This is a genomic window from Yoonia maricola (assembly GCF_002797915.1).
GTDB classification, from domain to species: Bacteria; Pseudomonadota; Alphaproteobacteria; order Rhodobacterales; family Rhodobacteraceae; genus Yoonia; species Yoonia maricola.
Genome location: NZ_PGTY01000001.1, coordinates 1,531,762 through 1,644,500, shown reverse-complemented (window position 1 = coordinate 1,644,500; position 112,739 = coordinate 1,531,762). Strand labels below are relative to the sequence as shown.

Below are 112,739 nucleotides of genomic sequence, written 5' to 3'. Positions count from 1 at the left end.
ACCGGGGGTGTTTCCGGTTGATCAATAAATAGATTCCAAGGCCAATGACCAGCAATCCGGCACCCAATCTTATCTGCCCCTCCCAATAGACCAAAGTCACCATCATCGAAAACGGCAAAAGGATCGCGCACATTGCCAGAAAATGCCCAGCTGCCAGCGCGAACAGCGCGCCGGGCAGGGCGGAGGTTTTCCGCTCCATCAGTGCGGCTGATACGGCCAAGGGCCACCCCATCCCGGGATTAAGCCCGTGATAGACGCCAGAGACGATGACGGCCCACCAAAGGGCCGTCACTGTGGTCATTTCAAACAAGGATCAGACCGAGGGGTAGCAGAAGCTATCGGTGGAACAATCCCCACCTTCCAACCTGATCTGGTGGCTGCGGTAGCCTTCAGGGAATTCGACCCAGAAGTCCTTGTTCAGCGTCAGCCCACCGTCTTTGCCGACGTCAGCGCAAACCATCGCGGCTCCGCGTTCACCGGGATAGAACTGATCATCCCAAGTGGAGTAGAGCGAGTTGGTCCAATAGACGCGTTTGCCATCGCGGCTGATCTCGACCATTTGCGGGCCATAGCCAAAGTCTTTGCCATTGGGGTGCTTGGTTTTTTTGACGATCCCGCCAAGGTCAACCTTACCCGCCAGCTTGGGATTCATTGGGTCAGACACATCATACTGATGCATCTCGCCCAAGCCCCAGCAGGCCACATAGAGGAAACGGTCATCCAGGCTAAGGTCGATGTCAGTGACCAGAGGCGGGCAGGCCCCAAAGCCTTTCAGCAGTTCGGGCAGATCATCTGCATCCGCAGGCACCGGATCAATCGTAATGGTCTTCTTGGCCTCAAATGTGCCATCCTCCTTGCGCCACCAAGTAAAGATCGCACCTTGCAGATTAGTTGTATCGACCACCACACCGCAGAAGCCGTATTCCTTGGCCGGATCATGGGCCGGGCGGATTTCCAAAGCCATCTGATGGTTTTCACCCAGATCAATGCTCTGGATGTTCTTGCGCGCACGCAGGTCCCAGAAGTGGATGGTATGGCCGTATTTGTTGGACAGCAGGTCCTCTGGCACGATCCCGTTTTCGAACTGCGGTGGTAGACCCCACTCGGAACTGACCATGTAGTCACGCGGCAGGTTCCACCAGAAATCATAGTGCTTGTCCTGAATGCCCCGATCCATTTCGTAGCGACCCAGAATGTCGAACGTCTCGCAATCCATGATGAAGATACCCGGAGGGCCATCAGTGCCGTCTTCACCACCGCCACCCAAGGTCGAAACATAGATACCTTCAGGACCGCAGTGGATAGTGTGTGGGCGGGAATAGCCCGTCTTTTCAAACAGTTCTTCGGGTTCAATAATTTTATGAATTTTGGCCTTCAGCGGCTCTTTTACGTCAATAATGTAGATGCGGCTGGAACGGATGCCGGGAATGATCAGATAGCGGCGCTCAAGGAACGCGTGACCGGTCAAAGGTGACAGCGCGGAAGAGCAGGCATTCCAGCCAAAGTGATGAAACTCATCGCCTTTGTTGGGCATAAAGAGGCTATGCACGATGTCACCGTAGGTGTCTGACGTTGGGTCAACGTCAACCACTGCAAGTCCGTCGGGCTGGCTGCCATCGGGGCTAAGCATCAGCGTAAAGGCCACAGTTTCAACCGGCGCCTCCATCGCAATCTTTGCGGTTGGATAGAATGTTGGATCAGGTCTAAGGTTCATGAAATATCCTCCCAGTTCATGAAATTTCGCCTATTCTGGCGTATTGGGCCACGGGGCCAGACGCCAAAAACCTGCAGGCGTCAAATGTCTTACATTTAATTGAGTATGGGATGAGGGGGGCGGCTTGAGTCAAGAAAAAAACATATGACTGCGTTTGACCATGCGCTGCGTCGCATTGTCGGTTGGTGATTTCGATGAAATTAGGCCATAATGGCAACAGCCAAATCGACCCAGGGATTCACTATATGTCGCTTGCCGTCCCCACGCTGCGCTCCTGCGCGGATTGTCCAATACGTTACAATGCGGTTTGTTCAAGATGTGAGCCTGACGAGTTGGATCAGCTCGAAGAAATCAAATACTATCGCAGCTATGCCGCTGGCCAGACGATTTTCTTCAATGGCGACCCACTGGAATTTGTGGGTTCCATAGTCTCTGGGGTGTCCAGCCTGACCCGGACATTGCCCGATGGACGGGTGCAGATGGTGGGTTTGTTATTGCCAGGCGATTTTATAGGGCGGCCTCATCGCGAAACCATCGATTGCGATGTGATCGCCGAGACAGACGTGATGCTATGCTGCTTCCGCCGTAAACCTTTTGAAGCAGTGATCGAAAACACGCCACATGTCGGTCAGCGCCTGCTTGAGATGACGTTGGATGAACTGGATGCGGCACGCGAATGGATGCTTGTTCTGGGCCGCAAGACAGCCCGCGAAAAGATCGCATCGCTTTTGCATATGATCGCTACACGTATGGCGTCACTAAAGCCGGGCGAGACTGCTGCGACAACCTTCACCCTGCCGATCACGCGCGAGACGATGGCGAACTATCTGGGGCTGACGATTGAAACAGTCAGCCGCCAGATGTCCGCGCTGAAAAAGGACGGGCTGATCGCTTTTGATGAGCGGCGCGATATCCGTGTGCCTGATCTGGAAGCGTTGAAGGCGGAGACGGGCGAAGACGCGTAGTAGCGGGACGGCGGCTCTGAGCACAAACTACCAAACGCAGCGGAGCGCATTAACTCCCGCCATCGGCCCAACTAAGATATTTCGTCATGTGGCAGTAACCTGCCAATTTGCAAAGCCGGTCTGGTGAGGCGGGTTTTAGCGGGCTAGGCAGGCGCATCTCTATGGCGAATGGCGCCGATGGAATTTTGAAAGGACCTGTTGGTGTTACTCAAATCTTCTATTCAGTCGGCGATCGCCATGTTGCTTCTTACGGTTTCAGTGACTTCGGCGAGGGCTGACGTATTGGTCGACCGAGATCGGTTCATAGACGAACTTGATGACCGGCAATCGAGCTTCCTGGCACTCGACCTGATGACCGGTCAACGTTGTAGCTTGGAAGGCAGTGATCTCGAAACACGACATGCGCCACATTTAAGATCCCAAACACCATAATTGGGTTGGAGGTAGACGCCGCAACCAGTATTGAACATTGGCGCGATTGGGACCCCGATTTGCGTCCTGCCGAGAGCTACTGGCCAGAAGCCTGGAGACAAGGTCAGACGCTGAGGTCGGCGTTTCAACGGTCCTCCGCATGGTACTTCCAGGACCTTGCAGTGGACGTCGGCGCGGCGCGCTATCGCGAAGAACTTCAAGATTGGGGTTATGGCAACGCAGAAGTCCCAGATGGTCACGATAGTTTCTGGCTAGGCGGGCCGCTCAAGATTTCCGTTACAGAAAAGGTGCGCTTCCTGAAAAACCTGATGAGCGGTGAGCTTGCCGTGGAGGAAGAACATCTTGCAAACTTGATCGACATATCGAGAACCGGGCAAGTTGGAAACCTGACGCTCCATGGAAAGACAGGTTCTGGTCCAGTCCGTCCAGGTGCGTTTTCTGGCGCATTCGAGGGTTGGTATGCCGGTTGGTTGATGAAGGACGAAAAGGCTTTGGTTGTTTTTGCGCATCATACTACTGGCGATAATTTTGAAGCCATTCAAACGTTCCGGCGAAGCTTTGCAGAAACTCTCTTGGCCGCATGCGGAATGAACGGTGATGACAATTGAAGGTTGAGGAAGTCTTTGATGCCGCCTAAATGGCTAAGGCCTCCGGGTCGTCCGTGACTTCTAGAACCATAAATCGCTGTTCCAGTTGAAAAGGCAACTTATTTGCCTGACGCCAAGCATGATGGAACGGCAACTTCGCCCGCAAAGCAGGCATCATCACCGTGACATCAGGATCGGAAGGTCTGCCATTTCCAGCAAACTGCGTGTCGCCCCGCCAAAGACCGCTTCGCGCAGGCGTGAATGCCCATATGCACCGCTGACGATCATTTGTGCACCAACCTCCTTTGCCCGCCGCAGCAGCATTTCCCCGACCTGCGGTTCTGTCTTGGCCAGAACGGCGACTTCGGATTTTGTCCCGTGGCGCATCAGGTATTGCGCCATGGCCCCACCGGGATCAGAGCGGTCGGGCGCATGGGTGGGTGGATCAATGATGCAGATATCCGCAACATCCGCTTGCTCTAGCAAGGGTAATGCTGCACGGGCCGCTGCCAGCGCTTCGGCCCCGTCGTTCCACCCCATCAGAACATGCCCCCCAATATCGGGTGCTTTGCAGCCTTTGGGGATCATCAAAACCGGTCGCTCTGCTGTAAACAGGCATGCCTCTACCAAGGTCGCGGCTTCGGGGTTGTCCTGATAAGGTCGCGGAAGAACGACCAAATCAGAAAACCGCAGTTTGCGCGCCAGATAGCCCGTCAGGGCAGGGCCCTGCACGGTGGCCGCTTGCATCGACCAACGCACCATTTCGCCATGCATCCGATCTTGCAGCCAAGCTTCAATCTTTTCACGTTGCGCCATGGCATCGCGTGTTTGCTCTGCGATCATCAGGGCCTCAGCACCCATGTAATAGCTGTTTGTTTCAGTATGGCTGATCGTGACCACAAAGATATCAAGATGTGACCCCATCCGATCTGCCAGTGAAATTGCCGCATCTAGCCCTTCGGTGGACTGATCCGTATCTGTAAGAATTGTCGCGATGATTTTGTAAGTCATTGGTTGTGCCCTTCCCTTATCGGTTCAACGTAAGGGTGCGATTGTTCGCGCATAACCGCTCCTTGACTGTAGCCTGCCAAGGACGTGCCGTCGCTTCCTTGATCCAAGTCAAATGCCCCATTGATCCACATCAAGGAACAGGGCGGCCACAGATTCCATAAAGATAATCAAGAAGTAGCCGTCGGACCCATTTACGATCCGGCCAACGAAGGGACACTCTTATGGGGAATTATGTAAAGTTAATAGCGCTGGGGTGTACCACGCTCTTTGCTGCTATTGCTGCGAACTGGGGGCGTGATGTGGCCTACATCGTGCACGCCATGATCATCATGGCGGTCAGCGCCTTTTTGTTTATACGCGTGCTACGCCAGATTGATGCACCTGTGGCCGCAACACCTGAAGGCTATATGGATGATGTCATTCGGGCCGGTGTGATTGCTACGGGCTTCTGGGGCGTTGTTGGCTTTCTGGTTGGGGTGGTGATTGCCTTCCAACTGGCCTTTCCACAGCTTAACTTTGAGGTTCTTCAACCTTACGGCAACTTTGGACGGTTGCGCCCGCTGCACACAAGTGCGGTGATTTTCGCGTTTGGGGGCAACGCCCTGATCATGTCGTCATTCTATATCGTGCAACGCACCTGCGGCGCGCGGCTGTGGGGCGGCAATATGGCGTGGTTTGTGTTCTGGGGCTACAACCTGTTCATCATCCTTGCAGCAACCGGATACCTGCTTGGTGGCACGCAATCCAAAGAATACGCCGAGCCCGAGTGGTACATTGATATCTGGCTGACGGTGGTGTGGGTCGCGTTTCTGGCAGTCTATCTTGGGACAATCTTCAAGCGCACTGAAAAGCACATCTACGTGGCCAATTGGTTCCTGCTGTCTTTCATCGTCACAGTCGCTATGCTGCATATCGTCAACAACATCAGCATTCCCGTTAGCATCTGGGGCAGCAAGTCTGTGCAGGTCTTCAGCGGCGTGCAGGATGCGATGGTGCAATGGTGGTACGGCCACAACGCCGTGGGCTTCTTCCTGACCGCGGGCTTCCTTGGCATGATGTACTACTTTGTGCCCAAGCAGGCCGGACGCCCCGTGTTCAGCTATAAGCTGTCCATCATCCACTTCTGGGCGCTGATCTTTCTGTATATCTGGGCAGGCCCTCACCACCTGCACTATACAGCACTGCCTGACTGGGCATCGACCCTTGGTATGGTCTTTTCGATCATCCTGTGGATGCCAAGCTGGGGTGGCATGATCAACGGCCTGATGACGCTGCAAGGCGCATGGGACAAGCTGCGCACCGATCCGATCATCCGGATGATGGTGATCAGCCTTGCGTTCTACGGCATGTCCACTTTCGAAGGCCCAATGATGTCGATCCGTGCGGTCAACAGCCTGTCACACTACACAGACTGGACCATCGGTCACGTGCACTCTGGCGCATTAGGTTGGAACGGGATGATCACATTCTCTGCTCTTTACTTCCTCACACCGAAATTGTGGGGCCGGGCACAGATGTATTCGATGTCGGCCATCAACTGGCACTTCTGGTTGGCCACAATCGGCATCATCCTCTACGCGGCCTCAATGTGGGTCACTGGGATCATGGAAGGCCTGATGTGGCGCGAGGTCGATGCAAACGGGTTCCTTGTGAACAGCTTTGCCGACACCGTTTCCGCGAAGTTCCCGATGTATGTGGTTCGTGGCCTGGGCGGGGTTCTGTACCTCAGCGGCGCGCTGATCATGGCCTGGAACATGTTCATGACCATCCGGGGTGGCGCACGCGTTGCCGCACCGGTTGGCGTACCAGCTGAATAAGGAGGGCTGGAAAATGTCTGATACAACCCCAAACGACGCACCGGCCAAAGGTTTCCTTGCCAAACATGCGTTCCTTGAACGTAGTCCAACATTGCTTCTTGTTTCCTCCTTATTGGTGGTATCGGTTGGCGGGATCGTGGAAATCGCACCTCTTTTCTATCTTGAAAATACGATTGAAGAGGTGGATGGCGTACGGCCCTATTCCCCGCTCGAACTGGCGGGACGCGATGTCTATATTCGCGAAGGGTGCTATGTGTGTCACAGCCAGATGATCCGCCCCATGCGGGACGAGGTTGAACGCTATGGGCACTATTCGCTTGCCGCGGAGTCGATGTATGATCACCCCTTCCAATGGGGCTCCAAGCGGACGGGGCCGGATCTGGCGCGGGTCGGGGGCAAATACTCTGACGCGTGGCACCTTGATCACTTGATCGCACCACGTTCGGTCGTCCCTGAATCGATTATGCCTGGCTACGCCTACCTGCTCGATACGCCGGTGAATGCGGAACACACAGCTGATCTGGTGTCGACACATGCCTTTGTGGGTGTCCCATACACCGAAGAGATGATCGAAGTCGCGGCCGCTGATGTGATCGCGCAAGGTGATCCTGACACCGACGCATATGATGATTTGCTGGAACGGTATCCGGGTGCGCAAATCCGTAACTTCGACGATCAACCGGGCGTGTCTGAAATGGATGCTTTGATCGCTTATCTGCAAATGCTGGGCACAACAGTCGATTTCTCGACCTTCACCCCAGATGCAAGTCGCTAAGGAGGGTTTGAGAGATGGAAAATACTTCTTTGCTTAGCCAGTTGGCAGATAACTGGATGCTTCTGGCGATGTTCACGCTGTTCATCGGGGCTATTCTCTGGGCTCTGCGCCCGGGCAGCCGCGACGTTCACAAGGAGACCGCCAGCATTCCATTCCGTAACGAGGACCACCCCGGTTCTTCCGAGATTGAGGAGCTGCAGCAATGAGCAGCCAGACTGAAAAAGACATTGATGACGTCACCGGCATCGATACAACTGGTCACGCTTGGGACGGGATCAAAGAACTGAATAACCCGTTGCCGCGCTGGTGGCTGTGGTGCTTCTATCTCACCATCGTCTGGGGCGTTGGCTATACGATCGCTTTCCCAGCTTGGCCATTGATCAGCAATGCCACATCTGGTCTGTTAGGCTACTCCACTCGCGGTGAAGTCGCCCAGGACATTGCCCTATTTGAAGAGGCCAATGCCGAGATTTCGGCGCAACTGGCTTCGGCTGACCTCAATGTGCTGAATGAAAACCCCGATCTGCTGCGCTATGCCAATTCAGCCGGTGCGGCTGTCTTCCGCAACAACTGCTCACAGTGCCATGGGTCCGGTGCGGCTGGGTTTACCGGCTATCCAAACCTGCTGGATGACGATTGGCTGTGGGGCGGCGATTTCGCAAGCATTGAATATACTGTCCGTCACGGCATTCGGAACGAAGAAGACTGGGACGCGCGTTGGTCAGAAATGACAGCCTATAACGACATCTTTAGCAATGAAGAGGTGGATCAGGTTGTGCACTATGTCCGGCAGATGTCCGGGCAAGAACATGACGCCGGATTGGCAGCACCTGGCGAAGGTCTGTTTCTTGATAACTGCGCGGCCTGTCATGGCGATAATGGTGCGGGCAACCGCGACCTTGGTGCACCGAACCTGACGGATGCGATCTGGCTTTACGGTGGTGATCTGGCAAGCTTGGAAGAAACCGTCCGTTACGCGCGTTTTGGCGTGATGCCCCCATGGGGGGAACGACTGACCGAGGCCGAAGTCAAAGCCGTTACTGCCTATGTGCACCAGTTGGGAGGGGGCGAATAGGCATCACCGACCCCAAATCATCTGTTCGCGCAAAGGCTTTGGGTTGAGGTGAAGGGAAGGGCGTCCGCTGCTGTGGGCGCCCTTTTCTATAGGGTCAAACCTGATGGTGTCTGATGCTTGGCTTCATTGCCCTGAAAGGTAGTCAGCAGAAACGTAACCGGTCACTTGCGGCGCATCCTTAAGTGAGACTTCGCACCACCTTTGCCCAACTTCGGTGACGCACTCGCGCAGATCAAGTTCCGTGCCGTCAGGCAGGCCCATAATGATGTTAAAGCCGAGTCCGGGGCCTGATCGCAGTTTCAACAATTCGTCCGGCCCCGTGCGCTCAACGATCGTGCGCTCGCCGCAGCTCGCAACAATCATGACCATACCAATGGCGAGAAAGGTGTTACATCGCATCCTGTGAGCCTTTTGTTTTTGTGCGCGCGGAGATTTGTATCAGGCTTCCTGCGACAACCGTGCCTCAAGCACATCAAAGGGCACGCCCGGGTCGTCCTTCGCCCCGCGGATCACGAGTGAGGTTTTCACGGATGCCACGTTTTCTGCACTCGTCAGTTCCTCGGTCAGGAAACGCTGGAATGTCCGTAGATCAGGGGCCACGCATTTAAGGATGAAATCCACTTCACCATTCAACATGTGACACTCACGCACCAAAGGCCAACCTTGGCAGAGATTTTCAAATGCGCTGAGATCGGCTTCGGCCTGACTGACCAGCCCGACCATTGCAAAGACCTGCACTTCAAACCCCAATTCGCGGGAATTGACGTCTGCGTGGTAGCCTTGGATGAAGCCCTGTTCCTCCAATGTGCGCACCCGACGCAAGCACGGCGGGGCAGATATGCCCACCCGTTTGGCCAGTTCGACGTTCGTCATGCGCCCATCTGCCTGAAGTTCGGCCAGGATCATCCGGTCAATTTCGTCTAGTTTGGTGCCTGGCATCGATTGTTCCTTGATTTTTTGCAGATACTACGTGCATGTAGATATATGCGCAAGAATATTTCAAATTGCCGCAAGAAAAGAATACAAATAAGATCGGCGTCGTTGGTCTTTTATCATTCACTGTGCGGGGCTATATCGGGGATAACCAACCAGATGAGGCTGCCATGACCGACACGCGACATATCAAAGTTCTGATCATCGGATCCGGCCCTGCGGGTTATACCGCCGGTGTCTATGCGGCCCGTGCGATGTTGGAGCCTGTCTTGATCCAAGGGATTGAGCCGGGCGGGCAGCTGACCACAACGACCGAGGTTGAAAACTGGCCGGGTGATACCGAGGTACAGGGTCCCGACCTGATGGTGCGCATGGAAGCACATGCGCGTGCGATGGGCTGCGAGATTGTAGGCGATATCGTCACATCGCTTGATCTGCAAAAGCGACCTTTCACTGCCACCTGCGATAGCGGGGCGGTCTACACGGCTGACGCTGTGATCCTGTGCACAGGTGCCCGCGCGAAATGGCTGGGTCTGCCGTCGGAAGAAAAGTTCAAAGGCTTTGGCGTCAGCGCCTGTGCGACCTGCGACGGGTTCTTCTATCGCGGGCAAGAGATTGTCGTTGTCGGTGGCGGCAACACCGCTGTGGAAGAAGCGCTTTTCCTGACGAATTTTGCCTCTAAGGTCACTCTGGTGCACCGCCGGGATGAGCTGCGGGCCGAGAAGATTTTGCAAAACCGCTTTTTCAATAACCCCAAGATCGAAACACTGTGGTTTCACGAGATTGACGAAGTCTTTGGTGCTGATACGCCTTTGGGTGTCGAAGGTGTCCGCGTCAAACATACCCAGACCGGTGAGATCACAGAGATCGTGGCAAAGGGTGTTTTTGTGGCCATCGGCCATGCACCCGCGAATGAGTTGATCAAAGATCAGTTGGAAACGCACAACGGTGGCTATGTGAAAGTCGCACCGGGTACGACCAAGACCGAAATTCCTGGTGTTTTTGCAGCGGGTGATTTGACGGACCATGTTTACCGTCAAGCCGTAACTTCAGCAGGCATGGGTTGTATGGCGGCGCTTGATGCCGAGAAATACATCGCCGAAATGGAAGATACGCAGGCGGTTGCTGCGGCCGAATAGGTGTTCAAAACGCTGAACACGACGCTTTATCGGATCGTTTTCGAAGCATTTGCCGATAAAGTCTTGGATGGGGTGATCCATAGCGAGGGCAGGTTTCACCACGATGGACAGTCGGCGCTCTATGCGTCGCCATCGCCGGAAACGGCGGCGATGGCCATTGATATATACCTCAAGCAGGACGATGCACCGCGCGTTATGGTACCGCTGTCCTTGTCTGATGCGCGCATGGTTGATTTACGAAGTACGCAGACTTGTCATGCATTGGGTGTTGATCCCGCTTGGCCAAGTGTCCCTTGGGCATCGGAAAGGGCAGCGGGCGCACCGGCAACGAGCTGGCGGGCGTCAGATGTCGCACGGGCATACGGCGCGGATGGGATGATCTATAGTTCACGTCGCGCGCCAGAACGGTGGCATGTCGTATTGTTCAGATGGAACAAGGGCGATGGCGCCACTTTGGCCCTTGGTGGGGCGCACGCAGGCTGGGAACCACGAAGTCCAGTTTAGAATGAAACGTTTGAGCGACAAGATGCCGGTTCTTTGCAGAGCTCAGCAGAAGCCAGCTCTTTTTGCGCAAGCTTGCTGGACAATCCCGCGATCGCTGGTCTATGCCAACCATAATTGCACCAGTTACTATTGAGATTTAAATGTCGTTAGAATTAGCACCCATCCCCGAACTCTATGTCTCTTACGAGAGCGCCCAGAAAATGAAGCTGGAGGCTGCAGAGCTGACTAGCCATGACATGACGCCGCGACAGATTTGTGATCTGGAACTGCTGATGAACGGCGGGTTTAACCCGCTTAAGGGGTTCTTGTCGCAGGCAGATTACGAAAGCGTCGTTGATACCATGCGTTTGGCCGATGGCACACTGTGGCCCATGCCGATTACGCTAGACGTGTCCGAAAGTTTCGCCGAAACGGTTGAGCTTGGTCAGGATATCGCGCTGCGTGACCAGGAAGGTGTTATTCTTGCCACGATGACGGTTACCGACAAATGGGTGCCGAACAAAGCGCATGAAGCGGAAAAGGTTTTTGGCGCCGATGATGCGGCGCATCCGGCTGTGAATTATCTGCATCATTCCGCAGGCGCGGTTTATCTGGGCGGGCCCGTCACGGGTATTCAGCAACCGGTGCATTATGACTTCCGCGCCCGCCGCGATACGCCGAACGAACTGCGCGCCTATTTCCGCAAGCTGGGCTGGCGCAAGGTTGTCGCGTTCCAGACCCGCAACCCGCTACACCGTGCCCATCAGGAATTGACCTTCCGCGCCGCAAAAGAGGCGCAGGCAAACCTGTTGATTCATCCTGTTGTGGGCATGACTAAACCGGGCGATATAGACCACTTTACCCGCGTGCGCTGTTACGAAGCGGTGTTGGATCAATACCCGACCTCGACCACAACCATGTCTTTGCTCAACCTCGCCATGCGCATGGCAGGCCCGCGCGAGGCTGTCTGGCACGGTTTGATCCGCAAGAACCACGGCTGCACGCATTTCATTGTGGGCCGTGATCACGCAGGACCGGGCAAGAATTCTGCCGGTGAGGATTTTTACGGCCCCTATGATGCGCAGGATCTGTTTCGCGAACATCAGGCCGAAATGGGCATCGAAATGGTGGACTTTAAGCATATGGTTTATGTGCAGGACCGCGCCCAATATGAACCAGCAGATGAGATCAAGGATAAGGATGATGTAACCATCCTGAACATCTCTGGCACCGAACTGCGCCGCCGTCTGGCTGAAGGTCTGGAAATTCCTGAATGGTTTTCCTTCCCTGCGGTGGTCGAGGAGTTGCGCAAGACGCGCCCCCCACGCGCAGAACAAGGGTTTACAGTGTTTTTCACCGGTTTCTCCGGTTCTGGCAAATCGACCGTTGCCAACGCCTTGATGGTCAAACTGATGGAAATGGGCGGGCGTCCGGTGACGCTGCTGGATGGTGATATCGTGCGTAAGAACCTGTCGTCTGAATTGGGGTTCAGCAAGGAACACCGTGATCTGAACATCCGCCGCATCGGCTATGTCGCATCTGAGATTACCAAGAACGGTGGCATCGCGATTTGTGCACCGATTGCGCCTTATGCTACGACCCGCCGCGCTGTGCGTGAAGATATCGAACAGTTTGGCGCCTTTATCGAGGTCCACGTCGCCACATCCATCGAAGAATGCGAGCGCCGCGATCGCAAGGGGCTTTATAAGCTGGCGCGCGCCGGCAAGATCAAGGAATTCACCGGGATTTCTGATCCATATGACATGCCGGAAGACCCAGAGCTCCGTTTAGAAACCGAGAGCGTCCCGGTTGACAACTGTGCGCATCAAGTGATCTTGAAGCTGGAAAGCATGGGGCTGATCCGCGGATAAGGATGCGTGAACCATGACCGCTATTGTTTCACTGACGGCCATTCCGCCTCGATTTAAACATTTTGGTCCGACGCTGGAAAGCCTGCTACAACAAACCGCAAAGATTGACGAAATCAGGCTGTATATTCCACGGCACTACCGTCGCTTTCCCGATTATGATGGAACCTTGCCAGAGGTACCGAAAGGTATTCGCATCATGCAGGTCAGTGATGACTTGGGCCCGGCCAGCAAGGTTTTGTTCGCCGCGAAAGAATTGCGCGGTATCGACTGCGATCTGATCTATTGCGACGACGACAGGCTTTATCATGCCGACCAATTCTCACGGATGATCGCCGAGGGCCGCAAACTTGATCGGATGTGCATTGCGGTTTCAACGCGCGACGTTGAAGGTTTGAATGAAACCGCGGAGAACCGCTTGTTTCCACGCGCTGTACGGTATCGTAAGAACATGCATTACCGTTTGAAGAGGGTGCTCCAATTTACAAGTCGCCCCTTTGGTGGGCAACAGACAAAGCCAACCCGCCCGGTAAATGCTGTGGCAGGTTATGCAGATATCGCACGGGGATTTGGCGCAGTTTTAGTCCGTCCAGATTTTTTTGATGATGTTGCTTTTGATATCCCGGACGTGCTTTGGAGCGTCGATGACATCTGGTTATCAGGTCAAATGGCCCGACTGAACGTGCCGATTTGGGCGATGGCCAATATGGCCGGCCCCGGAATGGCCGATGGTGAAGATGTTTCTTCACTGCTTGACAGCGTCATAGATGGTGCAAACCGTCAAGAAGCAGATCAGGCTTGTGTGCGCTATATGCAAGATACCTATGGCATCTGGCTTTAGGGTGCTAACCCTAATGCACAGTCACCGGTCGCATATTGTTCTCACGCGCGAGGTGAAACGCCAGTTTGCGGTCGGCCACCAGCGCAAGCTGTTCGCCTTTCGTGTTGTGTACCGAGAACAGCTCTTCCAGATCACCGACCTTTTCGCGCATCTCATCCGGCAGATCAGTCGCTAGGATAGGTTTTACGTAGACAATCTCTTGTCCGAACTTTTCAAAGTCGAATTTGGAGTCCATCGCTTACCCTTTCTTGATGTTGATGGTTTGTACAATGCGCTCTGGTATGGCGCGGGTCAGGTCCACGTGCAGCAGGCCATTTTCCATAATGGCTTCGCCCACATCCACACCATCGGCTAACACGAATGAACGCTGGAACTGACGGGCGGCGATGCCGCGATGCAGGAATACCCTGCCTTCGCTGTCATCGGCTTGACGGCCCCGAATGACAAGCGCGTTGTCCTCAACGGTGATCGAAAGATCATCTTCGGCAAAGCCTGCAACGGCTAGCGTTATGCGGTAAGAATTCTCGGATGTTTGTTCGATATTATAGGGGGGATATCCCTCATTCCCGCTTTTCGCGGTTCGTTCGACCAGCCTTTCAAGCTGCTCGAACCCCAAAAGGAACGGATGCGTTCCCAAAGCCAATTTTGTCATAAGACATGCCCTTTGCTTAAGCGACTGTCGATTTCGGCCCCGAAAACGGCGACCATTGGTAAAAATATGGGGGCGAGGGGTGCATTGATCAAGAGGAAGTATTAGGTTCTTAACGACTAAGCGGTGTAGATTACCGTGACACTTTGCTTGCTGGATCACCTGCCGATGAACACATCCGCTAAAATGGAACAAGACGAGGTTCTCCGCGTCAAGCTCGCTGTGCTGCGCCGTGACCATCGCGATCTGGACGAGGCGATCGCGGCACTTCATGCGCGGGGGGGCTCTGACATGCTGACGATCAAACGGCTTAAGAAGCAAAAGCTTGCGTTGAAAGATCAGATTGCCCAGCTTGAAGACCGGATTTTGCCAGATATCATCGCATGAGTGCATTGCCGTGGGCGGCACCTTGGCTATAGTGCCGCTTCCTTGTGAAGGTGGAACGATGCGATGACCAAACCCCTTGTCGGTATCATTATGGGCAGCCAGTCTGACTGGCCCACGATGCGCGAAGCGGCTGATGTGCTGGATGAACTGGGCGTGGCCTATGAGACCAAGATCGTCTCGGCACATCGCACACCAGACAGGTTGTGGGATTACGGTAAGACGGCTGTTGACCGTGGTCTCCAAGTCATCATCGCAGGGGCCGGGGGGGCCGCACATTTACCGGGCATGATGGCGTCAAAAACGCGGGTACCGGTGATTGGTATTCCGGTACAGACCAATGCTCTATCGGGCGTTGATAGTCTGTATTCTATCCTACAGATGCCGCGTGGCTATCCAGTTGCGACCATGGCTATCGGTGCTGCTGGTGCCAAGAATGGTGGTTTGATGGCGGCGGGTATTCTGGCACTTCAAGACCCCGCATTGGCTATGCGACTGGACGCGTGGCGCACAGCACTCACCGCCTCAATCCCGGATGCACCAAGCGATGACTAAACTACTGCCCGTCGGGGCTACCATAGGCATATTGGGGGGTGGTCAGTTGGGGCGGATGCTGTCTGTTGCAGCGGCCCGCCTTGGCCTGAAGACGCATATCTTTGAACCCGGCGCAAACGCGCCTGCGGGCGATGTGGCTCATCTGGTGACCACCGCCAGCTATGACGATGCAGCGGCACTCACTGCATTTGGCAAAACAGTTGATATCATCACCTATGAGTTTGAAAACATCCCCACTCGCGCGCTTGATCTGCTGGAAACACTGGCACCTATCCATCCGGGACGGCAGGCACTGGCAACAAGTCAGGACCGGTTGGTGGAAAAGACGTTTCTGCAAGAACTAGGCCTGCAAACAGCACCTTTTGCGGATATCGCCAATGCTGGTGATCTTGAAGCAGCACTTGGCACGATCGGCACGCCCGCCATCCTCAAGACCCGCCGCTTTGGTTATGATGGCAAAGGGCAGGCGCGGATCATGGCGGCAGGCGACGCTGATCAAGCGCTTGCCGATATGGCTGGTGCGCCCGCAATCCTGGAAGGATTTGTTAACTTCACCCACGAAGTTTCTGTCATTGGTGCGCGCAACCCATCAGGTGATGTCGCTTGCTATGATCCGGGCGAAAACGTGCATGAGGCCGGTATTTTGCGCACGACCACCGTGCCAGCAAAGCTGACGCCCAGCCAACGCACCGATGCAGTTCTGATCGCCGCACGTATCCTAAACGCGCTCGACTATGTCGGTGTCATGGGGGTCGAATTGTTCGTGACGCCGCAAGGATTGATCGTGAATGAAGTCGCGCCGCGCGTGCATAACTCTGGCCATTGGACACAGAATGGCTGCGCGATTTGCCAGTTTGAACAGCATATCCGTGCGGTGGCGGGCTGGCCATTGGGGGCAGGCACACGGCATTCAGATGTTGTGATGGAAAATCTGATCGGGGACGACGTGGACCGGGTGCCGGAACTCTCAAATAGCGATGCTGCAATCCATCTTTACGGCAAGGCCGAGGTGAGGGCAGGGCGCAAAATGGGTCACGTCAATAGGGTGGTTGGGCCCGCGTCCTAACGTTGTCTATTCCGTCCCAAAAATGATGCCTGTCAGGCTCAAACTGCGGTCAAATACACCATCGCGCAGAAACGCCACGACCTCTTCGATCACAAGGGGGTTGTTCATCATGAACGTATGCGTCACGGGGAGGGTTATATGGTCCTGCATCCCCTCAAGCCGGGTTGATGTGACTGACACTTTGCCGTCATCTGGTCCGTCGATCAGCGAGGAATAGACCGGATTAAGAGTGCGGTTCCCTGCAATAATCCCAATTTCATAGGGCAGGTTTTCCAACTGGTTGGGCAAGCTGTCCTCTGTCGTCCCCAGTTGTAGCCCCGCAGGGCCGTTGACCCATTGAAACGGCTCAAAATCACCAAAGATATCGACAAGTTCCGAGCCGCTGTTGGGTGGCCCCAACATTACCACACGACCCATCTGCGCAGGCCGGTTGTTGGTCAACCATGCGCGCACCAAAATACCACCCATCGAATGGGTCACGAAATTCACGGGACGATCACCGCATGCAGCCACATCTTCGGGAAGGTGTTCTTCGACTAGCGTTTGAATAGTGGCTGTGGTAGAGGGATAGCCCCTGTTTACAACAAAATAACCTTCGTCCTCCAACACCAGTTGAAGCGGGGTAAATGATGTTTCGGTGCGGGCCAGCCCATGCAGCATGACCACACAGTCCTCCGCCATGGCAGCAGAGGCTGCGAAAATGCCAAATATGGATGCCCAAAGAAGTTTCATATACTGTAGGTAACATCGAACGGCGCGCACAAAACCCCCCGGATAAAAGAAACCTAACGTCGCGCGGTCAGTGACACTGCGATGCCACCAAGCACTAGCCCGCCTGCGATGATCAACCGCAATGTCAGTGGTTCGCTAAGAAACAGCACCCCTGCGGTGACGGCGATCACCGGCACGCTGAGTTGCGTGATCCCGGCAATGGTTGTTGGTAATGCGGGCAATGCGCGATACCAGAGCGCATAGCCAAGCCCCGATGTAATGGCCCCGGCGATGATGGCGGTCATGACCCCCGGCAGTGGCATCGCGCCGATACCGCCCCAGATCATCGCGATTGCCACCAGCGGCAGACACAACAGAAAATTGCTGGCCGTGGCCCCCAGCGGGTCCGCCTCGGTCCGCCCCAGTAATGTGTAAACCGCCCATGCCGCCCCCGCGATTGTCATCGACACGGCACCGTTCAAGGGGGCCGGTGCGTCACCGCTGGGCCAAAGGAGGACACAAAGCCCAAGCAATGCGATAGCGGCCCCGATCCATCGCAGCACGGGTATGTTGCCGCCCTCAATGACCGCCCAGCCAAAGATGACGATTTGCAGCACGCCAAACAGGATCAATGCGCCAAACCCGGCATCCAGCGTGATATAGGCCCATGAAAACCCCACCATATAAACCGCCAAGGCGGTAGCACCCGCAAACCGTTTTGCGGAAATGACAGCAGGGCGCGGTGCCGCGCGTGTCATCACCAACACCCAAAGCATCGCAGCCCCCGCACCGGTTCGCACCGTGGCAAAATCCATCGGGTCCATGCCTTGCAAGGCGACACCAATGCGGTTCAAGACTGAATTGGCCGCGAAGGCGCACATGATGAGTGTAACAAGCGCAAAGAGCCTCATTTGCGTCGTCCAATCCGTCGTCTATCCACGGTGATATGCAGCCGCGACAAGAGCAGCCGGATCATCGTCACCCATGCCTGTGGCCAATGCTGTCTTGAGCTGTTCGCCTGACCGGGCCAGCATGGGGGAGGTCAGGCCATAGGCCTGCGCAACTCGCTGGAAAACGTCGTTATCCTTATGCACCGCGGAGATGGTGAAGCCCACTGTCGCATCCTCACCCACTATCTTGGGAATTCGATCAGCAATCATCGGAACACCCGCCGGTCCGCCCGAAAGAATGCCGATGGCTGTCTCAAGTGGTATCCCCGCCCGTTTGGCCAATGGCATCATGTCATCGAGACCGTTGAAGTAGCATTGCAGCATGCTGTTATTGATCGTCTTCATCACAAGGCCGGTACCAAGCGGACCAATATGAAATATCCGCCCCGAGATCGCCGACAAGGTCACTTCCGCCTGCTTTGCTGCCGCATCATCGCCGCCGATGAAGATGCCGCAAGCCCCAGCCGCCACCAGCTCTGGCCCGCCAGAGATCGGGGCATCAACAGCGGTAGCACTTTTGTCCTGAATTTGCGCAATCCGGTCCTGCAAGATTGTGGGAACAACCGTGCTGGTGTCGATGATCTGTTTGCCTGCCAGATCGCAGTCAAGACAGGCATCCAAAACGTTCGCTACGGCATCATCATTCAGCAGGCTCAGGATCAGCACGTCACATTTTAAGATCAATGCTGCAATATCATCTGCCGCAGGAATGCCCTTCACGGTTTTGCCGCTCCGCGTCCATGTCGTGACGGCATGACCTTGGTCTTGCATCCGCCGCGCAATCGCGCTGCCCATGCGCCCTAAACCGATGATACCTATGCTTTGCATGGATTATCCCCTCGTTACGTTGGGATGACTTGATACTGGATGAGTGGGAATGAAAAGGGTCAGGTTTGGCAAATCTGTTCAAGAGTTTTTCAGTGCGATGGGAGCGCGCGGTATCCTTTCACGATCATCGCGATCCCAACACCCAAAAGACCCAGTCCACTGAGGGCATCGACATTCAACCAGCGCGAGGCGGCGCGTTTAACTGCGGCGCGTGTTAACAGCGCGTAGGCGAGGATTGAAATTGCGTCCAGAACAATGAAGACCACCCCGTAGACCGCACCTTGCACCAACACATTGTACTGCGGTGAAATGAAAGCAGGAAACAGGGCTACAAAGAAGATAATGGCCTTTGGATTTGTAACACAGGCAAAGAACCCAGCCCAGAACGTGCCAGCATCCGATTTGACCAGCGTCGTGCCAGCAGGGTGTGTGACGTGCCTGAAGCTTTGCCATGCCATGAACAGTATGAAGCACCCGCCAGCAATCTGAAGAACCGGCAGGATCTGTTCAGATAATGCTATCAGCACGGTTAGACCACCGACAGCAACAGCGACATGCACCGTCGTACCCAACGCATCACCCGCGACGGCAATGTAGGCCGCGCGGGGACCAGAGCGTAAGGCTTGCGCGGTTGCAAAAGCGACCGATGGTCCTGGGACGGCAACAAACATCAGTGTTGTCGTCAAGAAAGCGAGAAATAAGACAGAGTCCATGTTGGTCACCACCATTGATGAAGGAAGCGAGAGAGTGCGCAACCTGTGTCTGCTCTAAAGCGTTGGATCACCATCAGACGGTATCTGGTCTCTCCGTATCTTTCAAACGAGTCTGGTTGGTCTGATCAAGAGCAGACGAAAAAGGGCGGTTCCCTTCGGAACCACCCTGATTTGTTGTGATGTTCGTCGGCTTCACCCCTGAGGGCAAAAGCGATTTACATCATGCCGCCCATGCCGCCCATGTCGGGCATGCCACCGCCGGCCGCTGCACCTTCTTTGGAAGGCTTATCTGCAACCATCGCTTCGGTCGTGATAAGCAGGCCTGCAACAGAAGCTGCGTCTTGGAGTGCTGTGCGCACAACCTTGGCCGGGTCGATGACGCCGAACTTGAACATGTCGCCATATTCTTCGGTCTGCGCGTTAAAGCCGAATGCCGCATCGCCGCTCTCGCGGATTTTGCCTGCAACGACGGACCCGTCCACACCCGAGTTTTCAGCGATCTGACGCAGTGGTGCTTCGATTGCCTTGCGCACGATCTGGATGCCGACGTTCTGGTCAGAGTTTGCACCCTCTAGACCGTCAAGCGCTTTGCCACCCTGGATCAGAGCAACACCGCCACCAACAACAACACCTTCTTGTACGGCAGCGCGTGTCGCGTTCAGTGCATCATCAACGCGGTCTTTACGCTCTTTCACTTCCACTTCGGACATGCCACCAACGCGGATCACGGCAACACCGCCAGCCAGTTTGGCCACACGCTCTTGCAGCTTTTCACGGTCGTAGTCGGATGTTGTCTCTTCGATCTGGCCGCGGATCTGGGATACGCGTGCTTCGATTTCGGCCTTGTCGCCAGCGCCATCAACGATTGTTGTTTCGTCTTTGGTGATGGAAACGCGCTTGGCTGTGCCCAGCATGTCGATTGTGACATTCTCAAGCTTCATGCCCAGATCGTCAGAGATAACCTGACCACCTGTCAGGATCGCGATGTCCTGCAGCATGGCTTTGCGGCGGTCACCGAAACCAGGTGCTTTAACCGCAGCGATTTTCAGACCACCGCGCAGCTTGTTAACAACCAAAGTGGCCAGTGCTTCGCCTTCAACATCTTCAGCGATGATGAGGAGTGGCTTGCCAGATTGGATCACTGATTCAAGCAGTGGAACCATTGGCTGCAAAGAAGAAAGCTTCTTCTCGTGCAGCAGGATGATTGGGTCTTCCAACTCAGTTGTCATCTTGTCAGGGTTGGTGACGAAGTATGGCGACAGGTAACCGCGGTCGAACTGCATGCCTTCAACAACGTCTGTTTCCGTTTCAAGACCCTTGTTCTCTTCAACAGTGATGACGCCTTCGTTGCCAACCTTCTGCATCGCGTCTGCGATCTGACGGCCGATTTCGTCTTCGCCGTTTGCAGAGATTGTACCAACCTGCGCAACTTCGTCGCTGTCGGATACAGGGCGAGATGCGGATTTGATGGCTTCAACAACTTTAGCCGTTGCAAGGTCGATACCGCGCTTGAGATCCATTGGGTTCATACCAGCGGCAACAGATTTCATGCCTTCGCGAACAATCGCCTGGGCCAGAACTGTCGCTGTTGTTGTACCGTCACCCGCTTCGTCATTGGTGCGCGATGCAACTTCTTTCACCATCTGCGCGCCCATGTTCTCGAACTTGTCTTCAAGTTCGATCTCTTTGGCGACAGATACACCGTCTTTGGTGATACGTGGGGCACCGAACGATTTGTCCAATACAACGTTACGGCCTTTTGGGCCCAGAGTAACCTTCACCGCGTTGGCGAGGGTGTTGACACCAGTCAGCATGCGGTTGCGTGCATCTGTGTCGAATTTGACGTCCTTAGCAGCCATTTTCATGTGCTCCTTGAATTAGATAATAAGTGAGGGGCGATAGGTCGGCTTACATGATGCCGAGGATGTCGCTTTCTTTCATGATCAGCAGCTCTTCGCCGTCGATCTTGACCTCAGTACCGGACCATTTGCCAAACAGCACTTTGTCGCCGGCTTTGACGGCCATCGCGATCAGCTCACCGCTGTCTTTGCGTGCACCTTCACCAACGCTGACGATTTCGCCTTCTGCTGGTTTCTCTTTTGCGTTCTCAGGAATGATAAGACCGCCTGCTGTCTTTTCGTCGCTTTCAATGCGACGGACCAGTACACGGTCGTGAAGTGGTTTAAATGCCATTTCAGAACTTCTCCAGTTCGTGTTTCTCCCATGTTAGCACTCAATAGTGTCGAGTGCTAACGCAGCGTAATTAGGGATCACGGGTGAGTGAGTCAACAGGCAACAGCGTAGAAATTTTTGGATTTTGAGAGTTGGGATTTGCTGCAATGCAGCAAGTCAAACCTCGGCGTTACTGATCGCGCGGAGCGTCTTCATCCTCGGATAAAATCCGCCAGGCGTCGCCTTCCAGATCTTCATATTGGTTGTTGCGCAGGCTCCACAGGAAAGCAGCAAGGCCAATGCCGCCAAGGATCAGCGAGACAGGGATCAGGAAGACCAGAACGTTCATAGTTTGCCTTTCAGCCGCAGGGCGTTCAGCAAGACAGTGATTGAAGACGCAGACATAGCAATAGAGGCAATCAACGGCGTTGCAAAGCCAGCCAGCGCGATTGGCACGGCGATGACATTATAGACGGTCGAGATTGTGAAGTTTTCCTTGATCCGCTTCATGGCGGTGCGCGCGACAAGCGGCAGTTCAATCAAGGGCTCAAGGCTGTCATTCAGCAACACAATATCAGAGGCCGCGCGCGACGCATCCGCCGCCGTTGCGGGTGAGACAGAGGCATAGGCTGCAGCCAGCGCGCCGGTATCGTTGAGGCCGTCGCCGACCATCAACACTTTGGCGCCTTTGGCGGTCAGGCTATCGATATAGGCGATTTTATCAGCGGGGTTTGTTTCGGCCTGCCAATGGTCGATCTGTAAAGTATTTGCGACTTTCGCAGTCTCATCAGCATCATCGCCGGACACCAGATGCACATCCAGTCCAGCCTCTTGCCAACCACGTACAAGTGCCGCCGCACCCTCGCGCAGATCAGAGCGTAACGCGACCTTCTGCGCTGACCTATCCCCGATTTGAATATAGGTGCCATTGCCCGCATCCAACCAAGCACCAGAGCCCAATCGCACGCGTTGACCCTGATATCGGGCACTCAGGCCTTTACCCGCGTGCTCTTGTTGATTGCTCAGATCTGCTGGGGTGACACCATGCAGCGCGGCCGCGATAGCCTGCGACACCGGATGTGTCGCGTTCTGCGTCAAAGCCAAAGCAATGCTTTGCGTCTCTGCATCCAGCGTATGGCGCGCCGCGGCAGGCATCGTGAGTGTGCCGGTTTTGTCGAAGACAACGGTGTCGACCTCAGCCATGCGTTCCAGAGCGGTGCCATCTTTCACCAATAGCCCCGCACGGAACAAGCGCCCGGCCGCAGTGGTTGATACCGCAGGCACAGCAAGCCCCATCGCACAAGGGCAAGTGATGATCAAAACGGCGACCGCGATGTTCAGCGACAAGCGCAGATCGCCCGAATAGAGCATCCAGCCTCCGAACGCAGCGAGGGCCAGCAGATGCACAACCGGCGCATAAAGTGCCGCAGCTTTGTCAGCTACGGCGGTATAGCGATTGCGCGCGGCCTCTGCCTCATCCACCATCGTGACCATCTTGCGCAACGTCGTATCGGCGCCAACGGTGGTCGCGCGGATCATCAGCGGGCCGGTCATATTGACCTCGCCAGCCGTCACCTTTGTTCCAACACTGCTACTGCTCAAACGGCTCTCGCCGGTCAGTAGAGAGCGGTCGACGTCGCTGGTGCCCTCGGTGATAGTGCCGTCCACAGGAATGCGCCCGCCGGGCAGAACCTGCACCAGATCACCAACCCCCAGATCAGCAAAGTTCACCATCTGGCGCACGCCATCCCGAACACGCATGACGCGGGGCACCTCAAGCGCTGACAGTTGTGCCGCCGCAGAGGCGGCCGCCTTGCGGCTGCGATGATCCAGATAGCGCCCGATCAGCAGAAAAAAGGTCAGCGTGACCGCAGCATCGAAATACGAATGATGCCCGCCATAGAGCGTTTCATAGAGTGAAATGCCGGAGGCCAGCAGAATGGCCAGTGAAATCGGCACGTCCATGTTCAGGCGGCCCGCCTTGAGTGACCGCCAGCCGCTCGCAAAGAAAGGTTGTGCGGAGTAGAGAAGCGCCGGGATCGCGATGATGGCGGTGATCCAGTGGAACATGTGCATCGTGGCACCGACAGCACCGGACCAGACGGCAACCGACAAGAGCATGATGTTCATGTTGGCAAAGCCAGACACAGCAAGGCGGGTCATCAGACCACGCCCATAGGCATCGGTTTCCGCGCCAAGCAGGCTGGTATCCAGAATGCGCGCCTCAAACCCGGCCATTTCCAGCGTGTCGATCAGCGCTTCGGGTGAGATCGGCTGGTTGGTGCCAACCGTCACCCGCTTCATGCTAAGGTTCACGCGGGCGTTGGCCACACCGTCCATTTCGCGCAAGGCCCGCTCGACCCCGTTGATGCAGGCGACACAATGGATGCCGGGTAAGGATAGAACGATCTGCGACGTCCCATTCGAAGCAGCTTTTTCAAGCTGCCCCTCTGGCAGGCCCACGCAGGCCGGACAGATCGCCGCGTCGCTCATTTTGCGGTAATCGGGAAGCGGCGGCGAAACTTGGTGCCATCAGGGGCGATCAACTCTAGGCGCAGGTTCCAATAGCCTTCGGTCATTGTGACAGGGGCTGTATAGCTGGAACCGGTCCAAGTGAATGCGGGGGTACTATCCATGTTGACGTTTGTCGCCTGACCTAGAATGGCGCGTGTGACCTCGGCCTGCACAGGAGCACCCATGTGATCGAGGATGGTGACGGTCAGCACGCCACCGGTAATGTCAGCACTCACATCCCAATGCAGGGCATTTTGGGCCGCGCGATCAGCTTCGAATGTCTGACTGACGACATATGAATTGCGGGCTTCAACCCCGGGGAATGTGGCAATAGCGTTCCAAGCCAGTGTTAGGTTCACCGCAATGATGATCCCAAAGCCGCCGACCATAAGGCCCAGCATGTGCCATCCTGTGAATTCACGTGTCATTGGGCTCTCCCATTAAAGACTGCATCCTTGTGCGCGCGTTCGCCTGACAGCAGATCCTCGACCCAGAAGCGCAAATCAGTGCGATCGGTTGTGGATGCCGGATCAATCGGGCGGGCGGACACATAAACGCGTTGCAGGTAGGTTTCGTTGGCGGGGACGACGACGTTGCGCTGGGCTGTGCCCTCAAGATCAATACGCAGGATTTCGTCCGAGGTTAGCGAGAGGTGGAATTCGCGATCTTCGCCATGCTTATTCAGCAGGCGGATATCGTAGATGTTGCGCACCGTGCCGTCGGAAAGTGTCACGAAGGTCGGATTGCGCACGGCGGCGACAGTCATTTCGATATCGGCACGGATAAATAGTGCAAAGACAAGCCCAATGCCAATCGCTGCCCACATGGCCGTATAAAGGACCGTGCGAAAACGGAACACATGCTGCCACAGCTTTTTGGCAGGTTTGCCTTTGGCCTCTTCCTCTTGATCTGACAGCGCAAGGTAGTCGATCAATCCACGCGGTTTGCCGATTTTATCCATCACATCATCGCAGGCGTCGATACAAAGCGCACAGGTGATGCATTCCATTTGTTGACCGTCGCGGATGTCGATACCCGCTGGGCAGACGTTCACGCAAGCCATGCAATCGATACAGTCGCCCGCACCTTCAACCCGTTGCTTGCCGCGCGGCTCTCCTCGCCAGTCGCGGTAGGCGACGGTCAGTGTTTCGGGGTCCATCATCGCGGCCTGAATGCGTGGCCAAGGGCACATGTAGTTGCAGACTTGCTCGCGCATGAAGCCACCGAAAATGAAAGTCGTGGCTGTCAGCACGCCAATCGTCGCCCAAGCGATAGGAGGAGCGCTGAATGTCGCGAGGCTGACAGCAAGGGTAGGGGCATCAGCAAAGTAGAATACCCAAGCGCCACCGGTTGCGACAGCAATCAGCAACCAAACTGTCCATTTCGTGATGCGCAGACGGGCCTTGCGGAACGACCAATCGGCGTTCCACAGACGAACACGCGCGTTGCGGTCGCCCTCAATCCAGCGTTCGACAAGGATAAAGAGATCGGTCCAGACGGTCTGCGGACAGGTATATCCGCACCAGACCCGGCCAAGGGCCGATGTGAAAAGGAATAGGCCAAGGCCCGCCATGATCAGAAGGCCGGCGACGAAGTAGAATTCATGCGGCCAAATTTCAATCCAGAAGAAATAGAAACGGCGGTGCGCCATGTCGATCAGAACGGCCTGGTCCGGCAGATTGGGGCCACGGTCCCAACGAATCCAAGGCGTGAGGTAATAGATGCCCAAGGTGACGGCCATCACCCACCATTTCAGGTTCCGGTAAAACCCTTTGACGCGACGCGGAAAGATCGGTTCGCGTGGGGCGTAAAGCGGCTGGTTTTCGGAAGAGGACATACGTGACCTGCAAGGCTAGAGTTCTGTTCGCAGGATCGGTTGTAAGGTGCTGGCGGGGAATATCTTTGATGTGGATCAAGGATAACGGCGCTGAAGTGGTTTGCGTTACAAAGAGGCGTATTTGATAAGTCAGCTTTGCGGGCCAAGACTAGCTTCAGATACTTACGGTTTCGAAGCTTTTTGCCAAGAACACCTCTGACGATGGGCTCGCCATGAACTCGTCTTACCTTGTTCGGTCGGTGACCGCGTGGCATGGCAGAACATCAGTCGAACATACGTCTCGCCAATGCTTGAATACCTCGAAGTCGTCTCTTTTGGGGAATACTCGTCTGCGTTGCCGCCTTTGGAATTGTCTGCCAATCGCGCAGTAATCGGACCCTACAAAGGAAGGCAACGGTTTGGTCTTCCTTTGTAACCAACTCGTAGCCTTTGAAGAATGAGTCCAGATTCACACCGGGCAAAGGCTGATAATCGATAAGACTGGGCTTCACACACAGGGCACCATAGTGACAAAAGAGCCTAGCCAAATCGTGAGCGACCGGCAAAAGCCCTGGCGATCCGAAATCAAGTCCAGATGCCGTTTGCCCATCAAGCAAAATGTTTCTCAGATTGAGATCACCATGGTTAATTGCCGCGATCGTCTGGCATTGATGAGGCTCAGGTGCGGTTTGAATCGTCTGTTCCAGCGCAGCCAAAAAACTAGATTTTTTGGGCACCTCAACCTCGCCGTCGTTTATCGATTTTCTTAGCTTCGCGAGGTGGTTGAGGGTGTAAACCGGTTTGAACTGCCGAAGCTCCCAATTGGCTGATCGATGAAACTTATCTACCCACTGACCAGCGACGCTCAGGGCTTGTCCATGGTGTTCGGCAGGGCTTGCACGGAATACGTCATACGCGTTCTGGCCCTCCACAAAATCCATCAAAACAACTTGAGAGGTGACGTCAAATCCGTAGATTTTTGGGCAGCACCGCATGGATTCAGCCATTTCTACTTGTCGCAATACAGCCTTTTCAAAGCCCTTTGGATCTGTGGGGCGCGAAATCAGTTTGGCGGCCAAGGCAATACGACCCGGTGCACTAAGCTTGACGACAATACGGTGCTTTGCTCTGTCGTCACGACGCGACAGAACACATGTCGACCAATTTTCTGTTGGCAAGCCCGCTTTTGAAAGTAATGGTGTTACCAGTCGCAGGACTTGCAAGACTTCTCTCAACCCAAAACTCCAAATCTCAAATTGTATCTAGCAAGCACATTAGATCAGGGCGCCAACGAAAACCAACCTGACCACTAAGTTGCGACTAAGTTGCGACCGGCCTAATGATGGGGCGGTCGGATCTGGTTGGAAAGCAACGTAACATGCTGGGGTAACTTCGCGCTATTGCAGCCATTTACGCGGCGCAATGGCACGAAGCACGACACAGCTTTCTTCCCCTCGCTTTCACTTATCAACAGGCGTAAGCCTAACCGCATGAAAATTGTCCGTCTCCAAGATGCCCCATCCCTGCCGCTGTGGCGCAGGCCGACGTCGTTGTTGTTTGTCATGGCAATGGCGATGCCGATTGCTTTTGCGACGTGGTCAGCGCTGCTGAATAACTTTGTGATTGAGGTGGCCGCTTTCGATGGGTCAGATATCGGCTGGCTGCATACGGTCCGCGAAATTCCGGGGTTCTTTGCCATTGGCGTCATTGCCCTGATCATGTTTGTCCGCGAGCAGGTCTTGGGGTTGGTGTCCTTGATCATGCTGGGCGCTGCGACGGCCGTGACCGCACAATTCCCGCAGATGGGCGGGATTTTGGTGGTGACGATGCTGTCATCGATTGGTTTTCACTATTACGAGACCGTCAATCAGTCGCTGCAACTGCAGTGGATCGACAAGAAAAAGGCGCCGCAAACGCTGGGATGGATTTTGTCGGCTGGGTCAGCGGCGACTTTGGTGGTGTATCTGCTGATCGTTGTCAGTTGGGAACGTTTTGGCCTGACCTATAGCATTGTATATTGGCTGTCTGGTGGTTTCACCGTGGTTGTCGCCACCTTCTGCCTGCTAGCCTATCCCCAGTTCGAGGCGCCTCATCCGCAGGTCAGACAGATGGTTCTGCGCAAGCGCTATTGGTTGTACTATGCCTTGCAATTCATGTCTGGGGCACGGCGGCAGGTCTTTGTTGTCTTTGCGGGCTTCATGATGGTCGAACAGTTCGGTTTTGCTGTCGATGAAATCACCAAGCTTTTTATGATCACGCTCTTGATCAACATGCTGGTCGCACCGGTTTTGGGCAGGCTGGTACAGGTCTTTGGTGAGCGCCGAGCACTGATTTTTGAATATGTAGGCCTGTGCCTCGTCTTTTTTGCCTACGGCGGTATCTACTATTTCGGCTGGGGCGTTGTGCTGGCTATTACCCTTTATGTGGTCAACCATCTGTTCTTTAGTCTCGCGCTGGCTATCAAAACCTACTTCCAGAAGATTGCCGACCCGCAGGATATTGCACCCACGGCTGCGGTGGCCTTTACGATCAACCACATTGCTGCCGTCTTTCTGCCTGCGCTTTTGGGATATGTCTGGTTGCAGTCGCCCGGCCTGGTGTTTTTGATGGCAGCGGGCATGGCGATTGTCTCGCTCTTGTTGTCCATGCTGATCCCGCGCCATCCCGCCCCCGGTCATGAAACTGTATTTCAAGGGCGCTTGCTGGCAGCAGCAGAGTAGCGTTACCGTGTCATTCTTTTGAATTGCAACCATTGCCCGGCTGTCAGACCAATGAAGATCGCGGGCAATCCATAAAGCGTAAAGACCCCCATCTGGATCAATCCGGCTAAGGTCAGGAAGGCGGCCATATCTGGTACGGCGAACAAAAAGCCGAACCCGCTGCCAATGATACTCACCAAGATGAGTACAAATGAGATCAGCAATGGCGTAAACACGATCGCAAGACAGCTTTTGAGTGCGCAAGCCAGACGGCTCAGCATCCGCATACCGCGCCGTTCGGTGCGTGCGTATTGCATGCCGCCAAACAGTCCCGCGGCGAGCGGTGGGACAACAAGGACCACCAGAACCATCATGCCTCCGGCAGACCAGCTGCCCAAGGCAAAGATGAATTGAAGAATATAAAATGAAAAAGTCACGACAATGATTGCACCAGTCATATGTTTACGCACTCCTGTTGAAAGGGGTCGCGCCTTAGCGCCCCAGTTAATTTTATCGTTTGGGTGGTTGTGTGGGCGTTAGAGTGTAACGCTCTTGGATGCATGTCGTGCCAGACGAACGATCGCGGCCAGCGCAGGGCTGGCGGACAGAGCAGTTCGGTGTATAAGTTCAGTATGCATCAGTATACAATTGGGTATTGATTGTACCTTTTTCAAGGTGCCGGAAAGAATTCCTCACAAAGACGTGGCAAATTGCGGTCTTGGTCATGTCACGTAAACGCCCTATCTATAACACGACAAACAAGGAGCAACGTGATGTTTTTCATGTCCCGCGCAAAATCTGAAATGATCGCCAAGGATGCGGCCTTGCCCGGTCGCCCTACGGCGATCCCGACGGCCAGTACCCACTTCGTGTTCGATAACCCGCTTACCGGTGAAGTGCCTGTGGGCATGGAAGAGGCTATGTTTGGCATGGGCTGTTTCTGGGGTGTTGAGCGGATGTTCTGGAAACTGGACGGCGTGCAATCGACGATGGTTGGCTATGCGGGTGGCTATACCCCGAATGCCACCTATGAAGAGGTGTGTTCCGGCAAGACAGGCCACAACGAGGTGGTCCGCGTCGTGTATGATCCGTCCGTCATTTCTTATGACCAGTTGTTGCAGGTGTTTTGGGAAGGCCACGATCCGACCCAAGGTATGCGGCAAGGCAATGATGCGGGCACGCAGTATCGTTCCGGCATCTACACCTATTCAGAGGCACAGAAAGAAGCGGCAGAGGCATCCAAGATCGCGTTTGCTCCGCGTCTGTCTCAGGCTGGCTATGGGGCGATCACAACCGAGATCATTGATGCACCAACGTTCTATTTTGCCGAGGACTATCATCAACAATATCTGGCCAAGAACCCCAATGGATATTGCGGAATTGGCGGTACAGGCGTGACCTGTCCAATCGGTGTCGGAGCCTGAACCCACGCGCGACTATCTTGATATCACTGCGCGGGTTTTGCTGATGCCGGTCCTGCTGGGTCAGGCGGTTCATGTGCGCACCAGCTATATTGAACTGCCAGAACCAACCGGCACGCGCAGTGGCGTGATCGGGAGTGGTCCGCCGCTGCAGCTTTTGATTATCGGCGACAGTTCGGCGCTTGGGATCGGGGTTGCGACGCAGGCAGATGCCTTGCTAGGGCAATTGACCCATCGGTTAGGGCGTCATGCAACAGTCACCTATGATCTGGTGGCCAAGACCGGCGCCAAAACGGCGGATGCTCTGGAGTGGGTCAAAGACCTGCCCAAAGCGAAGTATGATGTGGTTGTGACAGCATTGGGCGTAAATGACGTGACCAAAGGTGTGTCGCTGCGCCGATGGCTGCGCCAGCAAGCCGCACTTTTTGACCAACTGACATCGCGGCTTGATCACCCCAAAATCATTGTATCGGGCCTGCCACCGATCGGACAATTCCCGCTTTTGCCGCATCCGTTGCGATGGGTGCTGGGACGACAGGCTGCGCGCTTTGATCGGCATTTACACATGCTTGCCGCAGGGCGGCCCGATTGCGTGGCCCTGAAATTCAACATGGGACTGGACGAAAGCAATATGTCCGCAGACGGGTTCCACCCCGGTCCTTTGGTTTATGCGCGATGGGCTGATGAGGTCGCGCAGGTGGTTCTGACCGATCCTGACCTGCTTGACGCGGACCTTGGTGCGTCCTAACCGACAGGCGACCCAATCCAAAGGTACGCGCATGATCACCTATTCCGCATTGACCACGATCAAAGGCGAAGACGCCGCCTATCAACTGGCGGACGCGTTGGAGGCAGTGCAGCCTGAACCCACCGGCATCGGTGTTTTCGAGATCGAAGATGGATCTGGCTTGTGGGAGGTGGCGGTGTACTTCACCGACCCACCGGATGCGGCTGCCTTGGCGGTATTATCCGCTTTGCACGGCGCTAGACCCTTCAATATCTCTGAAATTCCCGAACAGGATTGGGTTTCAAAGGTCCAGCGCGAACTGTCCCCCGTGCCTGCCGGGCGCTTCTTCGTCTATGGCAGCCACGATGCCGACAAGGTGCCCGATGACAAAATACCGCTGCTGATTGATGCTGCCATGGCCTTTGGCACGGGTCATCACGGCACAACCAAAGGATGTCTTGAGGCATTTGATGCGCTGTCGTCAGATGGCTTTGTGGGTAAAAACATTCTTGACGTTGGTTGTGGCACGGCTGTTCTGGCAATGGCTGCTGCCAAGGTTCTGCCGTACACCGTGCTGGCTAGCGATATTGATCCTGTCGCCGTGGAGGTCGCGCAGGCCAATGTGATCAGCAATGGCTTGCAAGACCGCGTAAACTGCGTTGTTGCTGCGGGTTTCGGTGCGCCGGAATTGCGTGAAAACGGGCCTTATGATTTGATCTTTGCCAATATCCTCAAGGCACCGCTAATCGGGCTCGCACCAGACATGGGTGCCCATACTGCTGATGAAGGATATGCGATTCTATCGGGTATTCTGAATGAACAGGCGGATGAGGTGATCGCGATTTATCAACAAAATGGGTTCAATCTTGTCCAAAAACGGGTTATTGTTGACTGGACAACGCTTGTTCTGCGGAGAAATAGGCGCAATTCAGACTAAATGTGTCCTTGTGATTGCGGTATGGCTTGTGTGGGATATAAAAATTGTCAAAGTGAATAGTATATTAAGAGTGTAAATTTCGGAGGATGAACAGGTGCAAGCCCAAGTCCCATTTGATAAACGACTAAAACGAATTGTACGTCGTCACGACAAAATGTCGAATGGCGTGGTGAAATCTATCAACTCTGATGGGTTGATCGTTGCAAAGCCGCGGCTTTATCGCCCACGTTTTCCACTGAAAGGGCTGCTTGCGGTCTTGTTCCTTGGTTTTCTGTTCAAGGGGTTCCTTTTTGCCTACTTGGGCGAGGCTGAATATGTTGAACGTGTTGCGGCCTTGGAAGGTGGCAGTGTTCTCGAGCAGGCAGGCGCATGGATCATGCAACCCGACCCTGTAACTGTTATGGCTGCCGGCGGTATCGGAACAATCCTGCCTTAAACCACAGCTGTTGCATCAGGCAAACGAAAAGGCCGCGTTCATTGTGAACGCGGCCTTTCGCTTTTGGTGCGGCGCTTGATTTAGCGTACGCGTGTCGCGATTGCTTCGATATCGCCATGTGACAGGCCGATGTCGTCCAGTTCACGTGCGGTCAGCTTGGACAAGGCGTTGCGTGTGATGCGTGCATCGTTCCATGCAGCAACAGCGGTCATCATGTTCGCAAAGAAAGCGAATTTGCCAGCGGAGAGGCCAGCGGTGGTACGGTTGGTGTCAAAAGAGGCCATGGCCATGTTCCTTAGTATTCTGCTGCATTTTGCAGCGTTAATCTGATAAGGCGCATCTAGGAGGGAAAAGACACATTGACTAGTGCCATTTTGACATGGGTCATATGCGTTTTCAGCATGCCTTATTTTTGTGCGTATATTGCCGCAAATCCTTAGTTTATAAGGGGTTAATGCTGTCGTATTTTGGCAGGGAAGGGGCGTATTCTTACCTTGTGATGAGCAGAGCGCATAACGCGCCATTTGCCGACGCTCTTGGTCTTTGTTCGCGTTTTGTGCTAGCGAGGTTAAGAGAACAATAAAAAAGAGGCGAGCAATGCGTGTTTTGGGCATCGATCCGGGCTTGCGGAACATGGGCTGGGGTGTGATTGAGGTGGCAGGTTCCCGCATCAACCATGTCGCGAACGGGATTTGCCGATCAGAGGGCGATGATCTGGCGGGGCGCCTTTTGTCATTGCATGGGCAGTTGACGGCAGTCTTGCTGCAGCACCAGCCAGAGGCCGCAGCCGTTGAACAGACGTTTGTGAACAAGGACGGCGCAGGGACGCTGAAATTGGGGCAGGCACGTGGCATTGCGATGTTGGTTCCCGCGCAGGCCGGTCTGGTTGTTGGTGAATATGCCCCCAATGCGGTTAAAAAGGCCGTTGTTGGTGTGGGCCATGCCGATAAGGCGCAAATCGCGCATATGGTCAAAGTGCAGTTGCCCGGCGTGCAACTGGCCGGACCGGATGCCGCTGATGCGCTTGCCATCGCGATTTGTCATTCCTTCCACGTACAATCGGCCGGCAGCCTTGCTGCCGCACTTGCAAAGGCCCCGGCATGATTGGCAAGATTGCAGGGCGGCTGGAATACCGCAGCTCCGATCATGTTCTGATTGATGTGCGCGGCGTGGGTTATATTGTCTATGTGTCAGAGCGTGTGATGGCGAGCCTGCCGGGAAACGGAGAGGCTGTGGCGCTGTTCACCGATCTTTTGGTGCGGGAAGACAATCTGCAACTTTTCGGTTTTACCACGCTTGTCGAGAAAGAATGGCATCGCCTTTTGATGTCCGTGCAGGGAATTGGTGCGAAAGCTTCGATGGCGATTTTAGGCACTTTGGGTGCCGACGGTGTCAGCCGCGCGATTGCGCTGGGTGATTGGAGCGCATTGGCAAAGGCCAAGGGTGTAGGGCCCAAGACAGCACAGCGTGTGACGATCGAATTGAAAGACAAGGCGCCCGGTGTGATGGCGATGGGCGGTTCTGTTGCAGAGGCGCAGGGCGATGCCGTGATTGAAGCTGAGCCTGCGCCACCTATTCAGCGGAACGCTGCCCCAAAGACGAATGCGGCGTCAGCCGAAGCTTTGTCTGCGCTGGGCAACCTTGGATATGCCCCCGGTGAAGCGGCGAGCGCCGTGGCAGAGGCGGCGGGTGCTGCACCTGATGCAGATACCTCGGCACTGATCCGTGCCGCCTTGAAGTTGTTGGCACCGAAGGGGTAGGGGTGCGTCATGGACCAGCCTGATCCCACCTTGCGCCCTGACCCCCAGCCAGAGGACGCCGACCGCGCTTTACGTCCGCAGACGCTGGATGCGTTTATCGGGCAGCAGGCGGCCCGTGCGAACCTGTCCGTCTTTATTGAAAGTGCGCGTCGTCGCGGTGAGGCGATGGATCATACGCTGTTTCACGGCCCGCCCGGTCTGGGCAAGACAACACTGGCGCAGATCATGGCGCGTGAGTTGGGTGTGAACTTTCGTATGACCTCTGGCCCAGTTTTGGCCAAGGCTGGCGATCTGGCGGCGATCCTGACCAATCTTGAGGCACGCGATGTGCTGTTTATTGATGAAATCCACCGGCTCAACCCGGCTGTGGAAGAGGTGCTTTATCCGGCCCTTGAGGATTTCGAACTTGATCTGGTGATCGGCGAAGGCCCCGCGGCGCGGACGGTGCGGATTGAATTGCAGCCCTTTACGCTTGTGGGGGCGACGACCCGGATGGGTCTGCTGACCACGCCCTTGCGTGACCGCTTTGGTATCCCGACCCGGTTGGAGTTCTACACCGAAGACGAACTGCACGAGATCGTCACGCGCGGCGCGCGCTTGTTGGGCGCGCCTGCATCGCCGGAAGGCGCGCGCGAGATTGCGCGCCGCGCGCGTGGGACACCGCGTATTGCAGGCCGCTTGCTGCGCCGCGTTGTGGATTTTGCAATTGTCGAGGGCGATGGCACTGTCACACAAGAGATCGCGGATCGTGCTTTGACCCGATTGGGCGTAGATCATCTGGGGCTGGATAATGCCGACCGCCGCTACCTGCGCTTGATTGCCGAAAGTTATGGTGGTGGGCCTGTTGGGGTTGAGACATTGTCGGCGGCTTTGTCTGAAAGCCGTGATAGTCTGGAAGATGTGATTGAGCCTTATTTGTTGCAAAAGGGTCTGATTCAGCGCACCCCGCGTGGCCGCATGCTGGCGCAAGCGGCGTGGGCGCATTTGGGGCTGGATGCGCCAAAATCGCAGACAGATTTGTTTGGATGAGAGCAGAGAGCCTCCGGTGGAAGTTTGAATGGACGAAGAAAGTCAAAAGGTTGAGAACTTCTTTACCCGTGCGGATGGGGCTTATGTCTTTGCGCGATGGGGGCGGCCGATTGTGCCAGTTGTCTTTGGGGTCGACGAGGCATCACTTGGGGTTTTCAAAGGGGCGATTGAGGCAGTTGTCAGTCTCGCCTCGCATCAGATGGCGGAGACTGATCCTGAATTGGGTGCAAACCTGATGATCTTTTTCTGCCAGCAGTGGGATGAGCTGACAGATGTGCCGCATCTGGATCAACTGGTGCCTGATTTGGGGCCGTTGGTTGGGAAGCTGAAGCAGGCGGATGCAAATCAGTACCGTATTTTCCGCTTTGATGAAGCAGGGGCCATTCGCGCTGCATTCGTGTTTTTGCGCATGGATGAACATATGGCATCAGTACCAGCAGATACGTTGGCGTTGAGCCAGGCTGTGCAGACAATTTTGCTTTGGTCAGACAAGGCCTTTGATGAACAACCACCCTTGGCCCTGATCGAAGGCAAGGCCGTGCTGCGCCCCGAAATTGCCGATGTCATCCGCGCGGCTTATGATCCGGTCATGCCAGCCATGGCGCAGGATGCCAGCCATGCTTTGCGCTTAACTGCGCGGATAAGGCCCACCTCATGATCCATCGTTTTCCGATCCGCGTCTATTATGAAGATACTGATCTGGCGGGTATCGTCTATTACGCCAACTATCTAAAGTTCATTGAGCGTGCCCGCAGTGAATGGGTGCGTGAATTGGGCATTGATCAGTTGCAGATGAAGGCCGAAGGGTTGGTCTTTGCCGTGCGCCGGGTTGAGGCGGATTATCTACTGCCTGCCAAATATGACGACGCGCTGGTTGTCGAAACAACAATGGAACCCGGATCGGGTGTGCGTTTAGTTGTGAAGCAGGATGTGATGCGCGGTGAAGATCTGCTATTTTCGGCGGTTGTCACTATCGTTTGCATGACAGCAGAGGGCGCGGTCGCCCGTCTTCCGGCGGCGATCCGCCGTCTCATCCCCTAAAAACGTGCTGTTTTCGCAGTTGTGATGCGGGATTGGTTGGATTTTTCCAACAGGGTGCGCTACGCTTGCTCCAAATCAGAGCCCAAAATCGGGCCTTAGGCAGAGCAGGCACATGGAAGCAGCACACGAATTCACAATGTGGGCGTTGTTCGCGCGCGCGACAATTACCGTAAAAATCGTCATGATTATGCTGATTGCGGCATCCATCTGGTGCTGGGCTGTGATCATCGACAAGACAATACAATATCGCAAAGCGCGGGCCGAAGCTGACATCTTTGATCGGTCCTTCTGGTCAGGGGAGCCGCTGGACGGGCTATTCGATCAAATCGGCGCCGACCCGGATGGTCCATCGGAAAAGATATTTGCATCTGGCATGTTGGAATGGCGCAGGTCGCACAGGCAAGATGGCGGCTTGATTGCCGGGGCGACGGCCCGGATTGACCGATCCATGGATGTGGCAATTGCGAAAGAAGGCGCGCGTCTGCAAAAAGGATTGCCGGTTCTGGCCACTGTTGGATCAACCGCACCGTTTGTGGGGCTTTTCGGGACCGTCTGGGGTATCATGAACGCGTTTATCGAGATTGCCGAAGCGCAGACAACCAATCTTGCCGTTGTGGCCCCCGGCATTGCCGAGGCGCTTTTGGCCACAGGTCTGGGCCTTTTGGCCGCGATCCCGGCAGTCATCTATTACAACAAATTCTCGTCCGACAGTGATCAGATTGTCAGCGGTTATGAAGCTTTTGCCGATGAGTTCGCAACGATCCTCAGCCGCCAGTTGGATAGCTGATCATGGGTGCAGGTGTCATGAATTCGGGCGATGATGGCGGCAGACGCCGCCGCAGACGCGCACGCAAGGGTAAACCGATGTCCGAGATCAACGTGACCCCTTTCGTGGATGTCATGATGGTACTGCTGATTATCTTTATGGTTGCAGCCCCCTTGTCTGTCGTAGGGGTGCCGGTTGAATTGCCTGAAACTTCGGCCACGGCCTTACCCGGTGATGATGAGGAGCCTTTGACCGTCACGATCACAGACGATGGGCGCGTCATGATTCAGGAAACGGATACGACCGAGGCTGAATTGGTCGCCCGCCTGACCGCCATCGCGGCTGAACGTACCAGCGACAAGATTTTCTTGCGCGCCGATGGCCGCAATAATTGGAACCGTGTGGCGCAGATTATGGGCCTGCTGAATGCAGGTGGGTTTTCTGATATCGGGCTGGTCACCGACATTGCCCCGCCCACCGCAGGCGGCGCTGACGGGTAAATCATGGCGAGCCCGGGCACCATCATTTCAGGGATTGGCCATGTTGGGCTGATCGGCTGGCTGATTGTCGGCTGGGGGCTGACGTCAGAGCCTTTGGAAATCCAGACGATGGATGTCTCTGTCGTGTCGGGTGAAGAGTTCGAGCAAATGCGCGCCCGCACCACGCCTGATCCAGGCGATGCGGACCCGACAGCGCCCGTGCCCCCGGTCGTTGATGAAACACCTCCACCCCCACCTGCCGAAGAAGAACCGACTGAGACGGCACCACCACCTGATCCCGTTGAACCGCCAGAGGCCGAAACACCGCCCCCGCCCCCACCGCCAGCGCCGCCTGAAACTGAGGTGACGGACGCGCCCCCGGTGGAACCTGCGCCACCTGTCGCAACGCCGCCGACCCCTGATGTTGACGTGAGTGACGCACCTACGCCGCCGCAGGCACAGACTGTGACATCTACGATCACCACACCGCCACCACCGGATGCGAATGTGCACGATATCGTACGCGATGAGATTGTCGAGGACAACAGCGCCGAGCCTGAGGTCGTGCAAGAAGAGCAAGAGGCCACCGCTCCGGAAGAAACGACGACGGCGATTGTGATTGAGGATGAAGCACCAAGCGCGCCCGTCAGTTTGGCACCGGCCACCTCGGCCCGGCCATCGGCACGGCCAAGCCTCCCGACACCGCCGGTTGAAACGGCGAGTGCGGCGGAAGAACCAGCGTCGGAGGAACAAGTAGCGGCGGAACCGGAACCCAGTGAGGACGACGTTGCAGCGGCCTTGGAGGCCGCTTTGAGCGCGAAACCTGACGCACCCGCAGTTGCGGCAGGTCCCCCCATGACCGGCGCAGAGCGCGATAGTTTCCGCCTTGCGGTGAACGGCTGCTGGAACGTCGATCCGGGGTCGGTGGCCGCGCGCGTGACTGTCGAAGTCGGCTTTAGCCTTGATCGCGAGGGTAAGGTGCGGGGCAATGAAGTGCGACTGATCTCCTCTGACGGTGATCAAGGCGCAACCAACACAGCGTTCGAGGCCGCGCGCCGCGCGATCTTGCGCTGTCAGTCGGGCGGCTATCAACTGCCAGCAGACAAATATGACCAATGGCAAGACGTGGTGATCACCTTTGATCCCAGCGGGATGAGGTTGCGGTAATGGGGATGTTTACGCCCAGGCTAACTTTTTCTGCTACCTGTTTTTCTGTTTTGGTAAGCACATCGGTGGCTGAAACCGTTCTGGATTCTACGCAGTCCGCGCCACAGACCAGTATTGAATATGATGACTTCACTGAAAGCTTCCTTCGGGCGGTTGGGCGATGTTGGAACCATGATCCGGGCTCGGATGCCGCCGACGTGACCGTTGGGGTGGCATTCAGTCTAAGCCGCGAAGGTCGTGTGCAGGGTAATGAAGTGAGGCTGGTTTCATCAGACGGTGACCAAACTACGACCAATATGGCGTTCGAGGCCGCGCGCCGCGCGATCTTGCGCTGTCAGCGGGGTGGCTATCAGTTGCCCGTGGACAAATATGACGAGTGGAAAGACGTCCTGATCACGTTTGACCCAACCAATATGCGACTAAGATAGGCAAAGACACGCGCAGGTGAGGTGAAACGATTTTTTCCCCCTGCTATGATGACACAAGAACAGGCAAGCTTCGGGCGCGAACCCGGACTGGCGGAGTGAGGCAAAGATGATGAAACGACTTTTGACCCTGGTAATAACGCTCATGTTGGCGGGCCCTGTGTTCGCGCAAAGTGGGCCGTTGCGATTGACGATTACGGATGGTGTGATCGAACCGATCACCTTCGCCGTTCCCAGTTTCGAGGCAGAGACGCCCGCCGCCCAACAAGCCGCCGCCGATATCTCGCGCCTTGTAGTGCAGGATCTGGCCGGGACCGGTTTGTTCCGCGAGGTGCCTGCCACCGCGTTTATCAGCCAGGTCAGTTCATTTGTGCAACCTGTCGCCTTTGCCGATTGGCGTGCCATTAACGCGCAGGCCTTGATTGTGGGTGCTGTCAACGTGAACGGCAATCAGCTGAGTGTGAAATTCCGTCTATACGATGTGTTCTCTGGCCAAGAGCTGGGGCAGGGCCTGCAGTTTGCGGGCACAGCTGATGGCTGGCGCCGGATGGGCCATAAGGTGGCTGATGCCGTCTATAGCCGCATCACGGGTGAGGGCGGTTATTTTGATAGCCGCGTTGTTTTCGTATCCGAAACTGGACCCAAGGATGCCCGTCAGAAGCGCCTTGGTATCATGGACTTTGACGGATCGAACGTGCAGTTCCTGACCGACAGTAGCAGCATTGTGCTTGCGCCACGCTTTTCACCCAATGGTGACCGCGTGCTTTATACCAGCTTTGAGAGCGGCTTTCCCCGGATCAATGTGTTGAACGTTGCCAATGTCGGCCGCCAGCAGTTGCAGACAGCGCCGGGCGAGATGGCCTTTAGCCCCCGCTTTTCCCGCGATGGGCGGCAGGTGATCTACAGCCTGTCTAATGGGGGCAACACCGATATCTACCGCACTGATTTGGGAACCGGGCAACATGTTCGCCTGACATCTGCGCCGTCGATTGAGACAGCGCCCAGCCTGTCCCCGGATGGCAGCCAGATCGTTTTTGAAAGTGACCGCTCTGGTAGTCAGCAGCTTTATATTATGTCCGCAAATGGCGGCGAGGCCCGCCGGATTTCCTTTGGCGAAGGGCGCTATGGCACACCTGTCTGGTCGCCCCGTGGTGATCTGGTGGCCTTTACCAAGCAAAACGCAGGACGTTTCCATATCGGCGTCATGCGTCTTGACGGATCGGAAGAGCGGCTCTTGACCTCATCCTTCCTTGATGAAGGGCCGACCTGGGCGCCAAATGGACGCGTCATCATGTTCAGCCGTGAAACCCAAGGGGCTGCTGGCACGTCGTCGATGTACTCTGTCGATATCTCTGGCCGAAATCTCAAGGCTGTGCCGTTGCAAGGCGGCGCGTCGGATCCTTCATGGGGGCCGTTACAGCCGTAACGATGTGTGATTCCCTAATCGTAAAAGCCGTGCTATGGTGAAAAGAAAGACAGAGCAGTCAGACAAACAGGATGAAACCTATGACAGTTTTTAAGAAAGCGGCGGTCTTGCTTTTGGTGGTGGCGACAGCCGCCTGTACGAACCCGGATCGATTTGGCGGTGGCGCAGATGGCAGTGCAGGCGGTGCCAATGGTGCGGGTCTTGGCGCTGGTGCCGGGGCAGCAGGTTCGGCCAGTGACCCTGCAAGCCCATTATTCTTTAATCAGACCATCGGTGATCGCGTCCTTTTTGCCGTGGACACATCCACAATTACGCCAGAAGGCCAGACAATCCTTGATGGGCAGGCCCAGTGGTTGCTGACCAACGCAGATTACCGCGCCGTCATCGAAGGCCATGCCGATGAGCAGGGTACGCGCGAATACAACCTTGCCCTTGGTCAGCGTCGCGCCAACGCGGTGCGCGAATATCTGGTGTCACGCGGCGTGCCATCGACCCGGCTGCAAGTGACCAGCTTTGGTAAAGAACGCCCAATCGCGGTATGTTCCGAAGAAAGCTGCTACGCTCAAAACCGCCGTGCCGTAACTGTTCTTTCATTCTCAGCCGTAACAAGCTGAGCGGGACCTGAAGGAGCCTATTGATGTTGCACCGTATCGCCGTTGTCTGCGCCATTTTGCTGTCGCCATTACCTGCTGTGGCGCAAGAGGAAACGCTGGCTGACATTCGACAACAACTCACGGTGCTGTTTGTCGATGTGCAGCGGCTCAAGCGTGAACTGTCGACAACGGGCGGTTTGAATGCTGGCATTGCCGGAAACACACCACTTGATCGGTTGAACGCGATCGAGGCGGAGTTGCAGCGCCTGACGTCGAATGCGGAACAGTTGGAGTTTCGGATTAACAGCGTGACCGTTGATGCGGGCAACCGCATTGGCGATCTGAACTTCCGGCTTTGTGAACTGGAAGAAGGATGTGACATTGGCACGCTTGATGACACACCCCTTGGTGGCATCGACACAGGCGCCGTTGTCGGCAACACTGCACCTGTTACACCTAACGACGGACCGGCCCTGGCTATTGGCGAGCAAACGGATATCGAGCGGGCGCAGGGGGCGCTCGCCTCCGGTGACTTTCGCGGCGCCGTTGACCAGCTTACGACCTTTGTCGCGACCTACCCAGGTAGCCCGCTGACCGCTGATGCGAACTATTTGCGTGGTGAAGCCTTGGAGGGGTTGGGCGAAACAACAGATGCTGCCCGTGCTTATCTTGAGGCGTTTTCCGGTGATCCGACGGGGGCAAAGGCACCGGATGCATTGTTCAAGCTGGGCTCATCGCTGGGCAAGATCGGTCAGACACAAGATGCCTGCCTGACCTTGGCAGAAGTAAACGTGCGCTTCCCCGGAAATCCGGCGGTCGCTGATGCACAGGCGGAAATGCAAGCGCTGGGATGCCAGTAAAAGCTGCGGCGGCGGATATTGTAGATCGTTTTCAAGCGGCTCTTACGGATCATTCGCCGTCTGCCAACGTCCGTATCGGCCTTGCGGTGTCGGGCGGCGGCGATTCTGTCGCATTGATGCATCTGGCCGCGCGCCATCTTGATCCTAAACAACTGTATGTCCTGACCGTTGACCATGGGCTTCGCTCGGAAGCCAAGACAGAGATCGCAGAGGTATCAAAACAGGCCGGAGACCTTGGACTGCACCATACTATCGCGGAATGGGGTTGGGACGGTAAAGGCAACCTGCAGGCTGCTGCGCGCGCTGGCCGCTGGGGTGCTATCTATGATTGGGCGATGATGCAGAACATCCGCACGGTATGGATGGGGCATACCGAGGATGATCAGATCGAAACGGTGCTGATGCGGCTGGCCCGTGGCTCTGGTATTGATGGGCTTCGGGCGATGTATCCGCTCACGACACGTGATGGTTTGCAGATCCTGCGCCCGCTTTTGGGCTGCGCCCGTGACGACCTGCGCGCATGGCTGACTGACCATGACATCACGTGGTGTGATGATCCCAGCAATGATGATCCGCGCTTTGAACGGGTCCGCACCCGGCAAATGTTTGCGCAGCTGCAGGCCTTGGGCCTGACACGCAAGCGGCTGTTGCAGACCATTGATCATATGCAAGCCGCCCATACTTCGCTGCAAATGGCAGCGTATGAATTTGCCAGGCAACATGTGCGGCAAGACGCTGGTGATCTGCTTTTTGCGCCAGAGGCGCTTGATCTGGGCAAGGCGGATGCGCCACGCCGCGTCATGGCGGCAGCCTTTGCATGGGTCGGCAACCGGACATATCGTCCGCGGTTTGAGCAATTGTTGGAAACTGTCGCTCAGGCGCGCAAAGGGGCGACTGTCACATTGGGTGGATGCATTATGGCACCATGCGACGGTGGGGTGGTGCGGTTGCTGCGAGAGGCAGCTGCGACCACAGCCACCCGGCACGACGCGGCGAAGGCGGACGCGAAAGGTGTTTTTTGGGACCAGCGCTGGTATCTTGAAGGGCCGCTGGCAGATGAACTGACCTACAAGGCACTGGGCGATGGGATTAAGGACTGCCCGCACTGGCGGCAAAGCGGCATGCCGCGCGCATCGCTTTTGGCCTCTCCTGCGGTCTGGCGGGGAGGCGCGTTGATCGCGGCCCCGCTGGCCGGTTTGTCCAACGGCTGGTCCGCGCGGATTGTCGCGGATTTCCATTCAACGGCGTTTGCCATTGAAGATTAATCTTTCGCCTCTATTTTAGGGGAAACGCTTGTGATGCGACTCTGTCGCTCCTCGTCCCCATTTTGAAGGAGTTTCCCCTTGGGCAACGCGCGTAACATGGTCTTTTGGGTCGTCTTGTTCCTTATGGTTCTGGCGCTGTTCAACCTATTCAGCAGCCCACAGGGCGCCACGAATAGCGAGGCGCGCAGCTATTCTGAATTTGTTGAGGCGGTTGAACTTGGAAACGTGACCGATGTTGTCATAGATGGAGAGAGTGTGCGCTATGTCGAGGCAGGGCGAACCTATTCGACTATCATGCCGCAAGACGCTGAAATCACACAGCTTTTGATTGAATCGGATGTCCCGGTTGAGGCGCGCAGTCAGGAAACATCGGTGTTCCAATCGTTTTTGTTAAGCTTGCTGCCCTTCCTGCTTTTGATCGGTGTCTGGATTTATTTCATGAACCGTATGCAAGGTGGTGGCAAAGGCGGGGCGATGGGTTTTGGCAAATCGCGCGCCAAGCTTTTGACCGAGAAACACGGACGCGTCACATTTGATGACGTGGCCGGTATTGATGAGGCCAAGGAAGAGCTGGAAGAAATCGTGGAATTCCTGCGCAATCCGCAGAAATTCTCGCGACTCGGCGGCAAGATTCCTAAAGGCGCGCTGCTTGTGGGCCCGCCCGGTACAGGTAAAACGCTCCTTGCGCGCGCGATTGCGGGCGAAGCAGGTGTGCCTTTCTTTACCATTTCAGGTTCTGATTTTGTCGAAATGTTCGTCGGTGTGGGTGCGTCGCGCGTGCGCGACATGTTCGAGCAGGCCAAGAAAAATGCGCCGTGTATCGTGTTTATCGACGAGATTGACGCTGTTGGTCGGTCGCGTGGTGTTGGTATTGGCGGCGGCAATGACGAGCGTGAACAAACGCTCAACCAATTGCTGGTCGAGATGGATGGTTTTGAAGCCAATGAAGGTGTGATTATCGTGGCGGCGACCAACCGTCGTGATGTACTTGACCCTGCGCTGTTACGTCCGGGCCGTTTTGACCGTCAGGTGACTGTGCCAAACCCGGATATCAAAGGACGCGAAAAGATTTTGGGCGTGCATGCTCGCAAAATCCCTCTGGGCCCGGATGTAGATCTGCGGATTATCGCACGCGGTTCTCCCGGATTCTCGGGCGCTGATCTGGCAAACCTTGTGAATGAGGCGGCCTTGATGGCCGCGCGTGTCGGGCGACGTTTTGTCACGATGGTGGATTTTGAGTCCGCCAAAGACAAGGTAATGATGGGTGCAGAACGCCGTTCAATGGTCATGACTACCGAACAGAAAGAGATGACCGCCTATCACGAGGCAGGCCACGCGATTGTCGGTATCAGTCTGCCAAAGTGTGACCCGGTCTATAAAGCAACGATCATTCCGCGCGGCGGTGCATTGGGCATGGTGATGAGCCTTCCAGAGATGGACCGTTTGAACATGTTCAAGGACGAATGCCACCAGCGTTTGGCCATGACCATGGCGGGCAAGGCGGCCGAGATCATCAAATATGGTGAAGATCAGGTCAGCAACGGCCCCGCCGGTGACATTCAGCAAGCCAGCCAGCTGGCACGCGCGATGATCCTGCGCTGGGGTATGTCCGATAAAGTGGGCAACATTGACTATTCAGAAGCGCATGAAGGCTACTCTGGCAATACAGCGGGTCTATCGGTTTCGGCCCATACCAAGGAGTTGATCGAGGATGAGGTGCGCGGATTTATCAAACAAGGGTATGATCGCGCGTATCAGATCATTACAGAAAAGAACGAAGAGTTCGAACGTTTGGCCCAAGGCCTTCTTGAGTATGAGACGTTGACCGGTGATGAGATCAAACGCGTTATGGCGGGCGAGCCGTTACATTCTGGCGACGACGCAGATGATACACCGCCATCTGGTGGAACACCGTCCGTGACGGCGATCCCGAAGACGAAACCGAAGAAGCCGCGCACTTCGGATGACGGTGGGATGGAACCGGAACCATCGACATAAGGATGATCAAACGCCGCTCTTTTCAGAGCGGCGTTTTTTTTGGTGTATTCGCGCATTGAAGCGCATGCAGCACTGACCTAAGCATAACGCATCATCATTAAGGAGTGCGCGATGCCCGCATTAAAGCCAACGGATATCATTGGTGAAGTCATCTGGATCGGCCATGTCGCCGACAGGGATGCATCTTTGCGATCATCGCCGGTACAAGAGGCGAAACTTACCTACGCAGGCATGCCGGATGAAGCACATGGCGGTTTGACGCGCGCATCCTGTGCCAGGGTCACAAGCCAGCACCCGCGTGATACAGAAATTCGCAACGTCCGACAGCTTTCGATTGTGTCAGCAGAGGAACTGGCCGAGATCGCTGCTGACTGCGGTTTGGAAAAGCTGGACCCCGCATTGGTTGGGGCGTCAATGGTCATTGCGGGTATTCCCGATTTTACGCATCTGCCGCCCTCGTCCCGCCTGCAACTTCCCGACGGGGCCACTTTGGTGATCGATATGGAAAATCGCCCCTGTCACCTGCCTGCTAAGCCGATCAATGCAGATCATCCAGGGGCGGGCGACAAGTTCAAACTTGCGGCCAAGGGCAAACGTGGTGTCACAGCCTGGGTCGAACGCGAAGGGCGCACGCGTGTCGGCGATGTCGTGCGTTTGCATGTCCCCGACCAACGCGCATGGGCCCCTTAGGTTTCCCATCCGACACAAAGCCCGCGCACCCCGCCGATTCCGGCGGTGAAAATGTCGCAATCACGGTGCATGTCAGGATATCCAGCCGCTAGAAGCGATAATGAACAAGAACGGCATTTGCCATGCTCAGGGAAGTCTCTCATGGAATACAAGTCAGATATCGAGATCGCGCGCGGCGCGCAAAAGCGACCAATTCAGGAAATTGGCGCGAAGCTGGGCATCGATAGCGATGACCTGCTACCCTACGGCCACGACAAGGCGAAGGTCAGTCAGCGGCTGATCGACAGCGTGCAGGATCGGAAAGATGGTAAGCTGATCCTTGTCACCGCGATCAACCCGACGCCTGCAGGTGAGGGTAAGACAACGACAACCGTTGGTTTGGGCGATGGCCTGAACGCGATTGGCAAGAATGCGGCAATTTGTATTCGTGAAGCCTCACTTGGTCCCTGCTTTGGTATGAAAGGCGGGGCCGCTGGTGGTGGTTACGCTCAAGTTGTGCCGATGGAAGACATGAACTTGCATTTCACGGGTGACTTCCACGCGATTACGTCTGCGCATAATCTGCTTTCCGCGATGATCGATAACCACATCTATTGGGGCAATGCGCTTGAGATCGACATCCGCCGCGTGGCCTGGCGTCGTGTGTTGGACATGAACGACCGCGCGCTGCGCCAGATCACGGCGTCTTTGGGCGGTGTGGCCAATGGTTTCCCGCGTGAGGCTGGTTTTGACATCACCGTGGCGTCAGAGGTCATGGCAATCTTGTGCTTGGCCCGCAATCTGGACGATCTGCAAAAGCGTCTTGGCGACATCATCGTGGCTTATCGCCGCGACCGCAGCCCGGTTTATTGCCGCGATATCAAGGCTGATGGCGCGATGACCGTGCTGTTGAAAGATGCGATGCAGCCGAATCTTGTGCAAACCTTGGAAAACAACCCGGCCTTTGTGCACGGTGGCCCGTTTGCGAACATTGCGCACGGCTGTAACTCTGTGACCGCGACAACCACTGCGCTGAAATTGGCAGATTACGTTGTAACGGAAGCTGGTTTTGGCGCTGATCTGGGTGCCGAGAAGTTCATGAACATCAAATGCCGCAAGGCAGACCTCGCGCCATCTTGTGTTGTCGTTGTGGCGACTGTGCGGGCGATGAAGATGAACGGCGGTGTGGGCAAGGCTGATCTGGGTGCCGAGAATGTAGATGCCGTAAACGCCGGTTGTCCGAACCTCGGCCGTCACATTGAAAATGTGAAGAGCTTTGGTGTGCCTGTTGTCGTGGCGATCAATCACTTCGTGACCGATACGGATGCCGAAGTGGCCGCCGTCAAAGCCTATGTTGAAACCCAAGGGTCCGAAGCGATCCTGTGCAAGCACTGGGCTTTGGGGTCTGAAGGCACCACTGAGTTAGCTACCCGCGTGGCGCAGATCGCAGATGCGGATGAGGCGAATTTCTCTCCGATCTACCCCGATGACATGAGCTTGTTTGATAAGATCGACACAATTGCGAAGCGTATTTATCGTGCGGATGAGGTGATTGCGGATAGCAAAATCCGCGATCAACTCAAAAAATGGGAAGAGCAAGGTTATGGCGATCTGCCGGTCTGTATGGCCAAGACGCAGTATAGCTTCTCGACCGATCCGACATTGCGCGGTGCGCCGACCGGGCATGCTGTGCCCGTGCGTGAAGTGCGCCTGAGTGCGGGGGCCGGTTTCATTGTAGCAATCTGCGGTGAAATCATGACGATGCCGGGCTTGCCGCGCGTACCATCTGCAGAGCAGATCATGCTCAATGATGCAGGCGAGATCGAAGGCTTGTTTTAAGCGATACGGGCGGGACGACGTCCCGCCGCCCTCCCATCTGCGCTCTGCGCGGATGTATTTTGAACATGAGAAGATGACAATGACAGCGACAGTGATTGATGGAAAAGCCTTTGCGGCAAAGGTGCGTGCTGAAGTGGCCAAAGGTGTAGCCAAGCTCAAAGAAGAGCAGGGGATTACTCCGGGGTTGGCTGTTGTCTTGGTTGGAGAAGACCCCGCCAGTCAGGTTTATGTCCGTTCTAAGGGCAAGATGACCGTTGAAGTTGGTATGAATTCCATTGAGCACAAGCTGGATGTAGACACTTCTGAAGCGGATCTGTTGGCATTGATTGCGCAGCTGAACTCTGATCCAGAAATCCATGGAATTTTGGTACAGCTGCCGTTGCCCGACCATCTTGATAGTGATCTGGTGATCAACAGCATTGATCCGGCCAAGGATGTGGACGGGTTTCATATCTCAAACGTGGGTTTGCTGGGCACGGGGCAAAAGAGCATGGTGCCCTGCACGCCCTTGGGCAGCTTGATGATGCTGCGCGATCATCATGGGTCTTTGTCTGGGATGAATGCAGTCGTGATCGGCCGCTCAAACATCGTAGGCAAACCGATGGCACAGTTGTTGTTGGGTGATAGTTGCACAGTGACCATTGCCCATAGCCGTACAAAGGATTTGCCCGATGTCGTCCGTCAGGCCGACATCGTTGTCGCGGCTGTCGGTCGTCCGCAGATGGTCCAAGGCGACTGGATCAAGCCGGGGGCCACTGTCATTGACGTGGGCATCAACCGGATTGAAAAGCCCGAGGGTGGTACGCGTTTGGTCGGTGATGCGGATTACGACAGTTGTGCTGCGGTTGCTGGTGCGATCACGCCTGTACCGGGTGGTGTCGGTCCGATGACCATAGCCTGCCTGCTGGCCAATACTTTGACCGCTTGCTGCCGTGCAAACGGACTGTCCGAGCCTGAGGGTCTAACGGCCTAGGGAAGCGGCACAGGGATCGCTTTTTGTCCTGTCATAATTGCGATTGTTCGTGCACCAAAGAGCTTGCGTAAATCTGGTGCATGGCTGGCCAAGCCACCTGTATAGGCGCCATAGGCGGGCATGATGAGCCGCTGATCGTCATAAAGAAATGCGGGGCGGCTGCGCCCTGTAACGCGATGTTTGGGATGATAGTGTCCTGAAATTTCGGCCACTTCAGGTGTGGCGATGTGGCGAAAGGTCAGTGTGCCAATCGTAATCTCACTGCGGTGTGTCCCGCCCAGATCAATCGGGCCTGGGTCGTGGTTGCCTTCAATCCAGACCCAGGTTTTGCCAGCTTGCAATCGCGCCAGCCAAAGCCGCATGTCTTCATCAAGGCTTCCTGCTGCATCCAGATCATCAAAGCTGTCACCAAGGCAGATGACCTGAGCAGGGTTTGTCGCGGCGATATCCGTTTCCAGTTTTTGCAATGTTTCAACCACCTCATAAGGGGGCAGCATGACACCGCTGCGCCGCGCGATTCGTTCGGATTTGCCCAAATGCAGGTCTGAGACGCAAAGCACATCGTGTGCGGGCAGATGCAACGCGCCCGTTGGCAATGCGACGCACGCCGTATTACAAAAATTAAAATGATATGCGTTCATGCTCTGTTCTTGGCGTAGCACGCGTGGCAGATCAAGGCTCAAAGTGAGGCGACGCGCGCCTCTTCCATCAGACGGGCGGCTTGTTCTTCCAACAGGCGGTCTTGACCTGCGCCCGCCACGGCGATGCGCCCTTGTTCAAGAAACATCGGCAGCGACAAAGGCGTAACGCGATCAAGTTTCACATGGTCAATCTGGCCTGCGGTACGGCTCAGCATTTCCTCAATCCGCCCAAAATCAACGAGGCCGCGCATCGCCTCTTCTCGTGTGATCCGCATCATCAGGTGATCAGGGTCATATTTTGACAGCGTGTCATACAGAATGTCGGAAGAGAACGTCGCCTGCCGCCCGCTTTTGCGCGCTTGCGGCAGGTTACGCTCGATCAACCCAGCAATCGTGGCCGCGCCGCGAAAGGTTTTCTTCATCACTGCATTCCCTGAAAGCCAGGTTTCAAAATCGGCGCGCATGTTGTCAGGTTGAAACAGCGGTGCCGGGTCATCAACCGGGTCCAGCCCCCAGACCAGCGTGGCGTAATCTGTGGCCACAAAACCCATCGGGTGGAGGTTCAGTTCTTCCATCCGCTGTGTCACCAGCATGCCCAGTGTTTGCATCGCATTGCGCCCGGCAAACCCGTAGGCGCAAATATGGTGACGGCTTTCGTGTGGGAAGGTTTCAACCAAAATACGGTCTGCCTCGGGCAGTTTTGAATGTTGGCGCTGTAGCCCGAGCCATTCGGCCGTATGCGCTGGCAGTTCGGGCCATTCTGGTTGGTCGAACATTCGTAGGATGCGCTGGGACAACTGTGTTGAGTTGGCGAATTTGGTGCCCATGAAGGTCGCGATTTTTGGGGTTTTGTCGCCGCGTCGGGAAACCTCAACCGTCATCTCTTTGAGGTTTTCGTATCGTACCACTTGGCCGCCGATCAGGAAGGTATCGCCGGGGGTGAGGGTGGCGGCAAAGGCCTCTTCCACCTCGCCCAGCGGTTTGAAATTGCCCTTCATGCGGACCTTCAGCGTGTCGGTATCCTGGATGGTCCCTATATTCATACGGATGCGCTGCGCGGCGCGCGGGTCGCGCAACTGCCATTGCTCATCGGCGGTTTGCAACAGCCGTTTCCACTTGTCATAGGCGCGCAGCGCATAGCCGCCAGTTGCGCAGAAATCGAGGCAGTCATCAAAAGCCGCGCGAGACAGTGTGCGATAGGCGCCGACGGTTTTGATTTCTTGATAAAGCTGATTGGCATCAAATGGCCCGGCGCAGGCGGTGATCAGGATATGTTGGCACAGCACGTCGCGTGGGCCGGGGCCCTTGGGGTCCCCATCCAGGTCATGCTCTTTGACAGCCTCTAAGGCGGCGACGCATTCGACAACTTCGAAACGGTTGGCCGGAACCAAGAGAGCCTTGGAGGGTGCGTTGTAGCGGTGATTGGCGCGCCCAATCCGTTGCACCAGACGTTTGACGTTCTTTGGCGCGCCGACTTGAATGACCAGATCGACATCACCCCAGTCGATGCCAAGATCAAGCGAGCCAGTACAAACGATGGCGCGCAAATCACCGGTGACCATGGCCGCTTCGACCCTTTCACGTTGTTCACGGGAGAGGCTGCCGTGGTGGATGCCGATGGGCAAGTCATCGGTGTTTGCCAGCCAAAGATTGTGAAAGAAAATCTCTGCCTGGGCGCGGGTGTTGTGGAAGATGAGGGTGGTCTTGTGCTTTTTGACCTCATCCAGCACAGCAGGGATCGCATATTTTGCACCGCCGCCAGCCCAGGGCGGTTTTTCTTGCGTGATCAGCATCTGAATATCGGGGTCGGGTCCCGGATCGGCGTGAATGATTGCGCAAGGGTCGGGATGACGGGCGAGTTCGGATGCGATGGCGTCGGGGTCCTCCACGGTGGCGGACAGCCCCACGCGCCGCAAATCAGGGGCGAGTGTTTGAAGACGGCTGAGGGCCAGCATGAGTTGGTCGCCGCGTTTACTTTCGGCGAGAGCGTGGATTTCATCGACGATGATGCGTTGCAAGCCCTTGAAAATATGCGGAGCATCTTCATAGCTGGTCAACAGGGCCAATGATTCAGGCGTGGTCAGCAAGATATGGGGTGGGTCGGCACGTTGGCGGCGTTTTTGGGTGTACGAGGTATCACCGGTGCGGTCTTCGATACGGATGGGCAGGTCCATCTCGGCCACCGGGGTGCGCAGGTTGCGTTTAATATCGGCGGCGAGGGCCTTGAGCGGGGAGACATAGAGGGTGTGCAGCCCATCATGTTGCCGGTTTGCGAGTTCAATGAGAGAGGGTAGAAACCCAGCGAGGGTTTTCCCGCCGCCCGTGGGGGCGATGAGCATCAGCGCAGGTGCGGCTGCCTGATCCAGCATCTGTTGCTGGTGCGGGTGAATGGCCCAGCCGCGCGATGCGAACCAATCCTGAAACAAGGGGGGCAGGGGTGTCATGTGCTTAAATTGCGCCGCATGTAAGGTGGGTCAAGACCCACCTTACGGTTTGCGCCGTGGTTTGAGTCCACGAATGGCAGATTGGACGGCAAGGGGCAGGGTGATATCATCATCAGGTGCGATATCGAGTGCTGAGCCCACATCCTTGACAAGAATGCCTATGGTATTCTCCGGCGCATAGCCATCGCGCGCGAACTCGATTTCATCAAACCCGGAGGCGAACCAGTTTTGCCCTGACGCAGTATTGATCAATGCAAGTAGCCTGCTTTCATCCACGCCTTCGGCATTGGCCCAATCCAACACCAGCCGTGTCATTGCGGTATGAGAGGCTGCGAGGAGATTGTTGAGAACTTTCGCCGTCATGCCTGCGCCGAAGCCCCCCATCTGATGTATTTGGCTCCCCATGGCTTGCAGTAAAGGTGTGACTTGATCCGCCGGCCCGCCGGTCATGAAAGTCAATGTGCCCGCATCAGCCTTGATTTGCGCGCCTGACATCGGCGCATCGATCAAGGTGATGTGTTCTGGAACACGATCACGTAAGCCTTTGACATATATTGGAGAAAGCGTAGAGCAGATAATAATCTGTTTGAGGTGCGCCGCCCGCGTCACCACCGCCTGATCATCAAAAAGAAGCGCATCCGTTTCAGCAATATCCCGCACAACGGTGATCAGCGTGGTCAGCCCATCGACAAATGTCGCGACATTGGTGCCAACATCTGACAAGGGGCGCACATCAAACCCGCGCGCGTTAAACCCGGCCTGTTGCAGGTTACGCAGCATGCCCATCCCCATCCGGCCACAGCCCGCCACGCCAATGATATCGGCCATCCATCCCTCCAACGAAAAAGGCTTCCCACAGGGTAGAGGGAAGCCTTGGTCTTGGGAATGTCGAAAGCGATTAGTGGATAATCTCTTCTTCCTTTACGAACATGTTGGCCCATGCGCGGTCAATCAACTCTGGTGACATTTGATAGGGGATGCCTTCAAATTCACAGATAGAGATCATCTGGTCGATGAGGAAGATCGGCTGATAGTTTGCATAGACATTGTCGATTTCGGGGTAGCGCACGTTCAGAAGGTGGACGAGCGTGTCTTCATCCAGCGGCATCTTGCGTTTGCGCGCGACCATGGCAAAGATTTTGAGGTAGTCTTCCTGGTTCGGACCATCAATCTTGATCTTGTAGAAGATACGACGCAGGGCCGCCTTATCGAAGATCGCGTTGGGGTGGAAGTTGGTTGAAAAGACGACGAGCGTATCAAACGGCACTTCGAATTTCTCACCCGATTGCAGCGCCAGAATATCCTTGTTTTCTTCCAGCGGAACAATCCAGCGGTTTACAAGGGTCTGCGGCGGTTCTTGCTGACGGCCAAGGTCGTCCACGATGAAGATGCCGCCAGTTGATTTCAGCTGCAACGGTGCCTGATAGGTTCGGGCGGTTGGGTTATAGACAAGGTCCAGCATCGAGAGTGAGAGTTCACCACCGGTGATTACCGTTGGACGCTCGCAGCGCACGTAACGGGTATCAAAGCGGCCAGAGGTACGGCGCAAGCTGTTGGGATCATCCACATCATCTTCGGCAGCACTGTGTACGATGGGGTCATAAACGGTGATCACCTGACCAGAGTATTCGATGGCGCGGGGCACATAGATCTTATCACCCAAGGCATCACGGATGCCGTTCGAGATCGAGGATTTACCATTGCCGGGTGGGCCATACATCAGGATCGAACGACCGGCACTGACCGCGGGGCCCAGGTTGCCCAGCAAATCATCTGGCAGGATCAGGTGACCCATCGCCGTTTGCAGTTGGTCACGGGTCAATTGGATGTTGCGGATGGACTGACGTTGAATTTGCTGGCGGTAGATATCAAGCGGGACGGGCATCGCGCCGTAGTATTCTGACTGGCCCAATGCATCCAATGCACGGGCACGGCCGGCGTCTGTTAATTGATAACCCATCTCATTGCCGTTGTTGGCGTTCAGGGTACCCGTCGCTTCCAGCAGAAGCTGGCCGCGGGCCATATCGACAAGTTCTTGTGTCACCGGGATCGGCAGGCAAATCGCACGACTGATGGTCGAGACCAAATCAAGGTTCATACGGAACATGGTTTTGATAAGAATATCGCGCATCATGGCGAGTGGCAAAAGCATGCCTTCGATGCTACGCGGCGCGGGTGGCGCCATTACACTGTTTGTTTGCACGTTCATATCAAGTCTCGCCCATTACAAAAAATACCGTGACCGCAGACTCGGCCCCTGTTCATTTAAAGTTTAACAGTAACTATGGCAAAATAGTGAATAAAGATGTTCCTGTCCAAGGCATTGCATCTTTTTCTCAGAGGTAAACCGCGGCAAATACCAGATATAGTAGGAGTGTCATGCTAAGCGGGAAACCCTTTGGGAAATACCTGCCTGCATTCCAGCTTTTCCATTCGCTGACGGGGCGCTTAAGTGGTGTCAGACGGAACAGCGTATGAACGATCAATGCCCCAATCAGGCTTGATGCGAAGATGCGCAGGATTACAGCGATATCTGCCATCATGAAAAACGGGGCCATCGCCGCAATCAGTTTTGCATCGCCCCCGCCCATAAGGCGCAACGCCCAAAGCGCCATGCAGATGACCAAAGCGATAGGGAAATGTAACCACTGCCACAGGTACATTTCCCAGCCGAACGCGAATGGACCCAGTATCCCGTAGGCGATCATCACGACGATCACCGAGTTGTTGGTGATCTTCATATCGCGCATGTCATTCCACGAAATGAATAACGCAATCGGGATGACCGCTGGCAGGAACCAATAGGCGGCTTCGGCTGTGATACCCATCCGGGGTTAGTTCACAGCGTTGTTTTCAAGAGCTTCCAATGCACGTACGGCTTCCTCAAAATAGCGTGGGTGCGTATTAATCGCATCGTTCAGAAGCGATTTGCCAATCGTGATATCATTCTGCTTGATCGCGGCCAGCGCCATTGTGTGCATCAACTGCGCTCGTTCCACTTGTGTCATCGGCACAACAGGAATTGTATAGTTTCGTTGCGCACCGCGCGCCAAGACAAGGTTGTTTTTTGCCGTGAACATATTGCTGTTGAAACGTAGCGCATCAGTGAACATGCGTTCTGCCTCTGCATATTCGCCACGGGTCAGCTTGGAAAATCCCCAGTTGTTGTAGACTGTGGCTGGGCGGGTCGTCAGGCCCACGGCCGTTTCATAAAAGCTGTCAGCCTTGTCCCATTGCTGACGACTGTCTGCGACCATCGCCTCAAGCCGGTAGCGTTTGAAGGTCTCATAGGTCGGCGGGATGGTGTTGAGTGTTGCTGCCGCATCATCCCATGCGTTCGCACGGACAAAGGCATCGGCCAGATCCACACGGTCTGTGTCTGTGGCTTCCTCATGGGCGACAACCGTCTGCCATGCCGTAACGGCGTCGTTTGTCCGTTTTGCGCGTACCAGCGATTTCGCCAGACCACGTTGAAGGTCAATCCGGCCGGGATCATTCGCATTGGCATTTGCAAAGTACCGGACCGCCTCATTAGGGTCGCCAACGGTCAGCATCACATCGTTGAGGTTGCTTTCATCGACGACGTTAATATCTTGCAGGGCACGTTCGACCTGCTCTTCGCCGGATTCTTCACATGCGGACAAGCCAATGGCCGCCGCACAAAGCGTCAGAAAAATGGGGTGGCGCATGTTTTGCGTCCTTTTTGCTGCTCTTGCCTATAGGTCCGACATCAATACAAAATCGCCTGCACCGCGCCGGATCAGATTAAAGTTCTGATTTTCTTGTTCGGCAGTATTGCCCGGATTTTCCAATTTTGCGAGTGCTAAGCGTAAATTGTCACGAATTTCGTCTGAATTTCCGCTATCTGCGGCAAATGCGCGTCGAAAAACCTCACTCGCTTCGCCGATTTCGCCCCGTTCCATCAGAATGACGCCCAAATTGTTCCATGCTGGGGGGAATGTCGGGTCTTCTTCAACAGCAAGACGCATCCAGCGTTCGGCTTGGCCAAGGCGGCCAAGGTTTAGGTTTGCAGATCCGATAGCTGACATCGTATCCACGTTCAGTCCTTGATCTGCCGCCGCACGATTATAAGCTTTCAGCGCCAGTTCGTATTCGCCAACGGCCATCAGGCGATGCCCCACGATGAGCCCGTCTGCGCTTTCTCCGCGTGCGACACCGGGCGCAAAGACACCATCCGATGAACGATTAAGGCCGCCTGAAGTGCAGGCGGCCATAGAAAGCAGCAGAAAGCCAATAAGGACGGGCCGGATCATCATCAACCTAGGCTGGTAATAATCGCGTAGATAGATGGGCCGATTAGCATAGCCATCAGAGGTGGCACCGTCAGCATCATCGTGGCAAGTGTCATTTTTGTTGGCAGTTTGTTTGCTTTTTCCTCAGCGCGCATGACCCGCTTGTCACGCATTTCAGAGGAATAGACCCGCAACGCATCGGCAATTGATGTACCAAATTGCGACGACTGTACCAGAACCGTTACAAAGCTTGCGATGTCCGGCACGCCGCAGCGGTCAGACATGTCCTTCAGCACCGTATTTTTGTCCTTACCGGCCTTGGCTTCCTGACTGACAACTTCAAACTCTTCCGCCAGTTCAGGGAAACCTGATTTCAGCTCGCGTGCAACACGGATGATTGATTGATCAAGCGACTGACCAGCCTCAACACAGACCAACATCATATCAAGGCTGTCTGGGAATGCGTTTTCGAGCGCCTCTTGACGCATTTGCTGACGGCGTGTGACCCAGTACTTTGGCAGAACATAGCCTACAGCACCGGGGATCATGATCCACATCACCAATTGCTGCGTCGTAACTTCTGCGGTACCTGACATCTGGACGATAGAATACGCGCCGCCGCATAAAAGACCAAAAATGCCCATAGCAAACTGAAGGAAGTGGTAAATGCGAACGGCATTGTTGCTACGATAACCCGCCTGTACCAGTTTCAGTTTGACCGCAGAGTACTCATCCGCGTTCTGTGGTTCGAGAAAGTTAGAGTACTTTTCAAGTTTGTCTTTGTTAGTCGCTGAGCGAAGCTTTTTGTCCTTCGACCTGTCAGCCTTTGTCGCGCCGCCGGCTGCCTTGATCTTGTCAAGCGGGTCTACTTCTTTTTTCAATAACACTGGAAGCGTTATTAAAATCAAAAAGATGCCAAGGAGGCCGACGATCATCAAAGGTCCAAATGGCCCCAGAACATCGGTAATCATTGTCTGAATGTTTTCCATATCGCCCCCTAGACCTTGATATCGACCAATGCGCGCATAACCAGCAGGTTCACAACCAGAAATGCGACAACAATCAGAACCGCCGGGATAAACAGCGGACTTTCCATGACATCATCATAATAGTCTGGTTTCACCAGATTAATACCCATTAGGGCGACAATCGGAAAGGCGGACAAAAGATTGCCGGACCACTTTGCCTCGGCGGTAATCGCGGCAACACGGCGGAACAAACGAAACCGCGCTCGGATCACTTTCGCCAGACCATCAAGGATTTCCGCCAAGTTCCCACCGGATGTTTGTTGAATGGTCACCGCAACAGCAAGAAAGCGCATGTCCTGATTATCCAGCCGCTCTGCCATTGATTTAAGTGTTTCGCCCATGTCCCGGCCATAGGCTGCTTCGTCTGAAATCATACCCATTTCAGTGCCGAGCGGATCGGGGACTTCACGTGCCACAATACCGATCGCAGAGGAAAACGGGTGCCCAACACGTAGTGACCGTACCATGAGTTCGACCGCTTCGGGCAGTTGTTCTGCCAGCATGTTCATACGCTTCTTGGCTCTACCATTGACCCAGACATAAACGCTCCCAATCCCCATTAACGCGGCGACAAGAATACGAATTGGCACGCCAACTCCGGTCAGCACTGTCAGCAACCCGAAAGAGACAACACTTAGCACCGCCATCATGATGATGAGCTGTACCGGCGTAAACACAATGTTCGCTTTTTGCGCCCGATCCGCCAGCAGCGAATAGATCGGAATGCTTTGCGACTTCATGTGCTGTGTCATTTCCTTCCGGAGTTGTTCAAGCACCTGTTCGCGATTACCACCCTTATCAAGCATATCCAAACGGCGGTTTACCTTGCCGTCCATGCTGATGGATTTGCCAAATATGACAAGGTAGGCACCCTGCACCAGCGCCAGAACGGCGACAAAGATCAGGACATAAATGAGGGGTTCAACTGAAATCATCTGATTTACTCCGCGACCATCGGTTCGAAGATGGCAGGTGGCAAGTCATAGCCCCAAAGCTTGAAACGCTCCGAGAAGTGGCTGCGTACACCGGTCGCCGTAAAGTGACCGATGATTTTGTTGTCCGGCGTCAGGCCGACACGCTGATAGCGGAAGATTTCCTGCATAGAAATCACATCACCTTCCATACCCGTCACTTCGGTGATTGAAGTCATACGACGTGAGCCATCCTGTAGACGCGAGGCTTGAACAATCAGGTTCACAGCTGACGAAATTTGGCTCCGCATCGCTTTGATCGGCATTTCGATACCAGCCATCGCAATCATGTTTTCCAGACGCGATACTGCGTCACGGGCGCTGTTGGCGTGGATTGTTGTCATAGATCCATCATGGCCGGTGTTCATGGCCTGCAACATATCGATTACTTCTTCGCCACGCGTCTCACCCACAATAATGCGGTCAGGGCGCATACGCAGGGCGTTTTTCAGGCAATCGCGTTGGGAAACACCACCGCGACCTTCCACATTTGGTGGACGGCTTTCCATCCGACCAACGTGTGTCTGTTGCAGCTGAAGTTCCGCCGTATCCTCAATCGTCAGGATGCGTTCATCATCGTCAATGAAACCCGACAGGGCGTTTAGTGTTGTTGTTTTACCAGAACCCGTACCGCCGGACACGATGACGTTCAGGCGGGTGGAGCAGGCAGCTTGCAAATAGGCGGCCATTTCTTCGGTGAAAGCACCAAACTTGACCAGTTCCTCAATGCCGAGCTTATCTTTCTTAAACTTACGAATAGAAACGAGCGACCCGTCCACCGCAATCGGCGGTACCATCGCGTTGAAACGCGATCCATCGGCCAAGCGCGCATCGACATATGGGTTTGATTCATCGACGCGACGACCCACGGCAGACACGATCTTGTCGATGATGCGCAACAGGTGGCGTTCGTCTTTAAAGGTGATGTCTGTAAGTTCTAGGTTACCGTCCCGTTCCACAAAGATCTGCTGTGGTCCATTCACCAAGATATCGTTCACGGTATCGTCTTTAAGAAGCGTTTCAAGAGGGCCGAGACCCGTGACTTCAAAGAACAAGTCCTGGCTCAAGGTTTGCCGCTCGTCGCGGTTCAGGACGATACCCATATCTTCGAGGGTTTCGTTGGCAATCGCGTTGATTTCCGTGCGTAGCTCTTGTTCGGACGCGCTATCCAGCGCAGCAAGGTTGAGGTTGTCCAAAAGTGCCTTGTGCAGCTCAAGCTTGATTTCGCCCAAGCGCTCTTTGCGGCGTTTGTCTTTGTCCATAGGCGCAACTTCTGCCGAACGACGCGCGGGTGCTGCTTTTACAAGCTGCGCGCGGGGTTCCTCTGGTTTGGCCGCAGCCATGACCGCCGCATCAATTTTAGAAGACGCAGCAGGGGCAGCATTGCTTGCGTCGCTTGGTAGACTTGGTTTTTTATATTTTGAAAACATGGCGTTACCTCTTAAGCACGTGCTTCGGCAGCATCGGCTTCGTTCACTTCATGAATAGACTTCGCAAGTTTTAGAATTTCCTTGCGAAGGGCATTTTTGGCAATTGTTTCAGACATTGGTGCCCCGTGGTCGGCGGCCTGCATGACCGGCTTCCCGCCATCTGGCAGTTGCACCTCGATTGAGATACCCAAATTGTCCGACAGACGTTTCACGCGGCTTTTCCCGTTCATATCGGTAAAACCGGGGGCGCGGTTCAGCACAAAACGGATTTTCTCGAATGGCAGATCTTCGGACTGGAGTGCGCGCTTCAAACGTAGCGTATTCTGCGCAGACCGCATATCCAGCTCAATCATGGCAAAGTAAACATGCGCCATTTCAAGAACAGTCTGGGACCATTCAACCATCGTGGACGGCATATCAATGATCACATAGTCAAAGTGGCTGCTCGCCATTTCAATCACTCTGGAAATATCTTCCGGTGTGATCATATCCAGTGGGATCATGTCTGTCGGCGCTGTCAAAACATGCATTTTGTCGCCGTAGGTCAGCATGGCCTGCATGAACGATTCACCATCCATCGTGGCGGTGTCCGTCAGCAATTCCAAAACGGCTTCGCGGCGCGGAAGATCAAGATATGTAGAGGCCGAACCAAACTGGAAATCAAGATCAAGCAAACAGACCTTGGGTGGCTCTTCAGCTTCAATATTCGCAAGTTCCCACGCAAGGTTAACAGCCATCATTGAGGCACCTGTGCCTCCTGCTATGCCGTGAACGGGAATGACAACACCAGCGCGGTCACCGGTTGCCTTAAAACCCCTATCGCCGCCTTGCGGCATTTGCGGCTCTTCTTTCGTCAGCACACGCTCAATGGCGCGTGCCAGCTCATTTTCTGGCAGAGGGTAGGGGACAAATTCGTCGCCGCCTTCGCGTAAAAGCTGGTGCAATGCGGTGGGGCTGACGTCTTCGGCGATGAGAATCACCTTGATGTTTGCCTCCTTGGCCGCGCTGATCACATTTGAGATGCCGACCAGATTGTCTTCATCCTCTGCATCCATCGCAATGGTGACGAACTGCAAGCCTTTGGCATCTGGTTGACCAAGGAAAGCGGCGGCGTCGTCAAACCCCAGATCGCCCCATGCGTCGCCAAGGGCCGCTTCCATGTCTTCGATCAGCAGATCGAAATTTTGCACATCACGGCTGATCGTGCATGCAACAATCTGTGGAGGATCGCTTTGGACGACCGGGCTCGTATTCATGTCTTCGATGTCCCCATCAGGTTAATTACGTTCAATATGCGCCATAAATAACAGCCAGCCTAGCATATCACACTGGTTTGCCCACATCTCTGCGGCAAGTTACTCATACATCCAAACTTTACTGGGAATTTTGTCGATAATAGGACCAAATCAGAGCTACTGTGTAGAAAACTGCTACGATTTGCCATTCTTTGGTCAAAAGTTGACGCCGGGTCGTGATGACCCGGCGTCAATAGGGCAGTTTTAACCGCCGAGTTCGTCAGCCGATACTGTGCCTTCCGATGACGCACTATCGACATAGTCACGGAAGATGATCGCGGCATATTTGCCATTTAAAACCAGCGGATCGTTCTGCACGAACCCGGTTACTTCTGTGACTGTACGGCGATTGCGACGCTCGCGACCGTCGGTCACGACAAGCGGCTGGGTCTCACCGAAGGAAACGACGGCTTCCAGACGGCTGCGATCAATGCCTTGTGAGGACAAGAACGCTACGGCTGCTTGTGCACGGCGCAAACCGAGTGAACGGTTATAACCTTGGCTACCGACGAGGTCGGTGTGGCCATACACCTTGAAACGCACCTCAGGGAACTGACGAATCCAATCAGCTTGTTGCATCAGTGTACTACGTGCGTCTGCGTCAAGAACCGTTGAATTGAAGGCAAAGTTCACAGTTGTGTTCACTTCCGCTGCAAAGCGACGCGCCAGGTTAATAGTATAGTCCTGAGCGCCTGTCTGCACGAGGCGGTTGTTCATCGTGGCTTCGCCAAAATCACCGGAGTCAATAGTAGAACCAGCTTCGGTAAAGAAAGAAGCCGCGCCTACCTGCCGGTCCGCTGACGAACAGGCGCTGAGTGTTGCGGCTGCAATGGCCGCTGTGATTACATATTTCATCGACTTACGCTCCAATCATTCGTCAAGGACATAGCCATAGGACCCGCTAAAGTCCTGGCGTGCCACTTCGCCTGCGGCACCACTGGTTGGGCCACCTTCGCTCGCTACCTGGCCAAACAGGAACAAGCCCTGCTCGGTGGGTGGTCGCACCCGATCTGTTGGCAGCGCTAGCGCTTCACCACGTGTTGGTGACACAAGATGTGGTGTGACGATAATCACCAGCTCCGTTTGATTGCGCGAGTATTCCGCGCTGCGGAACAATGCACCCAGTACAGGAATGTCACCAATCCAAGGCACTTGGCCGTTCAGATCAGTAAAATCATCGGACAACAGCCCTGCGATGGCAAAGCTTTCACCGTCTCGCATTTCGACAGTTGTTGATGTTTCGCGACGCGTGAATGCATCAATGGAGAAACCACCGGAGGTAAACCCATTTGAAGGATCAATTGCCGACACGGCTGCTGATAGCTCCAAATTGATGATATCTTGATCAACAACACGTGGAATAAAGCTTAGCTCCACGCCAAAGGGCCGATATTCAACAGTAATTACATCATCTTCGTTAGAAACCGGTACAGGGTATTCACCGCCCGCCAGGAACGTAGCTTCCTGACCGCTGAGTGCTGTCAAATTCGGTTCGGCCAAAGAACGCACAACGCCACGCGTTTCGAGAGCTTCCAGCAAGATGCCAACTTCCAAACCACCGGCACCGAAACCGAACAATGTAGCGCCGGTACTATCTGCATCAGCAAAGGGTGTTCCCCCGAAGAGGCCTGATTGCGTACCGCCGGTTACATCTACATCGCCATTAAACCCAGTGCCGTTGAAAGACAGCGAAGTTGATAGCGCCTTACTAACTGACCGTTGCATTTCAGCGAAGCGAACTTTCAGCATGACTTGCTGTGTTCCGCCGACAGTCATCAGGTTTGATACCCGGTCAGGTGCGTAACGTGCAGCCAGATCAAGTGCGCGATCAAGCCGTGCGATTGAGCTGACCGTACCTGACAGAACGATACCGTCATTGGCTGTGCGGACCTCAATGTTTTCGCCTGGCAAGATCTGTGTCAGACGCTCTTTGAACTCTGCCATGTCAGGAGATACGTGAATTTCGACATTTGTAATCAAACGTCCATTTTCACCAAGCAGGGTAAGCGTGGTGCGACCCGGCTCTTTGCCCAAAACATAGATTGTACGGTCCGACAAAGACGAAATGTCTGCAATGCCTGGGTTCGCGATAGAAAGTTCCGTGAAGGGCACATCGCTCTCCACGACAACGGCCCGACTCATCGGAACGCTCAATGCACTGGACGCCGCGCCGCGCAAGACGCGCAACGTTTCTGCCGGTGCTATAGTTGGTGCTGCCGCTGTTAGCGACAACGTCAAGCCAGCGATAGCTGCCTTTAAAAATTTGTCATACTTCATAAGTGACCTGCCTCTCCGATCACGCCTCGTTTAAACGGGTCTTCCCGCCCATGATGCGCTGACCATGGGGCAGTTCCAGATTCATTGCAAGAATCAAGGCTTTGGAGGGCAGAGCGAATGTGGATAAAGCGCAACACTCGCTAATCTGTGTGGAATACGAAGCGCCACACACAAGATTTAGCGTGGCGCAGGCAGGTTTTAGAAATTAACAGGTACCGTAGCTTATTCTGCGCACTCGATCTCGACTTGAACGCGTTCGGTTCCACTCCGTTGGGTCACGAAACAACGCTCAGGTGCAACCACCTCTTCTCTTTCAACGACCACCGGTGCAACAATACCAAGTACATCATTGATGTTGGTTTCAATCGTAAGATCGCCTGCTTCGAGGTCATCACGACCAACGGGGGTCAATGAAAGTGACCCAGCGGACTGCAGAACCTGTAAATCTGCGAAATCACCTTGTGACACCTGAATCACAACATTTGGATCCATGGAGATAATTTCTAGGCGTGTTTTCACCAGTCGTGAGATCCTTTGACCGCCTGCTTGGCCAACCCAATACAGATCGATAAGATCAGAAACCCGAAGGTCGTTGGAGAATGCTCGTGTTACGCCTTCGGACAAAGGGAATGCGCGCATACCTTGGTCCAGCAAAGCCGTAATGCCTTGAGGCGCGCCAGCCTCTGTCACTTTGCTGGTCAATATTGGTTCATTGACCGTCATGGGTAGACGGACAACCCTTGGCGTGTTCAGACCTGCTGGAAATAGTTCTTCTTCAGTGGCAAAGACGCCTTCGGGCAAATAATCGCTGGCGTATTTGATAATCTGAACATCATCGGTAGTGAGAAGATCGCCGTAAGTCAGATCGCGCGTGGCGGCATAGATGTCCACTGTTGTAATAGCGGTAGCAGAACGCTGCCGCTCTCGCTCCAACGCAGAAGCTTGCGTGTCCATATACTGATTAACCATATACACGGCAAAGCCAGCAAGACCCATACCAACTAAAAGCACCAATCCGAAAACTGCACGCATTTCTTACGTCCTTAGTTCTTAGATCATCTCACCGAATGATCTTTCAAAGCCTCTGTGTCGTCGCCCGTCATACTTTTCAAGCTGCTTAGCAACATAATTCTCAAATGTAACTGCAGGGGAACATTATGACGTTACGATAAACAGATTCTTACTGGATGTAAAAGTATGGACGCGTACCGAACGCGCGGTCACGAGAGGCCTCACGCCTTCTGAAGTGAAGTACGCTCTATATTTTTAAAGTCGGCGCGGCAATGCCTGCACTTTGATGAGCCAATGAACTCAGTCACAAGTGCCATCGGAACATTGCTGTTCCATAAAATTGGACATGTTGTTTGCCATGCGAACAGGTTCAGCGGCAAACGCATTTACGCAAATTGCACCAAGCAAACAGATTGCGGCAGTCAGTACCACGAAATCAACTGTAACAGCGCCGTCTTCAGCGTTTTTAAAATTCTCAAGCAGTTTTTTCATGGTTATCTCTCGCCATTGTCTTCACCAAGTAAAAAAGCTCGCAACCTTTTACAATTTGGGGCCATGTATAAAGGGCTACTTATGATCTACAGCCACGCTATGTCTGTGAAGTAAAAAGCCTCATAAAAAACAGCGCCACAGCAAGTGCAGCGCTGCTTTGTTTCAAGCGTTGTAAAACGGTAGATTAGTCGCAGGAACCGTTCGAACACTGGCTAAGCAGATCGGCTTCGATATCGTTGGCCAACTGACCAGCACCACTGCTGATTGCTGTACCAACGGCCAGGCCGAGCACAACGATTGCAGCTGTCAGAACAACGAAGTCAACTGTTACGGCACCGTCTTCGTCGTTACGGAAGTTTTTAATAAAGTTAAGCATTATATTCCCTCCTCAGGGTATTTGCAGGTTTTCTCTCGTTCCGCGCCGGCATCAATTTACTTAAGCACGCTAACGCGAACGCCGTCTTGGATGAGGACATATAGCCACCGGAATGGGGCGGGAGTTTGGCATCAAACAGTTTTTTTCGCCCCAAACACTGAATTTGCACTTTGTTATGCTAAGTTATTGATTTTACAAAGAAGAAATATTCACGCTCTGTTCATATTAGCTACCATACGTTGCCAAAATGCTCTCAATCCCAGCAGAATCGTGGTAATTGTTCTTTAAGAACTGGTATTTAGGCCGTTTTCTGCCATCTTAATGTGAACAAAATAGCGACGAGCAGGCAAAAAATGAGTCGTAGATTAACAGGCATGCTGATGGCAGGCGCGATTCTGGTCGCGTCGCCCCTTACAGCGGAGGTAGAGCGGCTCCAGCCTGATTTTACCTTTAAACGCGTTCCGGTGCCGTCAGCGAGTAGTGGCAATCGTATTACAGTGCAGATCGATCCAAACGCCCCGCGGCTTGGCCCCGTTTATGCGGATCCTGAACCGGAACCTGCGGCCGCAGCATCTGCAGTCGCCGTGCCGCAACCTTCGGGTCTTGAGTGGTTTTGGACAAGCGTGCCCGCCGACCTCGCAGCGCAGGGCCCTGCGCGTTTTCAACAGGCGATGGCACAATTGAACGATCCGCCGTCCGGGCAGGGTGTGCCGACGCCACGGCTTCAGGCGTTGCAAAACATTGCGAATGCGCATGGGCGCAACATATTAATCGAAACTGTCGGGACATCAGTGTCGCCCGCTTTGGTGCTTGCTGTCATTTCGGTGGAAAGCGCCGGGCGTATTGACGCGGTCAGTTCTGCTGGCGCCGAAGGCCTTATGCAACTGATGCCAGCCACTGCTGCGCGATTTGGCGTGACGGACAGTAATGATCCTGCGCAGAACATCAAAGGTGGCGTGGCGTACCTTGAATGGCTGTTGGATCACTTCGGCAATGACGCTGTGTTGGCACTTGCAGGTTATAATGCGGGCGAAGGTAATGTGCGCCGCCATGACGGCGTGCCGCCATTTCGCGAAACGCGGGCTTATGTTCCCAAGGTTCTGGCAGCGTGGCAGGTGGCCAAGGGATTGTGCCAGACGCCGCCGGAGCTGATCACCGATGCTTGCGTGTTCAATGTGAACGGAAGCTAGACAGAGAACGCATCGGCCCATTCAGGGTGTTTGCGTCGCTGTGCGTTCACAAACGGGCAAAGCGGGACAATCTGGAACCCTTTGCTGCGCGCATCGGCAATCATCTCGCGCAGCAGCATCAGGCCGATACCTTCGCCTTCATGTCCGCTGGCAACCTGTGTATGGTCTGCGATCACCTGCTTTGCCGATATGATTGAATAAGTCAGTTCACTTTCACCCGACGCATGCACTACATAATAGCGACCTTTTTTGTCGCCCTCTTCATGCATGACTGACAGATCAGACAATCGCGGCCTCTGTCGCGGCGCGCAGTTCGTCTTTTGTGACACCATCAGCGGTTTCAACAATCTTTAGACCACCTTCAACGACGTCCAGCACACCAAGATTGGTGATGATGCGGTCCACAACGCCCTTGCCAGTGAGCGGCAGGGTGCATTCTTTCAACACCTTACTAACGCCATGCTTGTTGGTGTGATCCATCACAACAACGACACGACCAACACCAGCAACCAGATCCATGGCGCCGCCCATACCTTTCACGAGCTTGCCGGGGATCATCCAGTTGGCCAGATCGCCGTTCTCGGCTACTTCCATTGCGCCAAGGATCGCCATGGCGATTTTGCCGCCACGGATCATGCCAAAGGACTGCGCACTGTCGAAATAGGCGGTTTGGGGCAATTCGGTGATCGTCTGCTTGCCAGCATTGATCAGGTCTGCGTCTTCTTCACCCTCAATCGGGAAGGGCCCCATGCCCAGCATGCCGTTCTCCGACTGTAGGGTCACTTCAATGCCATCTGGAATATAGTTCGACACCAAGGTTGGAATGCCGATCCCAAGATTCACATACCAGCCGTCCTGCAGTTCCTGTGCCGCGCGGGCGGCCATTTGATTACGGTCCCAAGGCATAACCTGATCCTACTCTTTATCGCTAAGTGCGGTTTTGATGTCTGCCAATTGGCTTTCAATTGCGCCAAGGCGGTGGTCCATCATCAGACCTTCCGCAGCTTGCATGGTCAGGCGCTGCAATTCTTTTTCGTCACCGGTAAAGCTATCGTGCACCATCCGGCGGGCCACCACGATCCAATGATGGAAATCGCGGATGGTGTCTTTTTCGTGGTCTGTCAAGATATCGGACATCGTTGGTTCCCCTTAAGCGGCTGGGCGGGTGGTGCGTTGCTCGATCCGCTTTTCATGATCGCCTTGGATCAAACGATGCACATAGATACCCGGAAGATGGATGGTATCAGGATCAAGAGACCCCGTCGGCACGATCTCTTCCACCTCAACCACACAGGTTTTGCCGCACATGGCGGCTGGGGGGTTAAAGTTGCGGGCGGTTTTGCGGAACACCAAGTTCCCGGTCTCATCCGCTTTCCAAGCCTTCACGATGGAAAGGTCTGCAAAAATACCTTCTTCCATGATGTAAGTCTCGCCATTGAAATCTTTGTGCTCTTTGCCATCGGCGATAACAGTGCCAACACCAGTCTTTGTATAAAAACCGGGGATGCCACAGCCGCCTGCGCGCATGCGCTCGGCCAAAGTGCCTTGCGGGTTGAATTCCAACTCCAGCTCACCAGACAGATACTGGCGCATGAATTCAGCATTCTCGCCAACATAAGAGCTGATCATCTTTTTGACCTGCCGGGTCTGCAACAGAATGCCGATGCCAAAATCATCAACGCCCGCATTGTTAGACGCAAAGGTCAGGTCCTTGGTGCCTGCGTCCTTGATCGCATCCAGCAGCAATTCAGGAATACCGCAAAGACCGAAACCGCCAGCGGCAATGAACATACCGTCATGCAATAGCCCATCCAGGGCAGCGGCCGCGGTGGGATAAATCTTTTTCATGGCACAAACTCTCCGGCGTGGTTTGGGCATGTTGTGCCGTTCGGGCAGAGGAGAGTCAATAAATTGCCGCGACGCAGAAAGGGCCGCCGCGGCAGGCGCGCAGCGCTGTTCCGCTGCGATCAGCTTTGTGCGGCATAAGCCGTAGCGAACCCTGTCAGACCGTTCTGCATGAATGGTGCGAAATCATCGTTGAGATAAGATCGGATTGACGGGCGGGCAAAGAAATAGCGCGGCTTAATGTTGTATGACCATGTAAGCCTTGTGCCATCTGGATCTTCCGAAAGCCTGATCTCGCCATATATGTGGCTGATGAACCGCCCCGCATCCGTTGAGATATCCCAAATCTGATAGGTAAACTCATCTTCATCGTTGGTCAGCACACGCTCATGTACGTGAAAACCGCCTTCCAGATCGACGCGGCGCAATGAATTGACGTCACCCCAGTTGCCATCCAGCACGACAACATCGGTGATGCGAGGGATACGGCCACTAGGCTCAAGAAAATCCGTCAACGGGTTGGCGTCCATGAACGCGCGAACCTCAGCCAAATCACCTTCCAAAACAACAAAGAGCGTATTGCTTTGATAAAGCGCGGCGCGGGATAGCGCGGGCGCAGGCGGGACGTCGGCGGCAAGTGCGGGCAGGGGAGCAAGTGAAATGGCAAAGGCAGCCAAAATGGCGCGGGCAGGAAATGCGGTCTTCATAGGTCGATCTCCTCATTTAATACGAATATCGTACTAAATAGGTGACGTACTTGATGCTTCAAGACCTTTGGTTCAACAAGGGGCATGTCTCGCGCTGATCACCTTCGCCAAATTGTCCGTACGCTCATGCGTGTAATGCTGATCAGTGAGCGGACGCCGTCAGAGCATCAGCATGCGGAACGGTATAATCCGCATGACTTTCATACGCTTGGGTTGCTGCGGGAAGCGCCGGGGATGCGGGCGAGCACATTGACCGACCATCTGGGTGTGGCGCCGACAACGACCAGCAGCGTAATCGCGCGGCTGGTCAAAAAAGGCTGGGTCTCACGACAAAAAAGCACCGAGGACGGGCGCGCCGTTGCCTTATCTCTTACCACAAAGGGGCGTGCGATGGCGGATACGATCCACAATCAGGATATTAGCAACATGCAGCTTTTCCTGTCATCGATGACAGAGAAAGAGCAGGATCAGTTAATCTACCTGCTCGGCAAAGTCTCAGACAGGGTAAAGGCACTGGAAACAAACGGCGGTTAGGCCGTCTTCTTTTTTGCCGCTTTCTTCTTCGCTGGGGTCTTTTTGCGCGCAGGTTTCTTCTTGCCCGCTTTTTCGGCCCGTTCATCAATCAGATGCACGGCTTGCGCCATGGTCAGCTCTGATGGTTCAATCGTGTCGGGGATGGTCGCGTTGATCTTTTCCCATTTCACGTATGGGCCATATTTACCGTCAAAGATATTGACCGGGCCGCCCGCCTCTGGATGCTCACCCAATTCGCGCACAGGAACGGCCGCCTTGCCGCGCTGACCACGTGACGCAACCTTTTCAGCCAGCAATTGCACGGCGCGGTTCATCCCGACGGTCCAAACCTCATCAATGCTGTCGAGGTTGGCATTGGTACCACCACGATGGGACGTGCTTTCGGCGTGTTTCAGATAGGGTCCATAACGCCCAAGGTTTGCCCAAACCGTCACGCCATCTTCGGGGTGCGGGCCCAATTCGCGGGGCAGGGACAGTAGCATCAAGGCTTGATCCAGCGTGACCTCTTCAGGCTCCCAGCCTTCGGGTACACCTTGACGCGGTGGTTTCTTATTATCCTCGGTCACTTCACCGCGCTGGGCATAGGGGCCAAAGCGGCCCTTGAAGATACGGATTTCGTCACCGTCATCGGTGCCCAGCAGCTTGCCCTCTGGTGGGATCGCCGAAAGCTCTGCCTCTGGGTTTGGCGGGCCAAAAGCGCGGGTGTAGCGGCATTCAGGGTAATTTGAGCAGCCAATAAACGCACCACCCGACCGGGCCGTGCGCATCGACAATCGCCCAGCCCCGCAGTTGGGGCAAAGGCGCGGATCGCTGCCGTCTTCGGTTGGTGGGAAAAGATGTGGTTCCAACACCTCATTGATTTTTTCCAGCACCTCGGTGATGCGCAGATCAGCGGTTTCCGCAATGGCGGCGGAGAAATCGCGCCAGAATTGGCCAAGCACCTTCTTATAATCAGCATCGCCCGCGCTGACCTCGTCCAACTGGTTTTCCAGATCGGCCGTGAAGTCATAGCCAATGTATTTGCGGAAATAGTTGGTCAGGAAGGCCGTCACCAACCGCCCCTTATCTTGTGGGATCAGGCGGTTCTTGTCCTTTTCAACATAACCACGATCCTGAATGGTTGTCACAATCGAGGCATAGGTCGAGGGGCGACCAATGCCCAATTCTTCCATGCGCTTGACCAGTGTCGCCTCAGTGTAGCGTGGCGGTGGCTGTGTGAAATGCTGTTCAGGATCGACCGATTTCTTTTCGGCTTTTTCGCCCTCGGCCAGTTGGGGTAGGCGCTTATCGTCATCATCGACAACGCTGTCATCCTTGCCTTCTTCATAAACCGCGATGAAGCCGTCGAACACCATGACCTGTCCATTGGCGCGCAGCACGACCTGTTCGTCGGCGCTGGTAATATCCACAGCGGTGCGTTCCAGCTTGGCCGCGGCCATCTGGCTGGCCATCGTGCGTTTATATATGAGATCATACAGCTTGCGCTGGTCGGCATCGGCAATTTTGGCGTCTGCGGTGCTGACCGACATCTCTGTCGGGCGGATGCACTCGTGGGCCTCCTGCGCGTTCTTCGCCTTGTTTTTGTACATGCGCGGCTGATCGGGCAGGTATTTGTCACCAAACTTGGACTTGATCGCATCGCGCGCGCCAGTCACTGCTTCGGGGGCCATATCAATGCCGTCGGTCCGCATGTAAGTGATCAGGCCCGCCTCATAAAGGCGCTGCGCCACGCCCATGGTTTGCTTAGCGCCCATGCCAAACTTGCGGCTCGCTTCCTGTTGTAGGGTAGAGGTCATGAAAGGGGGGGAAGGGTTGCGGGTCGCGGGCTTTGCCTCAACCGATTTGATGACCAAATCGCGCGAGTTGATCGCCTGTACCGCCATTTCTGCCTGCGTTTCATTACCGAGATCGAATTTATCGAGCTTTTTGCCTGCCAGTGTCGTCAGGCGCGCCTCGAAGGTTTGCCCGCGTGCGGATTGAAGCAGTGCTTTAACGGTCCAGTATTCCTGATTACGGAACGCCTCAATCTCCATCTCGCGTTCGACGATGATGCGCAGGCACACCGATTGCACGCGGCCCGCAGATTTCGCGCCGGGCAGTTTGCGCCAGAGCACGGGTGAGAGGTTAAAACCCACCAGATAATCCAGCGCGCGGCGTGCGAGATAGGCTTCGACCAAGGGTTCATCGACCTGGCGGGGGTTCGCCATCGCATCGGTGACAGCGGTTTTTGTGATTGCGTTGAACACAACGCGGCTGACGGGTGTGTCTTTCTTGATCGCCTTCTTGGCAGTCAAAGCTTCTGTCAGGTGCCAGGAAATCGCTTCGCCTTCGCGGTCGGGATCGGTGGCGAGGATCAGTTCGTTGTCATTCTTGAGTGCGTCAACAATGGCTTTGATATGCTTTTTGCTGTCGGATGCGATTTCCCATTTCATGTCGAAATCGTCGTCCGGCAGGACCGATCCGTCTTTCGGCGGCAAATCACGGACATGGCCGTAAGAGGCTAGAACCGTATAGTCACTTCCAAGATACCCGTTTATTTTCTTGGCTTTAGCGGGGGATTCGACAACGACAACGGGCATGAGAATCCTTTACAACAAATGCAGTTCCTTAAGTCGGGCAAGATGTGGCGTCTGTTTGCAGAATGTCAATGAGGGTAAAAATCTTTGAGCGAACTTGCCCAGTTTTCATTCGACCCGTGCCAGCAAACCGCCTGATTGTCGGGCAATTTTGCCCGCAAGTTCAAGATCAACAAGGATGGGCGCTACATCGGTGGCCCTTGCCTTGATATCGCGCAAGAGCTGATCTTCGGCAATTGGGGCGGTTCCCAGCCGTGACAGGATTTCTGAGTGTAGCGCTGCGATGTCGCGCAGGCTGCGCGTGTCCTTGGCAGGTGTTTGCACATCAGGTTCAGGGGGGCGTGCAATGACCGGAGTGACCGCATCGATCACGTCTTGCGCATTGCGGACCAAATCCGCACCATCGCGGATTAGCATGTTTGACCCCCAGGCCCGCGCATCAAACGGATGCCCCGGCACGGCCATAACATCGCGGCCCTGATCAAGCGCGTTGCGCGCAGTGATCAGGCTGCCGGATTTTGCGGCTGCCTCTACCACGACAACGGCGCGGGAAAGCGCAGAAATAATCCTGTTGCGCGCTGGGAAATGCCGTGCCTGCGGTTGCAGGCCCATCGGCATTTCAGCCAAGCGTAGTCCGCGTTTTGCAATGTCATGCGCAAGCTGTGTATTCTCGGCAGGGTAGATCACGTCTACACCGCCCGCCATTACGGCCACTGTGCCCCCGGCAAGCGCGCCGTGATGCGCTGCGGCGTCAATCCCGCGCGCAAGGCCTGACACAACCGCAAACCCCGCCTTCGTCAAATCTTCACCCAGCCGTTTGGCCATGCGGGTACCCAATGACGACGCATTGCGCGCGCCGACCAGCGCAATCATGGGCTTTTGCAAAAGCTCTGTATCGCCAAGCGCCCATAAAATCGGGGGCGCATTCCCCACATCTTGTAATGCATTCGGATAATCTGGCGCGCCTTCCAGCAGCAACCGCGCACCGGCTGATTTGCCTGCTTTAAGCTCTGCCATCACAACGCCCTCTGGACATACGGCATAGTCGGTTACACCCGCAGCCTTGGCCACATCAGGAAGGGCCTTGAGCGCATCAGCCGCGCTGCCGTGTTCTGCCAGCAGCCGGCGATATGTTGCGACGCCAACCCGACGCGAACGCAATAGGCGAAGGTGGTTGACCGCATCCTCTTCCGTGGTGGGTAGGAGTGGGGGGTGATTGGAAGATAAGTGTGTTCCGGTCATCCCGAACCTCCGCCATATTGCGTGAACACCCTAGCGTGAGGGAAGTTAACGAGTTCTGAATCAATCCATGATGAATTTTGGGAAAATGCGAGATTTCATGGTTATTTTGTAGCGAATCTGCAAATCTTTGCTGGTTCGGTCGGTGCGCCCCAAAAGAATCACCTTAAGCTGCAGCCCCCCCCACAGTCAGCCCACCAATCATCAGGCTGGGTTGCCCCACACCCACAGGCACCCATTGGCCTGCCTTGCCGCAGTTGCCGATACCGGGATCAAGTGCAAGGTCATTGCCGATCCCACGAATTTGCTTCAGTGCCGTTGCACCATCGCCAATGAGTGTCGCCCCTTTCACGGGCGCGCCCACCACGCCATCCTTGACGCGGTAAGCCTCGGTACAGCTAAACACAAATTTACCGTTGGTGATGTCAACCTGACCGCCGCCAAAACCCACCGCGTAAATCCCATCTTTCAGATCAGCGACCAGCGCCTCTGGCGCGGTATTACCGGCCAGCATGTAGGTATTGGTCATGCGCGGCATCGGCGCGTGGGCAAAGCTTTCACGCCGTCCGTTGCCCGTTGGCGCAACACCCATAAGGCGGGCGTTCTGACGGTCCTGCATATAACCAACCAGCACGCCGTCTTCGATCAGCGTATTCTTAGCGCTGGGTGTGCCCTCATCATCGACCGTGATAGATCCGCGACGATCAGGGATTGTCCCATCATCCAGCACTGTCACACCCTTGGCTGCGATCTGCTGGCCCATCAGCCCGGCAAATGCGCTAGATCCCTTGCGATTGAAGTCTCCTTCCAGCCCATGACCAATCGCCTCGTGAAGCAAAATGCCCGGCCAGCCCGGACCCAGCACTACATCCATGACACCTGCTGGGGCGGGCTCTGCGTCAAGATTGACCAAAGCAATGCGGAGTGCCTCGTGCACGACAGGTTCCCAGTGATCGCGGCCAATCAGACCAATCAGGCCCGCACGGCCGCCGCCGCCCATGCCGCCGCTTTCGCGTTTGCCATTCTCTTCAACGATGACGCTGACGTTGAGGCGGGACATCGGGCGGGTATCAGTGACCAACGTGCCCTCTGGCCGCAAAATCAGCACTTCCTGATGTGAGGCGGCAACTGTGGCCGAGACCTGCACAACACGCGGGTCAAGCGCGCGGGCAAATTCATCAATCTCGCGTAGCAGGTCAATTTTGGCCGGGAATGTTGCCTGCAACATTGGATCATCGTCGGAATACAGCTTGCGATTGGTGCCAGCCGGGGCATCGGCCATCGTTCCGCCGCCATCACCAACGGCCAGCCGTGCGGTGGATACCGCGCGCTTCATGGCATGTTCATCAATGGTTGTTGAATGGGCGTAACCGGCCGTCTCATCGCGCACGGCGCGCAGGCCGAATCCTTCTGAGGCATCGAAACTGGCCGTTTTGATGCGGCCGTCATCGAAGGAGATCACCTCGGACTTGCGGCGTTCCAAGAACAGCTCTCCGTCATCGGCGCCCGCGGTGGCCTCGCGCAGCAGTGCAAGGGCGGCTTCTTGATCAAGATTGGTCTCAAAGGGGCGGAACGGATCAGCGGACATCGGATTTTCCTGTGGTGAAGGCGATATTTGTCGCGGAAGCGTCTGTTTGACGCAATTGCAGTTCTTGAGTTGTGCATCAGGATATGGGACACGGTCGGTCGAATACAATGGGATTCCGTCCGTAGCCCGAATGGAGTCGCTTGGGAGACGCGCCTGATGGGTGCTTATAAGATAGGGTACGATATGCGTTTGAATAGCATCGCGACATCACTTTGGACGACAGCGGGTCTGGTGATGGCAGGGTCTGCCGCAACGGCACAGCAGATTAATCAGGAACTCGAAATCGTCGGACGTCCTGTTGACCGTGGTACAGGCTTTCAGCCATCCGCGACGGAACTGGCGCGCGATGTGGTTGATCTCGATAATATGCTTTTGATCATTATCACCCTGATCACGCTCTTTGTGACGGCGCTTCTGGCCTGGGTCGCGATCCGCTACAATCGTACCAGAAACCCGGAGCCGGCGACGTTTACGCATAATTCACCGCTCGAGGTGGCCTGGACAGTGGTCCCTGTTGTTATCTTGGTATTTATCGGCGCGTTTTCATTGCCGGTTTTGTTTAAGCAACAAGAGATCCCTGAGGCGGATATCACCATCAAGGTCACGGGTTACCAGTGGTACTGGGGTTACGAGTATGTTGACCACGGTGTCGAATTTGAAAGCTACATGTTGGCGCGTGATGAGCTGGAAGAGAACGGCTATAGTCAGGAAGAATACCTGCTGGCGACGGATACGGCTGTCATCGTGCCGATTGGTGCGACAGTTGTAATGCAGGTGACCGCGGCGGATGTGATCCATTCGTGGACGATCCCGGCTTTTGGTGTGAAGCAAGATGCAGTGCCTGGTCGTCTGGCGGAACTGTGGTTCGCAGCCGAGCGGGAAGGCATCTATTTTGGCCAGTGTTCAGAGCTTTGCGGCAAAGATCACGCCTATATGCCGATCACGGTCAAGGTCGTGAGCCAAGCGACGTATGACGCTTGGTTGGCTGAGGCAACCGGTACATCCTAAGGGTATGGTGGGTCTTGTCCCACCGATTTTTCAAGGTTCGTTATGAGCGACATCAGCGTATCAGATCATAGCTACGAAGCGAACATGGGCGATTATTTTGCCCTGTTGAAACCACGTGTGATGTCGCTGGTCGTGTTTACGGCTCTTGTTGGATTGCTGGTCTCGCCCGTACCTGTCCACCCTTTTATCGGCTTCGTCGCAATCCTATGTATCGCCGTTGGCGCCGGCGCTTCTGGTGCGCTGAATATGTGGTGGGATGCCGATATCGATGCGCGCATGAAACGGACCGCCGGGCGCCCAATCCCTTCGGGCCGGGTCGCTCCGGGTGAGGCGCTGGGCATTGGCATGGCGCTTTCTGGTTTTGCCATTGTCCTGCTGGCCTTGGCAACGAACTTCCTCGCTGCCTTCCTTCTGACCTTTACGATCTTCTTTTATGCCGTTGTCTATTCGATGTGGCTCAAGCGGGCGACGCCGCAGAACATTGTCATCGGCGGTGCCGCAGGTGCCTTTCCGCCAATGATCGGTTGGGCTGTCGCGACAGGCGGTGTGAGCATCGAAAGCGTGCTGATGTTTGCGCTGATCTTTATGTGGACACCTCCGCATTTTTGGGCCCTGGCTCTCTTTGTAAAGTCTGACTACGGCAACGCTGGTGTGCCCATGCTGACGGAAACGCACGGGCGCGATGCGACACGCAAACATGTTATCGTTTACACGCTGTTGCTGGTCCCGGTGGCTATCGGGCTTGGCTTTACCTCGATTGGTGGCCCTGTTTATCTGGCCGTCGCGGTTTGGATGAACGCATGGTTCCTCAAAGGTGCCTACGACATCTGGCGTCGTACAGATGCGGACTGCGAAGCCGATAAGCATAGGGTTGAAATTAAGGTCTTTAAAGTCTCGCTTTACTATCTGTTTTCCCACTTTGGCGCACTGTTGATTGAGGCTGCATTGCGGCTTTATGGCATCGGAGGCTGGTCATGACGCTCCGGGTCGAGCACGAATTGCATGAGCGCCGTAAGGGGCGCAATTACGGGCTTGGGCTGATCCTCGCAGGCTTTATCGCCATTGTTTTCGGCCTTACTGTTGTGAAGGTGCTGCAACTTGGGGACACGGCCGAGTTTGAACGGTTTGATCACGTGGCCCGTCCACAGATCATCCCAGAAGAGGGGGCAGGCGAATGAAACTTTTTCCGAACCTTCAAGGGCCACAGCGGACCGTGGCGCAAACCGTCTCGGTCGTGATCCTGATGGGGGGGCTCGCTTGGGCGTCGGTGCCGTTCTATGACTGGTTCTGCCGGGTCACGGGCTTCGGCGGTGCGACAAACATTGCAGAAGCCGGCAGTGATGTGGTTCTCGATCAAACGATCAAAGTGCGCTTTGATGCCTCGCTAGACCGCGACATGCCATGGACGTTCAAACCCGAAGTGCGCGAGATGGAAATTCGCATCGGCGAGACGGGCCTTGCGTTTTATGAAGCGCACAACCCGCTGGATGTGCCCATCGCAGGGCAGGCCGCCTATAACGTGACCCCCTATGAGGCCGGAGCATTCTTCGACAAAATCGCTTGTTTCTGCTTTACCGAACAAGTGCTGATGCCCGGTGAAACTGTGATGATGCCGGTTAGCTTCTTTGTCGATCCTGCCATCGTGGACGACCGCGAAGGGCAGTATGTGCACACGATCACGCTCAGCTACACTTTCTATGAAATTGACTTGCCCGAGGAGGAAATCCAAGCCTCTTACGCGCCGCAAGCTTTGACACCGGCGAAACAAGACGCCATACCAAATTAAGACGATCAGCCTACAGGGAACGCACCACATGGCGCATGCAAAGAACCACGATTATCACATTCTGCCACCATCGATCTGGCCGCTGTTGGGCAGCGCTGGCGCGTTTACCATGCTCTTCGGGGCGACACTTTGGATGCACGGCTCTGGCCCATACATCTTCCTGATGGGTTTCGCCGCCGTGCTTTACGTCATGTTTGCTTGGTGGGCCGACGTGGTGGCCGAAAGCAACGTGGGTGATCATACGCCGGTTGTGCGGATCGGCCTGCGTTACGGCTTTATCATGTTCATCATGTCTGAGGTGATGTTCTTTGCTGCATGGTTTTGGTCGTTCTTTAAACACACGATCTATCCGATGAGCGAATATGCGGGCACATCCTATGTTGAGCCCACCTTCTATCAGGTTGACGCCTTCCACCTGCCGCTGATCAACACACTTGTGTTGCTTTGCTCCGGCATGGCGGTCACATGGGCACACCACGCGCTGGTACATGAAAATAACCGCAAAGACCTTGAGCATGGCCTGTTGCTGGCTGTCGTGCTGGGTATCTTGTTTACCGGCCTACAGGCTTATGAATACTGGTATCTGCTGGTAGAGCAGGACTGGACTTTTGGCGGCGATAAGTTCTTCTCGAACTTCTTTATGGCGACGGGTTTCCACGGCTTCCACGTGATCATCGGTACGATTTTCCTCTTTGTTTGCTACATGCGGGCGCGTGCAGGGCACTTTACTCCGGAAAAGCACGTTGGGTTTGAGGCCGCTGCTTGGTACTGGCACTTTGTTGATGTGGTCTGGTTGTTTTTGTTCTTCGCCGTCTACATCTGGGGCATCTAAGCGCCGTTCATGTAAGGTGGGTCTTCACCCACCATCCAGAATAACAAACGCGCGAGGGTCATCTCGCGCGTTTTGACCGTCAAGGGCGCAAAATGCTGCGTAAAATCCTCTTTCCACTGATCCTTGGTGTCGCAGGGTGCGGCGTGTTGATCAGCCTTGGCCTGTGGCAGGTTGAGCGGCTGGCCTGGAAAGAGGGCGTTCTTGCCGAAATAAACGATCGCCTCGCATCCCCGCCACGCGCTCTCACGCTTTCTGTCACCGAAGAAGCGGATGAGTATTCCCGCGTTTCGCTGATCGGAACGCCGACCGGTGATGAATTGCATGTGCTGGTTTCAGGCACCGAGGCGGGCACCGGTTACCGCGTCATATCGAAGATCGAAACCGATCTAGGGGCGATCTTGGTTGATCAAGGTTTGCTTGCACTCGACAACAAAGAAGCGGCCCCGTTGCGTGCTGAGATGAACATCACCGGCACACTTCTGTGGCCAGACGACCAAAACACCAGTACGCCGGACCCGGACCTTAACGCGAATATCTGGTTCGCCCGCAATATTGAAACCATGTCGCAGACCCTTGATACTTTTCCGCTTCTGGTCGTTGTGACGCAAACGTCTCCGTCAGACCCGCGGTTGACGCCCCTGCCTGTGAACACAGCGACCATTAAGAATGACCATTTCGAATATGCTGTTACATGGTTTCTGTTGGCCGTTGTGTGGGCGGTAATGAGTCTGTACCTGATACTACGGACGACACGCCAAAAGGATGGCCAAGACTGATGCGTTATATCTCGACTCGTGGCACAGCGCCCACGTTGAGCTTCGAAGAAGCAATGCTGACAGGGCTGGCCCGCGACGGCGGTCTTTATGTCCCGCAAGAGGTGCCGACGCTGACACCTGCCCAGATTGTGTCGATGGCAGGCAAGTCATATGAAGAGGTGGCCTTTGATGTTATGCGCCCTTTTATTGGCGATACGTTTACGGATGACGCATTTCGCGATTTGATCGCCAAGGCCTACGCCGGTTTCGGCCACGCCGCCCGCGCGCCTTTGGTGCAGCTCGACAGCAATCACTACCTGCTTGAGTTGTTCCACGGCCCCACGCTCGCGTTCAAAGACTTCGCCATGCAGCTGATTGGTCAAATGTTCCAAGCCGCGCTGACACGGTCAGGCGACCGGGTGACCATCGTTGGTGCCACATCCGGCGACACAGGTTCTGCCGCGATTGAGGCGTTTCGTGGGCTGAAGGCCGTCGACGTCTTCATTATGTATCCGCATGGACGGGTCTCCGAAGTGCAGCGCCGTCAGATGACGACGCCGACGGAAAGCAACGTGCATGCGCTGGCCGTTGATGGCGACTTCGACGACTGCCAAGCGGCGGTCAAAGATATGTTCAACGATTTTGCCTTCCGCGAGCAGGTGAAACTGGCCGGTGTAAACTCCATCAATTGGGGCCGCGTGCTGGCGCAGGTCGTGTATTACTTTACTGCCGCCGTCTCATTGGGTGCGCCGCACCGCGAAGTCAGCTTCACCGTGCCGACGGGCAACTTTGGCGATATCTTCGCAGGCTACATCGCCAAGAAGATGGGCCTGCCTATCGCGGACCTTGTTGTTGCAACGAACCGCAACGACATCCTGCATCGCACGCTGCAAACGGGGGCCTATACCAAAGAAGGCGTCGAGCCGACCATCAGCCCTTCAATGGATATTCAAATCAGCTCCAACTTCGAACGCGCGCTTTTCGACGCTTACGGGCGCGATGGGGCTGCGGTGGCCGGGCAGATGGAAGACCTCAAGCAAGGTGGCTTTCAGATCAGTCAAGGCGCTTACCAGATGCTGAAAGATATCTTCAAATCGGGCCGTGCCTCGGAAGAAGAGACGCAGGCCGCCATCAAGACCTACCTCGCCAACCACGGCGAACTCCTCTGCCCGCACACAGCAGTCGGCGTCCATGTTGCCGAACCGCACCTTGGCACCACGCCCATGGTCACACTCGCCACAGCCCACCCGGCCAAGTTCCCAGATGCGGTGAAAGCAGCCTCCGGCGTTGCTGCACCCCTTCCCCCGCGGATGGCGGACCTGTATGACCGACCAGAGCGCGTCACACGCGTAAGCAACGATCTGACCGCGATCCAAACGGTCATCAAGGAGCGCATATAGAATTGACCATCCAACTGCACACGCTCTCGAACGGCTTTCGTATCGTTACTGAGGATATGCCGGGGTTGAAGTCAGCCTCTATCGGCATCTGGGTCCAAGCCGGTGGCCGTCACGAGCGGATCGAACAGAACGGCATTGCGCATTTCCTTGAACATATGGCTTTTAAGGGGACCAAGACGCGCAGCGCCCTGCAGATTGCTGAGAGCATTGAAGACGTCGGTGGCTATATCAATGCCTACACCAGCCGCGAGATGACAGCATACTACGCGCGTGTCTTGGAAGACGACGTTGAGCTTGGTCTCGACGTTATCTCCGACATCCTGCTAAATCCGGTCTTCGACCCGTCCGAGATTGAGGTTGAGCGCGGTGTGATCCTGCAAGAGATCGGACAAGCGCTCGACACCCCCGACGACATCATCTTCGATTGGTTGCAAGAGGTGGCTTATCCAGATCAAGCATTGGGTCGCACGATCCTCGGCCCATCCGAACGAGTTAGCAGTTTTAGCCGTGATGATCTGCAAGGGTTTGTTGGTGAACATTACGGGCCCAACCAGATGATCCTGTCTGCGGCAGGCGCCATTGATCACAATGCGATTGTTGCACAAGCCGAAGCGCTCTTTGGCCATCTGCCAGCGGTCGAGCGGGCACCCGACCTGATGCAACCGGCCGCCTTCGGTGGTGGTGAGCGGCGTGAAAACAAGTCACTCGAACAGGTGCATTTCGCTTTGGCCCTTGAAGGGCCGACATATCTGGATCCGGCAATCTACACCGCGCAAATCTATGCCAACGCCATGGGTGGCGGCATGTCATCGCGGCTGTTCCAAGAAGTGCGCGAGAACCGTGGATTATGCTATACTATTTTTGCGCAGGCCGGCGCCTATGAGGACACGGGCCTCACTACGATCTACGCAGGTACAAGTGCCGAGCAGATCGGTGAATTGGCTAATATCACAATAGACGAGATGAAGCGCGCGGCCGACGACATGAGTGCTGCCGAAGTAGCCCGCGCGCGGGCGCAAATGAAAGCGGGCCTGCTGATGGGGCTCGAAAGTCCATCGAACCGGGCCGAACGGCTCGCCCGGCTGCTGTCAATCTGGGGCCGTATCCCCAGTATCGACGAAACAATTGCCCATATAGATGATGTGACGACAGGCGATGTGAAAGACTTTGCTGGGCAGATGGCCGGGCAGGCGGGCACCGCATTGGCGCTTTATGGGCCTGCCGACGCAGCCCCATCACTCGACGCATTGAAAGCACGGTTGGCTGCTTGATGCTGGGGACCAAGAAAAAGGTCCGCATAGAGACTGAACGGCTGACGCTGCGCCCCCCGATCCACAGTGACTTTCGCGCGTGGTCCGGGCTGCGACGTGATAGCGAGGATTTCCTCAAACCGTGGGAGCCGACTTGGGCATCTGATCACCTGTCGCGTAAGGCGTTTACGAACCGGGTCTATTGGGCGCAGCGATCTATTTCGAACGGCACAGCGATGCCGCTCTTTCTGGTGCGGCGCGAAGATAACGGGCTCCTTGGGGCGATCACGCTGGACCACATCAAGCGCGGACCTTCGCAATCAGGGATTACCGGCTATTGGATCGGCGAACCCTTTGCGCGGCAAGGCTATATGCGTGAAGCTATCCAAGCCGTCGTGCATCACGCTTTCACCGCGCTGGATCTGAGCCGGATAGAGGCGGGATGTTTGCCAGAAAATAATGCCTCGCGCCGGTTGTTAGAACAATGCGGGTACAAATACGAAGGCGTCGCGCAAAGCTATCTGCAAATCAATGGGCGTTGGCGCAATCACGTTCTTTACGCCAACCTGCGCAACGACCGCCGCGGCAAAACCGACGTCGGCTAACGGCATGACCCGGTGTGCTGCCTTTTAGCGTAAGACGGTGGCCTTTCTGAGGCTCAACAAGGGGCCTCGTAATGAAATACTGGTCCTGCCGGAATGTCACGGCATCGTCATGAACCTGCGCTATGCGGGATAAAACGCTCATTCGCTGGGGCCGTACGAATGAACGGTTCCACGCAATGCCAAGTACCCTTCTTGCCGGTGCACTATTGCGCACAGGTATGCAAAGACAGATGCTGCCGCCATGGCTGCGGAAATCGATTTCTCTATCAAAGCGCTGACGGACACAGCGCGACGGCACATTCGGGTGTTTCAGATACACCAGTTTCTTGACCGATTTGCCATGGGGCTAACCGTGGCCGTTGTTGCACTCGCGTTAACGGATCGCGGCATGGACCTCTTCCAGATATCGCTTCTCTTTGGGGTCTACTCGCTCACAACCATGACGATGGAACTGCCGTTTGGTGGCTTGGCCGACAACATTGGCCGCAAACCGGTTTTTCTTATAGCGGTGGTGGCCAGCTTAGTTTCCTTGGCGCTTTTTCTATCATCGAACGACTTTGGCATCTTGGCTCTTTCATTTGCCTTCATCGGGTTTGGACGTGCCTTGCGGTCAGGTACGCTTGACGCGTGGTTTGTCGAGACGTTCAGAGCCGCTGCGCCAAATGTGGATGTCCAACCCGCTCTCGCGAAAGCGCAATGGGCCAATGCCATGGGTCTCGCTGTTGGAGCGATTTTGGGTGGTCTTTTGCCAGATGCATTCGGTTTGATATCTCTAAAGTATGGACTGAGCATCTATGATGTTTCCTATGCAGCAAGCTTTGTCGTGATGGTCGGCGTGTTGATTTACACCATGTTCGCCATCGCCGAAGAACCACGCCCTCTAAATGCCAGTACGCTGAAACAAGGGTTCGCCAATGTCCCATCGGTGATCGCCGAGGCGGGTTTACTTGCGTTGAAACATCCCACACTTTCAATGCTTTTGGCGGCTTTAGCGTTATTCCTGATGGCGACCAATCCGGTTGAAGTGATCTGGCCAACATATGCAAAGCCCATGTTGGATGAGAACTACGCCAATACGGCCATTGGTGCCCTGACGGCGGGTTACTTTTTCTCAATCGCTTTTGGTGCGTCGCTGTCTGCCCATGTCAGTCGCTTATTCAAGCGTCGCCACGCTGTCACACTTGCAGCACTTTTTGCATGTCTCGCGGCTGTTCAGGTCGCATTGGCAATGCAGGGTGATATCGTCGGGTTTGTTGGCGTTTTCCTTGTGTATTCCGTCATTCTTGGTGCAAGCGAGACGCCTGCAAGTAGCATCCTGCATAGCTGCGTGGAAGATCGCCAGCGATCTACGATGTTGTCGCTACGATCCCTCATACAGCAACTGGGGGCCGCGTTGGGTCTGGTCTTGGCAGGCGCCTTAGCCGAGATTTACTCCACGCCTATCGCGTGGATAGCCGGTGCACTATTTCTGTTCATAGCGATGGCGCTGAGTTTGGTATTGGCCAAACGACTGGTCGCTGGAGCCGAATAGCTGACATGCCTACGTTGTGCAGCAATCGGTACTTTGGGCTCTTCCGACATCTTTGCTCCATTATACGTGAACGTCTGCTTTTGCTGTTTTGGGTCGGTTGGTGACTTGAAAGCTCACGCCTTTCGGCTATTCAACATCAAGCTTGCCTTATTGGTCGCGCAAGTGTCGTGTGGCTGAATGAAGCTGACCGGTCCCTTCCTGTTTATTCTTGCCACGCTGCTGATCGATGCGATTGGTATCGGGATCGTGTTCCCGATCATGCCTGATCTGATGGACCGTGTGGGTGCAGGCAGCACGGCGGAAGGCGCGTTCTGGGGTGGCATCATGATGTCGGCCTATGCGGCGGCTATGTTCGTCTTTGGGCCAATTGTCGGCAGCCTGTCAGATGCCTATGGGCGTCGGCCAGTCCTGATTGCAGCCTTGGCGACGTTGACGATTGACTACGTCATTATGGCATTGGCCCAAACCTACTGGGTGCTGCTGGTCGGGCGGGTGGTTGCTGGGATGGCAGGGGCGACCTATATCACCGCGACCGCCTATATTGCTGACATTGCTAAACCGGAAGAGCGCGGGGCCGCTTTTGGTATGATTGGCGCAGCCTTCGGGATTGGTTTTGTGTTAGGGCCTGCCGTGGGCGGGCTCGCCTCTGGTTGGCACATCACGGCCCCATTCTGGATTGCGGCGGCTCTATCAGCCCTGAACGTAGCCTTTGGTGTCTTCATCCTGCCCGAGTCTCTGAAAGCCGAAAATCGACGTCCCTTCGGGAAGCGTGACCTTAATCCCTTTGGCACGATCAAACGGGCGTTCCTGATCCCTGGCCTTGCCATTCCATTGATCTGTATCTTTGTGTTTGAGTTCGCAAATATGGTCTACCCGACGCTTTGGGCCTTTTGGGGACGTGAAGTTTTTGGCTGGGATGGGTTCACTATTGGGCTGTCCCTGTCGGCCTATGGCGTTTTGATCGCGGTTGTGCAGGCAGGTGTCTTGCCACAGATGACAAAGCGCTTTGGCGATTTTAGAACACTGGTCTTGGCGACAGCTGCAGCCGTGATTGGCATGATCGGGTTTGGGTTCGCGGGTGCCGTCTGGGCTGTTGTTGTCTTTCTACCCATCGCCGCCCTTTCAGACATGGCCCCGCCTTTGATGACCGCCTTTGCTGCCAATTGCGCAGAAGAAGACCAGCAAGGTCTTGTCCAGGGTGTGATTGCTTCGCTTTCATCTATCGCTGCAGTCGCCGCCCCTTTGGCCTTAACCGGTGTGTTTGAGCATTTCGTGAACACAGACGGCATTTACCTGCCCGGCGCACCCTATCTGTTGGGAGCGATCCTGATCCTTACTATCGTCCCGCTGATTTTGCGGCTTAGGGGCAGTGGCTGAGCTTTATGGAGAACGACCAGAGGATGACAGGACGCCAGCATCACGCTATCCAGCAACACATCTAAAGAGGCGCACATCGCATGACACTTCCACAAACACCTTCATTTCGACTGGATGGTAAACGCGCTTTGGTTGCCGGTGGTTCGTCTGGCATAGGGCTGGCCTGCGCGGTTGCACTGGCCGAAGCCGGGGCCGAGGTCACTGTTGCTGCACGGACGGCAGGCAAGCTTGATACCGTTGTACAGGATATGCGCGCCGCGGGGTTTGGTGCCGATGCGGTGGCAATGGATGTTCGCGATGTTTCGGGGACCGAGGCGACAGTTGCCCGGCACGGTCCGTTTGATGTATTGGTCAATTCCGTTGGGACCGCGATCCACTCACCTGCTGTGGATACTGGGGAAGTGGATTTTGATACCGTCAGCGACATCAATTTCAAGGGGGCTTATTTCCTGACCCGTGCTGTTGCCAAAGGGCTGCTTGCCGCAGGCAAGCCTGGCAGCCTGATCAACATCACCAGCCAGATGGCGCATGTGGGTGGCCCAGAGCGGGGCGTCTATTGTGGTACAAAATTCGCGGTGGAAGGGTTTACCAAAGCGATGGCGATTGAATGGGGCAAGCAGGGCATCCGGGTCAACACGATCTGCCCGACTTTCATCCGCACGCCACTAAGCGAGCCGACATTCAACAACCCCGACAAGGTGACGTGGATCATGGACAAGATCAAATTGGGCCGGGTCGGCGAAGTCAATGACGTGATGGGGCCTGTTGTCTATCTCGCTTCTGACGCATCCGCACTGATGACGGGGACACATCTGATGATTGATGGCGGCTGGACAGCGGACTGACAGGGCACGCGGCTGCTTTTTGGATAAGGATACGGACGTATAATCAAATCCGGTTGGACACCAGCGCGGTTTGGGCCATGTATCGGGATAGCCGCAAAGGGAACCAAATGCTCAACCCCGTAACGCCAGACTTCGAGAAATTGCTGCGTGGCTTGCTGCCCGCGGCGGCATTCAAGGACGACAGCACGCCCTATCTGTCCGAACCGCGCGGGCGTTGGGCTGGGCAGGGGCTGGTTGTGGCACCAGTATCAACGGATGAGGTCGCCAGCGTTGTGCGTGCTTGTGCCGAAGCGCGCATTGGTATCGTACCTTACAGCGGTGGCACGGGGCTGGTCGGCGGGCAATTGCAACAAAAGGGACCGGTGCCTGTGGTCCTGTCATTGGAGCGTATGAACCGCATCAGGCAGGTCTACCCGTCCGAAAACGTGCTGGTCTGTGACGCGGGTGTTATTCTTGCAGATGTGCAGAAAGCAGCATCGGATATCGGGCGGCTGTTCCCGCTGTCGCTTGCGTCAGAAGGATCGGCGCGCATCGGTGGGCTGCTGTCAACAAACGCAGGTGGGGTCAATGTGCTGCGCTATGGCAATGCCCGCGCGCAGTGTCTGGGGCTGGAGGTTGTTCGCCCTGATGGCACGATCTGGCATGGGCTGACGCGGCTGCGCAAAGACAACACAGGCTATGATCTGCGCAACCTGATGATTGGGGCGGAAGGGACACTGGGGATCATAACAGGGGCCGCCCTAAAGCTTGCACCGTGTCCGGCGGGCCTTGGGGCTGCGATGATGGCGGTTGCTTCACCCGCTGCGGCGCTTGCGTTGCTTGCCATGGCAGGTGAACAAATTGGCGAAGGTGTTTCGGCCTTTGAGATCATACACCGCCAAGGCTTTGATTTTTTGTCAGAGGTGGGCCCTGAGATCAAACAGCCCTTTGATGAGGTCCCTGAATGGTCGGTTCTGATCGACGTCGGGCTGCCTGCCGGATTAAGCCCGGAAGAGGTGCTTGAAGCGCTTTTTGCAACCGCGTTTGAAGCGGGTCTAGTGACCGATGGGGTGATTGCGCAAAATCATGCGCAGCGTGACGCATTCTGGCATATTCGCGAAAGCATCCCCGAAGCGAACCGGCGGATTGGGTCGGTCAGTTCGCATGATATTTCAATCCCGCTCAGTGCGATCCCCACATTTATCGACCGTGGTAAGCAAGCCTTGGCAGAGGTTGGCGCGTTCCGGATCAATTGCTTTGGGCATCTGGGCGACGGCAACCTGCATTACAATGTCTTCCCGATGCCGGGCAAAGCCCGTGCCGATTATGAGGCGGAGCGGCCTGAGGTGAAGCGCGTGGTGCATGATCTGGTTCATAGCGTGGATGGGTCGGTGAGTGCGGAACACGGGATTGGACGCTTGAAGGTGAAGGATCTGGAAAAATATAGCGACCCAGCCAAACTTGCGATGTTGCGTGCGATCAAAGATGCGCTGGACCCGAAGGGCATTATGAACCCCGGTGCGGTGTTGCGAGGGCAGATGCCTCCGGCGGAAGTTTGATTGGACGAAGAAAGACTTAGTCGCCTTCGAATTGGCAAAGGGCGTGTACGTTCATACCCAAGCCTTCCAGTTTTTTACGTCCGCCGATATCCGGCAGATCGATAACAAAGGCGCACCCGATGACTTCGGCCCCCATCCGTTCGATCAGTTTGATCCCCGCTTCTGCGGTGCCGCCTGTGGCAAGCAGGTCATCAACCAGCAGGACCTTTTCGCCCGGTTGTAGCGCGTCGTCATGAACCTCCATCGTGGCGGTCCCGTATTCCAGCGTATAATCCTGCTCAATCGTTTTACCAGGCAGTTTGCCTTTTTTGCGGATAGGTACAAACCCCAGTGATAGCTGGTGGGCGATGGCGCCGCCAAGAATGAAGCCGCGTGCCTCTAGCCCTACCACCTTGTCTATGGGTTGCCCCGCGTAGGGATGCAGCAATTGGTCGATAGCAATTCGGAACCCACGGGGGTCGCTAAAGAGCGTGGTCACATCGCGGAACATGATCCCTTCATGCGGGAAGTTGGGGATCGTGCGGATGTAGTCTTGGACGGTTTTCATCAAGGGAACTTTCTAAAGGACACGGCCAGCGATGGCGTCAAGTTTTGCGACCAAAGCAGGGTCGCGTTTGTCGGGGGCTGTCATAACGGCATATTCCAGCGCCCGGTCACAGCCATGCGGACACGGCGCGCGGTCAGGGCCTAAGAGGGCGGGCAGGCGGCTAACCAAATCTTGCGCCTTGGTGCCATTGCCTTGCAGCGTTTTGATCACGTCGCTGACGTCAACGGCCCCGTGGTCGGGGTGCCAGCTGTCATAGTCGGTGACCATCGCGATCGAGGCGTAGCAAATCTCGGCCTCGCGAGCGAGTTTGGCTTCGGGCATGTTCGTCATGCCGATTATATCGCAGCCCCAGTCGCGGTAGAGCTTGCTTTCGGCCATGGATGAAAACTGTGGCCCCTCCATCGCAAGGTAGGTGCCGCCGCGATGGATATTGATACCTGCATCTCGTCCGGCGGTTTCGCAAGCATCGGACAGCCGTGCGCAGGTGGGGTGGGCGATGCTGACATGGGCCACACAGCCTGTCCCGAAGAAGGATTTTTCGCGTGCAAAGGTGCGGTCAATGAATTGATCAACAATAACAAAATCACCCGGGGCCATTTTTTCGCGGAACGACCCGCAGGCGCTGACGCTGATGATATCAGTCACCCCAATACGTTTCAGTGCATCAATGTTGGCCCGGTAAGGCACCGTCGTGGGGGAATGCACATGCCCGCGTCCGTGGCGTGGCAAAAAGGCCATCTCAACCCCGTTCAATTGTCCGGTCAGGATGTCGTCCGAAGGCGTGCCCCACGCGCTGCGTGATGTCACCCAAGCAGCGTTTTCAAGCCCGTCCATCTGGTAGATACCCGAGCCACCAATAATTCCGATTTTTGTTTGCATGGTTCGCCTTGTCGTCTGTCCCGACAACACATTGAAACGGATTGCCGGGAAATGGAACCCATGTGCACAGTGCCATCGCGGCAACAAGATAAATTCACGCGCGGTTGAGGGGTGACAAGGTGCCTTTGCTCCTTTAGGGGGCAAACACCAATTCCCCTTTTGACAGGATGTTTCATGGCCCGCGCCCTTTTAACGCGTTTCGCTGATAGTCTTTCCCTTACTGATCCTGATGCCCCACTGACGCCGGGGCAATGGCGGGTCGAAATTCTATCTGGCTTGACCGTGGCTCTGGCGCTGGTTCCCGAAGCCGTGGCTTTTGCTTTTGTCGCGGGGGTTGAACCACTGGTGGGCCTTTATGCGGCCTTCATCGTTGGTTTGATCACAGCGGTCTTTGGTGGGCGTCCGGGGATGATTTCAGGTGCTACCGGTGCGCTGGCTGTCGTAATGGTCAGTCTTGTTGCGGCGCATGGGGTAGAATACCTCTTTGCGACGGTCGTGCTGATGGGGCTGATCCAGATATTTGTTGGCATCATGCGCTGGGGGAAGTTTATCCGCCTTGTGCCGCACCCGGTGATGCTGGGCTTTGTGAATGGTCTGGCGATTGTAATTTTTCTGGCCCAATTGGGGCAGTTTCAAGTGCCGGGGTCTGCTGAAGGTGGCGGGCACGGCATGGCAAACGGCGAATGGTTGCATGGTGCGCCGCTCTATCTGATGCTGGCCCTTGTGGCGCTGACGATGGCGATCATTTGGGTGATGCCCAAGATCACCAATGCAGTGCCCGCCCCCTTGGCGGGTATCGGGATTGTGGCGGCGCTTGTCATCGGTTTTGGCCTTGATGTGCCATTGGTGGGTGATCTGGCCAGCATCGAAGGTGGCTTGCCGCCGCTCCATATCCCGATGGTGCCGCTGACGTGGGACACGTTTGAGATCATCTTACCATACGCTTTGATTTTGGCGGCGATTGGTTTGATCGAAAGTCTGCTGACCCTCAACCTTGTGGGTGAGATGACGGGCAAACGTGGTGGCGCCAGTCAGGAATGTTTGGCCCAAGGTGCGGCCAATACCGTGACCGGCTTCTTCGGTGGCATGGGCGGTTGTGCGATGATTGGTCAGTCGATGATCAACGTCAAATCCGGTGGGCGGACGCGGGTTGCAGGAATTGCAGCAGCATTGTTTCTTCTTGCTTTCATCCTCTTTGCCAGCAGTCTGATTGAGCAAATCCCTCTCGCCGCTTTGGTTGGGGTTATGTTCATGGTTGTCATTGGGACATTCGCTTGGAACTCTTTGCGCATCCTGCGCAAAGTTCCGCGGACCGATGCGTTTGTGACGATCCTTGTAACCATCGTAACTGTTGCGACCGATTTGGCGACGGCTGTTGTTGTGGGTGTCATTGTCTCGGCCCTTGCCTACGCATGGAGCAACGCCACGCGTATCCACGCCATCAAGCGTGAAAGCCGCACCGAGGAAGGTGCGCAGGTTTATGAAATCCAAGGCCCGCTCTTTTTTGGCTCGGCTGATGGGTTCATGGAAATCTTTGACGTGGCGGCCGATCCTGACATCGTTATCGTTGATTTTGCCAACAGCCGGGTGGCCGACCAATCCGCGCTGCAAGCGATCGAGGCCTTGGCCCAAAAGTACATCGCGGCAGGCAAGCAGATCCAGCTGCGCCATCTGAGCCGCGATTGTCATCAGTTGTTGTCAAAGGCGGGCCATCTGATGGTGGATAGCGATGATGATCCCGACTATGAACTGGCGGTGGATTACAGCGTTAAGACGGGTATCATTGGCGGGCATTAATCATCGGGGCGTTGCAGGCTGAACACCTCGCGTACGACTGAATAATCGCGGTAGCCCAACCGGGTCAGTGGTTCAAAGCGGGTCACGTCAAACTTGCCATCGACCAGGCAGTTATCGCGCAGATGCACCCCCGTCACTTCGCCGAAGACAGTGAAATTGGCCTCTCCCGGTAATTGCAGGATCTGCGTTAGCTTGCATTCCAGCGTTGCCGGGGCATCAGCGACACGCGGACAGTTGATTGTCTCACATTCTGCTTTTGTTATGCCAGCCAGTGCAAATTCATCCTTTTCACGTCCCCATGCGCCAGAGGTTTGGTTCATCACGTCGCGCGCGGCATATTCCACGATGTTGACCGCAAAGACGTCTGTATCGCGGATATTGGCGACTGAATCCTTGGTCCCTTCGCGATCAGGCTTGGTGCTGGTTGACGCGAACATCACCTGTGGTGGCACATAGGCGACTGCGTTGAAGAAGGAATAGGGCGCGAGGTTATCGCGCCCATCCGCGCCCCGTGTCGATATCCAGCCGATGGGCCGCGGAGTAACAACCGCATTGAATGGGTTATGGGGCAGGCCATGGCCATTTTTGGGTTCATAGAACATCGCGGTGTCTTTTCCTTTGTGCACCCTAGGGTTAGCTTGGTGCGCAAACCTTGGCCAGATGAAAGACACGATGCGGCAGACGGCACTGACATTGGCCATTGAAACCCCTGATGACTGGTGGGAGGTCGAGGCGCTTTATGACCTGTGCTTTGCACCCGGACGATCTGCGCTGTCGTCTTATCGCCTGCGTGAAGGGGTGACTCCGATTGGGCCGCTTTGTCTCACGGCGCGGGATACCGATGGGATCTTGGCCGGCGCCGTGCGCAATTGGCCGGTTCGGGTCGATGGTGAGCAAGCCGTACTGCTTGGCCCCATCGCTGTGCACCCAACACGGCAGGGCGAAGGTGTTGCAGCGCTCTTGATGCAGCGTTGTCTGGCCGATGCGCGCAATCTAGGTTGGTCGCGGTTGATGCTTGTGGGTGATGCACTTTACTACCGTCGCTTTGGTTTCGAACGTCTGGCGGATGTGACAATGCCGCCGCCGACAAACCCTGATCGTGTTCTTGGTGTCGCCCTTGAGCAGGGGGCGTGGTTGGGGGTGAGTGGGGCGGTCACATCGATACGCGATTGAAATCACTGTATCTGCACCCCATCTCAAGGGGATGAAAGATCAAGACACAGCGATGAAAGAGATCAATCCGGCTGATCCGCCCAAGCCACTGAGCGATGCGGCAAAAGCCGAGATTGCTGAACTGGCGATGCGCCAGCGCAAGGCCAATGGTGTCTTGATGTCAGCGATTAACTTTGTCGGCGGGCAGGTTGAGGATGGATTGAAGCTGTTGCCTGTAGCGGCCCGCGATCAAATCGATGATCTGGCGCGAGCCGCATTGCGTCAAAGTTTCGACGTGGCAAGCAAATCTCGCACGGGGCGCGGTGGGTCCATCGGGTCGGACCGCGTGCATAAGATCCTCGGCACGCTTTCTGGCGCGCTGGGTGGGTTTGGAGGCTTGCCGACAGCTTTGGCTGAATTGCCGGTTGCGACCACGGTAATTTTCCGCGCCGTGCATCATGTTGCTGTCGAACATGGTGAAGACCCCGATGCAGAAGAAACCAAGATTGAATGCCTTGCGGTTTTTGGCGCAGGCGGGCCGGGTACGGAAGATGACGGCGTTGATACGGCTTTCATAGGTGCACGGCTGAGCATTTCGGGTGCTGCGGTGAACGGGTTGATTAGCAAGGTCGCCCCGCGCTTTGCAGCGGTTCTTTCGCAAAAGCTGGCCACGCAAGCCGTGCCGATCTTGGGTGCCGCTGCAGGGGCCGGGACGAACTATGCTTTCGTGGATTACTATGTCGCAATGGCGCATGTACATTTTGGTCTGCGCCGTCTCGCGCGCATTTATGGCGATCAAGCCGTGACGGATCATTTCCATGCGGTTCTGGCAGCCGGCAAGTTGCCTCAGACCTGATAGACCAGCCAATCGGCCACGGCGCGGCGCACGGATTGATCGCCATTATTCATCGCATCATCCATGACCTTGCGCACTTCGTTCAGATCGACGCGGCGCAGCAGATGCTTGACCGGCCCAACCGAGGCCGGGCGCATCGACAGGCTGCGCAGCCCGAGGGCTGCAAAGCAAAGCGCCTCAACCGGACGCCCGGCATCTTCGCCACAAAATGACAGCGGTGTGCCTGTCGCCTCGCACCGCAGGATGACATTGCGAATGAAGGCCAAGAAGCTGCTGTCGAGCGTGTCATAACGCTTGCGCACCCGCTCATTTTCGCGGTCTGCCGCAAAGAAGAACTGTTTCAGATCATTGCCACCGATCGAGATGAAGTCGACTTCTTTAAAGAACGCATCGGGGGCATAGGCGAGCGATGGTGTTTCCAGCATCGCACCGACCTCTAGTTTGGACGGCAACGCATGCCCCAGCTTGGTTTCACGCGCCATGGCTTTGTCCATTTCCGTGCGGGCTGCGCGGAATTCGCTGATCTGGGTAATGAAGGGAAACATGACCGCCAGCGGCTTTCCGTTAGCGGCACGTAACAAGGCTTGCAGCTGCATGCGCAAGACACCCGGTTTATCAAGGCCCACACGGATCGCACGCCAGCCCATCGCGGGGTTGGGCTCATCGTTGGGTTTCATGTAGGTCAGCACTTTGTCTGACCCGATATCAAGCGTGCGGAAGGCGACGCGCTTGCCCCCGGCCGCATTCAGGACGCGGGAATAGAGCGCCGAAAGTTCGGCCCTCCGGGGCATCTGGTTACGGATCAGGAATTGCAGTTCGGTACGGAAGAGGCCGACACCCTCGGCCCCTGATCCTTCGAGTGAGGGCAGATCAGCAAGCAGACCGGCATTCATTTGCAAGGAAATGATCTGACCGCATTTGGTTTCCGCAGGCAAATCACGGATCGAAGCATAGCGTTTCTGCGCGCGTGTTTGCATCTCGATTTTGTCACGGAAGGCGGCTTGCACGGTTTCATCTGGGCGCAAGTGGGCAATGCCTTGTTCACCATCGACCAGAATTGGGTCACCATTCAGGGCCTCGCGGGTTACACCTTTGGCGTTGATGATCAGTGGGATCGCCCAAGCGCGCGCCACAATCGCCGCATGGCTCCCGACAGAGCCTTCCTCCAACACAATCCCTTTGATCTTTTTACCGTATTCCAGCAACTCGCCGGGCCCAATGTTACGGGCCACAAGGATCGGGTTGTCTGGCATATCAGCGCGCGCATCGGCACCCTGTCCGGTCAAAAGACGCAATAGCTTGTTGGACAGATCATCAAGGTCATGTAAACGCTCGCGCAAATAAGCATCGGTTGCCTTAGCCATCCGCGCGCGTGCAAGCGACTGTTCCTTTTCCACCGCGGCCTCGGCAGACAGACCGTTTTGGATGTCCTCTTGCATGCGTTTGAGCCAACTGCTGGAATTTGCAAACATGCGGTAAGCCTCGAGCACTTGTTTTTGGTCACTGTCCGCCGTGTTCGCGCCAATCAGCATATCGTCGACGCCAGCGCGCAGTTGTTCGATCGCGTCATGCAGGCGTGCACTTTCCGTTTCGGGATCGTCCGAGATAGGGTTTGTGACGACCACACGCGGTTCATGCAGGTAAACCAAACCTTCAGTCGCGCCCTCTTGCGCGATAGACCCGCGCAGCATGACAGGCCGCTGATGTCGGGCCGAAAGGGCGGCGCCTTCGCCTACAAACGCACCCAGTTCTGTCATCTCGGCTATGACCATTGCGACGATTTCAAGCGCGTAGACTTCATCGGTGGTGTATTCGCGGGCGTCTTTTGACTGCACGACCAGTACGCCCAACACATCGCCCAAACGCTGGATCGGGACGCCGCAGAAGGACGAGAACCGCTCTTCGCCGGTTTCGGGCATGTAGCGGAACCCTTTGGATGCGGGGGCATCGGCAGTGTTGATGACGGTGCGGCTTTTGGCAGTGCGGCCCACAAGGCCCTCGCCCAGTCGCATGCGGGTCTGGTGAACCGCCTCTGCCTGCAAACCTTTGGTGGCGCAAAGCTCCAGCGTTTCGCTATCACGGAACAGGTAGATTGAGCAGACCTCGGTGCCCATCGAATCTGCAATCAGATCGACAACAGCGTTCAGACGCTCCTGACCTTCATTGTCAGTCGCAAGCGCTTCGCGCAGCCGCCCCAGCAGTTTGCGGCTTTCTGTTTCTAGCCGTTCTGGCATGGGTCCTCCGACATTCTATTGCGCTGCCGCAAACCGTTGGATGTAACTGTCACAAACCGTAATGGTCCTGCCATTGCGTGACCAGCCTGCACTGCCGTCGCACGCGCGGATCGATAGTGTGATACGTGAGTGCCAGTCGAATTGCTGCAAAAGGCCTTCTGCGATTGCCATGACTTCGCTGTCGGCGAGAAAAACAGCTATATCGCTATCGTCAAAGTCCAGTCCCACCTCGGTGACCGGTGCTGTGCTTGGCATCATCAAAGGTGCGAGGGTGCGGCGCCAGCTTCGAAAAACCTCAGGCGCGCTGTCTGCACAGGCTGTGGCCAAATCGCCATCCAATCCGAACTGCGCTGCAAGTGCTGCGTGCCGGTCAGGGGCATACCCATACGTCATGCAAACCGCCCGTGCGCCGCGTTTGACATCATCGTTGTACTCTGAAAACAAGGATGCCTCGGTTTGATCAGCGGCGAGGAATGTGGCGTAATCCGTTATGATGACCTCAGCGCGGTCGGGAAGCATTGTGTTGATCAAAACCGTTGCAAAATCGTCAGCGAGTGCTTCCTCTGGCCCAAGAATTGGCAGATCGAACTCACGGATAAGCGCATGGCCTATTTCATGCGCGATTACATGCAGAAGTACGTTTTCGGCATGCGTTGGTACGTCAGGATCGGCATGAAGCGGTGAAGCAGCGGCAAGGCCGGCAGCGGCAATTTTGGCGAAACCCATTTTCATGCCTCCCACGCATCAGGCGGGCATGATGCTATCCCGCTTTTTCCAATTCAAAGGCATCATGCAGGGCTTGGACGGCAAGTTCCATGTATTTTCTGTCGATCAACACGGAAATCTTTATCTCGGAGGTTGTAATGACTTTGATGTTTACGCCTTCAGCAGAAAGCACACGGAACATCTTGGCTGCCACACCCGTGTGGCTGCGCATCCCGATACCAACGACGCTGACCTTTGCAACACCTTCATCGGCAACCAGATCGTGGTAATTGATGTCACCATTATCTTTGGCGGCCTGCATGGCTTTCTCGGCCCGCTTGACCTGATCGACAGGGCAAGAGAACGTCATGTCCGTGCGTCCTTCTTCCGAGATGTTCTGGACGATCATATCGACGTTGACGCCCGCATCAGACAGCGGGCCAAAAATCGCCGCCGCAATACCAGGACGGTCAGCGACCGAGATCAGCGTCATCTTCGCTTCGTCGCGGGAATAGGCCACACCGGCCACAACATTGGATTCCATGATATCCTCCTCATCGCAAACCAGCGTTCCGGCGCTGTTGGATGGTTCCTCAAATGATGACAGCACGCGCAGACGTACTTTGTATCGCATCGCCAACTCGACCGAGCGGGTTTGCAAGACCTTGGCGCCCAACGACGCTAGTTCCAGCATTTCCTCGAACGAGATTTTGTCCAACTTGCGGGCTTTGTTCGTGATCCGCGGGTCGGTGGTGTAGACGCCATCGACATCGGTGTAGATGTCGCAACGTTCCGCGCCGAAAGCTGCGGCAAAGGCTACAGCGGTCGTGTCAGACCCGCCACGCCCCAGCGTCGTGATCCGGCCTTCTGGGCTAAGCCCTTGAAAGCCTGCTACAACGGCTACCTTCATGCCTTCGCCGAACTTTGTATTGATGTTATCGGTCGGGATGTCTTCGATCCGCGCGCTGGAATGGGTCGAGGTGGTTTGCACCGGCACCTGCCAGCCTTGCCAACTCCGTGCCGGGATATCCATTTCCTGCAAACGCAGCGCCATTAGACCCGCCGTAACATTTTCACCCGACGACACAATCGCATCATATTCGCGCGCATCATAGAACTGTGATGTTTCATTGACCCAGCCTACCAGCTCGTTCGTTTTGCCCGACATGGCTGACACGATCACGATCACATCATAGCCGTTGGCCACCTCGACAGCGACGCGTTTGGCGGCGCGCGCAATCCGGTCAAGATTGGCTACGGATGTACCGCCGAACTTCATCACAAGCGTTGGCATGGGGGCTGTCTTTCGAAAACGCAGTTTTAATCAGCGCTTCCTTTAATGCCCGTGGCCACGAAGGGCAATCGGTTAGTAGGGGTGGGTGCGTCCATCCCAGGTTTCAAAGCACCCTGTTGACGCCAGATCAAGGGCGGCAAACCGCGCCATCAAGCCTTCGGCACTTTCTGCAGTGGTGATTTCCGCGCTTTGCGTGCCCATGTCCGTCTGTACCCAACCCGGATGATAGATACCCACAGCGATGCCTTCCGCTTTCAGATCACTGGCCAGATTGCGCCCAAGGTTCAACGCAGCAGCCTTGCTGGCGCGATAGATGTAACTGCCGCCTGGCGCACGGGTGTCGGACGCCATTTGCGAAGAGATGATCGCGATTTTCGGTGTCTCGGCCCGCCGCAAGTGTGGGAGCAGGGTTTGGAAACTTAGAAAGACACCCGTGACATTGGTCGCAAACCCGTGCGCCCACATGGACGCGGGATAACCGTCGACAAGGCTCTGCCCTTTGTCTTCATAAATGCCTGCGTTGCAGATCAGCAAGTCAACGCTGCTGTCGCCAAGACCGTCTGCAAAGGCGGCATGTGATGCCGGATCTGTCACTTCAAGCTGGTGCATCGCCCCGTGCGTCGGCGCGCGATGCGTGCCGATCACCTTGTGGCCCAGATCGTTATAGCGGTTAAATAAAGCCTGCCCTATCCCGCGATTGGCTCCGGTAATCACGATGGTCATGGGATTTCCTTTATCTCAGGTCAGTTTGTCTTCTTGCGCGGCATGAAGGGCAGGGGGACGACAGGGATGCCATCATCCACCAGTTTTTTCGCTTCATTTAGATTTGCTTCGCCATAAATTGGCCGCTCGGGGACAACGCCATCATGCATATCCCGCGCCTCTTTCACGAAACTTTTGCCCACATAGTCCGAGTTCGCCTCGACCTTATCGCGTAACGCGGCAATCGCGTTTTCGGTGAGTTTTGGCGCCCTGACGTCGGACGACGTGCTGACAGCAGGGGCCATGATCGACTTGGTCACTTGGGTAGAACCGCATGACGTGCAGTTCACCATGCCAGCCGCGACGAGCTTGTCAAAAGCGTCGCCTGACTGGAACCAGCTTTCGAATGCATGGTCTTGGTCACATTTGAGATGGAAACGGATCATCTTGGCCTGTCTACTTTGCAAACCTTTAAATAGGCTATCTGGGCTATGCTGCAAGCGCTTGCTAGCGTATGATTTTATGCGGTTTGAAGTTGGCCACGATGCGTTTCAACTCTGGTTCGGTCAATTTCTTAGCTGCTTTCGCAGGTGATAGCCATTTGCGCCGTCGTTGCTTTTTTTCGGGCCACTTGCTGTGTACATGGGTCACATGAACCGGATAGACCATCGTGACGATTGGCGCGTTACCTACCTTTTGCGGTTTGTGATAGCTGTAGACACCAAGGCAAAAATCAACCGCTTCACCGCGGACCCCTGCCTCTTCATAGGCTTCGGTGGCGGCGGCATTTGCTGGTGTTTGCTTATGCATCGGCCAGCCTTTGGGGATGATCCAGCGCCCGCGCGTTCGACTGGTGATCAGGCACACTTGCACTTGATCATTTTTGACGCGCCAACACAGTGCTGCAAATTGTGCGCGCACATCCGTTTTGCGCCCGGTGCGTAGCTTGAGGGGAAGCTGTTTTGCGTGTTTTTTCGCCATGTTCTCCGCCGCGAAAAGCATTACATCCGGTCTATGACAGACGTTATGCAGGCATCCGATCCGCAGGCAACCCTGCCACCGCGATTTATCGGGTCCGAAATTTATCGCCACTCCAGCTATGGCGCTTGGCATCCGCTGCGCGTGCCGCGTGTATCCACGGTAATAGACCTTGCGCGGAGCCTTGGCTGGCTGCCCACCGCGCAGTTTATCATCAGCCCCCGCGCAAAGGCTGCGGCGTTGTCCAGCTATCATACACCTGCCTACCTTGCCGCGTTGCAAGCAGCGGAGGCCGCACAGCAGGTTAGTGATGATGTGCGACAACGCCATGGCCTTGGTACGCCGTCCAATCCCGTTTTCAAGGAAATGTACCGCCGTCCTGCGACTTCTGCGGGGGCATCGCTTTTGGCGGGGGAACTGCTCAAACGCGGTGGGGTTATCTATTCGCCAGCGGGGGGTACGCATCATGGGTTGCCTGATCGGGCGAACGGATTTTGCTATCTCAATGATCCGGTTCTGGCGATCCAATCCTTGCGCCGCAATGGCGCGCAGCGGATTGCCTATGTCGATATTGATGCGCATCATCCTGATGGGGTGGAACATGCGTTTGCAGAGGATGAAGACACGCTGCAAATATCGGTACATGAGGAAAATCGCTGGCCGCGCACCGGCCAGCGCGGAGATCAGGGAAAGGGTCAAGTGTTCAATCTGCCGGTCGCGGCAGGTTTGAACGATGCAGAGATGGCGTTGATCCTTGATCAACTGATCCTGCCTTTGGTCGCTGGTTTCTGCCCTGATGCCATTGTCCTGCAATGTGGGGCAGATGCGGTGACCGAAGACCCGCAATCGCGGCTGACCCTGTCCAACAATGCGCATTGGGCAGTTGTTGCGGCACTCAAGCCGCTGGCGCCGCGATATTTGGTACTGGGCGGTGGCGGTTATAATCCTTGGTCGGTTGGCAGGCTGTGGACAGGCGTTTGGGCCACACTGAATGGCCATGATATTCCCGATGTCTTGCCGCCCGCAGCCCAAGGCATTTTGGGCGCCCTCACGTGGGCCGGGCCGCTGCGCCAACATCAGCCTGAGCCGCATTGGACGACGACCTTGCGTGATCTCCCCCGCGACGGCCCGATCCGCGACAGCGTACGGGACGACGTCTATCACTTGGCCGCCCGCCGCTTGGCTTGGTGCTGACCCTTGCAAGCCTTTGGAAACGCGCTGATAGTCGCCGCATGATTTTGCGCGCGTTTTTTATGGCTCTCATCCTCACGCAGGCGGCCTTGGCCGCACGGGCCGAGGTTTTGATCTTTGCTGCCGCCAGCCTGAAAGAGCCGATCGACCAGATCGCGGAACAATTTGATGATGTTGTCGTATCTTATGGTGGCAGTGGCACCTTGGCGCGGCAAGTGACCCTTGGTGCGCCTGCGGATATCGTTTTGCTTGCCAATACAGAATGGATGGATGTGCTGGTCGCGGGCGGACATGTGGAGGCCGACAGTGTTGTAAATCTTGCTAGCAACCGCCTTGTCTTGATTGGGCCGCAAGGTACAATACCCCTCAATCTTGAACCAGACGCCCTGCGTAATGCCATTGGCAATGGTCGGTTCGCCGTCGGGCTGACAGAAGCGGTGCCTGCGGGGATTTATGCCAAAGAAGCCCTTCAACATCTGGACCTTTGGGAGGCGATCCAAGACAGACTGGCCGAGGTGGACAATGTACGCGCGGCGCTGACGCTTGTTGCGCGTGGCCAAACGCCATTGGGAATTGTGTACCGGACCGACACAAGGATCAGTGACGACGTAGCAGAGGTGGCCGTATTTCCGCTCAACAGCCACCGACCAATCCAGTATCTTGGTGCCTTGACGGATGATAGGAATGATGAAGCGCGGATGGTCTTGGATGTCCTGACCGGGGTTCAAGGTCAGGCCATCTTTGCCGCATCCGGCTTTTTACCACCAACAGGCAACGCAAAGTGATTGAGGCGCTGGGCCCAGAAGAATGGACAGCCATCCTGCTGTCGTTGCGGGTCGCCCTTGTCGCGATGCTTGCCGCACTGCCACTTGCGGTTTGGATCGCCTATGTGCTTGCGCGCAAGACTTTTCCCGGCCGTCAATTACTGAATGGTGTGGTCCATCTACCCTTGGTGCTGCCGCCAGTCGTAACCGGTTATCTGTTGCTTGTCCTTTTTGGCCAGCAGGGGCCGCTTGGCGGTTTCCTTGACCAGACCTTTGGGATCACCTTCGCCTTTCGCTGGACGGGTGCGGCCCTTGCCGCAGCGGTCATGGCGTTTCCGTTGATGGTGCGTGCCATCCGGCTTGGGTTTGAGGCGGTTGATCCGGGGCTGGAACAGGCCGCCGCAACACTTGGCGCGTCGCGTTGGCGTATATGGCGCACGGTCACGCTGCCGTTGGTTTTGCCAGGTATTTTGGCTGGAACGATCCTTGGCTTTGCCAAGGCGTTGGGTGAATTTGGCGCGACAATCACTTTCGTCGCCGCCATTCCCGGAGAGACGCAAACCATCCCCACCGCGATCTATGGCCTGCTGCAGGTGCCCGGTCGTGAGCCCGCTATTGTCAGCCTTGTCATTGTCTCAATCATCCTCGCGATGGGGGCGCTGTTGGTCTCCGAATGGCTCGCTCGTCGCATGGCGCAGCGGCTGGGTGGCACATGATCAGCGTTGATGTCAAAAAGAGATTGGGTGCGTTTCAACTGGATACGCAGTTTGAGGCACCAAATGGCGTGACCGCAATCTTTGGGCGCTCTGGGTCGGGCAAAACCTCCGTGGTCAATGCAGTTGCAGGCCTTTTGCGGCCGGATGCTGGGCGGATCACCATCGCAGGGACGGCGCTTTTTGATCAAGCGTCAAAGACATATCTTGCGCCGCAACAACGGCGCATCGGCTATGTCTTTCAGGACGCGCGCCTGTTTCCGCATATGACAGTGATGCGCAACCTCGGCTACGGCGGCACGCATGACGCCGCACGCGTGATTGAGGTGCTGGGTCTGGAACAGCTATTGGATCGCATGCCAGCACGGTTGTCGGGCGGGGAACGCCAGCGGGTAGCCCTCGGCCGTGCGCTGATGAGTGATCCGCAGCTTTTGCTGATGGATGAACCACTGGCAGCATTGGACGCACCGCGTAAGGCTGAAATTCTGCCCTTTTTCGAACGGCTGCGCGATGAGGTGCAGGTGCCAATACTATACGTCAGCCATGATGTTTCTGAGGTGGCGCGATTGGCCACCACATTGGTGATCATGGAAAAGGGGCGGGTTACGACATCCGGCCCCGTTGGCACGGTTTTGTCACGGCCTGAAACGGTGCCACTGGTCGGCCCGCGGGCGGCGGGCGCTGTGATCGAGACAAAGGTTGCGGGGCGGTTGCTGGATGATGGCCTGACCGAACTGGCATTTTCCGGGGGGCGTATCATGCTGCCCGGGCTTTTGGGGGTATTGGGACAGACGGTGCGTATCCGTATCCCCGCTCAAGATGTGATCTTGGCCAAACATAGGCCAGCAGACTTGAGCGCGCTGAACGTGCTGCCCGTGACCATCACGCAGGTCGCGCAGGGCAAGGGGCCGGGCGTTGCTGTTGGTCTGAGGGCGGGGGAAGATCAGCTTTTGGCGCGGGTGACGCGGCGCAGTGCGCTGCGGATGGAATTGGCGGTTGGTCAGCAGATTTACGCGATTATCAAGGCGACAGCAGTGGGGCCAGAGGATATCGGCACTTAGGTTCAGGACCCTTAGGCTTTGAGCGCTTTTGGGATAGCTGCCAGTGTGCGTGCAACGCCGCCTGCGTGATCGTCATAAAAGTCAGTGATTTGCGCCTCTGTTACTTGGGTCGGCGATTGTATTTCGGCTCTGAGTGCGGCGGCGTCCGGGACAAGCTGACAGACACCTGCCGCAATCGCCTCGGTTGCAGGGTAGGCGATGGTCCAGATATGAGGGCCGACGATAACGGGCTTTTTCAGTGCCAATGGTTCAATAATATTATGGGCCCCCTTTGCCACGAAACCGCCACCCACAATGGCGCGGTCACAGAGGCCAAGATAGAAATACATCTCGCCCATACTGTCGCCCAATAGGACATCAATATCCGGCGCCTCACCACGCAGGCTAAGAGTGTCGTCCAGTATTTCAGAACGGCGCCTGTATTTCACGCCCGCGGCTTCGAGCATAGCAGCCACGTCGCCAAATCGTTCCGGCGCGCGGGGCACATAGGTGAAGAAAACGCCGTCGGTCTGGCGGATCATATCGATGTAAAGCGCGTCTTCGCCCTCGACCACGCTTGTCAGGGTAAAGCTGGGCCTGCCTTTGGTCAGTGCATCACGGCAGGTCGCAGCCGCCGCCAGATGCGCCTGTGGAATAGGTTGATCAAAGCGCAGCTCGCCTGTGATATGGATGTTTGACATGCCCACGGCTGCAAAGCGGTCTTTCTGACCTTGCGATTTGACGAAGCCACCAGCGAAGCCTGCGATTAGGGCGGCACGCAGACCAAGCCCTTGTTGGTCTTTTTGGAAGCTCTTTTCAGGATATTGCGCATTGCACATGAAAAGCGGGGTTCCATGTTTGCGACAGGCCATGATCATACGTGGCCAAATCTCGATCTCCATCACCAGCCCGTATTTGGGGGTGAAATGTTTCAGAAAACGCCTGTATGCAAAGCCGTATTCCAACGGCACCCAAAGGGGCTGTACCGTACCCGCGGCGATCTCATCAGCAAATTCACGCGCGGCCTCGCGCCGCCCGGCAGGGGTGAAATGGGTGGTCACCACGGTTTCACCCTGTGCCAGCAGGGCGCGGATAAGCGGAGTTGCTGAACGCATTTCACCAAGTGAGACTGCATGTACCCATACTGGATTGTGAAACTGCGTTGTATAACGTCCAAACCGTTCGGAGAGGTGTTGTGTATAAAGCGGGTCCTTGCGCCCACGGTGGCGTAAATAAAGCAGGATCGCCGGTAAGAGCAGCCACATCAGGACGCTGTAAAGAACCAGGGCGACCCGCAGCCGCAAGCTGGGAAAGCTAGGGGGCATCCGGTGCCTCCAATATCAGCAAAAGGCGTTGGAGCAAGGTATCAACAGTGGCACTTGCCGTAGCAATCGCGCCAGCCGCATTATTGATGGTCGTGTCTAGTTGCGTAGAGGTCAAAGCAGTGACAACATCATCCGCGGTTTCGACCTTTCGGGCCCCAGAAACATCGCAAAGATGTGCAAAGTCAGTGGCGAAATGTGCCACACGCGGCCCATGCATGATGGCACATCCCAAGGCCGCGGCCTCCCATGGGTTATGACCTTCGATATCGCTGAACGTACCGCCAATTAACGCAGCGTGCGCCAGACGGTAGACAAGCCCCATTTCACCAAAGGTATCAAAAAGCCAAACCGGATCATCAGAATCTGGAAGCGCGCCAAGACTGCGGCGAGGGCCATCACACTCTAGCGGTCGATCAGGAAACCGTGGTGCAATGATCAACAGGGCAGAGGGGTCAGTTTCGCGCAATAGGGTATGGGCTGCGCGGGCAATTGCGATATCTTCGGGATGGGCCGGGGCAACAGCCCAAACACGCCGCCCAGCCAAATGTTGCATAATCGTGTCGCACGCATCTGGATCGCTTTGCAAAGGGGGGGCCGCAGGTTTGAGTGACCCAGTGACCTGCACCTCTGCGCCCAGAGCCTTCAGACGATCAGCCGTCGCCTGATTCTGCGCCGTTACCATCGCCATCGCGCCATAGAGATCCCGGTACAGTGATGCAGCCCTTTGATGCGCGCGGAACGACTTGGCGTTCATCCGTGCAGCAATCATGCATTGTGGCACACCATGCGCCGCCAGATCGCTGACCATGCCGGGCCATATATCCTGTTCAACCCAGATGCACATGTCGGGCGCAAAGTGATCAAGAAATCGTCTACGATATGATGGTGCATCCAGTGGTAAAAATTGATGGATTGTGCGGGCAGGGGCGTTTTTGGCAAAGACATCGGCAGAGGCGGCAGTCGTTGATGTGACAAGAAAGAACAGATCAGGGCGGGCTTTGCCAAGACGATCAATCAAACCACGCAAGGACAAAACCTCGCCCAAACCCACGGCATGCAGCCAGATCAGCGGCCCGTCAGGTCGCGGGGCCAATCCGTGGGCCAGCTTTTCGCGCCACCGGGTGGGGTGTTCCTTGCCACGCTGCAAGCGCCGTCTCAGGATCGGTTTTGCGACCAGCGGGATCAGATAAGTGGCCGCCAGATAGCTGCGCAAGGCCAGTCCGCGCTGCATGTCAGCCGGGAAGGTCATGAAAGGTCTTTTGCAGCGAGGTTTCCCAGAAGGCATCATCCTTCAATGTCGCGACAAACCGCTCTGCCGCGCTGCCGCCGCCAAAGGCGTCATGGCGCGGATAGGCGTTGCCCCATTCCACCTTAAGAAACTGCGCAATCGCGGCGGTATCGACCGCACCGGCAAAAAAGACTGAAGGCGATTTGGCCCGGTTGGTCTGGCGGGTGCCGATATCCAGCGAGGGGAGCCCAAGAAAAGGTGCCTCACGCACGCCAGCGGATGAATTGCCGACCATTGCTTTCGCGTTCTTCATCAGTTCAGAGAAATGGGCAAAACGCATGGACGGCAGAACCCGAAACCGATCCGTAGGCATTTGTTCAATCGCATCAAAGATAGCGGCCGATCCGGGATCATTATTGGGCGCGATCACAACGAAGTTGCGTCCCGATTGGTCAAGCGCATCAAACAGCGCGTGGGCCTGTATGCCCATCGTGTCGGCCTCTGATGTGACCGGGTGAAAGACGCATATTCCATAGTCGTCTGAAGGCAGGTCGTAACGCTCTTGCACCTGTGCAAAGCTGACCCCCGACGGACCCGCATGAAAATCCAGTTCCGGCGATCCGATGGTGTGGATGTTTACCGCAGGCTCACCCAGCGCCATGACGCGGCGCGCGGCATCATCTGAGGACACGAAATGCTGGCTGGCCAGTTTGCTGTTACAGTGGCGATAAATCTCATCAATCGTGCCTGACACTTCACCGCCTTCGATATGGGCACAGCGAATGTAATTGGTAGCACAGACAAGCGCGCACGCCAGCGCCTCGACCCGGTCACCATGAATGACAACCAGATCAGGGGCGAATTCTTTCACAAAGTCCGAAAACCCCATGACAGTTTTGGCCAAGACCATATCCTGAGGATCACCAATGCGTTGGTTGAGGAACTCATGCACCTGAATGCCCGGCGTGCGATGCACCTCAAGCTTGGTCAACCCATAACGTTCCAGCATGTGCATACCGGTGGTAAAGAAAGACACCTCAAAGCCCGCATCGCGCGTGGCAACCGCCAAAGGCTCCAGCTTGCCAAAATCGGCTCGCGTACCTGTGACAAAAAGAACTGAGCGCGGCATCTGGACCTTCCACATCAACGCGTTATCGGTCGACCCGATTACTGCTGATCGTCAGGATATCTTGAAGGCAAAGGAAAGGAAACGCGGTTTGCGGCGACTGAGGCGCAGATATTGCCGATGTGTTGTAAGCCTACTATGATAAGCGCTTGACCTTATCTGACGTCATCCTTAGGTGACGGGGTCACGAGGCGAGTGGGCAGGTAGGTTATGCAGCGGATTGCAAATCCGTCTAGACCGGTTCGATTCCGGTACTCGCCTCCAATAAAATTGACAAGTTACGTGGATTTTTCGACTTCTGCTGGATGTATTTTGAAACACTTGTTGAAACTTTTATGTTTCGCTTCTGTTGCGCCCTCTTGGCTAGCTCGCTTTGACTTCTTTGACGGCAGTACTTTTCGAGCATTTCTATGCCGGAGTGCCCAGTTACAGCTCGCACCATTTCATCGTCACAACCTGCCATGGAGAGCTCGATGGTGGCGTTCTTGCGTAGGCCGTGTGCCATATAGCTTTTGTCTGTACGAACATTTGTGCGAAATCCTGCGCGAAAACCAATATGCTTTAGGTGCACTCCAAGGCAAACATCAGGCAAACGTAAACAACATTACTTAGATCGCACTGAGAAGTGGGGTTGAACTGTCGCTCTGGTTGGCGATGGCGTGATTGCCGGGCCAGCGTATCAGCAGCATCGCTTCACCGTTGATATCATGTTTCGCCAAGGTCGCGGGCAGGTCCTTCACCTCGCACGTTGCAAGCACCTGTCCTTTGCGCTGGGCCTTCGCCACGATCTGTACGTCAAGCGGGGCGTCGCTATGTGTGGTTTGCAGTGCATCAACGATACGGGGTGCTGCACCAATAGCCATATAGAGCGCCACGCAGGTGCCGGGTTGGAGGTCTTTGATCGCGTCAGGCACGACATAGCCGCCCTCAAGATGGCCTGTCGTCAGCGTAAGTGTCTCAACATTTCCTCGCTCCGTCAGGCTTTGCCCGACACTTGCCGCGGCAGCACAGGCGGCGGTGACACCGGGAACGATCTCGAAAGGGATATGAGCGTCTTTTAGCGCGTCAATCTCTTCCGTACTGCGCCCAAAGATACCCGGATCACCGCATTTCAGCCGTACAACGCGTTGCCCGCGTTTGGCAGCCGCGACTAGCGTTTGCGTGATTTTTTCCTGTGGCCAGCTGTGACAGCCCGGCGCTTTGCCCACATAAACGCGTTCTGCATCCCGGCGCGCTAGCTCAAGGATTTCGGGATCAAGCAGGCGGTCATAATAGATCACATCAGCCTCTTGCAACCGTTGCACGCCGCGTAGGGTGATCAGGTCCTTCGCGCCGGGGCCTGCGCCGACAAGGGCAACGCTGCCGCCGGTATCATTGCCAAATCCGCCAGTTTCGATAGCGGTTTTGATCAGCTTGGCCGCATCTCGTTCTGCGCCGCCTGTAAACATCCGTCGTGGGCTGTCGTTGAACACCCAGCGCCACAGATCACGCCGCAAACGTGGCGCCAGACGGGCCGCCGCCGCCCCCCGCAATCGCCCTGCAAGAGACGCCAGATCACCCAACCGTGGTTCGAGCGTTTCTTCCAGCTTGGTCTTGATCTGTCGGGCCAGCACGGGTGCTGTACCTTCTGTGCCGATGGCCACGACAACCGGGTCCCGGTCCACGATGGAGGGTGTGATCGCATCACATAGATGCGGTTGATCAACCACATTGACCACAGCACCGCCCGCCTTGGCCAATGCATGCAGCGCCATATCGGCGCCGGGGCAGCCAGAGGCGACGAAAACCAAAGCGGTATCTACAAAGCTTTCCGGCATGATCGCGCCGGTGTCATGTGTCACCCGCCCCGCTGCGACCAGATCAGCCAGTTCGGCATCCAAGCTGGGGGCCAGCAAAGTGACCTCGGCCTCTGATTTGAGGATCAATCGGGCCTTTTGCGCGGCTTGTTCCTGGCCGCCGACGATAACGACCTTGCGTCCGGCCATCTGCAAAAACATTGGAAAAGTTTTCATGCGGAAAGGCTTTCTGGTTGGTGGCGTGCGGCCCAAAGGGCATTGGCCATGGTTTGTGCGTCTTGCTGGGTTGGGGCGGCCTTGAGTGCGTGCAGGGCCAGAGCAGCTGTGCCAGTGATCGTAGCGATGCTGAAGTCATCGTCGACTGTACCGGCCCAAAGTGCAGGCAAATCAACGACAGTGTTCACGTCATGCAGGCGACGTTTTTCGTCCAGCAGGGCAGGGGCGGTGTTAGCGATGTGACCGCCATCGCGCAGACCAAAAACAGCTATATCCTTGGACGGGTGGCGTTCGAATTCGCCGCCGCCGCCTTTTATGATCATCAGGTCCTGCTGTCCCAGCATTTGAGCGGCCTCGGCCTGAAGGCTGCGATACGCGGGGTGAAAGACACCTTGCACCGAAACGGGTGCTGCGGATGGGTTCCACATGCGCAGTACGGTGTTAAAGCACGACCGCAGGCCCAGCACATCGCGTAGATTAAGCAAAGCGAAGGCTTCGGGACAAAGCATTTCCAAAGCGCTGTAACGCACCTGTGGTCCGGCCAGATCAAGTGCATCGCGCACGGATGCACCAGCCGATTGGTGTGAGTTCCAGCCATGCATCGATACTGTGTAGCCCGCCTGTGCAACAAGCCGTGCTGCAAGCAAAAACATAGGTGCGCCCCGGCTGCGCCCCGCAGCATAGGAGGGCCAATCAAGATCAGCTTTGGGCAGCTTTTCGACGACATGCGTGCGCAATGCAGCCGTAAAACCGGCAATCTCTGCCGGGGTTTCGCCGCGCAACCGCATCACCATCAGGAGTGCGCCAACGGCCTCTGGTGCGGCCGCACCCTGCAGGATCACGGTCATCGCGTCGTTGGCTTCTGCGAAGGTCATGTCGCGCGCGCGCCCTTTGCCGCGCGCCACAATCTGAACGAAAGGTGCCAGGCTCATTCTGCGGCCATCGGAAGCGCTGCCTCCGCCAAAAGTGCCGCCAGTTCCGGCTTGCAAGAGCCGCAGTTGGTGCCTGCGCAAGTGGCCTCTCCCAAGGCAGTCACGCTACGCGCCCCTTTTGATGCGGCATTCAGCAGCGTGTTACGCCCGACGTTGAAACAGCCGCAGACCGTTGCACCGGGGTCGGGCTGATCCGCTGGCGCGCGTCCCGCAAGGGCGGTCAGCGGGGCGGCATCGGTGCCGATCAATGCAATCGAGGCGGGGCGTGACATGATCACAGGTTGTGGGGCGGCAAAGAACAGTGCCTTCGTGATCCCATCTTGGGAAATTGCAACGCGTGTCAGGCCAGTGGCCGGATCACTGTGCAAGGCTGCATCGCCAGTGGACCGTCCCGACAGCAAACGCGCCTCGGCAACCCAATCACTGGGTAATTTGCGACCTGCCACTTCGGCCTGCCAGCCTGTTTGCGTCTTTGCGATGGCGGCATAGGGCGTTTGCGGTGTCATCGCATCGGCGCTGGCAAGAAAGCCGTACCATTTGGCCTTGTAAACATTGGCGACGACGGCGCCGGATTTCAATGCTGGTTGGCCTGATACAGGATCCGTCACCGGTGCCGTCAGGCTGTTCACCGTTCCTGATGTGGTCAGTTGTCGGGTCCAATGCATCGGTGCAAAAAGCTGGCCTGCGGCGATGCGCGGTGTCACTAGCGCGCGTAGGATTGCGGTGCCATAGGTACTTTCAACGCGGATCAGATCACCGACAGTGACGCCAAGATCTGCGGCGTCCTGCGGGTGTATTTCGACATAGGGTTCGGCAAGATGGGGGCCCAGCCGTGCCGATTTACCTGTACGCGTCATCGTGTGCCACTGATCGCGGTTGCGCCCTGTATTCAACTGGAAACGGGGTTTTGCCAAAGCAGGTGCAGTCACAGGGATCATCTGCGCTTTGCCATCGGGGTGATAGAATTTGCCATCCGCAAAAAAGCGTTGGTCGTTGCGTGGCCATTGCGTCGGGATCAGATTGGCATAGTCAGCATCTGCGAAAATGCTCAGGTCCAGATCGCGGGGGAACTGCGATGTCGCGGCATCAAGGGCCACGTATTCAGCAAAGACATCTTGGGGTGTGCGATAGGCAAAAGCCTTGCCAAATCCCATGCGGGTCGCGACGTCGCTGACAATCTGCCAATCTGGGCGGGCTTGACCCGGCGCTGGTAGAAACGCGCGCTGGCGCGATATGCGGCGCTCGGAATTCGTGACCGTCCCATTTTTTTCACCCCAGCCGGTTGCGGGTAGGCAAACATGGGCCAGATCGTTGGTATCGGTCTTTTCCATGATATCAGATGTGACGACGAAGGGGACATTCGCGATCGCCGCTGCCACGCCATCGGCATCGGGTAGCGAGACGGCAGGGTTTGTGGACATGACCCAGAGCGCTTTGATCTGACCTTTTGCACAGGCGTCGAACAGATCAACCGCTTTCAGGCCCGCTTGGGTGCAAATCGCGGGGCTTTTCCAGAACGCCTGCACCGCTTGACGGTGATCCGCATTGCCCAATTCCAGATGGTTCGCCAGCATATTGGCAAGCCCACCCACTTCGCGCCCACCCATCGCATTGGGCTGTCCGGTGACCGAAAATGGGCCCATCCCCGGTTTCCCGATGCGCCCGGTGGCAAGATGGCAGTTGAGGATCGCATTCACCTTATCGGTGCCGGTTTCGGACTGATTTACGCCTTGTGAGTAGATCGTGACGACCTTTTCGGTGCTGGCCCAGAGGTCGTAGAATGTTGCGAGGTCTTGTGCTGAAATCCCTGTATCCGTTGGATCAGATTGGCGCGCTGTTGCAATCGCCTCGGCCATGCCATTGACGTGTTGGGTGGTATACTGGTCATCGATTTTCCCGGCGTCGGCAAGATGGGTCAACAGGCCGTTGAACAGCGCAATATCGCCGTCAGGGGCGATTTGCAGATGCAGGTCTGCCAGATCGCTTGTGGCTGTGCGACGTGGGTCAATGTTGATGACGCGCATTGCAGGACGCGCCTCTTTTGCGGCGACGATGCGTTGGTACAGGACGGGATGACACCATGCGAGGTTTGAGCCGACCAGAACGATCAGATCAGCCTCTTCCAGATCGGTATAGACGCCGGGCACGGTATCGGTGCCAAAGGCGCGCTTGTGCCCTGCCACGGAGGAGGCCATGCAAAGGCGCGAATTCGTGTCGATATTGGCGGAGCCGATGAAGCCTTTCATCAGCTTATTGGCCACATAATAGTCTTCGGTCAGCAACTGGCCCGAGGCATAAAAGGCCACACTATCGGGGCCATGTTCCGCAATTGCTGCGCTGAATTTGGATGCTACCAGATCAAGCGCCTCGTCCCACTCTGCCGCGCGTCCTTCAATCTTTGGCTCTAAAAGCCGCCCATCGAGATCAATCGTTTCACCAAGTGCCGACCCCTTTGAGCAGAGCCGCCCAAAATTGGCCGGATGATTAGGATCACCCTTGATCGTGCCATCAGCCCCCGCAAGGACCCCGCAACCAACGCCGCAGTAGGGGCATGTGGTCTTGGTCAGTGTCATGCGGCGGCCCGTGCGCGTAGGAACGCGCGGTCAAGCATGATGCGGCCGTCCTCAACGCGGGCGGGGTAGGTGGCAACGCGGCCTTCATCCTCGCCTTGTGCTTCGCCGGTTTCGAGCGATATCACCCAATTGTGCAGTGGGCAGGTGACAGCTTTGCCATGCACGATCCCTTCGGCCAGTGGGCCCGCTTTATGCGGGCATGCATTATCAAGGGCGTAAACCTCATCTTCGCCTGTGCGGAAGACAGCAACACAACCCAATGCGGTCTTTACCATCCGCGCACCGCGCTGTGGAACATCCTCAAGCGCTGCAATATCGATCCAGTTGCTCATTCTGCGGCCTCCAATGACAGGTTCGCTAGTGGGCGATAGGTACTTGCCTTGTTATTGGCATGTTCGGCCCATGGGTCTTTGCGATAGATCGACTGGCTTAGTTCAAACCGGTCAACCAAAGCGGCGCGTTCATCCAGATCATCGACGATGCGCTCCTTGATCCAGTCCAGGCCAACCTTGCCCATCCATTTGTAGATCCGGTCGAGATACTTGGCATTTTCGCGATAAAGCTGCGTGACTGCCTTAATGACCAGCACCGCATCTTCCTCGGTGGGCACTTGCACCAGCAGTTCCGTCTCTTTGACGTCCATTCCGGCCGCACCGCCGATGCTGACCTGATAGCCGCTATCGACGCAGATCACGCCAATGTCCTTGCAGGTCGCTTCGGCGCAGTTACGGGGGCAGCCGGATACGGCGAGTTTCAGTTTATGCGGTGTCCATGATCCCCACAGTTCTTTTTCCAACTTGATGCCAAGGCCGGTGCTGTCTTGCGTGCCGAAACGGCAATGATCCGTCCCCACACAGGTTTTCACTGTGCGCAGACCTTTGGAATAGGCATGGCCTGATACCATCCCCGCCGCATTCAGATCGGCCCAGATGTTGGGCAGGTCTTCGCTTTTGACGCCAAGCAAATCAATACGCTGCCCACCAGTTACTTTGACGGTAGGGACCATGTATTTGTCAGCCGCATCCGCAATCGCGCGCAGCTCGTTGGGGGTCGTGATCCCGCCCCACATCCGTGGCACGACGCTGAATGTGCCGTCCTTTTGGATGTTCGCGTGCTTGCGTTCGTTGATGAAGCGGCTTTGCGGGTCGTCCTGATACTCCAACGGCCAGTCGGCCAGCAGATAGAAGTTCAGCGCCGGGCGACAGACATGACAGCCGCAGGATGTTTTCCACCCGCATTCCTGCCAAACGGCGGGCATCGACGTCAGCTTCTGACTTTTAATCATGCGCCGCACGTCTTCGTGGGTCATGTCAGTGCAGCCACAGACCGAGGTCGCGGCCGGCATGACGAAATCATCGC

118 protein-coding genes and 1 tRNA gene (2 of these 119 only partly in view) are annotated in these 112,739 nt (G+C 55.8%); 58 read left to right on the top strand and 61 right to left on the bottom strand.

Translation table 11 applies throughout. The annotated features are described in order from the left end of the window. Both BC777_RS08340 and BC777_RS08335 read right to left on the bottom strand, forming a co-directional pair. Positions 1–301: the 5' end (the start) of a hypothetical protein gene (locus BC777_RS08340; RefSeq protein WP_100367612.1), read on the bottom strand. It extends 365 nt beyond the left edge of the window; only the first 301 of its 666 coding nucleotides appear in the window; the start codon lies at positions 299–301; its stop codon lies off the left edge, out of view. Positions 302–313: 12 nt separating this feature from the next. After that, a complete protein-coding gene (locus BC777_RS08335; RefSeq protein WP_100367611.1) occupies positions 314–1,714 on the bottom strand; it encodes a selenium-binding protein SBP56-related protein in 1,401 nt (466 codons plus the stop codon). 245 nt (positions 1,715–1,959) lie between these two features. Between BC777_RS08335 and fnrL the strand changes: the two genes are divergently transcribed. Both fnrL and BC777_RS08325 read left to right on the top strand, forming a co-directional pair. Further along, positions 1,960–2,679, top strand: a complete 720-nt coding sequence (fnrL, locus tag BC777_RS08330) for a transcriptional regulator FnrL (protein WP_100368066.1) — start codon at positions 1,960–1,962, stop codon at positions 2,677–2,679. A gap of 416 nt (positions 2,680–3,095) precedes the next feature. Then, positions 3,096–3,719 carry a penicillin-binding transpeptidase domain-containing protein gene (locus BC777_RS08325; RefSeq protein ID WP_100367610.1) on the top strand — a complete coding sequence of 208 codons (624 nt, stop codon included), beginning with the start codon at positions 3,096–3,098 and terminating at the stop codon, positions 3,717–3,719. Between the two features lie 156 nt (positions 3,720–3,875). Here BC777_RS08325 and BC777_RS08320 read toward each other — a convergent pair whose 3' ends face one another. Then, positions 3,876–4,709, bottom strand: coding sequence for a universal stress protein (locus tag BC777_RS08320; protein WP_100367609.1), 834 nt, complete (start codon positions 4,707–4,709; stop codon positions 3,876–3,878). 221 nt (positions 4,710–4,930) lie between these two features. Here BC777_RS08320 and ccoN point away from each other — a divergent pair, with 221 nt between their 5' ends. Genes ccoN through ccoP form a run of 4 tightly spaced genes read left to right on the top strand, consistent with a single transcriptional unit; the run spans position 4,931 to position 8,376 of the window. Then, complete coding sequence (gene ccoN / locus BC777_RS08315; RefSeq protein WP_100367608.1) at positions 4,931–6,526, top strand: cytochrome-c oxidase, cbb3-type subunit I; 1,596 nt, start codon at positions 4,931–4,933, stop codon at positions 6,524–6,526. Positions 6,527–6,539: 13 nt separating this feature from the next. Then, positions 6,540–7,301, top strand: a complete 762-nt coding sequence (gene ccoO / locus BC777_RS08310; protein WP_100367607.1) for a cytochrome-c oxidase, cbb3-type subunit II — start codon at positions 6,540–6,542, stop codon at positions 7,299–7,301. Positions 7,302–7,315: 14 nt separating this feature from the next. Further along, a complete protein-coding gene (locus BC777_RS08305) occupies positions 7,316–7,507 on the top strand; it encodes a cbb3-type cytochrome oxidase subunit 3 (protein ID WP_100367606.1) in 192 nt (63 codons plus the stop codon). Beyond that, positions 7,504–8,376, top strand: a complete 873-nt coding sequence (ccoP, locus tag BC777_RS08300; protein WP_100367605.1) for a cytochrome-c oxidase, cbb3-type subunit III — start codon at positions 7,504–7,506, stop codon at positions 8,374–8,376. Before BC777_RS08305 ends, ccoP begins: the two co-directional genes overlap by 4 nt. Before the next feature lie 123 nt (positions 8,377–8,499). Here ccoP and BC777_RS08295 read toward each other — a convergent pair whose 3' ends face one another. Together BC777_RS08295 and BC777_RS08290 are read right to left on the bottom strand one after the other, a co-directional pair. Next, positions 8,500–8,775 carry an SH3 domain-containing protein gene (locus BC777_RS08295; RefSeq protein ID WP_100367604.1) on the bottom strand — a complete coding sequence of 92 codons (276 nt, stop codon included), beginning with the start codon at positions 8,773–8,775 and terminating at the stop codon, positions 8,500–8,502. A gap of 39 nt (positions 8,776–8,814) precedes the next feature. Beyond that, positions 8,815–9,315, bottom strand: coding sequence for an Lrp/AsnC family transcriptional regulator (locus tag BC777_RS08290; RefSeq protein ID WP_100367603.1), 501 nt, complete (start codon positions 9,313–9,315; stop codon positions 8,815–8,817). 164 nt (positions 9,316–9,479) lie between these two features. On the opposite strand from BC777_RS08290, the gene trxB reads away from it, so the two are divergent. The 4 genes from trxB (at position 9,480) to BC777_RS08270 (ending at position 13,640) form a co-directional block, all read left to right on the top strand. Next, on the top strand, positions 9,480–10,448 hold the full coding sequence (gene trxB, locus BC777_RS08285) for a thioredoxin-disulfide reductase (protein WP_100368065.1): 969 nt from the start codon (positions 9,480–9,482) through the stop codon (positions 10,446–10,448). Then, a complete protein-coding gene (locus tag BC777_RS08280) occupies positions 10,449–10,952 on the top strand; it encodes an RES family NAD+ phosphorylase (protein ID WP_100367602.1) in 504 nt (167 codons plus the stop codon). A gap of 140 nt (positions 10,953–11,092) precedes the next feature. Continuing rightward, positions 11,093–12,802, top strand: a complete 1,710-nt coding sequence (locus BC777_RS08275; RefSeq protein WP_100367601.1) for a bifunctional sulfate adenylyltransferase/adenylylsulfate kinase — start codon at positions 11,093–11,095, stop codon at positions 12,800–12,802. Positions 12,803–12,815: 13 nt separating this feature from the next. Next, complete coding sequence (locus BC777_RS08270; protein WP_100367600.1) at positions 12,816–13,640, top strand: glycosyltransferase; 825 nt, start codon at positions 12,816–12,818, stop codon at positions 13,638–13,640. A 10-nt stretch (positions 13,641–13,650) separates the two neighbouring features. On the opposite strand, the gene BC777_RS08265 is transcribed toward BC777_RS08270, so the two are convergent. Continuing rightward, positions 13,651–13,875 (bottom strand): DUF1150 family protein, encoded by a 225-nt coding sequence (locus BC777_RS08265; protein ID WP_100367599.1) that lies wholly within the window; start codon positions 13,873–13,875, stop codon positions 13,651–13,653. Positions 13,876–13,878: 3 nt separating this feature from the next. Beyond that, on the bottom strand, positions 13,879–14,292 hold the full coding sequence (locus tag BC777_RS08260) for an Hsp20 family protein (RefSeq protein ID WP_100367598.1): 414 nt from the start codon (positions 14,290–14,292) through the stop codon (positions 13,879–13,881). A 165-nt stretch (positions 14,293–14,457) separates the two neighbouring features. Between BC777_RS08260 and BC777_RS08255 the strand changes: the two genes are divergently transcribed. From BC777_RS08255 to BC777_RS08245, 3 genes are all read left to right on the top strand, one after another. After that, entirely contained in the window at positions 14,458–14,676 is a 219-nt protein-coding gene (locus BC777_RS08255; protein ID WP_100368064.1) for a YdcH family protein, read from the top strand. Positions 14,677–14,739: 63 nt separating this feature from the next. Beyond that, positions 14,740–15,228, top strand: coding sequence for a 5-(carboxyamino)imidazole ribonucleotide mutase (purE, locus tag BC777_RS08250; protein ID WP_100367597.1), 489 nt, complete (start codon positions 14,740–14,742; stop codon positions 15,226–15,228). After that, on the top strand, positions 15,221–16,294 hold the full coding sequence (locus tag BC777_RS08245) for a 5-(carboxyamino)imidazole ribonucleotide synthase (protein ID WP_100368063.1): 1,074 nt from the start codon (positions 15,221–15,223) through the stop codon (positions 16,292–16,294). Before purE ends, BC777_RS08245 begins: the two co-directional genes overlap by 8 nt. A gap of 6 nt (positions 16,295–16,300) precedes the next feature. Here the strand turns inward: BC777_RS08245 and BC777_RS08240 are convergent, their stop codons facing one another. From BC777_RS08240 to BC777_RS08190, 11 genes are all read right to left on the bottom strand, one after another. Then, positions 16,301–17,026 (bottom strand): alpha/beta fold hydrolase, encoded by a 726-nt coding sequence (locus BC777_RS08240; RefSeq protein WP_100367596.1) that lies wholly within the window; start codon positions 17,024–17,026, stop codon positions 16,301–16,303. 53 nt (positions 17,027–17,079) lie between these two features. Next, positions 17,080–17,916, bottom strand: coding sequence for a DMT family transporter (locus tag BC777_RS08235; protein WP_100367595.1), 837 nt, complete (start codon positions 17,914–17,916; stop codon positions 17,080–17,082). A gap of 21 nt (positions 17,917–17,937) precedes the next feature. Further along, positions 17,938–18,783 (bottom strand): NAD(P)-dependent oxidoreductase, encoded by an 846-nt coding sequence (locus tag BC777_RS08230; RefSeq protein WP_100367594.1) that lies wholly within the window; start codon positions 18,781–18,783, stop codon positions 17,938–17,940. A gap of 89 nt (positions 18,784–18,872) precedes the next feature. Beyond that, complete coding sequence (locus BC777_RS08225; RefSeq protein ID WP_100368062.1) at positions 18,873–19,496, bottom strand: LysE family translocator; 624 nt, start codon at positions 19,494–19,496, stop codon at positions 18,873–18,875. 215 nt (positions 19,497–19,711) lie between these two features. Further along, the gene (gene groL / locus BC777_RS08220; RefSeq protein ID WP_100368061.1) at positions 19,712–21,355 is read right to left on the bottom strand and encodes a chaperonin GroEL; all 1,644 of its coding nucleotides are present in this window, start codon (positions 21,353–21,355) and stop codon (positions 19,712–19,714) included. A 49-nt stretch (positions 21,356–21,404) separates the two neighbouring features. Beyond that, positions 21,405–21,689, bottom strand: a complete 285-nt coding sequence (gene groES, locus BC777_RS08215; protein ID WP_100367593.1) for a co-chaperone GroES — start codon at positions 21,687–21,689, stop codon at positions 21,405–21,407. A gap of 169 nt (positions 21,690–21,858) precedes the next feature. Continuing rightward, positions 21,859–22,017, bottom strand: a complete 159-nt coding sequence (ccoS, locus tag BC777_RS08210) for a cbb3-type cytochrome oxidase assembly protein CcoS (protein ID WP_100367592.1) — start codon at positions 22,015–22,017, stop codon at positions 21,859–21,861. Further along, on the bottom strand, positions 22,014–24,161 hold the full coding sequence (locus tag BC777_RS08205) for a heavy metal translocating P-type ATPase (RefSeq protein WP_100367591.1): 2,148 nt from the start codon (positions 24,159–24,161) through the stop codon (positions 22,014–22,016). Before BC777_RS08205 ends, ccoS begins: the two co-directional genes overlap by 4 nt. Then, positions 24,158–24,610, bottom strand: a complete 453-nt coding sequence (locus BC777_RS08200; RefSeq protein ID WP_100367590.1) for a FixH family protein — start codon at positions 24,608–24,610, stop codon at positions 24,158–24,160. The genes BC777_RS08205 and BC777_RS08200 overlap by 4 nt, the downstream gene beginning before the upstream one ends. After that, positions 24,607–26,019: a cytochrome c oxidase accessory protein CcoG gene (ccoG, locus tag BC777_RS08195; protein WP_100367589.1), complete on the bottom strand. Its 1,413-nt coding sequence runs from the start codon at positions 26,017–26,019 to the stop codon at positions 24,607–24,609. Before ccoG ends, BC777_RS08200 begins: the two co-directional genes overlap by 4 nt. A 263-nt stretch (positions 26,020–26,282) precedes the next feature. After that, positions 26,283–27,233, bottom strand: coding sequence for a phosphotransferase (locus BC777_RS08190; protein ID WP_168769108.1), 951 nt, complete (start codon positions 27,231–27,233; stop codon positions 26,283–26,285). Positions 27,234–27,488: 255 nt separating this feature from the next. Between BC777_RS08190 and BC777_RS08185 the strand changes: the two genes are divergently transcribed. Beyond that, positions 27,489–28,718: an MFS transporter gene (locus tag BC777_RS08185; RefSeq protein ID WP_100367587.1), complete on the top strand. Its 1,230-nt coding sequence runs from the start codon at positions 27,489–27,491 to the stop codon at positions 28,716–28,718. 2 nt (positions 28,719–28,720) lie between these two features. Here the strand turns inward: BC777_RS08185 and BC777_RS08180 are convergent, their stop codons facing one another. Beyond that, on the bottom strand, positions 28,721–29,155 hold the full coding sequence (locus BC777_RS08180; RefSeq protein WP_100367586.1) for a hypothetical protein: 435 nt from the start codon (positions 29,153–29,155) through the stop codon (positions 28,721–28,723). A gap of 315 nt (positions 29,156–29,470) precedes the next feature. On the opposite strand from BC777_RS08180, the gene msrA reads away from it, so the two are divergent. From msrA to BC777_RS08160, 4 genes are all read left to right on the top strand, one after another. Then, complete coding sequence (msrA, locus tag BC777_RS08175) at positions 29,471–30,121, top strand: peptide-methionine (S)-S-oxide reductase MsrA (RefSeq protein WP_100367585.1); 651 nt, start codon at positions 29,471–29,473, stop codon at positions 30,119–30,121. Beyond that, entirely contained in the window at positions 30,108–30,866 is a 759-nt protein-coding gene (locus BC777_RS08170) for an SGNH/GDSL hydrolase family protein (RefSeq protein WP_100367584.1), read from the top strand. Before msrA ends, BC777_RS08170 begins: the two co-directional genes overlap by 14 nt. 31 nt (positions 30,867–30,897) lie before the next feature. Then, entirely contained in the window at positions 30,898–31,782 is an 885-nt protein-coding gene (locus BC777_RS08165) for a 50S ribosomal protein L11 methyltransferase (RefSeq protein ID WP_100367583.1), read from the top strand. A gap of 166 nt (positions 31,783–31,948) precedes the next feature. After that, the gene (locus BC777_RS08160) at positions 31,949–32,218 is read left to right on the top strand and encodes a hypothetical protein (protein WP_245834206.1); all 270 of its coding nucleotides are present in this window, start codon (positions 31,949–31,951) and stop codon (positions 32,216–32,218) included. A gap of 80 nt (positions 32,219–32,298) precedes the next feature. Here BC777_RS08160 and BC777_RS08155 read toward each other — a convergent pair whose 3' ends face one another. Further along, on the bottom strand, positions 32,299–32,508 hold the full coding sequence (locus BC777_RS08155; protein WP_211095340.1) for a DUF1127 domain-containing protein: 210 nt from the start codon (positions 32,506–32,508) through the stop codon (positions 32,299–32,301). 307 nt (positions 32,509–32,815) lie between these two features. On the opposite strand from BC777_RS08155, the gene ruvC reads away from it, so the two are divergent. The 17 genes from ruvC to folD all read left to right on the top strand — a co-directional run bounded on the left by ruvC (position 32,816) and on the right by folD (position 48,508). Further along, positions 32,816–33,322 carry a crossover junction endodeoxyribonuclease RuvC gene (ruvC, locus tag BC777_RS08150; RefSeq protein ID WP_100367580.1) on the top strand — a complete coding sequence of 169 codons (507 nt, stop codon included), beginning with the start codon at positions 32,816–32,818 and terminating at the stop codon, positions 33,320–33,322. Next, a complete protein-coding gene (gene ruvA, locus BC777_RS08145) occupies positions 33,319–33,978 on the top strand; it encodes a Holliday junction branch migration protein RuvA (protein WP_100367579.1) in 660 nt (219 codons plus the stop codon). Before ruvC ends, ruvA begins: the two co-directional genes overlap by 4 nt. Before the next feature lie 9 nt (positions 33,979–33,987). Next, on the top strand, positions 33,988–35,007 hold the full coding sequence (gene ruvB, locus BC777_RS08140; RefSeq protein WP_100367578.1) for a Holliday junction branch migration DNA helicase RuvB: 1,020 nt from the start codon (positions 33,988–33,990) through the stop codon (positions 35,005–35,007). 28 nt (positions 35,008–35,035) lie between these two features. Continuing rightward, positions 35,036–35,665 (top strand): hypothetical protein, encoded by a 630-nt coding sequence (locus BC777_RS08135; RefSeq protein WP_100367577.1) that lies wholly within the window; start codon positions 35,036–35,038, stop codon positions 35,663–35,665. Then, positions 35,662–36,048, top strand: a complete 387-nt coding sequence (ybgC, locus tag BC777_RS08130; protein WP_100367576.1) for a tol-pal system-associated acyl-CoA thioesterase — start codon at positions 35,662–35,664, stop codon at positions 36,046–36,048. Before BC777_RS08135 ends, ybgC begins: the two co-directional genes overlap by 4 nt. Positions 36,049–36,160: 112 nt before the next feature. Then, a complete protein-coding gene (gene tolQ / locus BC777_RS08125) occupies positions 36,161–36,835 on the top strand; it encodes a protein TolQ (protein ID WP_211095339.1) in 675 nt (224 codons plus the stop codon). Between the two features lie 2 nt (positions 36,836–36,837). Continuing rightward, on the top strand, positions 36,838–37,314 hold the full coding sequence (locus BC777_RS08120; protein WP_100367575.1) for an ExbD/TolR family protein: 477 nt from the start codon (positions 36,838–36,840) through the stop codon (positions 37,312–37,314). Positions 37,315–37,317: 3 nt separating this feature from the next. Further along, entirely contained in the window at positions 37,318–38,460 is a 1,143-nt protein-coding gene (gene tolA / locus BC777_RS08115; RefSeq protein WP_100367574.1) for a cell envelope integrity protein TolA, read from the top strand. Positions 38,461–38,525: 65 nt separating this feature from the next. Next, positions 38,526–38,888, top strand: coding sequence for a cell envelope integrity protein TolA (gene tolA, locus BC777_RS08110; protein ID WP_211095338.1), 363 nt, complete (start codon positions 38,526–38,528; stop codon positions 38,886–38,888). Positions 38,889–38,994: 106 nt separating this feature from the next. Continuing rightward, entirely contained in the window at positions 38,995–40,311 is a 1,317-nt protein-coding gene (tolB, locus tag BC777_RS08105) for a Tol-Pal system beta propeller repeat protein TolB (RefSeq protein ID WP_100367573.1), read from the top strand. 80 nt (positions 40,312–40,391) lie between these two features. After that, positions 40,392–40,925: a peptidoglycan-associated lipoprotein Pal gene (pal, locus tag BC777_RS08100; RefSeq protein WP_100367572.1), complete on the top strand. Its 534-nt coding sequence runs from the start codon at positions 40,392–40,394 to the stop codon at positions 40,923–40,925. 23 nt (positions 40,926–40,948) lie between these two features. Beyond that, the gene (gene ybgF / locus BC777_RS08095; RefSeq protein ID WP_100367571.1) at positions 40,949–41,764 is read left to right on the top strand and encodes a tol-pal system protein YbgF; all 816 of its coding nucleotides are present in this window, start codon (positions 40,949–40,951) and stop codon (positions 41,762–41,764) included. After that, entirely contained in the window at positions 41,755–43,029 is a 1,275-nt protein-coding gene (gene tilS / locus BC777_RS08090) for a tRNA lysidine(34) synthetase TilS (RefSeq protein WP_100367570.1), read from the top strand. The genes ybgF and tilS overlap by 10 nt, the downstream gene beginning before the upstream one ends. 78 nt (positions 43,030–43,107) lie before the next feature. Continuing rightward, entirely contained in the window at positions 43,108–45,027 is a 1,920-nt protein-coding gene (ftsH, locus tag BC777_RS08085; protein WP_446001708.1) for an ATP-dependent zinc metalloprotease FtsH, read from the top strand. 111 nt (positions 45,028–45,138) lie between these two features. Continuing rightward, positions 45,139–45,717 carry an MOSC domain-containing protein gene (locus tag BC777_RS08080; protein WP_100367568.1) on the top strand — a complete coding sequence of 193 codons (579 nt, stop codon included), beginning with the start codon at positions 45,139–45,141 and terminating at the stop codon, positions 45,715–45,717. Positions 45,718–45,858: 141 nt separating this feature from the next. After that, entirely contained in the window at positions 45,859–47,535 is a 1,677-nt protein-coding gene (locus BC777_RS08075) for a formate--tetrahydrofolate ligase (protein ID WP_100367567.1), read from the top strand. A 79-nt stretch (positions 47,536–47,614) separates the two neighbouring features. After that, complete coding sequence (folD, locus tag BC777_RS08070) at positions 47,615–48,508, top strand: bifunctional methylenetetrahydrofolate dehydrogenase/methenyltetrahydrofolate cyclohydrolase FolD (RefSeq protein WP_100367566.1); 894 nt, start codon at positions 47,615–47,617, stop codon at positions 48,506–48,508. Here folD and pdeM read toward each other — a convergent pair. The 16 genes from pdeM to BC777_RS07990 form a co-directional block, all read right to left on the bottom strand. Then, entirely contained in the window at positions 48,505–49,149 is a 645-nt protein-coding gene (gene pdeM / locus BC777_RS08065) for a ligase-associated DNA damage response endonuclease PdeM (RefSeq protein WP_100368059.1), read from the bottom strand. The two genes, folD and pdeM, sit on opposite strands and share 4 nt — an antisense overlap. Positions 49,150–49,187: 38 nt before the next feature. Next, the gene (locus tag BC777_RS08060; RefSeq protein ID WP_100367565.1) at positions 49,188–51,593 is read right to left on the bottom strand and encodes a ligase-associated DNA damage response DEXH box helicase; all 2,406 of its coding nucleotides are present in this window, start codon (positions 51,591–51,593) and stop codon (positions 49,188–49,190) included. 42 nt (positions 51,594–51,635) lie between these two features. Continuing rightward, complete coding sequence (locus BC777_RS08055; protein WP_100367564.1) at positions 51,636–52,421, bottom strand: NAD(P)-dependent oxidoreductase; 786 nt, start codon at positions 52,419–52,421, stop codon at positions 51,636–51,638. 70 nt (positions 52,422–52,491) lie between these two features. Next, a complete protein-coding gene (locus BC777_RS08050) occupies positions 52,492–53,802 on the bottom strand; it encodes a DUF8689 domain-containing protein (protein ID WP_100367563.1) in 1,311 nt (436 codons plus the stop codon). A 127-nt stretch (positions 53,803–53,929) separates the two neighbouring features. Continuing rightward, positions 53,930–54,421 (bottom strand): prepilin peptidase, encoded by a 492-nt coding sequence (locus tag BC777_RS08045; RefSeq protein ID WP_100367562.1) that lies wholly within the window; start codon positions 54,419–54,421, stop codon positions 53,930–53,932. A 6-nt stretch (positions 54,422–54,427) separates the two neighbouring features. After that, positions 54,428–55,282 carry a tetratricopeptide repeat protein gene (locus BC777_RS08040; RefSeq protein ID WP_100367561.1) on the bottom strand — a complete coding sequence of 285 codons (855 nt, stop codon included), beginning with the start codon at positions 55,280–55,282 and terminating at the stop codon, positions 54,428–54,430. A 27-nt stretch (positions 55,283–55,309) separates the two neighbouring features. Further along, positions 55,310–55,870 carry a tetratricopeptide repeat protein gene (locus BC777_RS08035; protein ID WP_100367560.1) on the bottom strand — a complete coding sequence of 187 codons (561 nt, stop codon included), beginning with the start codon at positions 55,868–55,870 and terminating at the stop codon, positions 55,310–55,312. Then, positions 55,870–56,835, bottom strand: a complete 966-nt coding sequence (locus BC777_RS08030; protein WP_100367559.1) for a type II secretion system F family protein — start codon at positions 56,833–56,835, stop codon at positions 55,870–55,872. The genes BC777_RS08035 and BC777_RS08030 overlap by 1 nt, the downstream gene beginning before the upstream one ends. Before the next feature lie 8 nt (positions 56,836–56,843). Continuing rightward, on the bottom strand, positions 56,844–57,809 hold the full coding sequence (locus BC777_RS08025) for a type II secretion system F family protein (RefSeq protein ID WP_100367558.1): 966 nt from the start codon (positions 57,807–57,809) through the stop codon (positions 56,844–56,846). A gap of 5 nt (positions 57,810–57,814) precedes the next feature. Next, complete coding sequence (locus BC777_RS08020; protein ID WP_375342416.1) at positions 57,815–59,188, bottom strand: TadA family conjugal transfer-associated ATPase; 1,374 nt, start codon at positions 59,186–59,188, stop codon at positions 57,815–57,817. Between the two features lie 98 nt (positions 59,189–59,286). Next, on the bottom strand, positions 59,287–60,531 hold the full coding sequence (locus BC777_RS08015) for a CpaE/TadZ family protein (protein WP_100367556.1): 1,245 nt from the start codon (positions 60,529–60,531) through the stop codon (positions 59,287–59,289). A 243-nt stretch (positions 60,532–60,774) separates the two neighbouring features. Beyond that, positions 60,775–61,425: an OmpA family protein gene (locus BC777_RS08010; protein ID WP_100367555.1), complete on the bottom strand. Its 651-nt coding sequence runs from the start codon at positions 61,423–61,425 to the stop codon at positions 60,775–60,777. A gap of 15 nt (positions 61,426–61,440) precedes the next feature. Beyond that, positions 61,441–62,847: a type II and III secretion system protein family protein gene (locus BC777_RS08005; RefSeq protein ID WP_100367554.1), complete on the bottom strand. Its 1,407-nt coding sequence runs from the start codon at positions 62,845–62,847 to the stop codon at positions 61,441–61,443. A gap of 222 nt (positions 62,848–63,069) precedes the next feature. Next, a complete protein-coding gene (gene cpaB / locus BC777_RS08000) occupies positions 63,070–63,879 on the bottom strand; it encodes a Flp pilus assembly protein CpaB (RefSeq protein WP_100367553.1) in 810 nt (269 codons plus the stop codon). A 279-nt stretch (positions 63,880–64,158) separates the two neighbouring features. Then, positions 64,159–64,350 carry a hypothetical protein gene (locus BC777_RS07995; protein ID WP_100367552.1) on the bottom strand — a complete coding sequence of 64 codons (192 nt, stop codon included), beginning with the start codon at positions 64,348–64,350 and terminating at the stop codon, positions 64,159–64,161. Between the two features lie 184 nt (positions 64,351–64,534). Then, positions 64,535–64,726, bottom strand: a complete 192-nt coding sequence (locus BC777_RS07990; protein ID WP_100367551.1) for a Flp family type IVb pilin — start codon at positions 64,724–64,726, stop codon at positions 64,535–64,537. 353 nt (positions 64,727–65,079) lie between these two features. Between BC777_RS07990 and BC777_RS07985 the strand changes: the two genes are divergently transcribed. Then, positions 65,080–65,916, top strand: a complete 837-nt coding sequence (locus tag BC777_RS07985) for a lytic transglycosylase domain-containing protein (protein ID WP_375342415.1) — start codon at positions 65,080–65,082, stop codon at positions 65,914–65,916. Here the strand turns inward: BC777_RS07985 and BC777_RS07980 are convergent. From BC777_RS07980 to BC777_RS07960, 5 genes are all read right to left on the bottom strand, one after another. Next, positions 65,913–66,203 (bottom strand): GNAT family N-acetyltransferase, encoded by a 291-nt coding sequence (locus tag BC777_RS07980; RefSeq protein ID WP_245834204.1) that lies wholly within the window; start codon positions 66,201–66,203, stop codon positions 65,913–65,915. The two genes, BC777_RS07985 and BC777_RS07980, sit on opposite strands and share 4 nt — an antisense overlap. Next, complete coding sequence (locus BC777_RS07975; protein WP_100367550.1) at positions 66,196–66,822, bottom strand: 3-oxoacid CoA-transferase subunit B; 627 nt, start codon at positions 66,820–66,822, stop codon at positions 66,196–66,198. The genes BC777_RS07980 and BC777_RS07975 overlap by 8 nt, the downstream gene beginning before the upstream one ends. A gap of 9 nt (positions 66,823–66,831) precedes the next feature. Then, positions 66,832–67,053, bottom strand: coding sequence for a hypothetical protein (locus BC777_RS07970; protein ID WP_100367549.1), 222 nt, complete (start codon positions 67,051–67,053; stop codon positions 66,832–66,834). Between the two features lie 12 nt (positions 67,054–67,065). Then, positions 67,066–67,764, bottom strand: a complete 699-nt coding sequence (locus BC777_RS07965; protein WP_100367548.1) for a CoA transferase subunit A — start codon at positions 67,762–67,764, stop codon at positions 67,066–67,068. A gap of 119 nt (positions 67,765–67,883) precedes the next feature. After that, a complete protein-coding gene (locus BC777_RS07960; protein WP_100367547.1) occupies positions 67,884–68,468 on the bottom strand; it encodes an SRPBCC family protein in 585 nt (194 codons plus the stop codon). A gap of 126 nt (positions 68,469–68,594) precedes the next feature. On the opposite strand from BC777_RS07960, the gene BC777_RS07955 reads away from it, so the two are divergent. Next, positions 68,595–69,002, top strand: a complete 408-nt coding sequence (locus BC777_RS07955; RefSeq protein WP_168769107.1) for a MarR family winged helix-turn-helix transcriptional regulator — start codon at positions 68,595–68,597, stop codon at positions 69,000–69,002. Here BC777_RS07955 and topA read toward each other — a convergent pair. From topA to tldD, 3 genes are all read right to left on the bottom strand, one after another. Beyond that, positions 68,999–71,581, bottom strand: coding sequence for a type I DNA topoisomerase (topA, locus tag BC777_RS07950; RefSeq protein ID WP_100367545.1), 2,583 nt, complete (start codon positions 71,579–71,581; stop codon positions 68,999–69,001). The genes BC777_RS07955 and topA overlap by 4 nt on opposite strands. 105 nt (positions 71,582–71,686) lie before the next feature. Next, positions 71,687–72,820, bottom strand: a complete 1,134-nt coding sequence (gene dprA, locus BC777_RS07945) for a DNA-processing protein DprA (RefSeq protein WP_211095337.1) — start codon at positions 72,818–72,820, stop codon at positions 71,687–71,689. A 163-nt stretch (positions 72,821–72,983) separates the two neighbouring features. Beyond that, a complete protein-coding gene (tldD, locus tag BC777_RS07940) occupies positions 72,984–74,405 on the bottom strand; it encodes a metalloprotease TldD (RefSeq protein WP_100367544.1) in 1,422 nt (473 codons plus the stop codon). Positions 74,406–74,588: 183 nt separating this feature from the next. Between tldD and coxB the strand changes: the two genes are divergently transcribed. The 13 genes from coxB to BC777_RS07875 all read left to right on the top strand — a co-directional run bounded on the left by coxB (position 74,589) and on the right by BC777_RS07875 (position 87,332). Continuing rightward, the gene (gene coxB / locus BC777_RS07935; RefSeq protein ID WP_100368055.1) at positions 74,589–75,413 is read left to right on the top strand and encodes a cytochrome c oxidase subunit II; all 825 of its coding nucleotides are present in this window, start codon (positions 74,589–74,591) and stop codon (positions 75,411–75,413) included. Between the two features lie 42 nt (positions 75,414–75,455). Continuing rightward, a complete protein-coding gene (gene cyoE / locus BC777_RS07930; protein ID WP_100367543.1) occupies positions 75,456–76,391 on the top strand; it encodes a heme o synthase in 936 nt (311 codons plus the stop codon). After that, positions 76,388–76,591: a cytochrome c oxidase system small membrane protein gene (locus tag BC777_RS07925; protein WP_100367542.1), complete on the top strand. Its 204-nt coding sequence runs from the start codon at positions 76,388–76,390 to the stop codon at positions 76,589–76,591. Before cyoE ends, BC777_RS07925 begins: the two co-directional genes overlap by 4 nt. Next, entirely contained in the window at positions 76,588–77,199 is a 612-nt protein-coding gene (locus tag BC777_RS07920; protein ID WP_100367541.1) for a cytochrome c oxidase assembly protein, read from the top strand. Before BC777_RS07925 ends, BC777_RS07920 begins: the two co-directional genes overlap by 4 nt. 28 nt (positions 77,200–77,227) lie before the next feature. Then, positions 77,228–78,031, top strand: a complete 804-nt coding sequence (locus BC777_RS07915; protein ID WP_100367540.1) for a cytochrome c oxidase subunit 3 — start codon at positions 77,228–77,230, stop codon at positions 78,029–78,031. 92 nt (positions 78,032–78,123) lie between these two features. Then, positions 78,124–78,807, top strand: a complete 684-nt coding sequence (locus BC777_RS07910) for an SURF1 family protein (protein WP_100367539.1) — start codon at positions 78,124–78,126, stop codon at positions 78,805–78,807. Next, positions 78,807–80,186 (top strand): threonine synthase, encoded by a 1,380-nt coding sequence (gene thrC / locus BC777_RS07905; protein WP_100367538.1) that lies wholly within the window; start codon positions 78,807–78,809, stop codon positions 80,184–80,186. The genes BC777_RS07910 and thrC overlap by 1 nt, the downstream gene beginning before the upstream one ends. Positions 80,187–80,188: 2 nt before the next feature. Then, the gene (locus BC777_RS07900; RefSeq protein WP_100367537.1) at positions 80,189–81,457 is read left to right on the top strand and encodes a M16 family metallopeptidase; all 1,269 of its coding nucleotides are present in this window, start codon (positions 80,189–80,191) and stop codon (positions 81,455–81,457) included. Beyond that, positions 81,457–82,041, top strand: a complete 585-nt coding sequence (locus BC777_RS07895) for a GNAT family N-acetyltransferase (RefSeq protein ID WP_100367536.1) — start codon at positions 81,457–81,459, stop codon at positions 82,039–82,041. Before BC777_RS07900 ends, BC777_RS07895 begins: the two co-directional genes overlap by 1 nt. 241 nt (positions 82,042–82,282) lie before the next feature. Continuing rightward, positions 82,283–83,572, top strand: a complete 1,290-nt coding sequence (locus BC777_RS07890) for an MFS transporter (RefSeq protein WP_100367535.1) — start codon at positions 82,283–82,285, stop codon at positions 83,570–83,572. A gap of 177 nt (positions 83,573–83,749) precedes the next feature. Next, on the top strand, positions 83,750–84,949 hold the full coding sequence (locus BC777_RS07885; RefSeq protein WP_100367534.1) for a TCR/Tet family MFS transporter: 1,200 nt from the start codon (positions 83,750–83,752) through the stop codon (positions 84,947–84,949). A gap of 80 nt (positions 84,950–85,029) precedes the next feature. After that, positions 85,030–85,794: an SDR family NAD(P)-dependent oxidoreductase gene (locus BC777_RS07880; protein WP_100367533.1), complete on the top strand. Its 765-nt coding sequence runs from the start codon at positions 85,030–85,032 to the stop codon at positions 85,792–85,794. Between the two features lie 107 nt (positions 85,795–85,901). Continuing rightward, positions 85,902–87,332 (top strand): FAD-binding oxidoreductase, encoded by a 1,431-nt coding sequence (locus tag BC777_RS07875; RefSeq protein WP_100367532.1) that lies wholly within the window; start codon positions 85,902–85,904, stop codon positions 87,330–87,332. 16 nt (positions 87,333–87,348) lie between these two features. On the opposite strand, the gene BC777_RS07870 is transcribed toward BC777_RS07875, so the two are convergent. Continuing rightward, positions 87,349–87,879 carry an adenine phosphoribosyltransferase gene (locus BC777_RS07870; protein WP_100367531.1) on the bottom strand — a complete coding sequence of 177 codons (531 nt, stop codon included), beginning with the start codon at positions 87,877–87,879 and terminating at the stop codon, positions 87,349–87,351. Positions 87,880–87,891: 12 nt separating this feature from the next. Next, positions 87,892–88,758, bottom strand: coding sequence for an S-methyl-5'-thioadenosine phosphorylase (locus BC777_RS07865; protein WP_100367530.1), 867 nt, complete (start codon positions 88,756–88,758; stop codon positions 87,892–87,894). Positions 88,759–88,932: 174 nt separating this feature from the next. Between BC777_RS07865 and BC777_RS07860 the strand changes: the two genes are divergently transcribed. Beyond that, complete coding sequence (locus BC777_RS07860; RefSeq protein ID WP_100367529.1) at positions 88,933–90,555, top strand: SulP family inorganic anion transporter; 1,623 nt, start codon at positions 88,933–88,935, stop codon at positions 90,553–90,555. Here the strand turns inward: BC777_RS07860 and BC777_RS07855 are convergent. Next, complete coding sequence (locus tag BC777_RS07855; protein ID WP_100367528.1) at positions 90,552–91,157, bottom strand: flavin reductase family protein; 606 nt, start codon at positions 91,155–91,157, stop codon at positions 90,552–90,554. The genes BC777_RS07860 and BC777_RS07855 overlap by 4 nt on opposite strands. Before the next feature lie 70 nt (positions 91,158–91,227). On the opposite strand from BC777_RS07855, the gene BC777_RS07850 reads away from it, so the two are divergent. Together BC777_RS07850 and BC777_RS07845 are read left to right on the top strand one after the other, a co-directional pair. Further along, positions 91,228–91,728 (top strand): GNAT family N-acetyltransferase, encoded by a 501-nt coding sequence (locus BC777_RS07850; RefSeq protein WP_100367527.1) that lies wholly within the window; start codon positions 91,228–91,230, stop codon positions 91,726–91,728. Positions 91,729–91,759: 31 nt separating this feature from the next. Further along, positions 91,760–92,563 (top strand): EcsC family protein, encoded by an 804-nt coding sequence (locus tag BC777_RS07845; RefSeq protein ID WP_100367526.1) that lies wholly within the window; start codon positions 91,760–91,762, stop codon positions 92,561–92,563. Here the strand turns inward: BC777_RS07845 and ptsP are convergent. From ptsP to BC777_RS07815, 6 genes are all read right to left on the bottom strand, one after another. Next, entirely contained in the window at positions 92,554–94,797 is a 2,244-nt protein-coding gene (gene ptsP, locus BC777_RS07840) for a phosphoenolpyruvate--protein phosphotransferase (RefSeq protein WP_100367525.1), read from the bottom strand. The genes BC777_RS07845 and ptsP overlap by 10 nt on opposite strands. A 15-nt stretch (positions 94,798–94,812) precedes the next feature. Then, a complete protein-coding gene (locus BC777_RS07835) occupies positions 94,813–95,523 on the bottom strand; it encodes a DUF4344 domain-containing metallopeptidase (RefSeq protein WP_168769106.1) in 711 nt (236 codons plus the stop codon). A 34-nt stretch (positions 95,524–95,557) separates the two neighbouring features. Further along, on the bottom strand, positions 95,558–96,796 hold the full coding sequence (locus BC777_RS07830; protein WP_100367523.1) for an aspartate kinase: 1,239 nt from the start codon (positions 96,794–96,796) through the stop codon (positions 95,558–95,560). A 72-nt stretch (positions 96,797–96,868) separates the two neighbouring features. Then, positions 96,869–97,519 (bottom strand): SDR family NAD(P)-dependent oxidoreductase, encoded by a 651-nt coding sequence (locus BC777_RS07825; RefSeq protein ID WP_100367522.1) that lies wholly within the window; start codon positions 97,517–97,519, stop codon positions 96,869–96,871. 20 nt (positions 97,520–97,539) lie between these two features. After that, positions 97,540–97,944 (bottom strand): DUF1178 family protein, encoded by a 405-nt coding sequence (locus BC777_RS07820; protein ID WP_100367521.1) that lies wholly within the window; start codon positions 97,942–97,944, stop codon positions 97,540–97,542. 61 nt (positions 97,945–98,005) lie between these two features. Further along, positions 98,006–98,479, bottom strand: coding sequence for an NUDIX hydrolase (locus tag BC777_RS07815; protein WP_100368054.1), 474 nt, complete (start codon positions 98,477–98,479; stop codon positions 98,006–98,008). 33 nt (positions 98,480–98,512) lie between these two features. On the opposite strand from BC777_RS07815, the gene BC777_RS07810 reads away from it, so the two are divergent. The 4 genes from BC777_RS07810 to modC are packed head-to-tail and all read left to right on the top strand — an operon-like array spanning position 98,513 to position 102,205. Then, positions 98,513–99,670 (top strand): arginase family protein, encoded by a 1,158-nt coding sequence (locus BC777_RS07810; protein ID WP_100367520.1) that lies wholly within the window; start codon positions 98,513–98,515, stop codon positions 99,668–99,670. A 59-nt stretch (positions 99,671–99,729) separates the two neighbouring features. After that, entirely contained in the window at positions 99,730–100,452 is a 723-nt protein-coding gene (gene modA, locus BC777_RS07805; protein ID WP_168769105.1) for a molybdate ABC transporter substrate-binding protein, read from the top strand. After that, the gene (gene modB, locus BC777_RS07800; RefSeq protein ID WP_245834202.1) at positions 100,449–101,147 is read left to right on the top strand and encodes a molybdate ABC transporter permease subunit; all 699 of its coding nucleotides are present in this window, start codon (positions 100,449–100,451) and stop codon (positions 101,145–101,147) included. Before modA ends, modB begins: the two co-directional genes overlap by 4 nt. After that, on the top strand, positions 101,144–102,205 hold the full coding sequence (modC, locus tag BC777_RS07795; protein WP_100367518.1) for a molybdenum ABC transporter ATP-binding protein: 1,062 nt from the start codon (positions 101,144–101,146) through the stop codon (positions 102,203–102,205). Before modB ends, modC begins: the two co-directional genes overlap by 4 nt. An 11-nt stretch (positions 102,206–102,216) precedes the next feature. Here modC and BC777_RS07790 read toward each other — a convergent pair whose 3' ends face one another. Genes BC777_RS07790 through neuC form a run of 3 tightly spaced genes read right to left on the bottom strand, consistent with a single transcriptional unit; the run spans position 102,217 to position 105,866 of the window. Beyond that, positions 102,217–103,509, bottom strand: a complete 1,293-nt coding sequence (locus BC777_RS07790) for a 3-deoxy-D-manno-octulosonic acid transferase (protein ID WP_100367517.1) — start codon at positions 103,507–103,509, stop codon at positions 102,217–102,219. Next, positions 103,499–104,758: a 3-deoxy-D-manno-octulosonic acid transferase gene (locus tag BC777_RS07785; protein WP_100367516.1), complete on the bottom strand. Its 1,260-nt coding sequence runs from the start codon at positions 104,756–104,758 to the stop codon at positions 103,499–103,501. The genes BC777_RS07790 and BC777_RS07785 overlap by 11 nt, the downstream gene beginning before the upstream one ends. Continuing rightward, entirely contained in the window at positions 104,742–105,866 is a 1,125-nt protein-coding gene (gene neuC / locus BC777_RS07780; RefSeq protein ID WP_100368052.1) for a UDP-N-acetylglucosamine 2-epimerase, read from the bottom strand. Before neuC ends, BC777_RS07785 begins: the two co-directional genes overlap by 17 nt. A gap of 187 nt (positions 105,867–106,053) precedes the next feature. Here neuC and BC777_RS07775 point away from each other — a divergent pair. Beyond that, a tRNA-Cys gene (locus BC777_RS07775) sits at positions 106,054–106,127 on the top strand. A 344-nt stretch (positions 106,128–106,471) separates the two neighbouring features. Here the strand turns inward: BC777_RS07775 and cysG are convergent. The 5 genes in view from cysG to nirB are tightly spaced (each overlapping or abutting the next) and all read right to left on the bottom strand, a layout consistent with a single transcriptional unit that may run on beyond the window. Next, on the bottom strand, positions 106,472–107,875 hold the full coding sequence (gene cysG, locus BC777_RS07765; protein WP_100367514.1) for a siroheme synthase CysG: 1,404 nt from the start codon (positions 107,873–107,875) through the stop codon (positions 106,472–106,474). Next, the gene (locus BC777_RS07760; protein ID WP_100367513.1) at positions 107,872–108,807 is read right to left on the bottom strand and encodes a glycosyl transferase family protein; all 936 of its coding nucleotides are present in this window, start codon (positions 108,805–108,807) and stop codon (positions 107,872–107,874) included. The genes cysG and BC777_RS07760 overlap by 4 nt, the downstream gene beginning before the upstream one ends. Then, positions 108,804–111,380, bottom strand: a complete 2,577-nt coding sequence (locus BC777_RS07755) for a nitrate reductase (RefSeq protein WP_100367512.1) — start codon at positions 111,378–111,380, stop codon at positions 108,804–108,806. The genes BC777_RS07760 and BC777_RS07755 overlap by 4 nt, the downstream gene beginning before the upstream one ends. Continuing rightward, on the bottom strand, positions 111,377–111,712 hold the full coding sequence (gene nirD, locus BC777_RS07750; RefSeq protein WP_100367511.1) for a nitrite reductase small subunit NirD: 336 nt from the start codon (positions 111,710–111,712) through the stop codon (positions 111,377–111,379). The genes BC777_RS07755 and nirD overlap by 4 nt, the downstream gene beginning before the upstream one ends. Next, on the bottom strand, positions 111,709–112,739 hold the final stretch of the coding sequence (nirB, locus tag BC777_RS07745) for a nitrite reductase large subunit NirB (protein WP_100367510.1). 1,405 nt of this gene lie beyond the right edge of the window; 1,031 of the gene's 2,436 nt are visible here — the last part of the coding sequence; its start codon lies beyond the right edge, outside the window; the stop codon is at positions 111,709–111,711. Before nirB ends, nirD begins: the two co-directional genes overlap by 4 nt.

What these genes read in the sequence shown, in the direction of transcription:
- BC777_RS07835 (WP_168769106.1), bottom strand. Translation starts at nt 95,523, where the DNA reads ATGGGTTTCGCCAAAATTGCCGCTGCCGGCCTTGCCGCTGCTTCACCG.
- BC777_RS07755 (WP_100367512.1), bottom strand. Translation starts at nt 111,380, where the DNA reads ATGACACTGACCAAGACCACATGCCCCTACTGCGGCGTTGGTTGCGGG.
- ybgF (WP_100367571.1), top strand. Translation starts at nt 40,949, where the DNA reads ATGTTGCACCGTATCGCCGTTGTCTGCGCCATTTTGCTGTCGCCATTA.
- purE (WP_100367597.1), top strand. Translation starts at nt 14,740, where the DNA reads ATGACCAAACCCCTTGTCGGTATCATTATGGGCAGCCAGTCTGACTGG.
- BC777_RS07920 (WP_100367541.1), top strand. Translation starts at nt 76,588, where the DNA reads ATGAAACTTTTTCCGAACCTTCAAGGGCCACAGCGGACCGTGGCGCAA.
- BC777_RS07965 (WP_100367548.1), bottom strand. Translation starts at nt 67,764, where the DNA reads ATGAAAAAGATTTATCCCACCGCGGCCGCTGCCCTGGATGGGCTATTG.
- BC777_RS07885 (WP_100367534.1), top strand. Translation starts at nt 83,750, where the DNA reads ATGAAGCTGACCGGTCCCTTCCTGTTTATTCTTGCCACGCTGCTGATC.
- BC777_RS08030 (WP_100367559.1), bottom strand. Translation starts at nt 56,835, where the DNA reads ATGGAAAACATTCAGACAATGATTACCGATGTTCTGGGGCCATTTGGA.
- BC777_RS07760 (WP_100367513.1), bottom strand. Translation starts at nt 108,807, where the DNA reads ATGAGCCTGGCACCTTTCGTTCAGATTGTGGCGCGCGGCAAAGGGCGC.
- BC777_RS08245 (WP_100368063.1), top strand. Translation starts at nt 15,221, where the DNA reads ATGACTAAACTACTGCCCGTCGGGGCTACCATAGGCATATTGGGGGGT.
- BC777_RS08015 (WP_100367556.1), bottom strand. Translation starts at nt 60,531, where the DNA reads ATGAATACGAGCCCGGTCGTCCAAAGCGATCCTCCACAGATTGTTGCA.
- BC777_RS07960 (WP_100367547.1), bottom strand. Translation starts at nt 68,468, where the DNA reads ATGAAGACCGCATTTCCTGCCCGCGCCATTTTGGCTGCCTTTGCCATT.
- BC777_RS08255 (WP_100368064.1), top strand. Translation starts at nt 14,458, where the DNA reads ATGAACACATCCGCTAAAATGGAACAAGACGAGGTTCTCCGCGTCAAG.
- BC777_RS08225 (WP_100368062.1), bottom strand. Translation starts at nt 19,496, where the DNA reads ATGGACTCTGTCTTATTTCTCGCTTTCTTGACGACAACACTGATGTTT.
- BC777_RS08205 (WP_100367591.1), bottom strand. Translation starts at nt 24,161, where the DNA reads ATGAGCGACGCGGCGATCTGTCCGGCCTGCGTGGGCCTGCCAGAGGGG.
- BC777_RS08305 (WP_100367606.1), top strand. Translation starts at nt 7,316, where the DNA reads ATGGAAAATACTTCTTTGCTTAGCCAGTTGGCAGATAACTGGATGCTT.
- BC777_RS08155 (WP_211095340.1), bottom strand. Translation starts at nt 32,508, where the DNA reads ATGGCCATGGCCTCTTTTGACACCAACCGTACCACCGCTGGCCTCTCC.
- coxB (WP_100368055.1), top strand. Translation starts at nt 74,589, where the DNA reads ATGCGTTTGAATAGCATCGCGACATCACTTTGGACGACAGCGGGTCTG.
- BC777_RS08075 (WP_100367567.1), top strand. Translation starts at nt 45,859, where the DNA reads ATGGAATACAAGTCAGATATCGAGATCGCGCGCGGCGCGCAAAAGCGA.
- dprA (WP_211095337.1), bottom strand. Translation starts at nt 72,820, where the DNA reads ATGACCGGAACACACTTATCTTCCAATCACCCCCCACTCCTACCCACC.
- ccoP (WP_100367605.1), top strand. Translation starts at nt 7,504, where the DNA reads ATGAGCAGCCAGACTGAAAAAGACATTGATGACGTCACCGGCATCGAT.
- topA (WP_100367545.1), bottom strand. Translation starts at nt 71,581, where the DNA reads ATGCCCGTTGTCGTTGTCGAATCCCCCGCTAAAGCCAAGAAAATAAAC.
- BC777_RS08265 (WP_100367599.1), bottom strand. Translation starts at nt 13,875, where the DNA reads ATGGACTCCAAATTCGACTTTGAAAAGTTCGGACAAGAGATTGTCTAC.
- BC777_RS08055 (WP_100367564.1), bottom strand. Translation starts at nt 52,421, where the DNA reads ATGGCCGATATCATTGGCGTGGCGGGCTGTGGCCGGATGGGGATGGGC.
- BC777_RS07785 (WP_100367516.1), bottom strand. Translation starts at nt 104,758, where the DNA reads ATGACCTTCCCGGCTGACATGCAGCGCGGACTGGCCTTGCGCAGCTAT.
- fnrL (WP_100368066.1), top strand. Translation starts at nt 1,960, where the DNA reads ATGTCGCTTGCCGTCCCCACGCTGCGCTCCTGCGCGGATTGTCCAATA.
- ybgC (WP_100367576.1), top strand. Translation starts at nt 35,662, where the DNA reads ATGATCCATCGTTTTCCGATCCGCGTCTATTATGAAGATACTGATCTG.
- msrA (WP_100367585.1), top strand. Translation starts at nt 29,471, where the DNA reads ATGTTTTTCATGTCCCGCGCAAAATCTGAAATGATCGCCAAGGATGCG.
- BC777_RS08180 (WP_100367586.1), bottom strand. Translation starts at nt 29,155, where the DNA reads ATGACTGGTGCAATCATTGTCGTGACTTTTTCATTTTATATTCTTCAA.
- neuC (WP_100368052.1), bottom strand. Translation starts at nt 105,866, where the DNA reads ATGCCGCGCTCAGTTCTTTTTGTCACAGGTACGCGAGCCGATTTTGGC.
- BC777_RS07860 (WP_100367529.1), top strand. Translation starts at nt 88,933, where the DNA reads ATGGCCCGCGCCCTTTTAACGCGTTTCGCTGATAGTCTTTCCCTTACT.
- pal (WP_100367572.1), top strand. Translation starts at nt 40,392, where the DNA reads ATGACAGTTTTTAAGAAAGCGGCGGTCTTGCTTTTGGTGGTGGCGACA.
- BC777_RS07970 (WP_100367549.1), bottom strand. Translation starts at nt 67,053, where the DNA reads ATGTCCGATATCTTGACAGACCACGAAAAAGACACCATCCGCGATTTC.
- cpaB (WP_100367553.1), bottom strand. Translation starts at nt 63,879, where the DNA reads ATGCGTGCAGTTTTCGGATTGGTGCTTTTAGTTGGTATGGGTCTTGCT.
- BC777_RS08275 (WP_100367601.1), top strand. Translation starts at nt 11,093, where the DNA reads ATGTCGTTAGAATTAGCACCCATCCCCGAACTCTATGTCTCTTACGAG.
- BC777_RS07995 (WP_100367552.1), bottom strand. Translation starts at nt 64,350, where the DNA reads ATGAAAAAACTGCTTGAGAATTTTAAAAACGCTGAAGACGGCGCTGTT.
- BC777_RS07985 (WP_375342415.1), top strand. Translation starts at nt 65,080, where the DNA reads ATGAGTCGTAGATTAACAGGCATGCTGATGGCAGGCGCGATTCTGGTC.
- BC777_RS08185 (WP_100367587.1), top strand. Translation starts at nt 27,489, where the DNA reads ATGAAAATTGTCCGTCTCCAAGATGCCCCATCCCTGCCGCTGTGGCGC.
- BC777_RS08320 (WP_100367609.1), bottom strand. Translation starts at nt 4,709, where the DNA reads ATGACTTACAAAATCATCGCGACAATTCTTACAGATACGGATCAGTCC.
- BC777_RS07910 (WP_100367539.1), top strand. Translation starts at nt 78,124, where the DNA reads ATGCTGCGTAAAATCCTCTTTCCACTGATCCTTGGTGTCGCAGGGTGC.
- BC777_RS08120 (WP_100367575.1), top strand. Translation starts at nt 36,838, where the DNA reads ATGGGTGCAGGTGTCATGAATTCGGGCGATGATGGCGGCAGACGCCGC.
- groES (WP_100367593.1), bottom strand. Translation starts at nt 21,689, where the DNA reads ATGGCATTTAAACCACTTCACGACCGTGTACTGGTCCGTCGCATTGAA.
- ptsP (WP_100367525.1), bottom strand. Translation starts at nt 94,797, where the DNA reads ATGCCAGAACGGCTAGAAACAGAAAGCCGCAAACTGCTGGGGCGGCTG.
- BC777_RS07855 (WP_100367528.1), bottom strand. Translation starts at nt 91,157, where the DNA reads ATGTTCTATGAACCCAAAAATGGCCATGGCCTGCCCCATAACCCATTC.
- BC777_RS08005 (WP_100367554.1), bottom strand. Translation starts at nt 62,847, where the DNA reads ATGAAGTATGACAAATTTTTAAAGGCAGCTATCGCTGGCTTGACGTTG.
- BC777_RS07925 (WP_100367542.1), top strand. Translation starts at nt 76,388, where the DNA reads ATGACGCTCCGGGTCGAGCACGAATTGCATGAGCGCCGTAAGGGGCGC.
- modA (WP_168769105.1), top strand. Translation starts at nt 99,730, where the DNA reads ATGGCTCTCATCCTCACGCAGGCGGCCTTGGCCGCACGGGCCGAGGTT.
- ruvB (WP_100367578.1), top strand. Translation starts at nt 33,988, where the DNA reads ATGGACCAGCCTGATCCCACCTTGCGCCCTGACCCCCAGCCAGAGGAC.
- BC777_RS07880 (WP_100367533.1), top strand. Translation starts at nt 85,030, where the DNA reads ATGACACTTCCACAAACACCTTCATTTCGACTGGATGGTAAACGCGCT.
- BC777_RS07810 (WP_100367520.1), top strand. Translation starts at nt 98,513, where the DNA reads ATGACAGACGTTATGCAGGCATCCGATCCGCAGGCAACCCTGCCACCG.
- groL (WP_100368061.1), bottom strand. Translation starts at nt 21,355, where the DNA reads ATGGCTGCTAAGGACGTCAAATTCGACACAGATGCACGCAACCGCATG.
- BC777_RS08050 (WP_100367563.1), bottom strand. Translation starts at nt 53,802, where the DNA reads ATGAACGTGCAAACAAACAGTGTAATGGCGCCACCCGCGCCGCGTAGC.
- BC777_RS07990 (WP_100367551.1), bottom strand. Translation starts at nt 64,726, where the DNA reads ATGCTTAACTTTATTAAAAACTTCCGTAACGACGAAGACGGTGCCGTA.
- BC777_RS08260 (WP_100367598.1), bottom strand. Translation starts at nt 14,292, where the DNA reads ATGACAAAATTGGCTTTGGGAACGCATCCGTTCCTTTTGGGGTTCGAG.
- BC777_RS07825 (WP_100367522.1), bottom strand. Translation starts at nt 97,519, where the DNA reads ATGACCATCGTGATTACCGGAGCCAATCGCGGGATAGGGCAGGCTTTA.
- BC777_RS08025 (WP_100367558.1), bottom strand. Translation starts at nt 57,809, where the DNA reads ATGATTTCAGTTGAACCCCTCATTTATGTCCTGATCTTTGTCGCCGTT.
- ccoO (WP_100367607.1), top strand. Translation starts at nt 6,540, where the DNA reads ATGTCTGATACAACCCCAAACGACGCACCGGCCAAAGGTTTCCTTGCC.
- tilS (WP_100367570.1), top strand. Translation starts at nt 41,755, where the DNA reads ATGCCAGTAAAAGCTGCGGCGGCGGATATTGTAGATCGTTTTCAAGCG.
- BC777_RS08235 (WP_100367595.1), bottom strand. Translation starts at nt 17,916, where the DNA reads ATGAGGCTCTTTGCGCTTGTTACACTCATCATGTGCGCCTTCGCGGCC.
- BC777_RS07865 (WP_100367530.1), bottom strand. Translation starts at nt 88,758, where the DNA reads ATGCAAACAAAAATCGGAATTATTGGTGGCTCGGGTATCTACCAGATG.
- BC777_RS07875 (WP_100367532.1), top strand. Translation starts at nt 85,902, where the DNA reads ATGCTCAACCCCGTAACGCCAGACTTCGAGAAATTGCTGCGTGGCTTG.
- BC777_RS08335 (WP_100367611.1), bottom strand. Translation starts at nt 1,714, where the DNA reads ATGAACCTTAGACCTGATCCAACATTCTATCCAACCGCAAAGATTGCG.
- BC777_RS08035 (WP_100367560.1), bottom strand. Translation starts at nt 55,870, where the DNA reads ATGATGATCCGGCCCGTCCTTATTGGCTTTCTGCTGCTTTCTATGGCC.
- BC777_RS07870 (WP_100367531.1), bottom strand. Translation starts at nt 87,879, where the DNA reads ATGAAAACCGTCCAAGACTACATCCGCACGATCCCCAACTTCCCGCAT.
- BC777_RS08200 (WP_100367590.1), bottom strand. Translation starts at nt 24,610, where the DNA reads ATGACACGTGAATTCACAGGATGGCACATGCTGGGCCTTATGGTCGGC.
- BC777_RS07830 (WP_100367523.1), bottom strand. Translation starts at nt 96,796, where the DNA reads ATGCCAACGCTTGTGATGAAGTTCGGCGGTACATCCGTAGCCAATCTT.
- cyoE (WP_100367543.1), top strand. Translation starts at nt 75,456, where the DNA reads ATGAGCGACATCAGCGTATCAGATCATAGCTACGAAGCGAACATGGGC.
- BC777_RS07790 (WP_100367517.1), bottom strand. Translation starts at nt 103,509, where the DNA reads ATGCCCCCTAGCTTTCCCAGCTTGCGGCTGCGGGTCGCCCTGGTTCTT.
- BC777_RS08295 (WP_100367604.1), bottom strand. Translation starts at nt 8,775, where the DNA reads ATGCGATGTAACACCTTTCTCGCCATTGGTATGGTCATGATTGTTGCG.
- BC777_RS08230 (WP_100367594.1), bottom strand. Translation starts at nt 18,783, where the DNA reads ATGCAAAGCATAGGTATCATCGGTTTAGGGCGCATGGGCAGCGCGATT.
- BC777_RS07890 (WP_100367535.1), top strand. Translation starts at nt 82,283, where the DNA reads ATGGCTGCGGAAATCGATTTCTCTATCAAAGCGCTGACGGACACAGCG.
- ccoN (WP_100367608.1), top strand. Translation starts at nt 4,931, where the DNA reads ATGGGGAATTATGTAAAGTTAATAGCGCTGGGGTGTACCACGCTCTTT.
- BC777_RS08240 (WP_100367596.1), bottom strand. Translation starts at nt 17,026, where the DNA reads ATGAAACTTCTTTGGGCATCCATATTTGGCATTTTCGCAGCCTCTGCT.
- tldD (WP_100367544.1), bottom strand. Translation starts at nt 74,405, where the DNA reads ATGTCCGCTGATCCGTTCCGCCCCTTTGAGACCAATCTTGATCAAGAA.
- BC777_RS07975 (WP_100367550.1), bottom strand. Translation starts at nt 66,822, where the DNA reads ATGCCTTGGGACCGTAATCAAATGGCCGCCCGCGCGGCACAGGAACTG.
- BC777_RS07895 (WP_100367536.1), top strand. Translation starts at nt 81,457, where the DNA reads ATGCTGGGGACCAAGAAAAAGGTCCGCATAGAGACTGAACGGCTGACG.
- BC777_RS08290 (WP_100367603.1), bottom strand. Translation starts at nt 9,315, where the DNA reads ATGCCAGGCACCAAACTAGACGAAATTGACCGGATGATCCTGGCCGAA.
- BC777_RS08060 (WP_100367565.1), bottom strand. Translation starts at nt 51,593, where the DNA reads ATGACACCCCTGCCCCCCTTGTTTCAGGATTGGTTCGCATCGCGCGGC.
- ruvA (WP_100367579.1), top strand. Translation starts at nt 33,319, where the DNA reads ATGATTGGCAAGATTGCAGGGCGGCTGGAATACCGCAGCTCCGATCAT.
- BC777_RS08045 (WP_100367562.1), bottom strand. Translation starts at nt 54,421, where the DNA reads ATGGGTATCACAGCCGAAGCCGCCTATTGGTTCCTGCCAGCGGTCATC.
- thrC (WP_100367538.1), top strand. Translation starts at nt 78,807, where the DNA reads ATGCGTTATATCTCGACTCGTGGCACAGCGCCCACGTTGAGCTTCGAA.
- BC777_RS07915 (WP_100367540.1), top strand. Translation starts at nt 77,228, where the DNA reads ATGGCGCATGCAAAGAACCACGATTATCACATTCTGCCACCATCGATC.
- tolQ (WP_211095339.1), top strand. Translation starts at nt 36,161, where the DNA reads ATGGAAGCAGCACACGAATTCACAATGTGGGCGTTGTTCGCGCGCGCG.
- modC (WP_100367518.1), top strand. Translation starts at nt 101,144, where the DNA reads ATGATCAGCGTTGATGTCAAAAAGAGATTGGGTGCGTTTCAACTGGAT.
- tolA (WP_100367574.1), top strand. Translation starts at nt 37,318, where the DNA reads ATGGCGAGCCCGGGCACCATCATTTCAGGGATTGGCCATGTTGGGCTG.
- BC777_RS07820 (WP_100367521.1), bottom strand. Translation starts at nt 97,944, where the DNA reads ATGATCCGTTTCCATCTCAAATGTGACCAAGACCATGCATTCGAAAGC.
- BC777_RS08040 (WP_100367561.1), bottom strand. Translation starts at nt 55,282, where the DNA reads ATGCGCCACCCCATTTTTCTGACGCTTTGTGCGGCGGCCATTGGCTTG.
- trxB (WP_100368065.1), top strand. Translation starts at nt 9,480, where the DNA reads ATGACCGACACGCGACATATCAAAGTTCTGATCATCGGATCCGGCCCT.
- nirD (WP_100367511.1), bottom strand. Translation starts at nt 111,712, where the DNA reads ATGAGCAACTGGATCGATATTGCAGCGCTTGAGGATGTTCCACAGCGC.
- BC777_RS07850 (WP_100367527.1), top strand. Translation starts at nt 91,228, where the DNA reads ATGCGGCAGACGGCACTGACATTGGCCATTGAAACCCCTGATGACTGG.
- BC777_RS08270 (WP_100367600.1), top strand. Translation starts at nt 12,816, where the DNA reads ATGACCGCTATTGTTTCACTGACGGCCATTCCGCCTCGATTTAAACAT.
- BC777_RS08010 (WP_100367555.1), bottom strand. Translation starts at nt 61,425, where the DNA reads ATGAAATATGTAATCACAGCGGCCATTGCAGCCGCAACACTCAGCGCC.
- tolB (WP_100367573.1), top strand. Translation starts at nt 38,995, where the DNA reads ATGATGAAACGACTTTTGACCCTGGTAATAACGCTCATGTTGGCGGGC.
- BC777_RS08135 (WP_100367577.1), top strand. Translation starts at nt 35,036, where the DNA reads ATGGACGAAGAAAGTCAAAAGGTTGAGAACTTCTTTACCCGTGCGGAT.
- BC777_RS08020 (WP_375342416.1), bottom strand. Translation starts at nt 59,188, where the DNA reads ATGGCTGCGGCCAAACCAGAGGAACCCCGCGCGCAGCTTGTAAAAGCA.
- BC777_RS07815 (WP_100368054.1), bottom strand. Translation starts at nt 98,479, where the DNA reads ATGGCGAAAAAACACGCAAAACAGCTTCCCCTCAAGCTACGCACCGGG.
- BC777_RS07955 (WP_168769107.1), top strand. Translation starts at nt 68,595, where the DNA reads ATGCGTGTAATGCTGATCAGTGAGCGGACGCCGTCAGAGCATCAGCAT.
- cysG (WP_100367514.1), bottom strand. Translation starts at nt 107,875, where the DNA reads ATGAAAACTTTTCCAATGTTTTTGCAGATGGCCGGACGCAAGGTCGTT.
- ruvC (WP_100367580.1), top strand. Translation starts at nt 32,816, where the DNA reads ATGCGTGTTTTGGGCATCGATCCGGGCTTGCGGAACATGGGCTGGGGT.
- BC777_RS07845 (WP_100367526.1), top strand. Translation starts at nt 91,760, where the DNA reads ATGAAAGATCAAGACACAGCGATGAAAGAGATCAATCCGGCTGATCCG.
- ccoS (WP_100367592.1), bottom strand. Translation starts at nt 22,017, where the DNA reads ATGAACGTTCTGGTCTTCCTGATCCCTGTCTCGCTGATCCTTGGCGGC.
- ccoG (WP_100367589.1), bottom strand. Translation starts at nt 26,019, where the DNA reads ATGTCCTCTTCCGAAAACCAGCCGCTTTACGCCCCACGCGAACCGATC.
- pdeM (WP_100368059.1), bottom strand. Translation starts at nt 49,149, where the DNA reads ATGAACGCATATCATTTTAATTTTTGTAATACGGCGTGCGTCGCATTG.
- BC777_RS08080 (WP_100367568.1), top strand. Translation starts at nt 45,139, where the DNA reads ATGCCCGCATTAAAGCCAACGGATATCATTGGTGAAGTCATCTGGATC.
- folD (WP_100367566.1), top strand. Translation starts at nt 47,615, where the DNA reads ATGACAGCGACAGTGATTGATGGAAAAGCCTTTGCGGCAAAGGTGCGT.
- BC777_RS08165 (WP_100367583.1), top strand. Translation starts at nt 30,898, where the DNA reads ATGATCACCTATTCCGCATTGACCACGATCAAAGGCGAAGACGCCGCC.